The organism is Oceaniferula flava (genome assembly GCF_016811075.1).
Classification (GTDB): domain Bacteria; phylum Verrucomicrobiota; class Verrucomicrobiia; order Verrucomicrobiales; family Akkermansiaceae; genus Oceaniferula; species Oceaniferula flava.
Genome location: NZ_JAFBGL010000008.1, coordinates 115,192 through 215,458, shown reverse-complemented (window position 1 = coordinate 215,458; position 100,267 = coordinate 115,192). Strand labels below are relative to the sequence as shown.

General features: G+C 55.3%; 79 protein-coding genes (1 of these 79 cut by a window edge). 42 read left to right on the top strand and 37 right to left on the bottom strand.

Going from position 1 to position 100,267, the window contains the following annotated elements:
• Positions 1-424 precede the first annotated feature (424 nt).
• The 15 genes from JO972_RS13000 (at position 425) to eno (ending at position 16,818) form a co-directional block, all read left to right on the top strand.
• Complete coding sequence (locus JO972_RS13000) at positions 425-1,912, top strand: sulfatase-like hydrolase/transferase (RefSeq protein WP_309490498.1); 1,488 nt, start codon at positions 425-427, stop codon at positions 1,910-1,912.
• A 582-nt stretch (positions 1,913-2,494) separates the two neighbouring features.
• Positions 2,495-2,725 (top strand): hypothetical protein, encoded by a 231-nt coding sequence (locus JO972_RS12995; RefSeq protein WP_309490497.1) that lies wholly within the window; start codon positions 2,495-2,497, stop codon positions 2,723-2,725.
• Positions 2,726-2,865: 140 nt separating this feature from the next.
• The gene (locus JO972_RS12990) at positions 2,866-3,393 is read left to right on the top strand and encodes a hypothetical protein (RefSeq protein WP_309490496.1); all 528 of its coding nucleotides are present in this window, start codon (positions 2,866-2,868) and stop codon (positions 3,391-3,393) included.
• Between the two features lie 194 nt (positions 3,394-3,587).
• A complete protein-coding gene (gene gspG / locus JO972_RS12985) occupies positions 3,588-4,040 on the top strand; it encodes a type II secretion system major pseudopilin GspG (protein WP_309490495.1) in 453 nt (150 codons plus the stop codon).
• A 56-nt stretch (positions 4,041-4,096) separates the two neighbouring features.
• A complete protein-coding gene (locus JO972_RS12980) occupies positions 4,097-4,603 on the top strand; it encodes a hypothetical protein (RefSeq protein ID WP_309490494.1) in 507 nt (168 codons plus the stop codon).
• A 131-nt stretch (positions 4,604-4,734) separates the two neighbouring features.
• The gene (locus tag JO972_RS12975) at positions 4,735-5,067 is read left to right on the top strand and encodes an SH3 domain-containing protein (protein ID WP_309490493.1); all 333 of its coding nucleotides are present in this window, start codon (positions 4,735-4,737) and stop codon (positions 5,065-5,067) included.
• Positions 5,064-5,900, top strand: coding sequence for a PulJ/GspJ family protein (locus JO972_RS12970; protein ID WP_309490492.1), 837 nt, complete (start codon positions 5,064-5,066; stop codon positions 5,898-5,900). Before JO972_RS12975 ends, JO972_RS12970 begins: the two co-directional genes overlap by 4 nt.
• 30 nt (positions 5,901-5,930) lie before the next feature.
• On the top strand, positions 5,931-6,884 hold the full coding sequence (locus JO972_RS12965; protein ID WP_309490491.1) for a type II secretion system minor pseudopilin: 954 nt from the start codon (positions 5,931-5,933) through the stop codon (positions 6,882-6,884).
• A gap of 83 nt (positions 6,885-6,967) precedes the next feature.
• Complete coding sequence (locus JO972_RS12960) at positions 6,968-8,227, top strand: hypothetical protein (RefSeq protein ID WP_309490490.1); 1,260 nt, start codon at positions 6,968-6,970, stop codon at positions 8,225-8,227.
• Positions 8,224-8,787 carry a hypothetical protein gene (locus JO972_RS12955; RefSeq protein ID WP_309490489.1) on the top strand — a complete coding sequence of 188 codons (564 nt, stop codon included), beginning with the start codon at positions 8,224-8,226 and terminating at the stop codon, positions 8,785-8,787. Before JO972_RS12960 ends, JO972_RS12955 begins: the two co-directional genes overlap by 4 nt.
• Before the next feature lie 88 nt (positions 8,788-8,875).
• A complete protein-coding gene (locus JO972_RS12950) occupies positions 8,876-9,445 on the top strand; it encodes a hypothetical protein (RefSeq protein ID WP_309490488.1) in 570 nt (189 codons plus the stop codon).
• Positions 9,446-9,513: 68 nt separating this feature from the next.
• Positions 9,514-11,934 carry a secretin N-terminal domain-containing protein gene (locus JO972_RS12945; protein ID WP_309490487.1) on the top strand — a complete coding sequence of 807 codons (2,421 nt, stop codon included), beginning with the start codon at positions 9,514-9,516 and terminating at the stop codon, positions 11,932-11,934.
• A 42-nt stretch (positions 11,935-11,976) separates the two neighbouring features.
• A complete protein-coding gene (locus JO972_RS12940; RefSeq protein ID WP_425498316.1) occupies positions 11,977-13,347 on the top strand; it encodes an alkaline phosphatase family protein in 1,371 nt (456 codons plus the stop codon).
• Between the two features lie 253 nt (positions 13,348-13,600).
• Positions 13,601-15,439: a GreA/GreB family elongation factor gene (locus JO972_RS12935; RefSeq protein ID WP_309490485.1), complete on the top strand. Its 1,839-nt coding sequence runs from the start codon at positions 13,601-13,603 to the stop codon at positions 15,437-15,439.
• Positions 15,440-15,540: 101 nt separating this feature from the next.
• Complete coding sequence (gene eno / locus JO972_RS12930; protein ID WP_309490484.1) at positions 15,541-16,818, top strand: phosphopyruvate hydratase; 1,278 nt, start codon at positions 15,541-15,543, stop codon at positions 16,816-16,818.
• A gap of 57 nt (positions 16,819-16,875) precedes the next feature.
• Here eno and JO972_RS12925 read toward each other — a convergent pair whose 3' ends face one another.
• Positions 16,876-17,943, bottom strand: coding sequence for an acyltransferase family protein (locus JO972_RS12925; RefSeq protein ID WP_309490483.1), 1,068 nt, complete (start codon positions 17,941-17,943; stop codon positions 16,876-16,878).
• Between the two features lie 342 nt (positions 17,944-18,285).
• Here JO972_RS12925 and JO972_RS12920 point away from each other — a divergent pair, with 342 nt between their 5' ends.
• On the top strand, positions 18,286-19,014 hold the full coding sequence (locus JO972_RS12920) for a class I SAM-dependent methyltransferase (RefSeq protein WP_309490482.1): 729 nt from the start codon (positions 18,286-18,288) through the stop codon (positions 19,012-19,014).
• Here the strand turns inward: JO972_RS12920 and ruvC are convergent.
• From ruvC to JO972_RS12900, 4 genes are all read right to left on the bottom strand, one after another.
• On the bottom strand, positions 18,989-19,492 hold the full coding sequence (ruvC, locus tag JO972_RS12915) for a crossover junction endodeoxyribonuclease RuvC (protein WP_309490481.1): 504 nt from the start codon (positions 19,490-19,492) through the stop codon (positions 18,989-18,991). The genes JO972_RS12920 and ruvC overlap by 26 nt on opposite strands.
• A gap of 79 nt (positions 19,493-19,571) precedes the next feature.
• Positions 19,572-20,780, bottom strand: coding sequence for a DEAD/DEAH box helicase (locus JO972_RS12910; RefSeq protein WP_309490480.1), 1,209 nt, complete (start codon positions 20,778-20,780; stop codon positions 19,572-19,574).
• 59 nt (positions 20,781-20,839) lie between these two features.
• The gene (locus JO972_RS12905) at positions 20,840-22,402 is read right to left on the bottom strand and encodes a hypothetical protein (RefSeq protein WP_309490479.1); all 1,563 of its coding nucleotides are present in this window, start codon (positions 22,400-22,402) and stop codon (positions 20,840-20,842) included.
• A gap of 68 nt (positions 22,403-22,470) precedes the next feature.
• Entirely contained in the window at positions 22,471-23,205 is a 735-nt protein-coding gene (locus JO972_RS12900) for a hypothetical protein (protein ID WP_309490478.1), read from the bottom strand.
• A 266-nt stretch (positions 23,206-23,471) separates the two neighbouring features.
• On the opposite strand from JO972_RS12900, the gene JO972_RS12895 reads away from it, so the two are divergent.
• The 4 genes from JO972_RS12895 (at position 23,472) to JO972_RS12880 (ending at position 27,708) form a co-directional block, all read left to right on the top strand.
• The gene (locus JO972_RS12895) at positions 23,472-24,140 is read left to right on the top strand and encodes a sigma-70 family RNA polymerase sigma factor (RefSeq protein WP_309490477.1); all 669 of its coding nucleotides are present in this window, start codon (positions 23,472-23,474) and stop codon (positions 24,138-24,140) included.
• 16 nt (positions 24,141-24,156) lie between these two features.
• Positions 24,157-26,745, top strand: a complete 2,589-nt coding sequence (locus tag JO972_RS12890; RefSeq protein WP_309490476.1) for a bifunctional serine/threonine-protein kinase/formylglycine-generating enzyme family protein — start codon at positions 24,157-24,159, stop codon at positions 26,743-26,745.
• A gap of 48 nt (positions 26,746-26,793) precedes the next feature.
• Positions 26,794-27,210: an OsmC family protein gene (locus JO972_RS12885; protein WP_309490475.1), complete on the top strand. Its 417-nt coding sequence runs from the start codon at positions 26,794-26,796 to the stop codon at positions 27,208-27,210.
• 210 nt (positions 27,211-27,420) lie between these two features.
• The gene (locus JO972_RS12880; RefSeq protein WP_309490474.1) at positions 27,421-27,708 is read left to right on the top strand and encodes an eCIS core domain-containing protein; all 288 of its coding nucleotides are present in this window, start codon (positions 27,421-27,423) and stop codon (positions 27,706-27,708) included.
• Between the two features lie 13 nt (positions 27,709-27,721).
• Here the strand turns inward: JO972_RS12880 and JO972_RS12875 are convergent, their stop codons facing one another.
• The 7 genes from JO972_RS12875 to JO972_RS12845 all read right to left on the bottom strand — a co-directional run bounded on the left by JO972_RS12875 (position 27,722) and on the right by JO972_RS12845 (position 39,362).
• The gene (locus JO972_RS12875; RefSeq protein WP_309490473.1) at positions 27,722-28,447 is read right to left on the bottom strand and encodes an alpha/beta fold hydrolase; all 726 of its coding nucleotides are present in this window, start codon (positions 28,445-28,447) and stop codon (positions 27,722-27,724) included.
• Positions 28,448-28,641: 194 nt separating this feature from the next.
• Positions 28,642-29,841, bottom strand: coding sequence for a putative glycoside hydrolase (locus JO972_RS12870; RefSeq protein WP_309490472.1), 1,200 nt, complete (start codon positions 29,839-29,841; stop codon positions 28,642-28,644).
• 72 nt (positions 29,842-29,913) lie between these two features.
• Positions 29,914-31,299 carry an arylsulfatase gene (locus tag JO972_RS12865; RefSeq protein WP_309490471.1) on the bottom strand — a complete coding sequence of 462 codons (1,386 nt, stop codon included), beginning with the start codon at positions 31,297-31,299 and terminating at the stop codon, positions 29,914-29,916.
• Between the two features lie 45 nt (positions 31,300-31,344).
• Positions 31,345-32,712 carry a sulfatase family protein gene (locus tag JO972_RS12860; RefSeq protein WP_309490470.1) on the bottom strand — a complete coding sequence of 456 codons (1,368 nt, stop codon included), beginning with the start codon at positions 32,710-32,712 and terminating at the stop codon, positions 31,345-31,347.
• Positions 32,713-32,883: 171 nt separating this feature from the next.
• Entirely contained in the window at positions 32,884-35,388 is a 2,505-nt protein-coding gene (locus JO972_RS12855; RefSeq protein WP_309490469.1) for a discoidin domain-containing protein, read from the bottom strand.
• Between the two features lie 174 nt (positions 35,389-35,562).
• On the bottom strand, positions 35,563-37,767 hold the full coding sequence (locus JO972_RS12850; protein ID WP_309490468.1) for a right-handed parallel beta-helix repeat-containing protein: 2,205 nt from the start codon (positions 37,765-37,767) through the stop codon (positions 35,563-35,565).
• A gap of 47 nt (positions 37,768-37,814) precedes the next feature.
• Complete coding sequence (locus JO972_RS12845) at positions 37,815-39,362, bottom strand: hypothetical protein (RefSeq protein ID WP_309490467.1); 1,548 nt, start codon at positions 39,360-39,362, stop codon at positions 37,815-37,817.
• 261 nt (positions 39,363-39,623) lie between these two features.
• Here JO972_RS12845 and JO972_RS12840 point away from each other — a divergent pair, with 261 nt between their 5' ends.
• Positions 39,624-42,230, top strand: coding sequence for a DUF7133 domain-containing protein (locus tag JO972_RS12840; protein ID WP_309490466.1), 2,607 nt, complete (start codon positions 39,624-39,626; stop codon positions 42,228-42,230).
• Between the two features lie 4 nt (positions 42,231-42,234).
• On the opposite strand, the gene JO972_RS12835 is transcribed toward JO972_RS12840, so the two are convergent.
• Genes JO972_RS12835 through JO972_RS12800 form a run of 8 tightly spaced genes read right to left on the bottom strand, consistent with a single transcriptional unit; the run spans position 42,235 to position 54,018 of the window.
• The gene (locus tag JO972_RS12835) at positions 42,235-43,416 is read right to left on the bottom strand and encodes a putative glycoside hydrolase (RefSeq protein ID WP_309490465.1); all 1,182 of its coding nucleotides are present in this window, start codon (positions 43,414-43,416) and stop codon (positions 42,235-42,237) included.
• 12 nt (positions 43,417-43,428) lie between these two features.
• Positions 43,429-44,805: a sulfatase-like hydrolase/transferase gene (locus tag JO972_RS12830; RefSeq protein WP_309490464.1), complete on the bottom strand. Its 1,377-nt coding sequence runs from the start codon at positions 44,803-44,805 to the stop codon at positions 43,429-43,431.
• Positions 44,806-44,823: 18 nt separating this feature from the next.
• Positions 44,824-46,563, bottom strand: a complete 1,740-nt coding sequence (locus JO972_RS12825) for an arylsulfatase (protein ID WP_309490463.1) — start codon at positions 46,561-46,563, stop codon at positions 44,824-44,826.
• A gap of 24 nt (positions 46,564-46,587) precedes the next feature.
• Positions 46,588-48,051 carry a sulfatase family protein gene (locus tag JO972_RS12820; RefSeq protein WP_309490462.1) on the bottom strand — a complete coding sequence of 488 codons (1,464 nt, stop codon included), beginning with the start codon at positions 48,049-48,051 and terminating at the stop codon, positions 46,588-46,590.
• Positions 48,048-49,058 (bottom strand): prolyl oligopeptidase family serine peptidase, encoded by a 1,011-nt coding sequence (locus tag JO972_RS12815; RefSeq protein ID WP_309490461.1) that lies wholly within the window; start codon positions 49,056-49,058, stop codon positions 48,048-48,050. The genes JO972_RS12820 and JO972_RS12815 overlap by 4 nt, the downstream gene beginning before the upstream one ends.
• A gap of 37 nt (positions 49,059-49,095) precedes the next feature.
• Complete coding sequence (locus tag JO972_RS12810; RefSeq protein WP_309490460.1) at positions 49,096-50,601, bottom strand: sulfatase family protein; 1,506 nt, start codon at positions 50,599-50,601, stop codon at positions 49,096-49,098.
• Entirely contained in the window at positions 50,598-52,451 is a 1,854-nt protein-coding gene (locus JO972_RS12805; RefSeq protein WP_309490459.1) for an arylsulfatase, read from the bottom strand. Before JO972_RS12805 ends, JO972_RS12810 begins: the two co-directional genes overlap by 4 nt.
• 40 nt (positions 52,452-52,491) lie before the next feature.
• The gene (locus JO972_RS12800) at positions 52,492-54,018 is read right to left on the bottom strand and encodes an arylsulfatase (RefSeq protein ID WP_309490458.1); all 1,527 of its coding nucleotides are present in this window, start codon (positions 54,016-54,018) and stop codon (positions 52,492-52,494) included.
• 122 nt (positions 54,019-54,140) lie between these two features.
• Here JO972_RS12800 and JO972_RS12795 point away from each other — a divergent pair, with 122 nt between their 5' ends.
• Both JO972_RS12795 and JO972_RS12790 read left to right on the top strand, forming a co-directional pair.
• Positions 54,141-56,141: a sensor histidine kinase gene (locus JO972_RS12795; RefSeq protein WP_309490457.1), complete on the top strand. Its 2,001-nt coding sequence runs from the start codon at positions 54,141-54,143 to the stop codon at positions 56,139-56,141.
• The gene (locus JO972_RS12790; protein WP_309490455.1) at positions 56,138-56,791 is read left to right on the top strand and encodes a response regulator; all 654 of its coding nucleotides are present in this window, start codon (positions 56,138-56,140) and stop codon (positions 56,789-56,791) included. Before JO972_RS12795 ends, JO972_RS12790 begins: the two co-directional genes overlap by 4 nt.
• A 17-nt stretch (positions 56,792-56,808) precedes the next feature.
• Here the strand turns inward: JO972_RS12790 and JO972_RS12785 are convergent, their stop codons facing one another.
• On the bottom strand, positions 56,809-57,540 hold the full coding sequence (locus JO972_RS12785; protein ID WP_309490454.1) for a TIGR04282 family arsenosugar biosynthesis glycosyltransferase: 732 nt from the start codon (positions 57,538-57,540) through the stop codon (positions 56,809-56,811).
• 225 nt (positions 57,541-57,765) lie between these two features.
• Between JO972_RS12785 and JO972_RS12780 the strand changes: the two genes are divergently transcribed.
• On the top strand, positions 57,766-60,321 hold the full coding sequence (locus tag JO972_RS12780; RefSeq protein ID WP_309490453.1) for an FtsK/SpoIIIE family DNA translocase: 2,556 nt from the start codon (positions 57,766-57,768) through the stop codon (positions 60,319-60,321).
• Positions 60,322-60,400: 79 nt separating this feature from the next.
• Positions 60,401-61,414 carry a coproporphyrinogen III oxidase gene (locus tag JO972_RS12775; RefSeq protein ID WP_309490452.1) on the top strand — a complete coding sequence of 338 codons (1,014 nt, stop codon included), beginning with the start codon at positions 60,401-60,403 and terminating at the stop codon, positions 61,412-61,414.
• Positions 61,415-61,538: 124 nt separating this feature from the next.
• Here JO972_RS12775 and aspS read toward each other — a convergent pair whose 3' ends face one another.
• On the bottom strand, positions 61,539-63,371 hold the full coding sequence (gene aspS, locus JO972_RS12770) for an aspartate--tRNA ligase (protein ID WP_309490451.1): 1,833 nt from the start codon (positions 63,369-63,371) through the stop codon (positions 61,539-61,541).
• A gap of 43 nt (positions 63,372-63,414) precedes the next feature.
• Positions 63,415-64,704 (bottom strand): histidine--tRNA ligase, encoded by a 1,290-nt coding sequence (gene hisS / locus JO972_RS12765; protein ID WP_309490450.1) that lies wholly within the window; start codon positions 64,702-64,704, stop codon positions 63,415-63,417.
• Between the two features lie 215 nt (positions 64,705-64,919).
• Between hisS and JO972_RS12760 the strand changes: the two genes are divergently transcribed.
• Positions 64,920-65,453, top strand: a complete 534-nt coding sequence (locus JO972_RS12760; protein ID WP_309490449.1) for a thioredoxin domain-containing protein — start codon at positions 64,920-64,922, stop codon at positions 65,451-65,453.
• 55 nt (positions 65,454-65,508) lie between these two features.
• Here the strand turns inward: JO972_RS12760 and JO972_RS12755 are convergent, their stop codons facing one another.
• From JO972_RS12755 to JO972_RS12710, 10 genes are all read right to left on the bottom strand, one after another.
• Positions 65,509-66,264 (bottom strand): succinate dehydrogenase/fumarate reductase iron-sulfur subunit, encoded by a 756-nt coding sequence (locus tag JO972_RS12755; RefSeq protein ID WP_309490448.1) that lies wholly within the window; start codon positions 66,262-66,264, stop codon positions 65,509-65,511.
• A 66-nt stretch (positions 66,265-66,330) separates the two neighbouring features.
• On the bottom strand, positions 66,331-68,301 hold the full coding sequence (locus tag JO972_RS12750; RefSeq protein WP_309490447.1) for a fumarate reductase/succinate dehydrogenase flavoprotein subunit: 1,971 nt from the start codon (positions 68,299-68,301) through the stop codon (positions 66,331-66,333).
• A gap of 45 nt (positions 68,302-68,346) precedes the next feature.
• A complete protein-coding gene (locus JO972_RS12745) occupies positions 68,347-69,111 on the bottom strand; it encodes a succinate dehydrogenase cytochrome b subunit (protein WP_309490446.1) in 765 nt (254 codons plus the stop codon).
• Between the two features lie 159 nt (positions 69,112-69,270).
• Positions 69,271-69,684 (bottom strand): nucleoside-diphosphate kinase, encoded by a 414-nt coding sequence (gene ndk, locus JO972_RS12740; RefSeq protein ID WP_309490445.1) that lies wholly within the window; start codon positions 69,682-69,684, stop codon positions 69,271-69,273.
• Positions 69,685-69,809: 125 nt separating this feature from the next.
• The gene (locus JO972_RS12735) at positions 69,810-70,706 is read right to left on the bottom strand and encodes a hypothetical protein (RefSeq protein ID WP_309490443.1); all 897 of its coding nucleotides are present in this window, start codon (positions 70,704-70,706) and stop codon (positions 69,810-69,812) included.
• 441 nt (positions 70,707-71,147) lie between these two features.
• Positions 71,148-72,302, bottom strand: a complete 1,155-nt coding sequence (gene eboE, locus JO972_RS12730; RefSeq protein ID WP_309490442.1) for a metabolite traffic protein EboE — start codon at positions 72,300-72,302, stop codon at positions 71,148-71,150.
• 30 nt (positions 72,303-72,332) lie between these two features.
• On the bottom strand, positions 72,333-72,584 hold the full coding sequence (locus tag JO972_RS12725; RefSeq protein WP_309490441.1) for a hypothetical protein: 252 nt from the start codon (positions 72,582-72,584) through the stop codon (positions 72,333-72,335).
• Between the two features lie 135 nt (positions 72,585-72,719).
• Positions 72,720-72,929: a hypothetical protein gene (locus JO972_RS12720; RefSeq protein WP_309490440.1), complete on the bottom strand. Its 210-nt coding sequence runs from the start codon at positions 72,927-72,929 to the stop codon at positions 72,720-72,722.
• Positions 72,930-72,932: 3 nt separating this feature from the next.
• On the bottom strand, positions 72,933-73,730 hold the full coding sequence (locus JO972_RS12715) for a TatD family hydrolase (RefSeq protein WP_309490439.1): 798 nt from the start codon (positions 73,728-73,730) through the stop codon (positions 72,933-72,935).
• A gap of 36 nt (positions 73,731-73,766) precedes the next feature.
• Complete coding sequence (locus JO972_RS12710) at positions 73,767-74,033, bottom strand: hypothetical protein (RefSeq protein ID WP_309490438.1); 267 nt, start codon at positions 74,031-74,033, stop codon at positions 73,767-73,769.
• Between the two features lie 62 nt (positions 74,034-74,095).
• Here JO972_RS12710 and JO972_RS12705 point away from each other — a divergent pair, with 62 nt between their 5' ends.
• From JO972_RS12705 to JO972_RS12690, 4 genes are all read left to right on the top strand, one after another.
• Positions 74,096-74,449 carry a hypothetical protein gene (locus JO972_RS12705; protein ID WP_309490437.1) on the top strand — a complete coding sequence of 118 codons (354 nt, stop codon included), beginning with the start codon at positions 74,096-74,098 and terminating at the stop codon, positions 74,447-74,449.
• Positions 74,450-74,713: 264 nt separating this feature from the next.
• Entirely contained in the window at positions 74,714-75,538 is an 825-nt protein-coding gene (locus JO972_RS12700; RefSeq protein ID WP_309490436.1) for a sialate O-acetylesterase, read from the top strand.
• A 312-nt stretch (positions 75,539-75,850) separates the two neighbouring features.
• On the top strand, positions 75,851-77,128 hold the full coding sequence (locus JO972_RS12695; protein WP_309490435.1) for a hypothetical protein: 1,278 nt from the start codon (positions 75,851-75,853) through the stop codon (positions 77,126-77,128).
• A gap of 40 nt (positions 77,129-77,168) precedes the next feature.
• Positions 77,169-80,081, top strand: a complete 2,913-nt coding sequence (locus tag JO972_RS12690; RefSeq protein WP_309490434.1) for a DUF6493 family protein — start codon at positions 77,169-77,171, stop codon at positions 80,079-80,081.
• An 8-nt stretch (positions 80,082-80,089) separates the two neighbouring features.
• On the opposite strand, the gene JO972_RS12685 is transcribed toward JO972_RS12690, so the two are convergent.
• Complete coding sequence (locus JO972_RS12685) at positions 80,090-83,839, bottom strand: phosphoribosylformylglycinamidine synthase (protein ID WP_309490433.1); 3,750 nt, start codon at positions 83,837-83,839, stop codon at positions 80,090-80,092.
• Between the two features lie 244 nt (positions 83,840-84,083).
• Here JO972_RS12685 and JO972_RS12680 point away from each other — a divergent pair, with 244 nt between their 5' ends.
• The 12 genes from JO972_RS12680 to JO972_RS12625 all read left to right on the top strand — a co-directional run bounded on the left by JO972_RS12680 (position 84,084) and on the right by JO972_RS12625 (position 94,576).
• A complete protein-coding gene (locus tag JO972_RS12680; RefSeq protein ID WP_309490432.1) occupies positions 84,084-84,644 on the top strand; it encodes a heavy-metal-associated domain-containing protein in 561 nt (186 codons plus the stop codon).
• Positions 84,645-84,817: 173 nt separating this feature from the next.
• Positions 84,818-85,039, top strand: a complete 222-nt coding sequence (locus JO972_RS12675) for a hypothetical protein (RefSeq protein WP_309490431.1) — start codon at positions 84,818-84,820, stop codon at positions 85,037-85,039.
• Positions 85,040-85,208: 169 nt separating this feature from the next.
• A complete protein-coding gene (locus JO972_RS12670; protein WP_309490430.1) occupies positions 85,209-86,144 on the top strand; it encodes a bifunctional riboflavin kinase/FAD synthetase in 936 nt (311 codons plus the stop codon).
• 81 nt (positions 86,145-86,225) lie between these two features.
• Positions 86,226-87,212, top strand: a complete 987-nt coding sequence (locus tag JO972_RS12665; RefSeq protein WP_309490429.1) for a malate dehydrogenase — start codon at positions 86,226-86,228, stop codon at positions 87,210-87,212.
• Between the two features lie 49 nt (positions 87,213-87,261).
• Positions 87,262-87,843 carry an OmpH/Skp family outer membrane protein gene (locus JO972_RS12660; RefSeq protein WP_309490428.1) on the top strand — a complete coding sequence of 194 codons (582 nt, stop codon included), beginning with the start codon at positions 87,262-87,264 and terminating at the stop codon, positions 87,841-87,843.
• Positions 87,844-87,855: 12 nt separating this feature from the next.
• A complete protein-coding gene (lpxD, locus tag JO972_RS12655) occupies positions 87,856-88,911 on the top strand; it encodes a UDP-3-O-(3-hydroxymyristoyl)glucosamine N-acyltransferase (protein WP_309490427.1) in 1,056 nt (351 codons plus the stop codon).
• An 81-nt stretch (positions 88,912-88,992) separates the two neighbouring features.
• Complete coding sequence (locus JO972_RS12650; RefSeq protein WP_309490426.1) at positions 88,993-89,412, top strand: DUF6941 family protein; 420 nt, start codon at positions 88,993-88,995, stop codon at positions 89,410-89,412.
• Between the two features lie 6 nt (positions 89,413-89,418).
• A complete protein-coding gene (locus JO972_RS12645; protein WP_309490425.1) occupies positions 89,419-90,243 on the top strand; it encodes an SDR family NAD(P)-dependent oxidoreductase in 825 nt (274 codons plus the stop codon).
• A gap of 12 nt (positions 90,244-90,255) precedes the next feature.
• Positions 90,256-90,852: a trimeric intracellular cation channel family protein gene (locus tag JO972_RS12640; protein ID WP_309490424.1), complete on the top strand. Its 597-nt coding sequence runs from the start codon at positions 90,256-90,258 to the stop codon at positions 90,850-90,852.
• A 55-nt stretch (positions 90,853-90,907) separates the two neighbouring features.
• On the top strand, positions 90,908-91,837 hold the full coding sequence (locus JO972_RS12635) for a hypothetical protein (RefSeq protein WP_309490423.1): 930 nt from the start codon (positions 90,908-90,910) through the stop codon (positions 91,835-91,837).
• Positions 91,838-92,100: 263 nt separating this feature from the next.
• Positions 92,101-93,813 (top strand): sulfite reductase subunit alpha, encoded by a 1,713-nt coding sequence (locus JO972_RS12630; RefSeq protein ID WP_309490422.1) that lies wholly within the window; start codon positions 92,101-92,103, stop codon positions 93,811-93,813.
• Positions 93,814-94,174: 361 nt separating this feature from the next.
• Positions 94,175-94,576 carry a hypothetical protein gene (locus tag JO972_RS12625; RefSeq protein ID WP_309490421.1) on the top strand — a complete coding sequence of 134 codons (402 nt, stop codon included), beginning with the start codon at positions 94,175-94,177 and terminating at the stop codon, positions 94,574-94,576.
• A gap of 112 nt (positions 94,577-94,688) precedes the next feature.
• Here JO972_RS12625 and JO972_RS12620 read toward each other — a convergent pair whose 3' ends face one another.
• The 3 genes from JO972_RS12620 to JO972_RS12610 all read right to left on the bottom strand — a co-directional run.
• Positions 94,689-96,692 (bottom strand): alpha amylase C-terminal domain-containing protein, encoded by a 2,004-nt coding sequence (locus JO972_RS12620; protein WP_309490420.1) that lies wholly within the window; start codon positions 96,690-96,692, stop codon positions 94,689-94,691.
• A 66-nt stretch (positions 96,693-96,758) separates the two neighbouring features.
• On the bottom strand, positions 96,759-98,912 hold the full coding sequence (locus JO972_RS12615) for a protein-disulfide reductase DsbD family protein (protein WP_309490419.1): 2,154 nt from the start codon (positions 98,910-98,912) through the stop codon (positions 96,759-96,761).
• A gap of 112 nt (positions 98,913-99,024) precedes the next feature.
• Positions 99,025-100,267, bottom strand: partial view of an AI-2E family transporter gene (locus JO972_RS12610; protein ID WP_309490418.1) — the 3' portion only. The gene runs 119 nt beyond the window's last position; only the last 1,243 of its 1,362 coding nucleotides appear in the window; the start codon falls outside the window, past its right edge; it ends in the stop codon at positions 99,025-99,027.

The window sequence follows — 100,267 nt, the reverse complement described above, 5'->3', positions numbered from 1 at the left end:
ACATGCCATACAGCCTGACATGGTATACAACGCATGCCGGTCTGACACAGCGATGTGTTGGAATGCACCATAACTTGGAAACTCGCGCTGAATTCAGCCACAAATGCGCGAGAGTTAGGATGAATTCAGTCACAAATGCTCAATGGAGAGTTGAACATAACCGGGCCCTTTTGCCCGTTAATTGACCTTTAACCGAATAGATTAGCAGACCGGCGAGGCTTCTTGCTCACCGGGGAGCGGGATGATCGGACGAATGTTGGCTAGGTGGCGAAATCGAAAGAGTTCTTTTAGTGATTCTAACTACTGGGCTTCGTAAGCGTGCAGGTGACGATGCTTGCAGTAATTTCATATGGAGATGATTTTGTCGACTCATGCCATGGGTTTGGCTTGTCATGGACTTAGAGAAAATTAGTTTGGTTAGATCATGGCTAAATCAATGAGAGAGAAGTTCGTATTGCGCTGTTTGTGGGGTTCTAAGCATGCGTGTAGGCCGGTGAAACAGGTGGGGGCACTTGGCGCCAAAACACTGTTAGTTTGTACTGCATTGATCACCTTCGGAGCGGGGATCACCGAGGCGAAAACGCCGAACGTGATCATGATCATGAGTGACGATCAGGGGTGGGGAGATGTCGGGTTTAATGGCAACAAGGATGTCAAAACGCCCAATCTGGATGACATGGCAGCCTCAGGGGCGAAGTTCGATCGATTCTATGCTGCCTCACCACTTTGCTCTCCCACTCGTGGCAGTTGTTTGACTGGGCGATATCCTTTTCGTTTCGGTATTTTGGCTGCCCACACGGGAGGCATGCGGGTCGGGGAGGTCACGATCGCCGAAGCTCTCAAGAAGAAGGGGTATGCGACGGGGTTTTTTGGCAAGTGGCATATCGGGTGGGTGAAGCCCGAAGAGGTCAGTTCGCGTGGTTATTACTCGCCGCCATCGCACCACGGCTATGACGAATATTTTGCGACAACAAGTGCCGTTCCTACCTGGGACCCTGGTGTTACCCCGGAAGGTTGGACGAAATGGGGAGCGACCGAAGGTGAAGCGTGGAAAGGTGGTTTTCCCTATGTTCAAAATGGTAAGGAAGTGAAGGAAAACATTTCTGGCGACGATAGCAGGGTCATCATGGATCGCGTCATTCCATTTATTGAAGCAAATCAAGACGAAGCTTTTTTTGCCACGATCTGGTTCCATACACCGCATGAACCGGTGGTTGCAGGGGTGGCGTATAAGAAGATGTATAGCCAACACGGGAAGACCAAGCAGAATTATTACGGCTGTATCACCGCGATGGACGATCAGATTGGTCGCTTAAGAAAGCGCTTGAGGGAGTTGGGTTTGGAAAAAGACACCATCATCTTTTTCTGTAGCGACAATGGTCCGGCTGACACTATGACCAAGAAGGGCGTCGCATCCGCGGGTCCGTTCAAGGGGCACAAACATCAGATGTATGAGGGGGGCGTTTTGGTTCCCGCTTGTGTCGAATGGCCGGGAAAAATTCGCCCTAACAGCCAAACGTCGGTGCGTTGTGCAACGATCGATTTTTTTCCGACGATCGCCGAACTCGCAGGGTTCTCTTTTCCTTCCAAGGATAAGCGTCCGATTGATGGCATCGATCTGATGCCGGTGATCGAGGGGAAAGTGAAACAGCGCGAGAAGGATTTATTTTTCGGCTACCGTAGGTTGGTCAAGGGGATCGATGGGAAAAGCATCATTCACGGCGACTTCAAGCTGATGAAAGAGGCCAAAGCCAACGGCCGCGTCAGGCTGTATGACCTCAGCAAAGATCCTTACGAAAAGAATGACCTGGCGAAGAAAATGCCGGAAAAAGTCAAGGAGTTGGGAAAACGTTTGATTGAGATCGAGAAAAGCTGCCAGCTTAGTCGAGACGGAGCTGACTACAAATATTAACGCCCCAATTAGAGTGAAGCCTGGCCCCCATCACGTTACAGGCTTTGATTGAGTTGCTCGTGCCCAAGGAACTTTAGGCGAGGGACTTCCGTATCGCGTTCCCAACGCGCCTTTGACGCCATCAATAAGATCCGCTTGATTTCTAGCGAAGCCATTCTGCTTAAGTGGGGGATGAGTTTCTCGGGGATGTTGGCTCCGAAAAGGCAATGGCGACGAAAATGCGGAGATCCGTATCAGGAGCTATGGCAGTGGTCCTCGTCCGAAAATCCACGCCAGGGGGAAGCACCTCGCAGGCTTGTTTTTGGAAGATTCTTCGTATTGGGAAGTGAGTAGTCTCGAGATCACCAACACGGACGGCAGGGATAAGGATCAAGAGACGTTATTCGGTATCTAGGTTTTAGTGCATGGGGAGGAAAAAGTATACCGTCACGTCTATATCGGTGATTGTTACATCCACGATGTGAATGGAAAAGTCGCCGGAAAGCTCCGTGGCGGCATTCATGTGCACATCAAAAAGCTGAAAAAAAAAGTCGATTCGATGATCTCCGGATTACTAAGAACCGCATTGTCAATGTTGGTGGCGTGGGCATTGGCAATACCTCGTCGAGTTCTGTGGTGAAGTTCTTGAAGGGCGAAACCAAGACGGAGTATTTGTGGACCAATGTCTACGTGGCGGGGAACTACCTTGATCAAACGGGTCGGAATAGCATCATTGCTCGCTGCAGTAAGGATGCCATTTACGAAGACAATACGCTGGCCAACAGCAACCGATGCGACACCGGACACAGTATTTTTGTTTCAGCATCGACGTGATCAAAATTCAATACAACGAAGCCTAGGGCAATGTGGGCAAGGGCGGCAAAGACCGCGGCGGTTTCGGTGCCGATTACAACTGCGTGAACACCTTCATTCAGTATCATTACAGTCACGATAACATGTGGTTTTGCGGGATCATGAAAAAGCCCAACCGTAACGTCGTCATCCGCTACAACATCAGCCAGAACGGGAAAGAAGGACTCTACTTCTGCGGGTTCGATTCGTGCAAAGAGGCGGAAAATATTCACATTTACAATACCCCCCACTACACGCGGAAGGGATTGAAAGTCAGTGTGTTTCCCGAGGGGCGCACTCCGATCAATACATTGTTTGAAAACAATATTTCCAACTTCGAGGACGAAGCAAGCTGGGGGAAAGGCGGGCGCAAGGGGATCAATACGCGTTACAACAACAACCTTTACTACGGCATCGAGCCCCATCCGCCGGACAAAAACCCGATGGCGGAGAACCCGCGCTTTCGAAATCCTGGCAGGGCGGGCTCGGATATTGACCTGACGACCTTGAAAGAGCTTCGCGGTTACCGTGTCAGCTCGCGATCGCCCGTGCTGGGTGCCGGTGCGGTGATTGCCAACGATGGAGGAATGGATGTTTTCAGAACCAAATTAAGCGGAAAAAAGCCGATCGTAGGGGCGGTTGCTTACTAATCAGGTCGATTAACCGACTCACGGTCAGCGCTCTGTGGGTTCTGAGGCATGGATCGTGAGAGCTAGGGCAAATTAGACGAAAAAATCAGACAACTTTTCCAAGAATCGGCGTTTAATCTAGTAGGGAATAAGGTTAGATTTGCGCCACCCGAACATCAGGGTTCCCGCATTTGAGATAATTTTTACCACCAACTATGAAAACGACGACACAACGTATCCAATCCAACTCTCCACAACGCCTCCTTCCTTCAGGATTTACCCTGCTGGAAATGGTGATCGTGCTGGGCATCATCGCCATGATCATGGGCGGCGCTATTTTCACCATGAAACGTATTTCCGACAGTGGTGCGGTGACTGTGGTGGGGGGCGATTTTTCCTCCATCGAAAATGCCCTGCAATCGTATAAGACCAACGCCGGTCATTATCCTTCCGAGCAGCAAGGGCTGAATGCCTTGGTGGAAAAACCAACCAATGCACCACGTCCGAGACGTTGGATCCAGATCATGGACGAGGTTCCCAGTGACCCATGGAACAACGAGTATATCTACAAGTTCCCAGGCAGCAAAGATCGTTCACGTCCTGAGCTGATCAGCGTGGGCAAAGACGGTCTCGAGGGAACTGAAGACGACCTGTCCAACCAGGAATGATCCGGTTCCGTGGACATTCGAGGGGGAGTCACGCAGGTGGCTTCACCCTTTTGGAAATGGTGTTTGTGCTTGGCATGATTGCCGTGCTGGTGACGTGGCTGACCTTAAGTGTCACCACGGTCGAGACCGAAGAACAGCTTCGGCGCTCGGCCAGCGATATCGAGATCATGGCCAAAAGAGCGCGCAACATTGCGGTCCGGCAACAGCGACCTTACCAGCTGACAATCAGCGAGGAAAGTGTCTCATTCAAGCCGCTCCACAGCCAGAGCGACGAGGTCTATTTTGAAGATAGCATCGATGACGAGAGTCCACGCGAAGAATTTGAAGATGTGGTCGCCAGCGAAGAAACCGATGAAAACGTCAAGCTTGAGATCAAGCGATGGATGTCTGACGAATGGGTGGAAATTCAGGGAGATCGCACCGTGGTGCTGACTCTTGATCCGGTCGGTTTGGTCGAGCCGATCAGCGTTCGTTGCACGGTCGGAAAAAGTTGGCTGATGCAGGAGTTGAACCCACTCACCGCAGGAGTGCGCGATGAGGAAATGAGCATTGAAAAAGAATGAAGGTGCGTGGTTCAGTCTCGTTGCCCCCTTTGGGGAGATCCGCATGTCGCAGTGGCTATGTGCTACTCGAGATTGTGATCGCGATGGGATTGTTCGCGGCGGTTTCCGTTTCGCTGGTCAAGGCTCTCAGCATGACAAGCCGAACGGCCAGCAGCATTCAGGATGAAATGCGGATTCAACGGGTGCTGAAGAGTGCCATGATCGACGCGCTGAGTAATCCCACTTTGGAAGAGGGGGAAACCACAGTGGACCTCATGGACATCACCGGTGACGGCGCTGAGCAGTTGCCCTTTTTACGCGGTGACATCGAAACGGTGATCGAGCTGATGGAGATGGAAAACGAGGACGGTCAGCTCCTCCAAGATATGTATCGCATCCGGGTGACCTTTTACTGGTTTGCCGACGGGGAGTGGCAGCAGCAAACCGCCGAGACCTGGCGGTATGCAAATTTGTATATGCAATGATGATTGTTAGACGACAGAATGCGACGAGCAAGCGCTTGCAGCGTGGTGGTTTCACTTTGCTGGAAATCGTGATTGCGCTCGGGCTGATGGGGATGCTTGTGGGCATGATTTTCCGCGTGGCCCAGTCGTCGATGAAGCTCAGTCAATCGGTGGTGGAGACACAGAATGAGATGATGGAGCAAAATGCCTTTTTCAATTTGTTGAAGAACCACTTCGAACAAATTCCAGGCAATGCGGTGATCAATTTGGAAAGCTACGAGGCGAGGGACCGGACCTTGTTCACCCTGACCTTTCAAAATGTGCCGATGTCATTCAACTGGGGCGACGTGCCGATGACCGCTGAGGCGATCGAGCTGTCGACCGTTGAGCAGCGCGATGGTTTCATCGATGTCGTGCTTCGTTTTTACGATGTCAAAATCCTCGAGGACAGCACGTCCACAGGCGATGACGACGCCGAACCCTTTGCTGAAATCACCTTGATTGAAGACATGTGGATGTGTGATTGCGAGGTGGTCGACGGCAGCACGATGGAGGCCGATACTTTCTGGGACAACAGTGGTCAGCAGCCACTGCAAGTGAAGTTTTACTGTCGATTCACACCCACATCCGACATCGTGCAGCAAACATTCTGGGTGGTTCCGAAGGAAAATCCTGAAGTGATCATGCGCCAAATTATCCAGCAGAACCCTGCCGGTCCTGACCTTTCCAACGGCATCGATGTGGGTGGCGGCGACACTGGTGGCGGCGGCGGAGGCGGCCGTGGCGAAGGTGGCGGACGAGGTGAGGGAGGCGGCCGCGGTGAAGGCGGCGGCCGTGGTGACCGCGGAAATTAAGCAGCCTGATTCCAAACTCAAATTTTTATCATGGATATCCACACCCCACAGAATCACACACGTCCCACTCGTTGCTCGAGCGGGAGCGCCTTGGTGGCGGTGTTCTGGATCATGGCGGTATTAGCCTTGGCTGTTTTTGCCGCCGTGCGTGTGGTGTATTACGATTCAGATGTGGCGGCATCTCAGCTGAATGGCTTCGAGGCGCTGCAGGTGGCCGAGCGGGGGATTGCGGTGGCAGTCAACCCAGCGGTGGAAAAAGGGGATCCCATCCTCGACTGGTATGATGAAGAACAGGATATATCCTTTTCGGCCCGGATTACCTCTGAGGCTGCTCGTTTTAATATCAATGTGCTGTTGATGCGACAGGACAAGCAGCTGCTGACGGACATCTTCACTGATTGGGGAATGGACTTACAGGATGCGCAGGCATTGATTGATAACTTGACCGACTGGATTGACGAGGGGGACCTGGCCGAGCTGAATGGCGCCGAAGTCGACTGGTATGAAGACCAGGGCCGCCCCAATCACCCTTTTAACCGCCCCTTTTACAATCTCGATGAAATGCGTCTGGTGAAGGGAATGGACCAGCTGGAGTCATTGCAGCCGAACTGGCGGAACTGGTTCACCATTTGGAGCAATGGCAAACTTGATCTGAATGAAGCCCCGGCGGAGTTGATTTCCTCGGCGGTGGAAGTTTCCATTGATGATGCGGAGGATTTTGTCGATCACATCCTCGGTCCCGATCTCGAGCGCGACACCGAGGACGATCAGAAATTTCAAACTCTCGATGAGGCCCTGGTCATGCTCGGTGTATCCGAGTTCCAGCAACAAACGGTGAACCCGAGAGTTACCGTGAGCGATACCACGACACGCATCGTGAGCGACGGTCGTGCAGGCACCGTTAAGCGGCGAATCACCCTGATTATCCGCAGTCGGACTGCCCAGCCAGCCATCTTGGAGAGAAAAGAAGAAATATTACCGTAGATAAATAAAACTTTAGCCCGGAAGCGTTGTTTAACGGACGCGGGGCTTGCGAAGCAAAGACCAACCAACGACATTACTTTCCCTTGAGCAAAAAAACTGATAACACACTTCTGATACCCGGGCCTGATGGCTGGGAAATCTGGCAAGGCACGCGCGAGCAAGGTTTCCGGCAGACGCTGGCGGATGGACCGGCGGAAGCGGCGGAGCTGGAAAACATCCCCAAAGGTCGATTGATCATGGCATTCCCTGTGCGCCAGGCCTTGGCCGTGCCCTTCAAGGTGCAGACCGAGGACGAGGCCATGTTCGAGGACCTCGCTGCTATGCATTTGGAAAAAATCGGCGTGCGCCCGGATGTCGAGGCTGGCCGACTCACCGATGTCTTTAACGCAGGCCAGGAAGAGGGGCAAACGACCCTGCTCAATGTGGTGCTAGCCGCACCGGAGGAGGGGACCATGCCACCAAGCGCACCCGGCTTGTTCGATCTCTCACCCCGATTTTTCCCACTGCCTGCCAATGGGGTCACCCTGTGGCGCGAGTTGGGCCGATGGGTCTTTGCCATTTCTTCAAATGGGCACCTCACCTATTTTCAGTCGCTGGCCGGTAGTCAACTCGGTAATGATGCGGTCCGCGATATCCGTTTGGCTCTTTCACAATTAAGCTTGCAGGGTGTCACACTGCATACCGATCACGCTACCGTGTGGACCACCGGCAGTCCGGCCGACCCATCGGATCAAGCGGTTCGCGATCTGGGTAAGGCGCTGGGCGCGGAAATCTCTTCCGAGCCGAAACCACAACCGCTTCTGCCGGAAAAAATCAGCCAGCTAGTGCCCGCCGATGTGCGTGCTGAACAGCGACTGCAGGCAGAACGGCAAAAACGCAACCTAATCATCGGCGCCGTGGCGCTGGTCTACCTCGGCTTGGTTGGCTACTTCGCACTGCAATACATTGATCTCAATAAGCAGCTGAAAGCACAGCAAAAAGAACTCGCCCAAATCAACCTGATGCATGGCGATATCGGTCTGTTCTACCAAGATTGGGAAGATCTTTCCGCGATGGTGGACGATCGGCACTGGCCACTCAATGCGCTCATGCGTAGCTCTGAACTCATTCCACCGAATCAAATCAAGGACCTTCGCTTCAAGGTCTTCGAAGCCACTCCCGAGCGTGTTTATATCAGCGGGGAATCAACAGAAATCAAACAAGCCAGTGCCTTTGGCGAAAAACTGAAACGCAGTCTGGGCGAATACGACTGGAAAGCACCAAACATCGGTGCCGATGCCAAAACCAACCGCTGGAAGTTCACCTTCGAGGGGATTTTAGAAGGAAGTGAGATGGAACAATGAATGATCGCGAGAAAAAACTAATTTTCATCCTCTTCGGTGCGGCCTTCCTCATCGTCAACGTTTTCCTATTCACCTCCTTCACCACAGCGAGGCAGAAGAAGCAAATGGAGCTGATGAAGGGCGAAAAAGAACTGGCACTGAAAAACAAGCAACTTGACGAAGCTGGTGAACGCCAGAACGAGATCGACTGGCTTCTTGATCATGCTCCGCAGCCAGGCACCCATGCCTCTGTGCGTGCTGATCTGGTTACTTATGTGCAGCAGACCGCTCAACGCAACAATCTGACACTGAAAAAGCCACCCGTTCCGGTGCGCGAGGAACTTGAACCGACCGGTGCTTATCGCATCGCCCAAGTCCGCGTATTGGTGAACGCCCGCGATGCCGAGCTGTTGCGCTGGCTGACCGAACTGCAGAACCCGGACAAAAGCCGATCCGTCACGATGTTGCGTATTTCTCCCCAACGGGACGATGCCACAAGAGTCGATTGTGAGTTGGAGGTGACCCAGTGGTTTGCTCCCGCTACGGACGATGGGCTAGGTAATGATGTCACTCAGAATTAAAGCCTGTATTACACAAATTTTCCTGCCAGCCCCGTTATTATTTCGATAGACTCCCGTCGTTAATTGCCATTATCTAACTTTTTTCTCTATGCGTTTTCCCCCCATCCATATCTCCCGGGCGCTGATCGCCATCGTCCTTGTCACGGTGACTTCGGTGTCTGCGGATCCACCGAAAAAGCCGAGTTTGATGCGCTACTCCAAGTTGTGGACGAACTCTCCTTTTACCATCAAACCTACCATTGAGGCCACCAAAACTGAGTCGCCCCTGGAGCGCGATTGGATGCTGGGCAGCATTCGGCCTGGCAGCAACGGCTATTCCGTCACCTTGATCAATAAAAAGGATCGCAAAAATCGCGTGCGCCTCATCCCCGGTTTCAAAAATGCCGATTGGAAGATTGAGAAGGTGGAACAGGACGTAGCCAATAACGAGAACTCACGGGTGCAGATCCGCAAAGGTAGCCAGACAGCATGGATCACCTATGACCAAAACCTGATCAAAGTGCGTCCTGCCACAGTGGCAAAAACTTCTAAATCCAAGACGAGCACTGCGGGTAAATCTGGCACCGCGCAGCCACCTGTTTCCGGCCGCTCCAGTTCAAATAGCAGCTCCAATAACAAACCCCGCGTTCGCTCCGTGCCTCGTAATCGAGGTCGCTAAATCGCACGCCATCCTACACTCATCCTTTCTACACCACCGGTCACACCGTCCCAATCATTCCTATCATTATGAAATTTCTCTTATCAGCTGTCATGACTCTATCGACGAGTGCTTTGGTCCTGGCCCAAGCACCCGCACAACCAGATGCCCCAGCAGCACCAAGAAGAGGAGGCGCTCCTGCCCCTACGGCCACACCTGCGGCCACACCACCGATTCCAGCCCGTCGATCTGCTCCGGGTGCCGCCGCTCCCGCTGCTAACAAGAACGTGCAAGCCCTCGGGTTCAACAAAAAGGTCAACCCCAATGATCTTGCCGTCGCTGCCGGTGGCGTGATTGATGGTAGCAACTGGGATGATCAGGACGTGGCCGATGAATATACCAAATACACCGGTAAGCGCGTGCTGCTCAGCTCCGCCACCCAGAATCTGGAAATCCGCTTCTACCAGCGTGGACCGCTGACCAATAAGGAGGCAGCCGAGTTGTTAGACAAGGTGTTGAACATGGAAGGATTCGCCTTTGTGCCCAGTGGCGTCAACGAGGTGAAGCTCTTGCCTAAAGCGCAAGGCACCGGCCCGAACGCACCTGAGGACACCGAAATCATGATCGATGATCCTGCGGAAATCCCTCAAGGTGATGCCTACGTTTCGTATTTCATGAAGCTCAATTTCATCAAGCCGGAGGAGGCTGTGAGAACATTCACCCAGAGCATTCACGGTCTGGGGCCAGGCGCTAAAATCGCCCCCGTGCCGAATGCATCCGCGGTGATCGTCACCGGTAAGTCATCGTTCATCCGCAAGTTGATCAATCAGAAGCAATACATTGATGTGGCCGCCGGTAACGTTAGCACCACTTGGGTGAACATGGAGTATGCCGACGCCGAAGAGGTCGCCGCATCGCTCAATGAGATCATGAACTCCCAGCAGCAGCGGAAAACCACTGCGGGTGTGACTACCGGAAACCGGGGCAATGCCCAGACTCCGCCGACGCCAAGCCGCAATACCAACAACGCTGCTGCCGCAAACACCGGTGCCGCATCGTCTGGTGCCACCGCCGCCGGTGAAGACATCCCCGTGCAGATCGTGGCAAATGCCCGACTCAATAAGATTTTCATCATGGGCCGTCCGGTCGATATCGTGTTCGTTGAAAGCTTGGCTCGTGCCTTCGATGCTCCACCTAACCGGAACAACTTCATCAAACGCCGTCTGCGCTTCATGCTGGCTCGTGACTTCCTCGACGTTGCCGAAAATGCGCTCGCCTCGGTGGGTGGTGCGATCGGTGGTGGCTCTGCCCAACAAGGTGGTGCAGGCGGTGGTCAGCAAGCCAACAACCGTCAGACGCAAACGGGTAACACCGGCGGCCAGACTGGCTCCGGCACCAGCACGGATTCCGTGGAAGAGTTCGACGTCAGCGACGTGCCAGAATCACGTGTTGTCGGCAAGACTCTCTTAGTGGCTGATAACTTGGCCAACAGCATTCTGGTGCAAGGTCCGCCGGAAAGTATCCGCATCGTTTCAGAATTGATCGATAAACTCGATGGTCGTCCACAACAGGTGATGATCTCCACCGTCTTTGGCCAAGTTAGCCTCGGCACAGGCAAGGATGTGGGTGTTAGCTTTGGCGGTGTGGCCAATGGCGACGGCACCGGCGACGGCATTGCCGGGAACTCGGACAGTGGTATTGGCGACCTCTTTGGTCTCGATTCACTGACCTCGATCTCCGGGCTGAATACCGCCAGCGCCAACGGCCTGAACATTTACGGCAGTGTGAAGAACCTCACCGGCGTGATCAGAGCCCTGGAAACCCGCTCGGACTTCAAGGTGCTGTCTCGACCAACCGTTTACACCTCCAATAACCGCAGAGCGATTATTTCCTCGGGTCGCCGCATCGCCGTGCCGACCAATACCTTCACCAGTGGTGCCACCACCGGCACTACCCAGAGCACTAACATCGAATATCGCGACGTGCTGTTGCGCTTCGAAGTGGTGCCACTGATCAACTCCGATGACGAGGTGACCCTACGTATTTCTCTACTCAACGAAGATACCCAAGGGGTGCAAGTAATTGATGAAAATGAGATCCCAACCATCGTGACCGAATCGATCGCGACCACCGTGACGGTGAGAAACAATTCCACGGTCGTGCTCGGAGGTTTGGTGACCGAGACGGAAACCAACACCCGCACCGGCGTGCCAATCCTCAGTAGCATCCCTGGACTCGGACGTCTGTTCCGCCGCGATAATGACGAAATTGAACGTCGCGAGTTGCTGATCTTCATTCAGCCGAAAATAATCAATGGCGAGGCTTCGCAGCAGGACGCCCAGCACGATATGGAACAGCGTTACAGCAACTCTTCTTCGACCCGTAAGTTTGCCGATGGCGTGCTGCCGCAGAAACCAAGCACTGCTGAAGCGGTGAAGGATTCAAGCGCTAAGAGCAGCGTGCCGAGTGCTAGCACTCGTCCTGGTATTCGCTATCCTACTCGTCGTTAGAACACAGGAATGCGGAGCCTCAGTTCCGCGAACCTCCCAGCTATGCAGCGCACAGCAGTAATCAATGTCGTCGGCCTGACTCAGGGTCTCATTGGGGAACACACACCGGCCATCTCTGCCTTTGCTGGTACGATGCCGGTTCGTTCTTTCACTCCGGCTTTTCCTGCGGTCACTTGCACCGCACAGTCGGACTACCTCACAGGAAAAACTGCCAGTGGCCACGGCATCGTGGCCAACGGTTGGTATGATCGGGAGGCTGCGGAGGTCAAATTCTGGAAACAGAGCAATCACATCGTCCATGGCGAGAAAATCTGGGATTGCTTGCGCCGCGAGCTTCCGGGCTTCACCTGCGCCAAGATGTTCTGGTGGTATAACATGTATTCATCCGCCGATTGGTCGGTGACGCCGCGCCCGATGTATCCGGCCGACGGACGCAAGGTCTTCGATGTCCACACTCAGCCGATGGAGATGCGTGAGGCGCTGAAAAGTGACCTTGGTGACTTTCCATTCCCGGCATTCTGGGGGCCCGCCGCTGGCATCAAGTCGTCACAGTGGATCGCCGAGTCGACGAAATGGATCGAGACCAAACAGCAACCGACGTTGAACCTCGTCTATCTGCCACATCTCGATTACTGTCTGCAACAATACGGCCCCGGCGCACCCGAGGTGATCCCTGAGCTGCAAGCCATCGATGCCGTGGTCGGTGATCTGATCGATTTCTATCAACAACGCGACATCGAAGTCGTGCTGCTCTCTGAGTATGGGATCTCCAAGGTCGATCGCGCCATCCACCTCAACCGCGAGTTCCGCAAGCGCGGATGGATTCAGGTGAAGAACGAGCTGGGGCTGGAAACGCTCGATTGCGGGGGCTGCCGGGCCTTTGCCGTGGCGGATCACCAAGTGGCTCACATTTACGTCAACGACCCTTCGATCCGCGAGGAAGTGCGCACTTTGGTGGAGCAGACCGAGGGCGTCGAGGAGGTTCGGGTGGCATCCGAGTCGTGGGCCGATGGCGTGGCCACCGAGAGAGCGGGGGACTTCATCGCTGTCTCTGAAGCCAATGCCTGGTTCACATACTACTACTGGGAAGATGATGCCGTGGCCCCGGATTTTGCCCGTTGTATCGATATCCACCGCAAGCCGGGTTATGATCCGGTGGAGCTGTTCATCGATCCCAAGATCCCGCTGCCCAAGGTCAAGATTGCTGGCTTTTTGCTGAAGAAAAAGTTGGGTCTACGAGCGCTACTGGATGTTATCCCTCTGGACGCCAGTCTGGTCAAAGGCTCACACGGTCGAGACCGGGTGCCGGAATCCGAGCAGCCGATTTTTATCGGAAAAGGAGCTGAATCGGTCACTTCATCAGAGGCGGTCTTCGAGGCCATTTGCCAGATTGTAAAAAAAGAACGGCCCTGATCACGTTCATCTCGGCGATGTGAATCGGCCCAAGTTCACGCGATGTAGAAGTGTTTTTACCGTGCTGAAGCCTGTGACCCGCTGACACCTAAGTGCTTAGCTTTGGTCAGGTTGATCACGGTCATTAGCCGCCGGCTATGACTGGTTCAGTAGCGGTCCAGCAATGGCTCTATCCAGCTGTAGAAAAGAGCTTGCGGTGAGAGAATCAGAGAATAGGGTTGCTATTTGGCTTTGATTTTTTCATGCTCTCCACATGCATCCAGACGTAGCGAAGCTTGTCGAGGCGGGACGAATCCCGCAAGCCGTCGGGGAACGATTATCAGAAATCGCCCCTGGAAAATTTTGCTCCCATAAAACATGGGGCGCAGGAAAAGTTGAAAGTTGGGACCTGTCATCAGGCAAGGTCGTCATCGATTTTGAAAAGCAGTCGTCTCAGGAAATGGCACTGCAATTTGCCATCCAGAAGACCGAACCCCTCGAAGAGGATCACTTCAGCGCCCGCAAGCTCGATAATATCGGGGAGTTGCGCGCCATGGTGGATAATGACCCTGTCGAGCTGGTGAAACGCACCCTTGAAAGTCACGACGGCAGCATGATGCTGGATCAACTCGACCGCGAACTTTGCGGTAGCGTGGTTCCTGAAGAAGGCTACAAAAAGTGGTGGGAAAAAGCCAAGAAGGCACTCCGCGAAAGCCACATCTTCTCCGTCCCCAGCAAACGCACCGATCCTCTGGTTCTGCGCGGCGACTCGCTCAGCCCAGCCGACACTCTCTTGGTCGAGTTCACCGAAACGCGTGACCCCAAGGTGAAGATCAAAGCACTCGAGAACATCCGCAAGAACCTCGCCGTCTTCGAAGAAGGCGGCACAGAGCTCACCGGACTGATCGACTCTCTGAACAAGTTTTGCCAATCCGGCCGCAAGCTGCACCTCAGCACCGTGTTGGAGTTCCTCGTTGCCCGTGACGAAATCGTCCAGCACTTCGATTCTCTGGAGTTGGCCGACAGCGATCTCCGCTTGGCCAATGTATTGACTACCGAGCACGACCGTCTGGTGGGAAGTTTGAAAGGACGTTCCGCTGCCACTCAACGCAAGATTTTCGAAAGCTTCCCTGAAGCCTTCGGTGACGTCTGGCAGGAAGAAATGCTCAAGGTGTTCGATGAAGTGGGCTCCCGTGGGGTGACCGAAATCGCCCGCTACATGTTGGAAAATGGTCAGGACGAGATCTTCAGTGATCACCTGGCGAAATCCATCGCTAACCGTAGCCTCGGACCTGACGCTTTGATCTGGATCTGCCGCGAGCGTGAAAAGTCCGCTGCCCAGGTGTTCACTTTCGAAACTGGAAACTCAATTCTCAACCTGCTCGACCGCGACCACGTCGCCGATGGTCCAAGTAAGAGTGTGCGTCTGCGCACCATGCTGATGAGCGATAAAACACTGATCGCCGATATTCTGGCTGATGCTGATGAAGCGGAAGCCCGCCAGTTCGGTCGGAAGCTCTATCAGAGCCCCGTGTTTACCGACCTCGACCGCAAGTCGCTCATGGCTCGCGTGATCAAAGCCCGCCCAGAGACCCAAGATCTTGTCACCGGTGAGTTTGAGAAGAAAATTGAAGGCGTAACTTCCTCACGCGAGAGCATCGAGCGCCGCAAGAAGGAACTCGATGAAATCGTCAAAGTCCGTATCCCTGAAAACACCAAGGAGATCTCCGTTGCCCGTTCATACGGTGACCTTCGTGAGAACTTCGAATACAAGGCTGCGAAGGACATGCAGGCGGTGCTCATGCGCCGTAAGGCCCAGATGGAAAAAGAGCTGCGCCACGTGCAAGCCACCGACTTCAAAAATGTCGATACCTCGGAAGTCAACATTGGCACCATCGTCAACATGGAAGACGACGCCGGCAATCCGGTTAAATACACCATCCTCGGCGCTTGGGACTCCATCGCGGAAGAGAACATCGTTTCCTACCTGTCCGATGTCGGCATGACGCTGATCGGGGCGAAACCTGGCGACGTTCTGGACGTGCGCGATCTCGAGACCGAGAAAAACCGCAAGCTGACAGTGGTCAGCATTGAAGCCTACAACAAAGGGTAACACCTTAACCGGGAAACCCACTCGGACAGCGCAGCTCGGCATATCTTAGTGTGCCGACTGCCGTCCAAGCCATCATCAAAACTCATCAACTAACAATCCATATGTCAGATACTAGTATTAAAAGCATCATCGGCCGCGAGATCATTGATTCCCGCGGTAATCCCACCGTTGAAGTAGACGTCACCCTCGAGGGTGGTGCCTTCGGCCGCGCAGCCGTGCCATCCGGCGCCTCCACTGGCGAGCACGAAGCCTGCGAACTTCGCGACGAAGATCCAAAGCGCTACCTTGGAAAAGGTGTGCTCAAAGCTGTTGCCAACGTCAACGAGCAGATCGCTCCGGCTCTCATCGGCCAGGATGCCACTCAACAGACAGTCATCGATCGCACCATGATCGATCTCGATGGCACCCCTAACAAGCGCAACCTCGGAGCTAATGCCATCCTCGGCGTTTCCCTCGCATGTGCCCGCGCTTCCGCAGCTGCAGCTGGTCTGCCACTTTACAAATACCTCGGCGGCCCTAACTCCAAGGTGCTTCCTGTGCCGATGATGAACATCATCAATGGTGGCTCTCACTCCGATGCTCCAATCGCATTCCAGGAGTTCATGATCCGTCCTGTTGGCGCACCAAGCTTCAAAGAAGCCATCCGCATGGGTGCCGAGGTCTTCCACAATCTGAAGAAAGTCCTTCACGATCGTGGTCTCAGCACGGCAGTTGGTGACGAAGGTGGATTTGCTCCTACTTTCGAAGGCACCGAAGATGCCCTCGACACCATCGGCTTGGCCGTTGAGAAAGCGGGTTACAAAGTGGGTGAGGACATCACCTACGCGCTCGACTGTGCTTCCTCCGAGTTCTTCGAAGACGGTGTTTACAACTACGCCAAGTTCGAAGGCGAAGGTGGTGCCAAGCGCAACTCCGAAGAGCAAGCTGCCTACCTCGCCGAACTCTGCGAGAAATACCCGATCGACTCCATTGAAGATGGCTGTGATGAAAACGATTGGGATGGCTGGAAAGTCCTCACCGACAAGGTGGGCGACACCGTTCAGCTCGTCGGCGACGATCTCTTTGTCACCAACGTGGATTTCCTGCAAAAAGGAATCGATCTCGGTGTGGCCAACTCTATCCTGATCAAGGTGAACCAAATCGGCACCCTGACCGAAACTCTCGACGCGATCGAGCTGGGTAAAGTGAACGGCTACAACTCCGTGATCTCCCACCGTTCCGGCGAGACCGAGGACAGCACCATCGCCCACATCGCTGTGGCAACTAATGCTGGCCAGATCAAGACCGGTTCCATGAGCCGCTCCGATCGTATTGCCAAATACAACCAGCTGCTTCGCATCGAGGAAGTCCTCGGTGAGCAAGCTGTCTACGGTGGCTAAGCCGTTACGGCCTACATCATTTACCAGCCTCCGCCCACACCTGGGCGGAGGCTTTTTTTATGTGACGGACTGTCGAGAGGTGCGTTTTCGATACTCAGCTTGCAGCCTTTTCAGGATCCAACTCAACAGGAGGGAAACGCAGAAGGTGAAGAGGCAAAACAGAGCCAGAAAAGCCAGGTGGATGAGCGGGTGGTCGTAATGATTGGTGATCTTGACCAAGGGCTGCCGCAGATAACCATTGGTTAGAAATAGCATGAGTGACAACTGACCGGTGAGGGCGAGGGCTCGACCAAGCCACGACCCTTCGTCGATGCTCGTGAGCAAATTTCTGAAAATCACGAGGGTCAAAATGGTGACGGCGATAAATGTGAGCGGCCAAAGCCATGCGACAAAGTTCCCTAACACAACCACGGCAAGACAACTGAGGCTAAGCCACGCCGGTATGATTTTGGGCGGTTGATAGGCAAACATCATGCCTAAGGCCAACACATCAAGGTGCCCCAGAACCGTGTGATTAATGTTGATTCCCAGATGGTGTTCCATGCTTTTGGCCAGGGTGTATTCAAGCACTAGACTCAAGGTGATCAAGCAGATGGGAGCTTTGCGTGGAGCTTTCCGCACGAGTCGGATTAGCGGCGGTGTGATCAGATAGCTTTGAAGAATGAGGGAAATAAACCACCAAGGGCCGATGGGGAGGTAGACATTGTCTGCGACAAAGGTAGAGAGCCCCGTGGTCTGACCCAGTAAATGCAGGCCGTGAGTTTGAAACACGGTGGCAGGACCTAACTGGATCGATTCGTAAATGAGGTATCCAGCCGCAGCGATCAGAATGGATGGATACAGCGCCAGAAGCCGTTGTTTGCAGAAACCGAAATACCGAGGAATGTGGTCACTGTATTTTCTGCACAGTCCATAGCTACTGAGAAAAACGAATATCTGCACACCGTAGTGAAAGAAGAAACTCGCGATCAAGCGAACGGCATCCTCTGGCGAGTTGGATAGACCACTTAGAAAATCTTCGCCCCTTGAGGCGTGGAAGTTGAATTCATTTTCCCCCGGGTTGCCATCCAGCCAATGGAGGAAATTGTGCGCTAAGATGGCCAGTATGCCAAAAGCTCTGAGCAAGCTGCTTTCGGCAACTGAAATAGGGGACCAGCGGAGTGAGAACATTGAGAGTGATCAGGCTTTGCTTTTTTTCACGATATCCCACGGACCTGGATGAACATGTTGGCACTCGGCTGAGAACAAGGTCGTCATTCTGCCAGCTGCTGGAGAGTTTGGGTGGTGTCTGAAAGCTAAGTTGTTAGGGTGGCTGGGTGCTGCGGATTTCCGGCGCATTCATGGTGAAAACTTTGAAAGCGACAGATGCTTTTTATTCTACGGCGATGCGGTGGGATGTCGATGGGATTAGTCATCGGCTAGCTGACACCTACCCCAATTTTTGTTGGCTGAGCTGGATTTTCGACGGTGGCTGAGCGGAAACATGGTCTTGATCTGCTGATGTATTTTGAACACAGTGAGCCAGTTCCTTTCCCTATGTCGGCAACGCTTCGCTACAACCAACTGGCTCCGATTTATGACTGGGGCATTGCGCAGGATTATTTCTATCGCGAAGCACGGCATCTGGCGATTGACGGATTGCATCTGACCCCCGGCACGCGTGTCATGGTCTTATTCTGTGGCACGGGACTCGACTTTGCCCCGATCAAAGAACGCATCGGCGAGACGGGCGTGATCTATGCCGTGGATGGCTCGGCCGGAATGTTGAAGCGTGCACGCAAGAGAGGTGGGGAATTGGCCTTCTCCGACGATCAAATCCAATTTGTGCAGGCGAATTTCTCCAACCCCATGGATGTTCAAAAACTGTGCAGCCTGATCCACTCAATTCGACCAGACGGGCTGTTGATTTCCATGGGATTGAACTGCATGTCTCAGTGGCAGGGTTTTCTCGTGAAATTATTCCAAGCGCTCAAGCCAGGCACCAGAGTTTCCATGTTCGATCTTTACGCCGAGCAGCTCAACTTTAGAGCATGGCTGTTGAATTGTGTAGGAGCAGGAGACTGCCGCCGCAAAACATGGCAGGCTTTTGCTAAGGGCAGTGACGATGTCTCCCTGAAGATGTTGCCTGCCGACTCTCTGTTAGGTGTTTCGCTGTTTTCCACTAGCGGAACTATACCTGCTGACGTTTCAAAATAGCGGCTTTGAGGGGGTCGGAGGCGGTGAGATGGGCGATGCCGATCGCTAAGGCATCGGCCGCATCGTGTGGTGGCGTTTCTGCCAGGCCTAACAGGGCGCGGATCATGAAGGCGACCTGTTGTTTATCGGCCGAACCGTTACCGGTGACGACTTGTTTGACCTTGCGCGGTGCGTATTCGTAAATCTTCAGACCGGTCTCGGCTGCGGCAATCAAGGTAGCGGCGCGCGCGGCGCCCATGGTGATGGCCGTTTTGTGAGACTGGACGTAGATGATGCCTTCCACGGCAGTCTCATCCGGTTGCCACTTTGTGATCAGATTGGCAATGCCGCCGTGAATCGCAGCGAGGGCGGCAGATTGCGGAACTTTAGCGGGGATTTGAATCACGCCGAAGTCCAGCACCTGCTGCTTCTGGTGATCGCCCTCTAACACTGCATAGCCGGTGTTCCGGATAGCAGGGTCGATGGCGATGACTCTCATTTCCTCAGTGAGTGGAACCTAGCGGAGGTGTAAAACCTCTTGGGGGGAGTTGGTGAAGAGCTTGGAAAGCCCGTCCATGTTACCGTCTGCGGCGGCGTGGTGCCGGGCGACGTTTTTTGCGCACTGGCTTCGCCGGGGAATCGTCTAACAATGCAGTGTAAACGTAGTCGAAGTTTTCCAGCTTACGGCGTTCGATTTTCTTATCGATGAAGTTCTCCACGGATGCGGCGAAGTCGAGTTCGTCGGCGGTGAGGATGGTGAAGGCGTCGCCTTCGGCTTCGGCACGACCTGTCCGGCCGATGCGGTGCACGTAGTCCTCCGAGTTTTCCGGCACGCGGTAGTTGATGACGTGGGTGACGGTGGAAATATCGATGCCGCGGGCCGCGACGTCGGTGGCGACGAGAATGTTATAGGTGCCGTCTTTGAAACCGGCGAGAGCCTTGAGGCGATCCGATTGTTTGACGTCCGAGTGCATGGCGACCACTTCTTTGTGGCCTGTGCCTTTGATCATCCCGGTAACGGTGTCTGCCTCCTTGCGGGTGCGAGTGAAGATCATTACGGATTGGAAATCGGTGCGTTCTAACAATGCCAGCAGAAGTTCATCACGCTGATCCATCGAGACCGGGTAGAAGGCGTGGTTCACGGTGTCCGGCACGGAGGTGCGGGCGATTTCCACTGACTCAGGCTCGTGCAGGCACCATTGGGCAAAGCCTTGGATGGCCGGGGGCATGGTGGCGGAGAAGAAGAGCGTCTGGCGTGAGCTGTCCTCGGTATTCCATGGGCAGAGGCTGACAATTTTCCGAACGATTGGCAGGAATCCCATGTCGAGCATGCGGTCGACTTCATCGAGGATCAGGATTTTCACTTCACCGAAACGCATGGTGGCGCGGTAGAAGTGATCGACCAGTCGGCCGGGAGTGGCAACAACGATGTCCGCCTGGGCCATCTGCTCGTCCTGTTTGCCGTAGCCCATGCCGCCGTAGAGGAGGGCGACTTTGCAGCCGGTGTGTTTGCCGTAGTGCTCGAACTGTTCGGCGACCTGGTGGGCGAGTTCACGAGTAGGTTCGAGAACCAGGATCTGAGGTTTGCCGATGGGTTTGATTTGGGAAAGAGATGGCAGCGCGAAGGCGGCGGTCTTGCCGGTTCCGGTCTGAGATGCACCAATGACATCCTTGCCCTTGAGGATCAGGGGGATGGCTTGGGCTTGAATAGGGGTGGGGTTCTCGTAGCCAGATTCAGTGATGGCGGTGAGAACGGCTTCGGAGAGTCCGAGATCGGAAAAAGACATGCAGCGGAATTAGTTGTAAATCCCCGTAGTGTAAAGGTTAATGCGGGGATTCACTGTGCTTAATTGGGGATGGCAGGCGCCTTGATTAGCAGGCAGCCTTCAAGGAGTGGTTGGAGGATTTGCAAATGAATATCGTTTTCCTCCTCCAGAGCCTTGCCGAAACGCTCTTCCGCCTGACGCAGGGCGTAGTCGAGATCGGAGCGCAAAATGGCATTCGATGAGCCGTGCACGATGGCGGTGAGGATGCAGTGTTGTCCGCGGCGGATCATCAGATGGCGATTTTCTTCCCACTTAATGCAGCTCTCGCCATCGCCGGGGGCCTGGCTGCCGCTGCACTTGGAGGCGATCTTTTTCACGGTTGATTGCACCTTGCCGGCATGGGAATGTCTCGCCGGATCGTTGCTCGCGTAGGAAACCATCGAGCGGGTGTGGCGGCGGAGCAGGAAGACCTCTTCCACTTGGTAACGTTTGGTCTGATCGAAGATGATGTCCTCGTAACTTCGGCTGCTGAAGAGGGCTCGCATTTTCCACGCCAGTTTATCCCAGCCTGCGACATTCTCGAAGGGGCTGGAATCTTCCATTTGCTCGGCGATCGCACGGCGCACGGTGCTTCGAAGCATGGGCTCCAGGTAGGTGTGGATCCCGTGGCTCGGGGTGTAGAGGAATTTGTCGACGCTGTGATCGATGATCGGGCGCAGGGCTTCCGTGAGATCGGCATCGGTATAAGCGGGGCGATCTGATACCGTTCCTTGGGCTGCAGGTTTCTCGGGTTGAGCTACTGGTTCTGCCGCAGGAATTGGAGGAGCTGAAGGATTATTTTCTGGATCCGTGCGCTGAGTGGCGGTGATTTCCTCTATGCGATTGCTGGGTTGTTCAGCCTGAGAGATTGGAGGTGCTTGTTCTTCCTCGGTTGGAATCTGTGGCACTGGAGCGGTAGCTTGGGGGCGAGGCTGCTTGTCTGATGCCGCTTCTGGTGTTGGCATGCTGAGAATATTTTCCGCAGGCTCTGGAGAACTTGCTTGGGGGGATTCCGGAGTGGCATCCACGGGTGGGAAAAGTTGATCGCGGACCAATGGGATAGAAACATTCGGTGTGCTGCTGCTGGGCATGGCGGCGAGTTTCGATTTCTGACGAGGCGGTGGCGTCTGGCCCTTTGCCGATGTCTCCGCACTAGGCAGTTCCATGGAAGGTAATTTCGTGCGTGTCGGTCGCGTTTTTCCCTCGGCCGACGGTGCTTGCTTGGGGATTGGGCTGGTTCCGAGTGATTCCTTGATGGTTGCAGCGGCCTTAGCTTGTTCAGGGCGTTTCTCCCGAGTAATATTCTCGGCTTTGTCTGGGTAGACCGATGCCAAGAGCTCATCCAGTCCGTCCATGCTGAACACTTTCTGACTGGCTAACGAGGCAAGTTCCGGTAGTTCGGCCGGCTTCGAGCTTGATGCCTTAGCGCTCGGTTGTGGCTCGGCTGGGAGCGACGGCAGTTCCGGTTTTTCGGCGAATGGCAGCACGGCGTCTTCGTGACTGATCCATTCCTGCAGCTGCTTAGCCGGATCTGGCTGACTGGCGGACGGGGCTGGCGCATCATCGGATGCGTTGGGGATGGGCGTGATGGACTCGAATGACACGGGGAGGGATGCCGAAGCAGAAAGGGGTGGGTGGGAAAAGTGGGCGGGCTACGATACTTTCAGGGCCACTAGGTGGTGTAATCATCGGTGGGCATGGCGAAGACATCGAGGCTGCTGAGGTTGGGTTTGTCCTCGGACGTCGGGGCGGTGCTGCTGCCCAGAGAGCTGCCAATTGTCCCTCCCATACCTGGAGTAGATTCACTTTTCGCTGGGGGGCGACTTGGTGGCACGGCGTCGCCCATGGCCGCGCTGGCAATCCGTGCTAAACGGGTGGTGAGTTCGTCGCGATCGAGCTTTTCTTCCGAGAGCGCGGACAGCTGACCGTCCATGCGGTTTTTCCACTGTTGGATTTCGCGGTGCATGTGCTCCATGATCTGGCGTGAGTGGGCATCGATGCGGGCCGCCATTTCCGAACTCAAGCTTTCTATCTGCTTGGAGATGTCTTGGTTGTGGGAGCTTTCGAAGCTGAGAAACTCCTTGGACGACTGCTCCATGCGCTGGGTGGAATTGTCGATTTTTTTCGCCAAATCGCGAATTTGCTCACTGCGAGTGCTGGCCTCGCGTAGCAGTTGCTCGCGGATATGTCCGGTAATGGATTGGATATTTTTCTGGGAGGCGGTGACGTTTTCCTCCGTCTTTCGGATCTTCTCGGCAAGTTCCCGCGTGTTGTTGTTCGATTGCTTGGTGACCTGTGCCTCGAGGTCTTCAATGCGTTTATTCAAGACCTCGATGTCGCGGCCGACGAGGATTTCGCGGATCCTCTCGACCTGCTCGGCCGGGTTAATTTGATCGCCTGAATGCATAGTTTTGAGTGGTATAAGGGTGGGGATAGGGAAGCGTGGGTTGCTGTCGGGGAGAACAGACTACATTTTCATAAATTACAAATAAAATAGTTTATTCATGTTTTTATTGAAATGTTAAGTAGCAGAATACTCTGCTTTGAGGGTTTTTGTAAATGGCTTTTCATCTGCTTCGTATTTCCTGATTATCGGAAAAATGTAAGCTTGGTGCAGAACTGGAGGTATTTGCTGATGGAAGGTTGGAAAACCTATGGTATAGAATAATCACAATGGCAGACAAAGCAGAGGAAGTGGCAGACAAGGATGCAAAAAACCTGGAGGCGGCCTACGCGCACACCAGGAAGAGCTTGATTGCCAGATTGGATAATTGGGAGGACCAGCGCACCTGGGACGAATTTTACAAAACTTACTGGAAGCTGATTTATGCAGTGGGCTTGAAGGCTGGGCTGCGGTCGGACGAAGCGTTTGACGTTGTCCAAGAGACCATTCTCTCGATTGCCAAGCAAAGTAAGAAGAACATGTATGATCCGGAGAAGGGGTCGTTCAAATCTTGGCTGATGAACATGACGCGCTGGCGGATCAACGATCAGTTCCGCAAACGCAAAAAAGACACTGCGATGAGTGTCAGCGAGTGGGATGATGACGGTCGCAAGACTTCGATCATCGATCAACTGGAGGATCCTCAAAGTGGCACGCTCGAGCGGCTCTGGGATGTGGAGTGGAAGAAAAACCTCGCCGATGCGGCACTGGCCAAGGTGAAGGCCCAGGTTTCTCCGAAGCAGTATCAGATTTTTGATTGCTACGTGATTCGCGAGTGGGACGCCGGTAAGGTGCAAGACCATCTCGGTGTTAGCATGTCGCAGGTTTATTTAGCGAAGCATCGAGTCGGTAAAATCCTTAAAAAGGAACTGGCGAAGTTGAACGAAGATGCGGGGTAGAGTGAGTCCAGAGCCGGTGATCCCGGATCACGAGGTGCTGCGCAAGATTGGCGGTGGCTCCTACGGCGAGGTGTGGCTGGCGCGAGGCGTCACCGGGGCGATGCGTGCCGTCAAGGTGGTCCGGCGAGAGGACTTCGAGGACGAACGCGGATTCGAGCGCGAGTTCGAGGGGATCCTCAAATATGAACCCATGTCGCGCGATCACGCCGGCCTGGTGAACATCCTGCATGTTGGTCGTAGCAATCAGGAAGGGGGCTTTTATTACTATGTGATGGAGCTGGGCGATGATATTCGCACCGGCAGTGACATCAATGCCGTCGAGTATTCGCCGCGCAATTTGCGCACGGATATGAAAAAGGCGGACGGAAAACCGCTCGACCCTGACTTTGTCATCGAAGTCGGTCTTTCCCTGGCCGAAGCCCTGCAGCATTTGCATGAAAAGGGGCTGGCTCACCGAGACATCAAGCCATCGAATATCATCTTTGTGGATGGCAAGGCGAAGCTGGCCGATATCGGTCTGGTCGCCGCACGTGGGCAAAGGACCTTTGTCGGCACCGAGGGCTTTGTGCCTCCGGAAGGACCTGGGTCTGCGCAGGCGGATGTCTACGGTCTGGGCAAGGTGATGTATGAAATGGCCACCGGCAAGGACCGGCTCCAGTTTCCTGAACTTCCGGACGAACTTCCGGAATCGGCCAATCGCAAACGCTGGCTGACGCTGAATCAAATTATCTGCGATATCTGTGAACCCCGAGTCTCAAAGCGCACGATTAAGACCGCAGCCGCACTGGCGCTTTCATTGCGTCGACTTCAGAGGGGGAAACGCGTGCGACGGCGGCGAAGCGGCGTCATGTTCACCGTCATCCCAGCTCTTGCCTGTCTGGCTTTACTCGCATGGATTTTCCGAGCTCAGCTGCCGTGGCTGAATCCGGTGCCTGATGTTGTGGTTGAAGACCCGGTTGAGAAGAAGATCGAATACGGATTTGTCAAAGTCATCAGCGATCCGGAAGGCGCTGAGGTCTACGATAGCGAGGGCAACTTTCTCGATATCACCCCGCTGAAGAACATCCGCATGGTGGCTGGCCAGCGCTATGAGTTTGAATTCCGTCTTGAAGGTTATCGGACCGAGCGGAAAGAAGGCACCGTGGAGGCTGGAGAGACAAAAATCGTCGAGCACGTGATGTCAATTTACTCCCCTCCGGTGGAGGGCCAGGAGTGGGTGGACAATATGGGTATCCACTACCAGCCGATGGACGGATACCACATCAGCACGGGATTTGTTAGGGCTTATCAATGGCGTCGTTTCGAACAGGATACCAAAAAAAAATACCGCTCTCAGACAATCGAACACAGCGAGAGCGGTGTGAAGCGCCGGGTGGTGGTGGTCAAACCTGAGGCTGCCGAAGCCTACTGCCGTTGGCAGAGCGAAAAAGCCTCGACCGAAGGCTATCTCAACGAGGTGCAATACATCTCGCCCTTAGTGAGTAAAAGCTTCAGCTCCCCGGCGATGACGGAGAAGTTGAAAAACGAAGGGCTTCGTCCGTTCCAATGTCTGGTGAAAAATATCCCCTTTGCCCACCTGGAAATCCACACCGAACCGGAGGGCGCGATTCTACAGATCGACGGAGAATACCGAGGTATCACCCCGCGTTCGCGCGTTCGTGTGAAACCCGGACCTCTCGAGTTAAATTTAAGTCTAGAGGGCTACCGCAGGGTGACCAAGAAAATGAACTTGAAGGAAGGTGGCAACCAAAAGGTGGTGGTCAATATGCAGCGCAATAACAGCATCGTCTTCGGCCATGAGTGGACTAACAGTCTGGGAATGAAATTTGTGCCTGTCGGTGAAGATTTACTGGTGTCGATCTGGGAAACCCGGATCGCCGATTACCAAATCTATTTGAACGAAACCAAAGCCAAGCGTCCTCCGGCAGCAGGTTTCCAGCAAGGGCCGATGCATCCTGTTTTACAAGTCTCCCGTGATGATGCCATAGCATTCTGTAAATGGCTGACCGAACGTGAGCGCAAGGAGGAGCGAATCTCGACCGGTGAAGAATACCGACTCCTCACCGATGCGGAGTGGAGTCATCTCGTGGGGCTGGAGGAAAAGCCGGATCAACTACCAGCGGAGCGTGAGTTTCGTCCGGAGCGGATTTTCCCCTGGGGCACTGCCTGGCCACCGGAGACGGCTGATGAGAAGGTGGGCAACCTCGCCGATAAAACGGCTGCGCAAGCCGCGAACGTCAGCCGTGACCGCACCTTGCTGTCCTACGATGATGGTTTTGAAAAAACATCTCCGGTGGGCTCCTTCCCGCCGAACGAGCTGGGTATCTACGATCTCGCTGGCAATGCCCACGAGTGGGTCTCCGATGATTACGATGGTAAGGGCAAATACGGTGTGCTCCGTGGCGGTGGCTGGAACAGCTACAAACAGAAAGATCTCTACGTGACCCAGCGCAATACCGTGAGACCGAGTAAAATCAGCAACCTCTACGGCTTCCGGGTCGTTATTGCCAAGAAAGTGAAGCTGCTGACTTCCAGCATCGACGATGAATTTCTGGATCCCTTCGAACTCGACGAGGAAGAGGAGTCGTCAGATCCCGACGAGTAAGCTTTTTTCCAATTTCCAACCTTTTCTATATAACAACTATCCAAGACTATGATTGAAATCACTACCATTTACGAGGGCGAGCTCCACTGTTCCAGCACCCACGGACCTTCCGGCACGCAAGTATCCACGGACGCACCCGTCGATAACAACGGTCGGGGCGAATCTTTTTCGCCTACTGATCTGGTCGCCACAGCTCTCGGTAGCTGCATGGGAACCATCATGGGCATTGTCAGCCAGCGCAAAAACATCGATATCAGCGGGATGAAAATCACAGTGGGTAAACACATGTCCACCGACACGCCTCGCAGAATTGTGAAGCTTGAAGTGGCGATTGAAATGCCACTGCCTGGCAATCACCCCGACCGGAAAATGCTCGAGAGCTCGGCTCTGAGCTGCCCAGTTTATGAAAGTCTTCATCCAGATATCAAAGTGCCAATCAGCTGGAGCTGGGGCGAAGAGGTCTAGGCGAGCTCATACCATTCCTTCGCTGTGATGAAACGTCTGCTCTATTGGGTGATGGCGGTTCTCGCAGCGTGTTTTGCCAGTCCTTGGGCGGCTTGGCACCAAAGAAGGATCAGACGTAGCGGTCGCCAGCTCAATGCTCGAGAATTGGCGTTGGCTCAGGCTCTAGGGTTGAAGAGGCCCGGGGGCATTTTCATCTGCGAAGTGGAGCGCGTGCCGAATCCGCTCTTTCCCGTGATGAAGCTGGCACGACGCTGCGGCGTTCATTGGATCAGCAACGTCGCCGGAATTACGCTGGGGCAGGGGATTTACGTCACTCACGAGAGCCAGCCGAGCCCAGCCTTGATCGCTCATGAGCTGGTGCATGTGTGGCAGTATCAGCAGGTGGGATCCATCTGGAGGTTCATGGTTGAGTATGTTTACCAGTGCCTATTGGTGGGCTACCACGATGCCGAGTGGGAAATCGAAGCCCGTAAGGTGTCGGCCAAGTTGATCTCTTAAAATCGCTGCCGGTCTATGTCAGTGCAGTGGTTTCCGGCGCTTGGGAGATCGACTCAGCAAAGTCGCGGATGTGCTGCATGCATTGTTTCGGATGACGTTGCAGGATCAGGTGTGGCGACTCGATCCAGTGCACGTGAGCGTGAGGGTAGCAGGCTTCCAAGCGCTGCTGCGCCTCCCAAGGCACCAAGTTATCGCTCTGCGCCTGAAGCAGCATCATCGGAATCTCAGGGATGCCCGGGTTATCCCTTTCCTGAAGCTCCAAGACGGTGCGAACTCGGTCGGCCAGAGTGCTTGAGGGGAGTTTCTTGATCACGGAGCGCAAGGCGCTGACTTGTTCTTCTCCGGCGTCATCGCCGATGAGGTAGTGACGTAGCGCCGCCTTCGGTGGTTTCACCATGAACAGGGGGCGCAGTGGCAGGAGGGCGATGCCGGGGTTCACCGGGGCGTCACAAAAACCCGCCGCCAGGACGATGCCGCAGATTTCTTCCGGTCGACTCGCTGCCAGCCGCAGTGCGATGGGGGCACTGAACGACTCCGCGATGAGCAGGCGAGGTCGGCCGGAGGCCAGATGCTCGTCGAGCCATTGGCTGAGCTGTGCATAATGCTGATCGCCTGCGCTTGGGAGTTCGACCCACTCGGAGTCCACGCCGGAAGGGACCATCGCTTGAACGCCGGCGAACAGCTCCGAAGAGCCGTGTAATCCGGGGAGAAAAGTCCAAACAGGCGGTTGATGATTCATCACACAATAGCTTACTGATGATCGCAGTCCTGTCTATCAATAAACAAAAGGGCGATAAGCTGTGCGGAGATCGAGAAGCTGGAACGGCATGATCTGACGTCATCCTATCGGCGTGAAACGGTTGGATGTTTTTGATCAATCTTCTCTGTTAGAAAAAGGTGATATCTGAGCGCTCAGAAGAGTGCCCGAGAATCTCACTTCCAAGTGATCTTGGCCTTTCGGGTGTCGGTATTCACCCAGACACTGGCGTGTTCGAACTCGCGGGTGAACTCCCAGCCATGAGGGGTGCTCCGCTGGTAGGCTCCCTTGGGCGGGCCGAGGGGTTTGTTGAATTCCGGATAATCGATCAGGGTGCCGGTGCCGAGTTTCCATCCCCAACTGTACATGAAATACGAATAGGGCTGGGCGCCGATGAGATAACAGGCGAGGGCAAACTCGGCCTTTTCCTTGGAAAGCTCCGGCATGTTGGGTTTCAGGTTCTTACGGCCGGTGCCATCCACTCCCAGTCGGAAGACTGAAATCTTACCATCCTTGGCGTGTTGCAGCATGTGGCCCCATTCCGCAAGCAGGCTTTCTTTGCTGGATTTGACCGTGGCGTAGTTCTCAAACATGATGGCATCGCTCACCGGATAGACGTGTTTGGCGTCGGGATTGTAGGCGTTGTTTGCGAGGAGGATGCGGTCGGGACCGAGGGCTTTTTTGAGGTCGGCCATCATCGTGCCCATGGCTTGCTCCACCTCATCCTTGCGGTCCTTACGCAGACCGACCGAGCCGTGCATTTGATCGATGAAGGCGCCGTCGCAGCCTGTCTCGCGCACTCCCTTGGCCACGGTTTTCACCCACCAGTCGCGGAACTCCGGGTTCAGCACATCGTAGCAGTAGGCCCCGTAGCGATCGGCCAGTTCGCCGGTCTTTGGGTGGGTGAGCAGGAACTTTTTCAGCGCGGGGTTCTTCTTCAGGCCGGCTTCGGTGAAGTCCTGGTTGTAGGAGGTGTAGGTCCAGGCGTAGGCGGCGTTGAAGTAAAACAACACCTTGATATCGGGGTTGACCTTTTTCAGTGCCGTCGCCTCGTGTTTGGCCCCTAGCTCAGCGGCTCCGAGCTGTTTCAGCCCGTGCGATTTTTCAATGCAGACAAAATCGCTGCGTTCGGCAATGAAGCGCACTTGGGCGGGCTTGAGTAGACGGTTTTTATCGCCAAACATGAAGTAGCGCGGCGTGCGCTCCCAGCTGAATTTCGGATAGAAATCCTTGGGCTCAAACTGGCTGCCATCGCTGATGCGCAGCGTGGCCGGGTCGGGCGAGTCCTTGCTTTCTTGCGCTCCAGCCAGCAGGGGATAAGCCATCGCCACGGCTGCTGTGAGGCCGAGCCAGCGAGACGATGTTCCGTGGTGCATGATCATGGAACAACAAGTTAGCGCGTTCTGCGGGCATGGCTACCCTGTCTTTGGAGGGGGCGACTGCAGCGTTTATTTGTCCAGCGCTTCCATTGGGAAGGTTTTGCTGGGCACGCGGGCTTTTTCCATCAGCTTCATGAGCTCGGAAAGCTTTTCCGGGTGCGCTTTGGAAAGGTCTTTTTGCTCACCGATGTCCTTGGCGAGGTTGAACAGCTGGGTGGTGGTTTTTGCGGGGTTTTTCAGCTGATACTGCACCAGTTTCCAGTCGCCCTTCATGATGGCGCGACGGCCACCTTTTTCGTGGAACTCCCAGTAAAGTGACTTGTGGGCGGCCTGTGGTTTGTCACCGGTCAGGGTGGGGACGAAGGAGACGCCTTGGATGTCGGCAGGCACCGGCTGCTTGGTCAGTTCGCAGACGGTGGGGAGGAAGTCCCAGAAGGCGGAGGTGTGGTCGGTGGTCTGACCCGCTTTGATGGCGGCGGGCCAGGAGGCGATGAAGGGGACGCGCACGCCGCCCTCGTAGAGATCGCGCTTGCCGCCGCGCAGCGGGCCATTGGAATCGAGAAGCTGTGGTTTCATGCCACCTTCGAACGACGGTCCGTTATCGCTGGTGAAGATGACCAGGGTGTTCTCCAGAAGCTGTTGGGATTCCAGCTGCTTGACGATGGCTCCCACGGCCTTGTCCATGATGGTGATCATGGCGATGTAGTTGGCCTTCACCTCGGGAGTTTTGGTGTAATGCTTGCCATGGTGGGCAACTTCGTTTTTGACCAAAGCGCGGGCTTCTGCGCGGTCTTTTTCCGGTGCCAGGGTGGAGGCATGGGGCATCGGGTAGGAGAGCATCAGCAGGAACGGTTGGTCCGGGCTTTGCTTGGCGATGTATTTCAGCGCTTCCTCGGTGTAGAGATTGCCATCGTAGTGCGTGCCGCTGTGCAGCTTGTTTTCGGGAAATTCGATGCGCTCGGTGTTGCGGTAGACAAACTTCGGGTAGCGGAAGTGGCCGTCGCGGTGGTCGGTGGTGCCGTAAAAGTAATCGAATCCGTTAGAGAGCACCACCTCGGGCGTTTGGGTGTTGCCGGTGACGCAGGATTTCCCAATCATCGCGGTGTGGTAGCCGGCGGCCTTGGCGACTTCGGCCACGGTGGTTTCTTCCGGCAAGATGGTGAAGGGGCCATTGCCGCGAACCGAGCAGTGACCTCCGTCACGACCGGTCATCAGCGAGCAGCGCGATGGCGAACAGACGGTGGCGCCGGAGTAGTGACGGGTGAAACGCATGCCGGTCTCGGCCAGCTTGTCGATGTTCGGTGTGGTGAAGTTTTTCTGCCCGTAGCTGGAGATGTCTCCGTAGCCGAGATCATCGGTGATGATGAACACGATGTTGGGTTTTTGTGGAGCCGCCGCGAAGGCTGTCGCTGCCGAAAAGACGGTGAAAACAAGAGTGCGGAGAATGAGTTTCATGGTGGAAAATTACCGTGGATGATGGATAGATCTTTCAAGGATGACTCAGCCAGCGATCTTCCCTTGGGGGCGGATCTGATGGTTGATTTGCTCGTCCAGTTTGCGCATGCGGTTCAGCAGATGGGAAACCTTTTCCGGCATCTCTTTGGCTTGGTTCTGCTGCTCGCCGATGTCCTTGGCGAGGTTGAATAGCTCGGCCTTGCCTTTTTTCATCAGAAGTTTCCAGTCGCCCTGGCGCAAACCTTCCAACTTGCCGTTGCTGGTGTAGAAGAGGAACTCATCGCGCACCGACTTCTCGGTGCCGAGCAGTAAGGGGGAGATGTCGGTGCCGTCGATCTCGCCCCGTGTTTTCGCAGGGGATCCGGTCAGTTGGGCCAGGGTCGGTAACAGATCGATAGTGCTGGCAATGGCATCCGTTTCCGTGCCGGCGGGGATGCGGCCCGGGGCCCACATCACGCAGGGAACGCGCTGACCACCTTCGTAGGTGGTGCCTTTGCCTTCGCGCAGGGGATCTGCCTTGCCTCCATGGTTTTTGAACCACAGCCAAGGGCCGTTGTCGGAGGTGTAAATGATGTAGGTATTCTCACTGAGACCGAGTTGTTTCACGGTGTCGACCACGCGACCGACTTCAGCATCGATGTGTTCGATCACTGCTTTGTAAGCATTTTTCGGATCTGGATCGTAGGCATCCTCCGGCACGAAGAGGGGGATATGAGGCATGCTGTGAGGCAGGTAGAGGAAGAAGGGCTTTTCCTTGTTCGCGGTGATGAATTCGATCGCTTTGTCGGTGTATCGCCGGGTGATCGTGCGTTGGTTCACCGGGAGTTCGATGATTTCTTCATCCTGCATCAGTGGTGTGTTCCAGAGTTTGACCATTTCGTCCTGATTGAGCCACAGCTTGTCTTGAGACCCTCGGTATTTCCCCTTGTTGTCCGGATGGACCATGTCGTTGGAGTAGGGAATGCCGTAGTAGGAATCGAATCCTTGATTAGTAGGGAGGAAGGGTTTGCGGTGGCCAACGTGCCATTTACCGATGCAAGCAGTGGCGTAACCTCGGGCCTTCAGCATGTCTGCGATGGTGACTTCCTCAGGGTGCAGGCCTTTGTTGTCTTTGGGGAAAAGCACATGTTTCTCCATGCCGATGCGTTTCGGGTAGCAGCCGGTCAATAAGCCGGCACGCGATGGCGAGCAAACAGGGCTCGGCACGTAGAAGGAGGTGAACTTGCGACCTTCCTTCGCCATCTGGTCGATGTTCGGGGTCTTGATGTTAGGCGAGCCAAAACAGCCTAGGTCGTTGTAGCCTTGGTCGTCGCTGAGGATGATGATGAAGTTCGGCTGTTCTGCCCGGGCTGCGCTCAGACAGAGTGCCGCGGCGTGGCACGTGATCAGTAGGCTTTTGAAAAACGGATGCATGGAAGATGGTGATGAGGTGTAGAAGCAGAAAATCATTCAGCCTGGGCGACTGAATGATTGTCCGGTGTCAGGTCGATACGCAGCAGGAAAAGAAAATCTTGCGAGCTTCCGACGCTGGGGCTTTTCCGAGTCTGATCGATTGACACCCATCAGACCCGGCGTATTCGATGTTTACTTTTCCAAACGCAAGATCACAGCCTCGCGTGGTGCTTGGTGGGTGGTGACCCAAGCGTGCGGTTTCAGATCGGTGCCGCCACCGGTCAGGCTGAGAACCACGACCTCCACTTTTTTGCCGCGCAGGTCGTCGGTCACAGGGAAGAAGTAGGTGTTGTTCTTGTTGTGACGGCCGACCGGGTATTCCCAGGCGACACAGGGGAATGAGGGGGCGCGCTGAGGCGCTCCGACCCACTGGCCATCGACGCGGAGTGCGGCAAAGGCTTTGTTCTGACCGTGCACACCTTCGATACCTACGCAGATGTAGCTACCTTCGGCGGCATTGCTTTCGATCTCCACCTGAGCTTCCCAGGCCGCGATGGGCTTGGCGGCGGAGAAGGGCGCAAAGAGGTGGGTGACGTGCCAGTTTGAGCTGTCCAAGGCCTTTCCTCCATGGGCGACGTTCATCTCGGCCACGCGATCCGGTGCGCTGAACACACGCATGTAGCGGAAGCTTTGCGGAGCTTCCAGCGCCAGCTTCCAGGTGTAGACATCGGTATCGAAAAGTGTGGAGGTGCCACCGTTTTTGCCAATGTTAGCCACCTTGATCTTGTCTCCGGATTTCTCCGTTCTGGTGAAGGTGACCGTTTTCCAAGTCTTCAGATCTTGTGAAACCTCGGCGGTGAGGGTGGTGGCGGGTTGCTCTTTCTTATCACTCTGCCAGAGCGACTGCATGGTGATGCTGTCGACCGTTTCCACCTGTCCGAAATCGATGCGCAGGGCACCGCCGTCGAGACGTTTGTCGCGACCGTAGTGGAGGGTGCTGAAGAAGGTATCCAGCTTGCCATCGAACATGTATTTGTCCCAAATGCCACGGCGCCAGAATAGTTCTTGCTCGAAGAAGGCATCGCGTGCTTTTTGCACCTGAGGCACCTGGGTGACTCCGGAGCGCTTCAGCGACTGGACTTCCAGCGCATTGTTCTCGGCGGTGTAGCAAATGGCTTCATAGAGCTGCTCGGCATCGGCTGGCACGGCGACCGGTTTCAGGTCGGCCAGCTTTTTGTGAGCAGGCAGGGCGACGGGTTCACCCGGGAACTTGATCTCAGCGTCGCCGTTCAGGAGACTGTTGATCGGCTGGTCGTTGAGAAAGGCCTTGGTGAATTGGCGGTCACCAGTTTTCAAGGACACCTTCGCGGTGCTGCCCGGCAGGCCGAGGACTTTCACGATGGCTGGTTTGTCTGCGGTGTCGCGCACCACTTCGTAGTCGGCACCGGTCACACCGATCTCACCGACATCTTTGGCACTGGCCATCAGCAGGTAGGATCTGAACGGCTGCACCTCGACTTCGATGGTTTTGCCGTAATCGAACTCGCCGAGAATGCTCTCGGACGGGTGATAACGTCTGACTTCGACGCTGCCTTTTTCGGTCAGGCCAATTTCCTCGTTCAAGGTGATCTGATACTTCACGGGCTGCCATGTCAGGTTGCGCAGTGCCAAGTAACGGGTAGCGCCATCGCCGCGGGCGACCGCATGAGGGCCGTAATGTTCCTCGGGCAAAACCATGCCCTTCACCAGGATGTCGCGGCTGCGGTAGTGGAGGTTGAAAATGCGGCTCATTTTTGCCAACTCATCGTCGCGCAGCAGCCACGGGTTGCCATAAATTTGCGGAGCGAGAATCAGATTCCGGTTGAAAGCTTGGAGGATGAGGTCGTCTTCCCAGTTATCCAAGCAGGAGGAAATGCAGACACCGTGGTCCTCGGTGAGGCGTTTTAGCTCCGGAGGAAGCCCGCGCGACATCGCACCGGCGCGATTGTGGGGCGCGGTGATGGTGTTTTTGATATGCACATCGATGTAGGTTTCCTGTCCACCCCAGAGGAAGGTGGTGGCGTGGGGTTTGGCATGGCCGAGGTTGAGGCGGTGGTTCAGCACCACGAGATCCGGCGCATACTTGCGGCACTCCATCATCGCCTTGGCAAAGGCGTCCTGCTTTTCGGTGCGCAGCTGGGTGCCGACGGCATCAAATTTGAACAGCTGAAGTTCGTAGTCGCGGCAGAGGCTGACTAAGAGGTCGATACGTGCTTGTTCTTCCTCGGGCGTATCACCGAAACCATCCGGCCCGCCCCAGAGACCCATACGACACGAAAAGGACTTCGCCAGGTCTGCGATGCCGCTCCAGCCATTGGGGAACTGCGTTTTGAACTTCTCGGTGTCCATGCTGCCGTAATACTGGGCACTGTCGATATTGCCCGCATCCCACGCGTAGATGCCGAGCTGCATGCCGTATTCATCGTGCAGCCATTTGAAGAACTCCAGATTGGTGATGGTTTGGGCTTCGGTAGCTCCCTCGTTGGTGTTGTTGATCCATGAGAAATACTCGGGAATCGACGGCGTGCTCTCGGTGATGGTGCCATAGATGGAAGGTTTCTTGGCCTCCTCGCCGGCAGGTGATTGCTCGTCGCCGTGGGTGGTTCCCAAGAGTCCAGTGCACAGGCTGAGCGTTAGAAAAAGGTTTCGGTGGGTCATGATGGTTTGTCGCGGTCTCGTGATTGTTCTGATATGGAACGATGGCCTAGAACGTTTCACGATTGCCACGATTTCACCAGCGATTTCAGTCGATGGAATCGCTTATCTTGAACTCGGAGGGGACAAAAAACAACCTGCCAAGCTGCGGCGGCATGCCCCTAACCGCAGAGCGGATCACTTCTTCGCCCTGGCCTTTTTCGGCTTCTTGGCCGGACGTTCGGGGAGATCCACCGGAGGGGCGACAAAGGGGGCGGGGCTCAGTTTTTCCAGCGGCAGCTTGGCCTCGGCCACCTGCGGGACGACGGAGAGTTGATGGTAGGTTTTGGCCCATTTTTCCGCCTCGGCCATCGTGGTGGGATGTGGCAAGCCGTAGGGCATCCACCCGCTGCCGACTGCCCAACCTAGATCGCCGACATCGTAGGCACCACGGAATGGATCGAGATCGTTGACCTGCTGTTTTTTCAGCGCCGGCGTGGGAGCGACTTCATGTTTGACGGCCGGGTCGGTGGGGATGAGATTGAGCTGGTCGAGGGAACCATTGGCAAAGATATCCAGCTTGAAGCCGGTGAGGTTGCCTCGGACAGCTCCTCGATCTTGCACCGGCAGTGCGATGCTTTTGGCTCGTTCGGGGTGCAGTTTTCCCTGGGCCTTCGACTCCGCAAACGGGCCTTTCTCGCTGGGGCCGACTCGATCGACAAAGTGCTGCACGAGATTGTTCAGCACATTCCAGTCGGTGATCGGGGGGAAGGAGGTGTCGTTGCTGACGTAGGCATCGCCGGTGCCTTTTCTCTTCGCCACCACATTGCGGGTGATCATGCACGGCTCGTGGTTGTGCACGGAGGTGTTGTTGTAGATGTTGAAATTGCCAAAGCCCTCGATGTTCATGCCGCGTTTCGACGCCCAGAAGACGTTGTGGTGCACGCTAAGTTTTTCGCCAGCCTGATCGAGTCGCAAACCATTGCCCTTCACATTGTGCACCCAGTTGTGGTGGAACTCGGTGTAATGCTGGGAAAGGTTCGGCATGTAGACGCCCGAGACATCACTGTTGTAAATGCCGGCATTGAAGATGTGATTATAGGCGATCTGAGGTGGCGTGGATTCCCGATAGGTGGCATTGGGAGTGATGAGAATGGCGTCCGAGCAATTGTTGAAAAAGGTATTCCGCAGGATCGAAAACGTGCCGCTGGGATGGAGCGCGAGAGCTCGACCCGCAAAGGTGGCGTGGCGATTGTTTTCCGCAAAGACCGAATGGCTCACTGAGATCTCGGAACCGACCAATTTCAGCCCGGTGTTCTGGGCTCCGGCGAACAGGCAGCGGGTCAAGCGGAGCGAGTTGCCGTGGACTTCGATGGGCTTGTCCGCGAGCGGGCCACGCACGTTATCGACGAAGAGTAGCTCGGAGCTGATGTAGTTGAAGTGGCAGTTGGCAAAGCTGATCTCGCGGTTCTCGGGGTGCGATAACTTCACCGAAGTGGCAAAGAAATCGATGCCCTCGATCGACACCTGACGCAGTGCTTCGGTTTCGTAGAGCGCGTAGTCGCTGGTCTTGACCCACACGTCGGACGGGTGGGGGGCTTTGCCATCGGGCGATTGGAAATAGAGCGTCCCGTCATGGGCAAACCATTCGCCATCGTGATCGAGTAAATCCAGTGCGCCGGAGATGAAAAACTTGGCGCGCACATTTGGCTTCGCCTTGCCCTTCTTGATGGCCGCTGGCGACCCCTTGCGGCCGTCTTCACCGGTGAAGCGCACCGAGTAGAAATCCTGATCATCCCAGTGCAGGGTGCTGCCATCGAAGGATTTGACCCTTCTGCTGAAACAGCTGTTGCCTTTGGAGTAACGTAAAAAACAGTAGGCACCTGTGAGATCAAGGTCTTGAATTTGACGGAACGCCTCCGATTTCAATACACCCGGTCCGGTGCCCGTGGAGGCCTGCAGCCACTTCTTGTCAGCGTCCCAGTTTTCCGACCATTGGATGTTCGGCCAAGTGGCCCAAGTCATCGGTTTCATCTGGTGGAACAGCTGCTTCACCTCCGTATTGACTTGGGTTTTGTAGATGTTTCCCGCGTGTTTTTCAAAAGGTGCAGTCAGGGGCTCCGCACCGCTGAAGATGACTTGGCGCGGGTTCTTCGCCTTGATGGTGATACCCGATTTGATCTTCAGCCTGCCGGTGTAAATACCCTCTAACACAACCAAGGTGTCGCCGGCGCTCATTTGGTCGACCGCATTCTGCACCTTCTTCCACGCCTGGGCTTCCGACTTGCCGGAATGGCTGTCGTTTCCATCGGGGGAAACGTAGTAGGTGGCAGCGGTTGCCGAGGCGAATAGGACGCCATGGAAGAGGGCTGCAGCGACCGCCGCCCGGAAGCGTGCGGTCACAGAGAATAGCAATAAGGTGGGCACAATCGGTTAGGGCGGGGTTAGGCTCACTTGGAGAAACTCAACTCCACCTTGTCCAAGATCGGCTTGGAGGCATTTTCCGTGCTGTCGCTGAGTTTGATTTCAAATTGAAACCCGTAACCATCCGCTAAGTCGGAGAGATCCAAAGCTGCAGGTTTCTTGGCGATCTGTTTGGCAAAGCCTGGGGTGTAATCGTAGCTCTCCTTGACTGTTTGCCACTTGCTCCACTGGTCGCTTTTACCATCGTTGTCGGTATCCACACCGACGCGCACCTCGACAGATTCCACCCAGGGGCCAGGGCTGACGAAGTCGCTTTTCTGTTGGGTAGCGAGCCAGAATTTCCCTTCGGCAAACATGACATCCGGATCGGGGTGACCTTTCCCCAAATGGCCACACCAGGTGTAGGGACCGTTGATGTCGGAGGAGGTGAAGCGACCGACACTCATCTGGTGGCCGCCGGCAGGATCGTAGTCCGCGAAGAGGTAGTATTGGCCGCCGATGGAGATCGCAGCCCAGTCGCCGTAGGCATTTTGTTCCGGTTCGTGGATTTCATACTCAGCTATGCCGGTGGGGAATTTCTCAGGATGTTCCTTTTTCCAATGCGGATGTTTGTAAGTGGCCTTCTTGCCGGTGGGCTCGGTGCGGTGATCGACAGGGGGAGCGAGAATCTTGAAGTCCTTGATGCCGTCCGGGCTGACCGCGTGAGTGGCGAGCGGTGAGTCCCACGCGTGGGTTTTGGCCTTGATCGGGCTCCAGTCCTCCGCGATGACGTGGAAGTTTCCTTCCAGATCGCGGATGAATGCACAGTCGGAACCGTCCGTGGGATCATCAAAGGCCAAGCCCATGTCTTTGCCAATTTCGCCATCGGTGAGATCGGCATCGATAAACAGGTGCGGGTCCTGATCGTTCGGGTAATCGTAGTAGAAATACGCTTTGCCATCGACGAATTCCGCGGTGGTCATCCACTTCGCCTTTTGGTTGGTGATCGGCCCGTGGTGCACCCAATTTTTCATATCGCGGCTTTGCCATGCGTGGTATCCGCCCTGGCCTGGCTTCAATCCGCCGGGGGCGTTGAACTGATTGGCAAAGGGGGTGGTTTGCAGAGGGATATCGAAACCTTCGAGCTCGGCCGCCTTCGCTTCGAATGGGGCAGGAGCGGTGGTGCTTTTTCCTTTTTTTGCCGCTTTCTTGGTGGCTCCACCATAGCGACCGAACATCCAGTAATTGTCTGGGCCAAGACTGAGGAAAACGGGGGCGTCTCTGAGGTTGGTCGGGCCGATGTTAGTGGTCGGTTCCCAATTTTCCCAAACAGGCGACTGCGAAATCACCAAGGAGCTGGCGGATTGCTTGGTATCGAAAGTTTTCAGCTTGCTGAGGAAGGTGGCTGTTTTTGCCGTGGGGGTGGCCATACCGTCCTTGAACTCGAGGTTGTTTTGCTGGGCGGTGGCCGACTGCCATTCGGCCTGGCTGTCGATGCTCCAAGTGGACTGCGCGTGGGCCAGAGGAATCAGGGCGCCACAGGCGAGCAGGCATCGAGTTTTTGAGTTGAATGGTAGACGCTTGAGTCGGTTCATGAGAGATGTAGGATGAGATAATAAACATGCGGCAATTCGCCGATAATGAGAGGTATAAAATCGGGCGGAGGCGATCTCAATACAAGGGTTAAATGTGTCACAGTTAGAGTGTTCTACCAAGCGCATGGGGCAACATGGTAAGCCAGACTGAGCTCTTGACACATACAGGGAATTACCGAGGTTTAAGATACCTCCAAAACTGGTATTCTCATTGTTATCACAACGATGTTCTGGTGGGGATGCCTGTCGCCAGATTTTATCATGAACTCATTAGCCCCCACTCACCGCAAAACCAAACTGAGCTTTTTAGCTCTATCGCTCCTATGCATCAGCCCTTTGACCGCCGAACCTGGAGATAAGATCTATCAGAAAGGGTTTCTATCAAAAGATGAGGCGCTGAAATCCATTGAACTGAAGGATGGATATCGCCTGGAGCTCGTGCTCAGCGAGCCCCACATTCATGAACCGGTCGCGATGGCATGGGATGGCAATGGCGTGCTCTATGTGGTGCAGATGCGCACCTACATGCAAGATGCGGATGCTACGGGCGAAAAGAAACCAGAGAGCCTAATCTCCCGTCACGAAGATACCGATGGCGACGGAGTTTACGACCAACACAGCGTGTTCATTGATAACTTGAAATTGCCCCGGATGGTGCTGCCACTCGATGACCGCGTGATGGTGGGTGTTACCGATACGCTCGATCTCTGGAACTATCGCGACACAGATGGCGATGGGGTTGCGGATGAAAAAGTCAAAATCTACGAAGGCGGCCGGCGTGGTGGGAATATGGAACACCAACCGAGCGGCCTGGTGTGGAATCTGGATAACTGGATCTATCTCACCTACGAGGCCAAGCGCTACCGCTTCACCGATGGCAAGTTAGAGGTGCAGAAACTGCCACGTGGTGGTGGCCAGTGGGGGCTCAGCCAAGACGACGCCGGACGTTTGTACTACTCGACCGCCGGAGGCGAAAAACCGGCACTTTATTTTCAGCAACCGATCGCTTACGGCGCGCTGAACTTGAGTGGTCAAGAAGAACCCGGCTTCCGCACCGTGTATCCGATCGCGGAAGTGCCCGATGTGCAGGGTGGGAAACGCCGCGTTGGACCGAATGGGGGACTGAACAACTTCACCGGTGTCGCCGGGCAGAGCATTTACCGGGGCGATCGCTTGCCGGCTGATCTCAAGGGCGACTTGTTGATCCCCGAGCCAGTCGGTCGCTTGATTCGCCAGGTGGAAGTGGACCGTGAGAACGGCAAAAGCGTGCTGAGAAATGTCCACCCGAAGTCAGAGTTCATCCGCTCACGCGATATCAATTTCCGCCCGGTGTGGACGGCGACTTCTCCGGATGGAGCCCTGATGATCCTCGATATGCACCGGGGCATCATCCAGCAGGGGAATTGGACACGACCGAAAAGCTACCTGCGTGGTATCATTGACAAGTGGGGGCTGGATAAAAATATTGGCAAAGGACGGCTCTACCAACTGGTTCACGATTCCTATAAGCCGGATCGTCAACCTCGCATGTTAGAAGAAAGCACGGCCGAGCTGGTCGCGCATCTTTCTCACCCGAACGGCTGGTGGCGCGATACCGCGCAGAAGCTGATCATCCTGCGCTCCGACCGAGAAAGTGTGGTTCCAGCCCTGGAAAAGCTGCTCTCTGATGGCCAGAGCGATCTGGGTCGGTTGCATGCTCTGTGGACGCTGGAGGGCATGGGAAAACTGAGCCCAGAGAACGTTGTCACCGCCCTCAAGGATACATCGTCCCTGGTGCGAAGCTCTGCCGTGCGTTGTGCCGAGCCCTATTTACTCAGTGAAAAACCCGAAGTCATCAAGGCCCTGACCAGCTCTCCTGCGATGAAGTCGGATATCGAGATGGTGATTCAAACATTCAACTCCATCAACACCAGTGGAACGGTCTCACCAGTTTTGTTAGGGTTCCGTGACAAGATTGCCGAGCACTTCCAAGACAACGAAACCATCTCCGCCCTGGCGCAAGCGCAGCGTTCCGAATTCGCCGATAAGCAGGCCGAGTTGAAACAAAAGAAACTCGGAGCTGCCTTCTCCAAAAGTATGAAGCGGGGCAAGGTGATCTATCAGCAGTTGTGTTTCTCATGCCACGGGAACGACGGCAAAGGCACTCCGATGCCAGGTCAGGAAGGTGAGAAGTTAGCCCCGTCGTTTGTCGGTTCAGCACGGGTGTTAGGTCGTGGCGGGGAGAGCACCATCCGCACGCTACTGCACGGACTGACCGGCGACTTGGATGGTCGTGAATATGAAGGGTTGATGGTGGCGATGGCGAACAATGACGACCTATGGATTGCCGATGTGGCCAACTACATCCGCAACAGCTTCGGCAATCAGGCGGACTTTGTCCGTGCCGAAAACGTCGCCGTTCTGCGCAAAGAGCACTCGTCGAGGAAAAAGCCATGGACGCAAAAAGAGCTGGAAGCCCTCGAACCACAACCGCTGACGAACAAGAAGAAGTGGAAACTGAGCGCCAGCCACAAAAGCAAGGACCTTAAGCTCGCCGTCGATGGCAACCCCAAAAGCCGCTACACCACAGGAGCGGGGCAAGAACCCGGCATGTGGATTCAGATTGAGTTTCCCAAGGAAACCGAACTCGATGCCATTGTGCTCGACTCGCAAAGGTCCGCCCGAGATTTTCCACGTGGCTATCAGGTGCAGGTCTCGGCGAACGGTCGCCAATGGAGTCAAGCGCTGGCCAGCGGCACTGGAAAAAATCCCATCACTAACATCTCTCTGCCGGCAGGCACCAAGGGGCGATTTGTGAGGATCACTCAGACCGGTAAGATCAAAAACTTATTTTGGTCGATCCACGAAATCGAGATCTACGGCAACTGATTTCTTATCGCTGCGATGACGGCTTGGGTTTCTTTTTCCAGAGAATCTCAGCCGTTTCGGATTCGATATCGACTGTGACCGATGCGTGTTCGAAGTCGCGACGGTAGCTGTAGCCGTCACGCTGCGCGGGGCCTTTCGGCGCACCGAGAGGGTAGGAATATTCGGGGTAGTCCTTCATCCAGAGCCTGCTGCGACCATTGTCCACACCGTAACCATCCGCGAGCATGAAGTAGCTATGTGGTTCCGCGCAAACGAGGAACAGCGCCAAGGTATAGAGAAAGCGATCGTGGGCCGATTTGAATGTTTTGTTCGATGTCTTCGCCTTTTGCGCATCCATGTCGGTGTCTGTGTAGGGACCGAGGCCGATGGTGAATGCGATGATCTTGCCGCTGCGGGCGGCTTTCTGGATGGCGGCGATCCCCTTGGCCATGTAGTCCTCGCGCTTGCTGCGCCCGACAGCGTGCTCAAATCCTTCGATGTATGAGCCGTCAAAATAATCGAGATACTCGACACCCGCACGGGGGAAGCGTGCTCGGATGATGTTGGCGATCACCAGCTTGTCCTTGCCTAACTTTTCCGGCAGCTGCTTCATCATCTGGTGATAGGCCGCAGTGAGTGCGCTGCGCTTGTCCTTGCCAATCTGGCGCAGCAGGTAACGTTCCTCGAGCGCCTTGATATTGCCATCGACAAAGAGGCCGTCGATGGAGTCAGAGGCACAAACCTCGCGGGCGTGATCGAGCCACCATTGCTGGACCTTGGGCTGGGTGAGATCGTAGGCTGGGACTTTGCCGCGCACCAGATTGGTGCCGCCTTGTGGGTCGCTCAAAAACGGTTGATCGATTTTTTTCAGCTGGGAATCGGCGGCGTAGGAGCCGTAGTGCACGATGATATTTCGGTAGTAAAGGATCTTGCTGTCAGGGTTCACCTGCTTAATCGCCTTCGCCGCTTTCAGGGTGCCTGCCTCAGTGCTGCCGGAGTCTCGCGACCCGGTGGTTTTTTCCAACGTGATCAGTGGGAACTTGGCGAGATACTTGATCTCGTCCGGGGTGAAGGCGGTGTATTTCCGCACGTGCATGTAGCGCGGCACGGTGTCCCAGCTAAACTCCGGGAGTCGGTTCTCCGCGGTGGCCGCCAGGGTGAGTGTGGCGCTCAGCAGGCTGATGACGAGGGCGGTTTTACGGATCATCGGTCGTGGCGTTTAGTAGTTGATCGTTCCGCCTTTGACGGGTTTTTGGCGTGCGTTTTCCCACCATTCGTTGGGGCCTTCCTCTTTGATGTCGGCCCAGACGGCGAGTAGTTTCTTTTTCATCTTCTCGGTTTTCTCCGGCATTTTCGCGGCGAGGTCATGCTCTTCCTTCCAATCTTTCTGAACCTCGAAGAGCTGGAACTTGGTGAGGGTTTCGTCGCCGACGATTTTCCAATCGCCGATGCGCATGGCGACCCGTGCTTGGGGCGCGGAAACGTGGGTGCGCCAGAATAGCGGGATCTTGCGCTCGACCGGTTTGCCGGCGAAGGCGGGGACCATGCTGACGCCATCGATGGTGCGGTTGTCCGGGAGGGGAACTCCCACGATATCGAGCACGGTGGAAAAGATGTCGGTGCCCACGACGGGAACATCACTCACGGTGCCGGGTTTGATTTTTCCGGGCCAACGCACCAGCCCAGGCACGCGGATGCCGCCTTCATACTCACTGCGTTTGTTGCCGCGCAGGCCTCCTGTGGTGCCGCCGTAGGCTGGCACCGGACCATTGTCGGAGGTGAAGAAGACCAGGGTGTTATCGCTGACACCTTGTTCTTCCAAGGCATCTAACACCATGCCGAGAGCATGATCCAGCTGGGTGATGTTGCCCATATATTTGCTGTTTTTGTGGTCTTTGTAGAGCTCTTGAAACCTGGAATCGGTGGCGATAGGTGAGTGGGGTTCGTGGAACCAGACGGACATCAGAAAGGGCTTTTTAGGATTGCGGATGTCTTTCAGCCATCGGTTTGCTTCGGCGGCGACCAGTTGGGCGGAGTAGCCTTCGGTCGGTCCCACAGGTTTGCCGTTTAAGACGAAATTGTTAGGGTTCTTGTGGCTGGGGACCGCGTTGTTCTGCGTGTACATCCAGTGGTCGTATCCATGGTCGCCAGGTTGCGGGAATTCGGGTTTGTTGAACTGCTGCCTCGAGAGCAGATGCCATTTTCCAACGTGGCAGGTCTCGTAGCCTTCTTTTTTCAGCAGCTCCGGATATGTGATCTCGCTGGCGCGCAGATGGGCTTCATGCACGCCGGACAGGTGTCGCCAGACGCCATTGCGGTAGGGTGTGCGGCCTGTGAGGATTGCGGACCTTGACGGTGAGCAGACACCGCAGGCGGAGTAGAACTGATTGAACTTCACGCCCTCGGCCGCCATCCGGTTCATGTTGGGGGTCTTGATCAGTTTGTGACCGTAGGTTTCGGAGTCGCCCCAACCCATGTCGTCGGCAAGCACCACGACGATGTTGGGTTTTTCCTGAGCGACCACATGAGTGCACAGAAGCGGCAGGGTGAGGATCGCACCGACGATGCGAGCGATGTTTTTTTGAGGGGTTTTCATAGGCTTGTAGGGTTGGAGTTAGAGAGCTTCGACTTCGGTGAAATAGGCGCCACCAGCTTTGCCCTGCGCATCATACAGGTAGGTGGTGAGTTGGGTTTTGCCGGCAGGGAGGCTGAGTTCGAAGACAACGCCCCGGCTGCCTTTTTCGACGACGGCCTCTTTTTCGATGCCGGCAATCGTCAGACGTGCTCGCACGGCATTGACGGTCGCCTTGGCCTCCTTGGGCAGCTGGCGCAGGGTGATGCGGTAGATTCCTGCCTTTTTGACATCCACCATCCATGGTCCGGTGACGCGCGGAAGTTTTTGGATGTGGCGGAAATTCCACGGTGGATTGCCCTTGGCCATGTACCAATCCTGCGAGCACAGCACGGTGGGGTTATCGGTCGGGTTGCCGAGATCGATCGAGACCGGCGTCATGCGCGGGGCGACAGATTTCCAGAATGGGGTGTAGAGTGCCCGTAGCTCGGCAAGCACTTCCGGGTGCTCGGCAGCGACGTCATTGCGCTGGGCGAGGTCGGCCTCCAGATCATAGAGCTCTTTGCCATTGATCAGGCGCCAGCGGTCTTTCACCACACAGCTGTCTTGCCACTTCTGTGGCTGGGCATTGAAATAGGCCCCGCCTTGGAACTGGACGACCAGGTGATCACGGCGTGGTGTAGCTTGAGGGTCTTTCAAGAGATTGTCGAAGGAAATACCATCGGGCTGGTGCGACTCCTGAAGCTCGATGCCACAGAGGGCGGCGAGCGTTGGCAGCACATCGATGTGGGCTGTTAGCGCGGAGATGTCGCGGCCTCCTTCCAGTCCACCTTTCGGCCAATGGATGAAAAACGGAACACGGTGCCCACCCTCGTAGATGGAAGATTTTTTACCGCGCATGCCTGCGTTGAATCCCTTGACGGCCTCGGAGTCGAGCCCCTTGAATTTGGCACCCGCGGCGGTGCCGTTATCGGTCATGAAAATCAAGATGGTATTTTCACTGAGTTCCAGTCGGTCTAACTCCTTGCGCAGCAAGTCCACGTTGTGATCGATGTTGGCGATCATGCCGTAAAAATTGGCAAAGGCTTTGGTCGCTGGATGGTTCTTATAAGGAGCGGCCCATTGCTCAGGCACGAAATAAGGGCCGTGCGGTGCGTTGAGGGCAAGGTAGAGGAAGAATGCCTCGTCTTTACGCTCACGGATGAAGCGCTTCGCCTCCTCGAACCAAACATCGGTGCAGTATCCCTCGAACTTTTCGAACTTGCCGTTGCGCTCGTAGGTATCGTCGAAGTAATCGTTGCCCCAGTAGTCCGATGCCTGACCGATGCCGCCGCAGCGGTGCCAAACGACATCCTGGAAGCCACGGTCCTGGGGGCGGTGCGGTGCGTTATCGCCCAAGTGCCATTTGCCCACCATGCCGGTGGCGTAACCATTTTCTGCGAAGACATGGCCGATGGTTCTCTCATCGGTGTGCATCATGGTGCGTCCGGAACTGGTGCGGTAAGCACCGGTGCGTGCGGGGAACCGACCCGTCATCAGCGCGGCCCGCGTGGGCGTGCAGAAGGGGCTGGAGTGGAAATTGGTCAAGCGCAGCGACTCCGCATGGAGTTGATCCAGTGCCGGCGTTTTTAGCTGCGGGTTTCCGTGGGCACCGATGTCACCGTAGCCTTGGTCATCGGTCATGATCAGGATGACATTGGGGCGCTTTTCCGCCTGCGCGGGGAGGAGGAAAAGTGCGGCAATGCCTCCCAGAAGCGAGAGTCGATGCAGTAGGCCTGGCATGATCGATTGGGTGAGAACTGGGCGTTACTTCTTTTTGGTTTTCCAGAGTTTGATGGGTTCGAAATCATTGTCTGACTTCGGCCCGTTGGTACTGCGACCGCTGGTGACATCAACGGTCAGCTGCTTGAGAAGCTGTTGGACGACCTCCGGCTTGGAGGTGTAGAGGTTGTTTGTTTCCCCAGGGTCCGCGTCCATGTCGTAGAGCTGTCCTTTCGGGCTGCCTTGCGGCGCTTGGTTTTCTTTCGGGGCGGACCAGCCACCAGAGGCTTTCGCCAAGCAGAGTTTCCATTTGCCCATCCGGTAAGCAAAGTGACCGCTGATCGAGTGGTGGACGACTCCTTCACGCGTGGAGCTGATGGCTTCCCCCTTGAAGGCAGGGAGGAAACTGACACTGTCCTCGGCTGAGTCAGCAGGTAACTCTTTGCCTAACAGGTCTGCGCAAGTGGCAAAGACATCAGTCATGCAGAGCAACTGATCGCTGGTGCTGGCTGCCTTGATCTTCCCAGGCCAGCGGGCGATGAACGGCACTCGGTGACCGCCGTCCCAGATGTCTGCCTTCGAGCCACGCAGGTGGGCGCTGGGGAAGTGACCCTGCTTCTGAAGGTCGGGGATTTTCGCGGCCTTGGAGCAGCCGTTGTCGGAGGTGAAAATCACCAGGGTGTTATCGGCGAAGCCATTTCGATCGAGCGCTGTTAGGATGGCACCGAAGGCATCATCCGTTTCCATGACAAAGTCCGCGTAGGCACCCAGTCCGCTTTTTCCCTGCCATGCTTTGGTGGGCAGGATGGGGGTGTGTGGCGATCCGAAGGGAACGTAGAGGAAGAACGGTTGGTCGGGGTCGGTTTTGGCCCGCTCATCGATGTAGGCCACGGCCTTTTCCTTGATGCGTGGCAGCATGTTGATCTCCGGATCATGGGCGATGACTTCATCGTTCTCGACCACACATTGCATGTCGCCAGCGTGGTGGAAGCCATGAAAGTAATCGAAGCCACGATGCACCGGGCCGTCAGGGATTTTACTGCCGACGGGTGCCGGGGATTTTTTCTTCTTCCTCTTCAGATTTTCTCCAGATTTCGGGTCTTGGTAGCGGAAGTTGAGGTGCCACTTGCCCACGATGGCGGTGTGGTAGCCGTTCGACTTGAGAAAACTGGCCACCGTGGGGCGTTTTGGAGCGATGAGGCAGGGGGCGAAGCCTTGTACCACACCTTTTTGCAAATGGGTGCGCCAGCTGTAGCGTCCTGTTAGTAAGCCATAGCGAGTAGGGGTGCAGACCGACGATCCAGAATGGGCATCGGTGAAAATCATGCCGGCCTTGGCGAGTTTGTCCACGTGAGGCGTGGCGATTTTTCCCCGCTCCGGGTTGAGGATTTGGATGTCGCCGTAGCCCAGATCATCGCACATGACGTAGACGATGTTAGGTTTCGCGGCATGAAGAAGAGGGCTCGCGCAGCAGAGCAGGGCGGTTAGGAGTTTCGTAGCTGGTTTCATTTGGATGTGGAGTGAGATGGTTTGGCCTCGAGGAAGAATTGTACGGTTTTCTGGATGATGTCGTTCACGCCGGGTTCGATCTCGGCGTCGACTTTGCGCCAGTTGTGGCCGGCGTTCTGGATGATCATGATTTCGACAGGCGCCTGCAGTTGCTCTGCTTTTTTCTTCATGTAGTAAGCATGTTTCACCGGAATGGTGGTGTCCTTATCGCCCTGAATCATCAGCAGTGGAGGGCTGTCTTTTTTGAGATAATTGATGGGGCTCATCTCGCGGTAGAGCTGGAGCTTCTCCTTGGGGTCGGTGCCAGGCTTGATGATGCGCGGGCCGAAACGGTCGCGGAAATTGGGTCGGTCGTCGTGGTTGAACAGCTCCGTTTTTTCAAAATCGCAGGGTCCATACCAAGAGACACCTGAGACGACGTGGTAATCGGCCTCCGCCAGTGATGGATCGCCGGGCAGGCTTTCCGGCTTGCTGAGAAGCAGCATCTGGGCAATCTGGCCACCTGCGGAATCTCCCATGACATGGAAGCGGGTGGGGTCGATTTTCAGCGTCTTGCTGTGTTGGCTGAGGTAGCGCAGGGCGTCTTTGCTATCGATGACGCAATCGCGCATCAAGACATCGCCGTCCTTGCTGTAGAGCCGATAATCGACGGTGGCGACGCAGAAGCCCTCGGCCAGAAGTTGGGTGAACACCTTGGCAAATCTCCCGCTGGTGATTCCGCGCCGACTGCCGGCGGCCCATCCTCCACCGTGGGTGTAGATGATCACCGGGGGCGTGGCGCTCTGCTTGGCGGTGGGGTAGTAGAGGTCGAGCTGGAGTTCTTTCTTCCCCACTTTTTTATACACCACATCAAGTTTTCTCTCCGCTCCGGTTTCTAAATACGGCGTGCGTTTTTTGACTTTCCTTGGTGTCTTGGGGTCGGCGTCGGAAGTGGTATCGGGGGCTGCTACGGCCCAGGTCAGCGAGCTGAGCAAGAGCACACAGGAGGATTTGAGGAGGGTTTTCATGGGGGGGATGAATTGGTGGATTGATGAGTTGGCTGGTTTACTTGGTCTTGGCTTTTTTCTTCCGCTTGTGCAGAGCTTTGGCGCGTTCTTCCCACGGTAGTTTGCGATCGAAGACGGTGCCGTATTGTTGGTAGCGGTTGTAGGGAACCGCTTCCGCTTTCCAATGCGCCAAATGTTGGTCGTAAGCCTTGCGGAGGTCGTTGAGGGCGGTCGAGTATTCAGGGTTGCGCACCTGATTGGTCAGTTCGTGGCGATCCTTACTGATGTGATAGAGTTCCTCGGTGACTTCGAATCCCTCCGCCGCATATCCCCAGTGGATGTATTTCATGTCCTTGGTCACCACGCTCAGCGCATGGGTGGGGTATCGACCCCAGACGTTGATCAGGGCGATCGACTGATGGATTTCCGCGTCCTGTTTGTCATAGAGTTCCATCAGATTGGCGCCGTCCATATTGTCAGGCACCGAAAGTCCGGCGAGCTGGAGGATGGTTGGGGCGAAGTCGATGTTCGCAGTGAGTGCCTTCGAACGCAGTTGTTTCCCTGAGTTTTTGTGACGTGGATCGAAGACAATCAGCGGGGCGCCTGCCGATTCCTCATAGGGAAGCACCTTCGAACCATAACCGTGAGAGCCGCAGAAGAAGCCATTGTCCGAGGTGTAAATGATCACCGTGTTATCCGCGACCTTGTGGTCATCGAGCGCTTTCCGGATCATGCCGACGGCCACGTCGATGGCGTAGATCTGCTGGTGGTAGGTCGCCATGACCTGATCGTATTGATCGGAATAGTTCCAGCTGTGGAAACGCTCATATTGGCGGTCCGTTTTACTTTGCTTGGAAAAGTGTTCACCGTGTTCACGTCCGTAGTTCACGGGTTTCTTGAACGTTTTACCGGCGTAAACGTGGTCGAATTTGGGGTCGGGGGTCGCGGGTTTGTGAGGTGCTTTGAAACTGATCGAGAGGCAGAAGGGCTTGCCCGCCTGAGCTGCTTTGGCGATGAAATCCCGGCCGAATGCTCCGTAGGAGAGGGTGGAGTGCGGGTATTTCTTCGCATAGGCTGCCATGGATTTGTTGTGCTTGGTGGCATACTGCGTCTGCTGCGGTCCGCCGCCCCACATGTCAAAATCCTCAGCCGGCAAGGGCAGTTTTTCGCCTTCCGGAGTCTCCTTGAGCTCGAAGCCGAATTTGCCAGCAAAGGCGGTCCTGTAGCCGGCTTTTCTCAGCAGAATCGGGTAGGATTTCTTCCAGGTGGAGGTTAGCATGTCACCGTGGGAGAAGTTGCAGCCGGTCTTGTACTCATACATGCCGGTCATCACACTGGCACGCGATGCCATGCAGATGGCGGTGGTGTTGTAGTGACGATCGAAAACGATGCCGTCGGCTCCCAGTCGGTCAATGTTCGGGGTCTTGACGTCGGTGTTGCCGTAGCAGCCCAGGCTGTAGGTGCTTTGGTCGTCCGACATCAGGTAGACGATATTCGGCTTGCTGGCGGCCTGACTGGCGCTGGCCGAGATCAGGGTGGCGGCGATGAAATGGATTGGTTTCATTTGGATTTGGATGCGTTCTTTTTCGCTCTCTTGGCTTTGACTTGAGGTGGGATGCGTCCGTGACTTGGATCGTAGACGGGGATGCCCATGCCCTGAGGTGTCTGCCAGCCTGGTTTAGGCTGGTGAGTCACATACGCATAGTAAGGCGTGGCCGTTACGTCAGGGCTAATGAAAAGTGGCGAAAACTTGGTGATCCCTTTTTCCAAGCGGACTTTGAAGGTCACTTCCTTCGCTCCGGCTGGGATGTCTTGGGTCTGATCGATGTTGCCGATGCGTAGACGGGCTTGTTTGTAGTCGAATGCTTTGCCGTAGGTGCCGTCGTTGATCGCCTTGTCCGCTTCCACCGGCCAGCGGCGCAGCGAGATCTCGTAATCGCCGGCGCGTTCCACCTCGATCGCCCAGTAGGACTCCTCAGCGACCGAGCCGTTTCTGATGTGGTTCTGGTGCCATGGCGGGAGCTTGTTGATCAGCCAATCGTGCGAGGAAAGTGCCACCAGTGGCGAGTGGTCCGAGCCGATGACCATGTAGCTGGTGAGATCGTGTTCCTTGGAAACGTCGTTCCAGAAGACATCGTAGTCGGCGCGCAGTTTGGCAACCACTTCAGGGTGCTGGGCGGCGATGTCATTGGCCTGCTTCGGGTCCTTGCGGATGTCGTAAAGTTCCTTGCCGTTCACCAGTCGCCATTGATCGGTCATGACTGCGCAGTGGCGCCATTTTTCCGGAGTGACCACCCGCTGGGTTTCCACCACCAGCGTGCGTGCCGGCCATTGTTCTCCGTCGGTGTAGAGGAGTTCTTTGATGCTGCTTCCATCGTATTTGACCTCCGGCGTTTCCAGTCCGCAGAGTTCGATAAAGGTCGGGAGGATGTCGATGTGGGCGGTGAGTTGTTCGATCGATTTGCCGGCTTCGATCTTGCCGTTCGGCCAGCGGATGATGAAGGGAACGCGGTGACCACCTTCGTATTCCGAGTTTTTGTAGCCGCGCATGTTGCCATCGTAGCCACGACCATCTTTCAAGCCCATGGCCGCAGTGCCGTTGTCGGTCATGAAAATCAGGATGGTGTTCTCAGCGAGGCCTTCCTCATCGAGCATTTTCATGAGCTTGGCCATGTTGTCATCGATGTTGGTGATCATGCCGTAGAAGGCGCTGTTTGGCACGTTGGGCACATCGTCGTAGAGCTCGGTGTATTCCGTGGGGCAGTAATACGGGCTGTGTGGTGCATTGGTGGCGATGTAGGCGAAGAAGGGTTTGTCCTTGTTCTCCTTGATGAACTTCATCCCTTCGTCGAACCAAACATCCGTGCAAAACCCTTCAAACTGCTTCAGCTCGCCATTCACGACGTAGGTGTCATCGAAGTAATCATTGCCCCAGTAATCGGGGGCCTGACCGACGCCGCCCGCCTGGTGGTAAACGACGTGTTGGAAACCTCGATCTTCCGGACGATAGGGGTAGCAATCGCCGAGGTGCCATTTTCCAAACATTCCGGTGGCGTAGCCATTTTGACCAAACACATCCGCCATGGTGGTTTCGCGACGGCGCAACATGCTGCGGCCCTGGACGGTGTGCCAGACACCCACGCGGTTCGAGTAGCGACCGGTCATCAAGGCTGAGCGGGTGGGAGCGCAGGTGGGATCGACGTGGAAGTTGTCGAGCAGCGTGCCTTGGGTCCGCAGTTTGTCGATGTTCGGTGTTTTGATCATCGTGTTGCCGTTGAAGGCCAGGTCGCCGTAGCCTTGGTCATCGGTGATGACCACCACCACGTTGGGTTTGTCCGCCCCGTGGGTCAGGGTGGGAGAGAGCAGCGTGGAGGAGAGGGCTGCGATGGGGAGCAGCTGTTTGATAAGATTCATCGGATGTTGGATTGATTCTGTGAGTTGGGGAAATACGGATTTAGAGAGCGTCGGGCGCCCAATCAGGGATGCCTTTTTCCTGAAGTTGTTTGTGGTAGCGGATGGCGAGTGGTTGTTCTTTGGCGGGGACTTTCGGCAGGCCTTCATTGACCATGAGGGGAAGGGTGGACTGCCACCAGGCGTCGAAAGATTTTCTCAGTCGCTGCACCACCTCCGGATGAGCTTCGGAGACGTCGGTGGTCTCGCCTGGGTCGTTGGCGATGTCGTAAAGTTCCTTGTGGTTCACCAGGCGCCAACGCTGGGTGCGGACAGCGCATTTTTTGTATTTCGCCGCCTCGTGTTGGCCCGTGTTCCAGCGACCGCAGTGGAAGAATAACTCACGATCCGGCCATTCGGCTTTCGGGTCTTCGAGCAGAGGAAGCAGAGTTTTTCCATCGATGGCCTGCATGTCGTTAGGTAGCTTGGCTCCGGCGAGATCGCTGAAGGTTTTGTAGAGATCAATATGGGCGGTGAGGCCGTCGATATCAACCCCTTCTCCAAGCACGCCGCGCCACTGCCAGAAGGCTGGCACGTGGGTGCCTCCCTCGTAAGGCGAGTTCTTGCCGCCTCGTAATCCCGCGTTGTGATGCACCACGCGCTGCCCGTTGAGTTTTCCTCTCAGGTGGGTGCCGCCGTTGTCGGTCATGAAAACAACGAGTGTGTTGTCCAGCGCTTGCCATGCGTTGAGTTTTTTCATCAGCAGAGCAAAGTTGCTGTCGATGTTCTCGATCATACCGTAGCGACCGGCTGTGCCTTGGTCGTATCCGAGGTCGATGAATCGCTGGGTGTATTTTTTTGGGGCGACCAGTGGCGCATGGGGGGCATTGAGCGCGATGTAGGCGAAGTAGGGGTGCTCGGCCTGGTGCTGCTTTTTGATCCATGCGAGTGCCGATTGGAAAAACACATCGGTGCAGTAACCTTGGGTCTTTACGATGGTGTCGTTGTACAGCAGGACGTTGTCGAAGTAGACATTCTGTTTGTTCGGGGGGAAATCGCCCAAGGTCACTTGGCCGATGCCTCCGGCGCCGTGGATGAGCGACTCGTTGAAGCCTCGGTTGCCCGGCAGGTAGGCCTCTTCATCACCCAGATGCCATTTGCCAAAGATCCCCGTTTGGTAGCCGGCACTTTGCAGTGCTTGGGGCAGGGTGAAGGTGCTGAGTGCCATTCTTTCACGTTGAAAGATCGTGTGGGTGACTCCATTTTTGAAGGGAGCTCGACCACTCATGATCGCCGCCCGGGTGGGAGCGCAGGTGGGACTGACTTGAAAATCGGTGAAGCGGGTGGATTTTTGGTAAAAGCGATCGATCGCCGGAGTGCGCACCACCTCATTGCCCATGCAGGAAAGGTCACCCATGCCCTGGTCATCAGTGATCACCATGATGATGTTGGGTTTCGTGCCGGCCAGCGGTTTGGCCTCGGCAATGCTTGCGGCACCGAATGACACCAGCACGCTGGCACAAAGCGTGAACGAAGATTTGATGCCATGACAAAGACGGCGGTGGCGCTGTGGGGACTCAGTTGATTTCATAGCTGCGATATACGATGATCCAAAAACTATCGAACGGGGCGGTGATGTCTACCCTTCGTTTACAGGGTAGACATCCCTACGCAGGTAGAGGACGATATCATACACCTTCGCCGCTTTCTTTCGTGTTCTTTTTTCCTCTCTTCCGATCGCTACTCACTGGCTGGCTGGGGCTCCTTGTGGCTTCCTCTGCGGACTGGGCGCAGGGTGCGGATCTTGCAGAACTCTCACTGCCGCAGTTGGAGCGGCGCTTGGGGGAAATCGATGGCGAGCTGGAGCAGCTGGCGCGTTACAGTCTGCGCAGTGGTGTCGGGGGGATCGGTTTTCGCTCCGTCTCCCATGCCAAAGACAAGTCCGGCGAGTGGGTGGAGGTGACTCTGGATCGGGCTTATGCGGTGGATGAAATCGTGCTGGTGCCCACACTGTGGCGAGACTCCAAGGACGGCTTTCGGGCCGATGGATTTCCCACGTCGTTTCGTGTGCTGCTGGGCAATGGGCACGAGGATGAAGGTGTGGTGATCGCGTCCTACGATGAGTCCGATGCTCTGATGCCACGTATTGCCCCGTTGATTATCCCGGTCGATGGCAGATCCGCCACCTGGGTGCGGATCGAAGCCACGGGACTCTCGCAGCGGGCCTTCGACCATCGTTACGTTTTCCAGCTCTCGGAGCTCATGGTGTTCAGTGGTGATCGAAATGTCGCCCTGCAGCGACCTGTTAGTGCGTCTTCGGTGCATCCGCGCGACCTGGTGCATGCCTGGGACATCCGTTTCCTCGTCGATGGTCACATGCCCTACCTGATGGACGCCGCTCATGGAGAACCCAGCTTGGCCTATATTGGATCGGTGACCAAACACCGTAGCTTTTCTCTCGATCTCGGGGCGGTGTATCCGATTTCGGCCATCCACCTTCACGCCGTGGATCAGAGTGCGACTGTGCCACAAGCGTATGCGGGACGAGTGGGGGTGCCGAATATGTTACTCATCGAGGGGGCAACGCAGCCCGACTTCTCCGATGCGGTCACCTTGATCGATGCGTCGCTCAAAGGCTTCACCGACATCGGTCCGGTCATGATGTGGGCGGTGGCGGAAAAGGGGTGCCGTTACCTGCGGATCAGCAGCCCGAGCGCCGAGAGCAATGCGCGCTTCGGATTCGCCGAAATCGAGGTGATTTCCCAGGGGAATAATGTCGCTTTGGGTCGACCCGTCCAGGCTCAGGAGCAGGACCCCAGGAAGCTTGTTCCAAAGAACCGCACGCTGGCAGCTCTGACAGACGGGAGGAACTTGTATGGTCATATTTTGCCCGTCAAACAGTGGATGGGCCAACTGGCTCGACGCCATATGTTAGAAAAAGAGAGGCCATTAGTTGTCGCGGCACTGAATCAACGTTACGCGCGCCAGAAAAGCAATCTGCAGCTGATGAGTTGGCTTGCCGCCTTGTTGGCGGCTGGCGTCGGGGCGTCGATCTTGATCTCCCGCAATGTGCGACTACGGCAGGTGAACCAGATGCGTGAGCGTTTTGCGGCGGACTTGCATGATGAGCTGGGAGCGAACATCCACACCATCGGACTGCTGGGAGATCTGGCCCGGGAGGCGGAAACGCGCGAGGAACTTATCGAATTGTTAGATCGATCAAGAGTCTACACCGAGCGCAGTGGCAGCACCATCCGGAGTTGGAGCCAGCGGCTTGAATCCCGTGGTCTCTGCGAGGATCTTGTTCAGGAAATGGAGCGCTCGGCCGAGAGTTTGTTGGCGGATCTGGATCATCAATGGTCGGTCGAAGGTGAAGAAAATTTGCACAAACTGAAAGCCCGGCAGCGCATCTACATCTTCCTGTTTTACAAGGAATGCCTGACCAATATTATCCGCCATTCCGGAGCCACACGCGTAGAGACCCGGTTGAGCGTGGGGCCGAAGTCGCTTGTCTTATCGATCTCCGACAATGGTCTGGGGCTGGACGGCGAGGTTCCGTCGTCATTAAAACGGCGCGCGAGATTGTTAGGTGGTAAAGTCAGGTCGATGAGTTGCTCGGAAAATGGAACAAACATCACCCTGGAGCTCAAGCTGTCTCGCTACCGTCTTTTTCCCTCCTTGATCCCTGCTAAATTCATCCCACTCGATTCATGAATACTCCTATCCAAGTCCTGCTCGTTGAAGATCATGCAGGTTACCGCGAGGTGATCAGTCGCACGATTCAAGCTGCTGATCAGGTCGAATTGCTCAAGCAGTTCGGCACGGCGGAAATTGCCCTGCGTGAGATTCAATGTGTGGGTCCGCAGAAGACACCCGATGTGATTCTGCTCGATCTGAATTTGCCGGGCATGTCGGGGATCGAGGCAATCCCATGGTTTAAGAAATACCTTCCGGAGGCGAATGTCATCATCCTCACTCAATCGGATCAGGAGCAGGATGTTCTCGATGCCATTGCACTGGGAGCATCCGGGTATTTGCTGAAGTCCTCAACGGCCAAGCAGGTGATCGAAGGAATCCAGATTGTAGCCGGCGGGGGCGCATCGCTGGACCCCAGCGTGGCCAAGTTTATTCTCAAAACGATGCAACAACGGCAGCCCGATGAGGAACCGAAAAAGGAACTGTCGGGGCGAGAGTTGGAAATTTTAGCTCTGTTAGGCGATGGTTTGGTGAAAAAGGAGATCGCTGAACAGTTGGGTATCAGCGTGACCACCGTGGCGTATCACATCAAACACATCTATCAAAAACTCGAGGTTCAGAATGCTCCTTCGGCAGTGGCGAAAGGTTACCGGTCAGGTTTGCTCTGAGTCTGAGCAGCTTCTCGTTAGATCGTTTCATCGAGTTCCTCACCCAGCGCTTTTTTCAAGGACGCTCCCAGTGGACCTGCCATGGCTCGGTTCCAGTCGTCAATATGATCGATGTCAGTGAGTGGCGGAAGTTGTTCCAGTGTTAGGTTCGTGTCGCCAGCCGCTACGAGCGTTTTGGCGAGCACATCGGCCTGACTCCATGGGATGTTTTGGAAAAGTTCTGGGCATGGGGACTTTAGGCCTAGCAGGTAGTAGCCTCCGTCGGTGCTGGGTCCGATGATGCCGTCACGTTGGGGGCTCGCCATGCGGGAAAAACCGGCATTGATCCAGCGGGCCCCACAGTCGGGGCAATCAGTGCCAATGATGGAAATATGCTGATAACCATCGGCGAAGCCATCGTCAAAAGCTCTGGCCATGCGCTCACCCAAGTCACCTTCACCCTGGGGTCGGAAGTCGATTTCCTGGCGGTATTTTTCACCGAGGGCAGTGGGGGAGAGGTAGACTCCTTCTTCCTCGCCGCTGCTGCCGTTCATCAGTGGGAGCAGCCAGAAACGAATCGCATCGTTGGCGTCGTCGGGTGCGTAGCAAAAGCGGATCCGACATTTCTCCAGCCCCTGAAGTTGTTTCAAGAGCACTTCCACCAAAGCCCGATAGTATCGGGCGGCCTCTTCGTGACCGACGTCTTGGGCGAGACGCGTTTTGACTTTTCCGGGCAGGGGTTCTTTGAGAAAGACGAGTAACAAGCGCATGACTTTCTGTAATCGGTATGAGGGCAATCGCCAAAGGCAAAATCGCCAAATACTTAAGATTTCTTGATTATCCATTTAGCGTTATTTATCTTGCCAGAGCCCGTAGAATGGGGGATTCTCACGGCATAGAGTCGATTCGCTGCCAGCCTTATAGTCAGCGAGCCACCTGATTTCCCAAAGGTCAGATGGATGGCTCAACAGCCTTGCCGGCATTATTACATCGCGATGGCCTCCCCAAAAAACAAACTGAAGAACCAGAAAAAAGACCGCCAACCCTGGCCCAATGAGGTGTTAGGAATTTTATTATGCGGCGGAGGTATCTTACTCCTTCTTTCCTTGGTTTCCTACTCCCCGGCGGATCTGGTGCATCTGCCATTCATCGGCGGTGATGCCACCCCTGAAGCGGGCAGCGTCAACTGGATCGGCCCGGTGGGGGCGTTCTTGGGCTATGTATTTTTAATCACCTTCGGATCGGCAGCCTATTTGTTACCCTTGACCATGATTTGGCTAGGTGTGGCCAAGCTGGCATTCGATGCCCGACCGTCCGTGCGCACCTGGATCGGTTGCGGTGTCTTCGTCCTCAGTGCCGCCGCTCTCATGGGTGTTCAGAATCTCATGCTGCAGAACTGGGCCGATGCCAATGGTTTGATTGGTGCCGGTGGCTACGCAGGATACGGACTGGGAACAAAATGCCTGGAGGCATTGCTGAATAAACCGGGTGCCATTCTGGTCCTGCTATGTGTCTATCTCGTGAGCCTCATTCTACTCACCGGACTTCATCCTGTCGCTTTCAGTAAGGCGGCATATAGTTATGTGAAAAACTGGATTCAGCAACGCAAGGAGCGTCAGCTCGCTGAGGCAGAGAAGGCATCTGCACGCGAGCGTCGCAGACTGGAACGCGACAACCGTCTGGCGAGTGGCCCGTCCCCAAGCACAGTCGCCTCCGACCCCAAACCAGCGGACCCCGCACCGGCCCGCAAGAAGCCTGCTGCGAAAAAGGCAAAGACCAAGCCGGAGGAGATCGAAGAACCTGCGGACCCCCAAGCCCAGCTCCCGCTCAAGGAGGTGCCCAAACCGCAAATCATCGATTCCTCACTGCGCCGTAAGCCCAATGCCGACCCCAATGCCAAGCCCTTCCAGAAGAAGCGTGAGGAGACAGTCGATCTTAGCACCGACGAGTATGAGAACTACGAACTCCCGGGTTTCGATTTGCTCAATATCCCCGAGCACGAAGAGCCGGAGAAGGAAGCCGATACCGATGAGTTAGTTGCCATTCAGAAAACCATCATCGATACCCTCAATGCCTTTGGCGTGGAGGTCACTGCCGGAAATATCACCCGTGGCCCGACCATCACGCGTTACGAGGTCTATCCAAGTCTCGGTTTGCGTGTCAGCCGTATCACTCAGTTAGAGGCCGATTTGGCACGTGCCACCAAGGCGGAAAGCATCAACATCCTCGCTCCCGTTCCTGGTTCCGACACCGTGGGGATTGAAATTGCTAACAACGAAAAGGTCGCCGTGCCGCTGCACGAACTGCTTTCCGATCCCGCCTTCGCCAGCGCCAAGAAGAAGATTCCTCTGGCTCTGGGTAAGGATGTCTACGGTAACACCGTCATCGGCGACCTCGCCGCCATGCCCCACCTGTTAGTGGCTGGTGCCACCGGCTCTGGTAAGTCGGTGTGTATCAACTCCATCATTTCCAGTATCCTGTTCAAGTTCAGCCCGAACGAGCTGCGCTTCATCATGGTCGACCCCAAAGTGGTGGAAATGCAGATGTATAACTCACTGCCGCACCTTGCCGTGCCGGTGGTGACCGATCCTAACAAAGTCATTGCCGCCCTGCGCTGGGTGGTCAATGAAATGGAACGCCGCTACCGCATGTTTGCCGAGTGTGGCGTGCGGAACTTCGATAGCTTTAACTCCCGTGAGCTGCCTGAAAAAGAAGAGCCGGAAGAACCGGAAGAGGTGGAAGGCGCCGAGCCGGAAGCTGAAGAGGAGTATGATCCGGAGCACATCGATTCCATCGCCCGTGCCCTGACCGACGGAGAGCTCGGGCCACCTGCTATGGACGGCTCCGATGATGACGATGACGAAGAGGAGGAGATCCCCGATCGCATTCCATACATCGTGGTGATTATTGATGAGCTGGCCGACCTCATGCAGACCGCTCCTGCGGACATGGAGATGAATATTGCCCGTATCGCCCAGAAGGCGCGTGCGGCTGGGATTCACCTGATTGTTGCCACTCAGACACCGCGTGCGGATGTGGTCACCGGGATCATTAAGGCAAATATCCCAAGCCGGATTGCTTTCCAGGTGTCCTCGAAGCTCGATAGCCGGGTCATCCTCGATGTCTCAGGTGCGGATAAACTCGTCGGTAAAGGAGATATGCTCTATCTGCCACCCGGATCCGCCAAACTCGAGCGTGCTCAGGGGGCCTTTATTTCCGATGAGGAAGTCGAGGACCTCGTCAAATTCTGCTCCAACCAGGTGGAGCAGGTGTTCGAGAAAACCGTGCAGGAGAGTATCGAAAAAGGAGGCTCTGGCGGCGACGAAGCCAACGACGTTTCGGACGCCGACGAGGAGATCGTGCAGAAGTGCATGGAGGTGATTCGTCAGGAGAAAAAGGCCAGCACATCACTGCTGCAGCGCCGACTCCGACTCGGCTACACCCGCGCCGCCCGGATGATGGACATCCTCGAAGAGCGTGGCATCATCGGACCAGGAGAAGGAGCCAAGCCGCGCGAAATTCTCATCAATGTCGGTCAGGATGAGCCTTGATCTGGAGACGATACAATCTGCGCAGCGATGAGCGGGTAATGCGTTGCTTGAAAGCCGGCGGGAGACTATCGTCGCAGGCATGAAACCGATCGCATCTGCCCAGCAAGCCTACGAACTCGTCACCGGACTTCAGACCTCCTTTGTCGAGGGTCTCACACAATGTTGCCAAGACGCAGGAACTCCCGTGGAGTTCGAATTAGTCGAATGGCAGCGCGATGGAGGAAAGCACGGTGGAGGCTCACGCTATGGCTGCGCCGACAATGCAGTTTTCAATCGGGCCTCGGTCAATGTTTCCCACATCCACTACGAAGACGATCCGAGTAAAAAATTGGCATCAGCCACGGCGATCTCCACCATCATCCATCCGCAGAACCCTCAGGCTCCATCGGTGCACATCCACATCAGCTGGACCGAGATGAAAGGTAGCGGAGGATACTGGCGGGTCATGGCGGACTTGAACCCTGCCATCGCTAAGGACGAAGACACCGCAGCTTTCCGCGATGCTTTTGAACAGTCGGCTCCCGAGCAATTGGAAGAAGGCCTCGCGCAGGGCGATAAGTATTTCTACATCCCAGCATTGGGCCGCCATCGTGGTGTTGTGCATTTTTACCTTGAGCAATATCAGACTGGAAATGCCGAACAGGATCTGGAAATGGCCACTCGTTTTGGTTACGCCGTCATCCAACGCTATGTTGAGCTGTTAGGGAAACGATTGAACGAGGGTTTCAGCGATGCCGACCGCGAAACTCAGCTCGCCTATCACTCGCTTTACTTGCTCCAGGTGCTCACCCTTGACCGGGGCACAACCTCCGGTCTGTTAGTTCATGACCAGAACGACCTCGGAATCATGGGCTCTCTTCCATCCAGAGTGAATAAGCCGCTGTTGCAATCGTGGGTTGAGAAAGTCCCAGAGGTGCAAAAGGGGTTGTTACAGGCCATTGTCGATGCCATTCCTGACAACGGGGAAGTCACCAACGAGGCTCGCCTGGATCTCGCCCAGGCTGTGCGTGGTTTCTATCAAAAACACCCTGAAGCACTCCAAGTTCAGGCGTCTGGAAATGTTGTGCCGCCAACCGTAGCGAATCATCGCTAGTAAGATTCCCCGTTGGGGAAAGAAGGGCTTTAAAACGAGTGTCAATTTTTTGGGAAGCCCAACAAAAAACCCATGGAAACGCAGAGCGTGACCATGGGTTGATTTGAATTGAAAGTGCGGCGTGTTAGACGCTTTCCGGAGTTTTCTCCTTCACCGTGCTCTGGATGCGCAGGTCGCGCAGCTGGAGAGGATCAACTTTAGCTGGTGAAGCCGACATGATATCCATGCCCTTGTTATTTTTAGGGAAGGCAATCACTTCGCGGATGGAGCTTTCACCGCAGACCAGCATGGCCAGACGATCGAGACCGAGCGCGATGCCGCCGTGTGGTGGGGCTCCGTATTTGAAGGCCTCGAGGATGTGGCCGAACATGCTTTCCTTTTCCTCCTCGGTGACACCGAGGGCGGTGAACATGGCGGACTGAAGCTCGGCTTCGTGAATCCGGATGGATCCACCACCGAGTTCGTAACCATTGAGCACCACATCGTAGGCCTGGGCGCGGAGGCCGGCGTAGCGCTGGCTCTCGTCTTCCAGATCAGCCTTGCTGGCTTCGATCAGTTTGGGCACGTCTTCGGGGATGGGGCGAGTGAAGGGGTGGTGCACGGCGTTCCACTTGTCTTCCTCTTCGTCGTAGCCGAGAAGTGGGAATTCAGTGACCCAGAGGAAATTGAGCTCGTCGTTGTCTTTGAGGACCTCTTGCAGGTCGGCACAGCAGAGACGGATTCGGCCCAACACTTCGCAAACAGTTTCCCACTCACCGGCTCCGAAGAGGATGAGGTCGCCTGGTTCGATATCGAGCTTCTCGCGCAGGGCTTCCACTTCGGCATCGGTCATGCGCTTGACGAATGGTGAACGCCAGGTGGAGCGATCTTCATCGCGCACCTGAATGTAGGCCAGGCCTTTGGAGCCAGCTTCAATCGCGGTTTGGGTGAGCTTTTCAATCTGGCCTTGAGTGGCGCCGGCAAATCCCTTGGCGTTGAATGCCTTCACCACGCCACCGTTGGCCACGGCTCCGGAGAACACGCGGAATTCACATTCTTTCAGTTCTTCGGTGAGGTCTTTCAGCTCGTAGCCGAAACGACGGTCCGGCTTGTCAGATCCGTAGGTGTTCATGGCATCGTGCCAGGTCATGCGATCGAAGCTCGCTGGGATCTCCGCATCGAGTGTGTCCTTGAACACACGCCCTAACAGACCTTCCACGAGAGCGTGCATGTCGTCGGGATTGACGAAGGAGGATTCGATATCGATCTGGCTGAATTCCGGTTGGCGATCGGCGCGCAGATCTTCATCGCGGAAGCAGCGGGCGATTTGGAAATACTTTTCAATACCACCACACATCAGCAGCTGTTTGTATTGCTGTGGAGCCTGGGGCAGGGCGTAGAAGCTACCGGGGTGCATGCGCGATGGCACGAGGAAATCACGAGCACCTTCAGGAGTGGACTTGGAAAGGATCGGGGTTTCGATTTCGCAGAAACCGTCTTCGTCGAGAAAGTCGCGGGTGGACTTGGTGATGCGGTGGCGCAGGCGCAGATTGCGCGTCATGCGGGTGCGGCGAAGATCGAGGTAACGATACTTCATCCGCATGTCCTCGTTGGAAAGTTCCTTGTCCAGCTGGAAAGGAAGCACCTCGGACTTGTTGATGATGTTGAGCTCGGTGGCGGACACTTCGATAGAGCCGGTGGCCATGTCCGGGTTGACGGTGGAAACACCATCCACTTCGGGGCGTTCTTCAACCTTGCCGGTGACTTGGATCATGTCCTCGCTACGGAGCGATTTCGCCAGCTCGGCCGCCGCGGAGTTTTCCTCGGGGCGGAAGACACATTGGGTCATGCCTTCGCGGTCGCGGAGGTCGATAAAGCTAACACCACCGTGGTCGCGATTCGAATTCACCCAGCCGATGAGGGTAACAGTTTCGCCGATGTTAGAATGATGGAGTTGGTTGCAGTGGTGGGTTCGCATGATTTTTTTTAGACAGAATGTTTCAGAATTGTTGGTGTGACCGCTACGCGATCAGTGGACCGTCGGGGGAATTGAGGTGGTCTTGGATAGCTTCGACGATGTCGGTGTTGGGGTGAATGGTGGCTTCGGTGCGGGAGCTGAGGATCTTCAGCTGCATCTCCGGGTATTCGGCTCCGATGACGAGGGCGAAGCGGGCGCCGGATTGTTGGGCTTTTTTGAATTGTTTGCCAACGTTGAGCTGTGACATTCCGAAATCGACCGAGATCCCGGCGGTGCGCAGCTTGGCGATGATGCCTAGGGCTTCGTTGCGTTTGCTCTCATCGGCAATGACCACGTAGACATCACAGGCTGGGTTGCGAGCCATCCAGGCTTCCATTTCCAGCAGCGCGTTGGGGGTCTCCTCGATGAAGTTGCGGATCACCATGTCGCCCATGGCAAAGCCGGTGGCCGGGAGATCGGCCGAGCCGTTGGAGAGGGTAGAGAGGAGTCCGTCGTAGCGACCACCGCCAGCGACGGCACGCATAGATTTGTGGGTGTCGAAGATTTCGAAAACGGCGCCAGTGTAGTAGGCGAGGCCACGCACGATGGTGAGATCAAGCTCAAGGTATTTACCAAGGCCGCGGGCTTCCAAGTTGTTTTGGATCTCACGGAAGGCCGGGGAGGCATTTTCCGGATCGTTGATGAAGGCGTCCACCTGTTTACGCGTGACACCGAAAGGCTCCAGCTGCGCATCGACGGCTTCAGGCTTGAGCTTCTCGAGGCGATCGATGATGGGAAGGAAAGCGGCCGGATCGGAAATCTGGTGCGTCTCACAGAAGAACAACCAGCTTTCGCGGTCGGACGCCCGGATGACAAAGTCGCCTTCGCGGAAGCCGAGGCTGAGCATGGTATCGATGGCCATGGCAATCAGTTCGGCATCGGCGCTAGCTGACCCTTCGCCGAGAATGTCGGCATTGAACTGGATGAATTCGCGGCCGCGTCCTTTTTGCGGTTTCTCATAACGGAAACAGGGGCCGATTTCGAACCACTTCAGCGGCTTGGGGAAGTCGCGCTGGTTGGCACCAACGATCCTTGCAAGAGAGGCGGTCAGCTCGGGGCGCAGGGTGATGTCGCGACCGCCTTGGTCCTCGAAGCGGAACAGCTGGGTGGTCAGTTCGCCGCCGGATTTTTTCAGATACAGATCGGTCGATTCCACGATGGGAGCTTCGTATTCACTGAAGCCGTAGCGATGCGCCACATCGCGCCATACAGAAAACAAATAATTGCGCACCGCACAATCGCGTGGCGTGAAATCCCGGAATCCGGGCAGGGACTGAAATTGTTTGTCGGCCATGTGGGCGCGGAAATGGCACAAGCTGCCCCTATAATCAAGCGAAATGGGGTAAAAGCCGGACTTGATTGGGCTGTGGGAGATTCCCTAAAGGAGCTGATATGCACCTGAGTGCAGTGAGTGATTCGGTTCTTGTGATTATGCGGATGTTATTTAATATCAGTGTCTAGCGTGAGTCGTTTCGTTTGTTTCGCTCGCCAAACCACACATCACAGGGAATGAAAAAAATCATCTATCTCGTTCTCATCGCGTTTGCCGTGGCCTTGGTGAGTTCGGAGGACATCAGGAAAAAGACACTACGATCAGTGACCGTAGTGATCAACGGTTTAGACCGCTTGATTTTTCGAGGCAATCACGTGGAAACACGAATTGTGGATGAAGATAGCTACGATGATGTCGTCCAAGAGCCAGGTCGGCTGGTGGTCGCTTACTTTGTGAAGGACCTGACCTCCGTGGGGAAATCCCAGTCGGTAGGTTTGGACCAGAAGCTGAGTGAACTGCCGGCCAAGGTGTTGCTCGCTAAGGTTCAGGGCAATGAGAACCGAGCGTTGCTGGATCGTTTGAAAATTCGCAATCTTCCTGCGATTCGTATTTATCGCGAAGGTCAGTTAACGCGTAGCTTCGATGCGCCAATTGTTGATGAGCAAGTGATCGAAGCAATCGAATTTATGCTGCGCAATTGGAGGTCCTCAACATTGAGCAGACCTCAACCGATGAATGGCCTGCCAGAGGGCATTCATGTGGAAAAATAAAAGAGAGAAACTGACCGCAGCTCCATAAAGCGGAGCTGCGATGTCAGTGAGAATGTTAGACCGCTGCTTCGTCAGCGATGGCAATGGCGTAGTCGCGGTTCAAGCGAGCGATGTTATCAACGCTGATTTCTTTCGGACAAACGGCTTCGCACTCATACTGGTTGGTGCAGTTGCCGAAGCCTTCACTGTCCATTTGACGGACCATGCCGAGCACGCGTTTGTTCTTCTCGGGTGCACCTTGTGGCAGCAAATTGAGGTGCGCTGCCTTGGCGGATACGAAGAGCATGGCGCTGGCATTCTTACAGGCCGCGACACAAGCACCACAACCGATGCAAGCTGCTGCGTCCATCGCTGCGTCCGCTTTGGTTTTGGCCACAGGAAGGTTGTTCGCATCCTGGGCAGAGCCGGTGCGGACGGAGACATAACCGCCAGCGGCGATGATACGGTCAAAGGCGGAGCGATCGACAATCAAGTCACGCAGAAGCGGGAATGCCTTGGCGCGGAACGGTTCGATCCAGATGGTCTCGCCGTCTTTGAATTTGCGCATGTGCAGCTGACAGGCGGTGATGCCGCGCTCTTTCGAGTGAGGGATGCCGTTGATAGTCAGTGAGCACTGACCGCAGATACCTTCGCGACAGTCGTGGTCGAAGTGGATCGGGTTGCCGCCGTCGTTGAGGATGCGCTCGTTCACGATGTCCAACATTTCCAAGAAGGAAGCAGACTCGGGGATGTCGTGGGCGTCGTAGGTTTCGATGACACCTTCATCGTTAGCATTATTCTGACGCCAGACTTTGAGTTTCAGATTTAACATGGTAATCGGAATTAGGAAATTGGAATTGGGAAATAGGGTAGAAGCTGCCAGATGGCGGCTGAATCACTAGGCGTAGCTACGGATGGCGAGGTGGATGTTCTCGAAGTTGAGGTCTTCACGGTGCAGGGTCGGCTCTTTACCCACTCCATTGAATTCCCAAGCGGCGACGTAGGCGAACTCCTCATCGCGGCGCTGGGCTTCACCTGGCTGGGTTTTGCCTTCCTTGACCTCCGGTGAGTCTTCGGTGAACTGGTATTCCAGACGGAAGTGACCGCCGCAGGACTCTTCGCGCTGCAGGGCGTCGTAGCACATGGTTTCGGCGAATTCGAGGAAGTCGGCGACGCGGCAGGCTTTCTCGAGCTCGGAGTTCAGGCTGTCGTTGGTGCCAGGCACGCGAACGTTTTTCCAGAACTCGTCGCGGATTTGTGGGATCAGGCGCAGTGCTTCCTCTAGGCTCTCCTTGGTGCGGGCCATGCCGCAGTGGTTCCACATGACGAGACCGAGCTCGCGGTGGAAGCTGTCGACAGTGCGGTTGCCATTGACCGAGAGCAGGGCGTTCATGCGATCCTTGACTTCGCTTTCCGCGCGCTTGAATTGATCCATGTCCGTGGTGATGGAGCCTGGAGTTTCGTTGGCGAGGTAGACGGCGATCGTGGTCGGAATGACGAAGTATCCATCGGCCAGACCCTGCATCAGTGCGGAAGCACCCAGGCGGTTGGCACCGTGATCGGAGAAGTTGGCTTCGCCGAGGCAGTGCAGACCCGGGACGCTGGTCTGAAGGTTGTAGTCGACCCAAAGTCCGCCCATGGTGTAGTGCACCGCTGGGTAGATCTGCATTGGGGTGGAGTAGGGATCGTCACCGGTGATCTTTTCATACATTTGGAAAAGGTTGCCGTAACGAGCGCGGATGGTGTCCTCGCCGAGGCGGGCGATGGCATCTTTGAAATCGAGGAATACGCCGAGTCCGGTAGGAGCAACACCGCGACCATCGTCACAGGCTTCCTTGGCGGCACGGGAGGAAACGTCACGCGGTGCGAGGTTTCCGAAGGATGGGTATTTGCGCTCCAGGTAGTAATCGCGATCTTCTTCGGCGATGTCAGCAGCGGTCTTCTTGCCTTCGCGGATCGCCTTGGCGTCCTCCTTGGTCTTGGGCACCCAGATCCGGCCGTCGTTTCGCAGCGACTCGGACATCAGGGTGAGCTTCGATTGATAATCACCACTCACTGGGATGCAGGTGGGGTGAATCTGTGTGTAGCAGGGGTTGGCGAAGTAGGCGCCACGTTTGTGCGCACGCATGGCGGCGGAAACGTTGCAACCCATGGCATTGGTGGAAAGGAAGAAGACGTTGCCGTATCCGCCGGTGGCGAGGATGACAGCATCTCCAGCGTGGGAGGAAATCTCACCGGTGACCATGTCGCGGACGACGATGCCTTTGGCGTGTCCGTCCACCTTGACCACATCCATCATCTCGGTGCGGGGATACATGGTGACGCCACCTTTGCCGATTTCCTTTTCCAGTGCCTGGTAGCAACCGATCAACAGCTGCTGGCCGGTCTGGCCACGTGCGTAGAAGGTGCGGGACACCTGAGCGCCACCGAAGGAACGGTTGTCGAGCAGGCCACCGTATTCGCGGGCGAAGGGCACGCCTTGGGCGGTGCACTGGTCGATGATGTTGTTGGAAACTTCGGCCAGACGATAAACGTTGGCTTCGCGAGCGCGGAAGTCGCCACCTTTGACGGTGTCATAGAACAGACGGTAAACGGAGTCGCCATCGTTCTGGTAGTTCTTCGCGGCGTTGATACCGCCCTGGGCAGCAATGGAGTGGGCGCGGCGTGGGCTATCCTGATAGCAGAAGCATTTCACCTTGTAGCCCATCTCGGCAAGTGAAGCGGCGGCGGCACCACCGGCGAGACCTGAGCCCACGACGATCACGGTGTATTTCCGCTTGTTCGCCGGGTTGATGAGCTTGGAGTCCATCTTGTGTTTGGTCCATTTTTGTTCAATGGGACCTTCTGGAATTTTGCTATCGAGTGACATGGTGTGGGAAAGTGTTCGGTTTGAAATATTCAGTGATCAGATCGCTTAGTGTGCGTCCTTGAGGATGCCTTCGAGACCCAGTGCTTTGGCGTCTTTGACGGCTTGTTCGGTTTGTTGCAGTTCCTCTTTACCGTATCCGAAGAAGCAGATGCTCACCGGAATGGAGATGAAACCAACGAAGATGATAAGGGCGTAGGCCTTCGAGAGCAGGTTGATTGGGCCAGCCGTCTTGCGGGTGCGCAGACCGAGGGTCTGGAAGATCGATCCAACACCGTGGCTCAGGTGGGAGCAGAGCAGCCCCATGGCGATGATGTAGAAAATGGAGACGAAGAAGTTCTGGAAACCTTTCACGGTCATGGCCCAGCTCTGGCCGAACTCGGCGAGTTCGCGAAGATCAGGGGAAACACGCACGGTGTAGTGCAGAATGTGGAAGATGAAGAACACCAGGATGGTCAATCCACTCCAGATCATGATTCGCGACGAACGGGACGCGACCATGGTGGCTTCTTTCTGGTAACGGGTGGTGCGGGCCGCGCGGTTCAGCGCTACCAGCTGGACGGTGGCCAAGATGTGGAGCACCAGGGAGACCAGCATCAGAATCCGGAAGACCCAGATTCCCCAGCCGTGCATCATGTGATGCAAAAAGTGGGCGTATTCGTTAAAGTCGGCGGAACCTTGGAAGATCAGCAAGTTGCCAACCAGGTGACCAGCGAGGAATAAGACCAGAAAAAGTCCGGTGAGAGCGACGACAAGTTTCTTGCCGATGGACGAGTGCCAGAAACGGCAGAGAGAGCAGGTGGATTGACTCATGGAGTGATTGGAAAGTAGACGCGCGAATGCTTAATAGAATTACTGTGGAAATCAAGAACCAACCAAGGTGGAATCAATATCTGCACAGGAATTCGCAAAAAATGAAGCCCGACAGGTGATTCCTGCCAGGCTTCGAAAGGTGGTTCAACTTATGAGAGGTTAGAAAAGTTCACCGTCGTTGAAGAATCGCTCCAGCTCGGCGGCGGCTGTTTCAGGACCATCGGAGGCGTGACAGACGTTGATCATCATGTCGGTGCCAAAGTCACCACGGATGGTTCCTTCAGGAGCTTCCTTGGAGTTGGTTGGTCCGAGTAGGTCACGCACGCGGTCGATGACGTTGTCACCGGAAAGTGCGAGAGCAATCACGGGGGACTTGCTCATGAAGGCGGCGATCTCAGGGAAAAACGGCTTGTCCGCGACGTGGGCGTAGTGCTCGGTGAGGATGGCGTCGTCCAGTTGCATCATCTTGATGCCACGGATGTTAAAGCCTTCGGCTTCGAAGCGGGCCAGCACGGAGCCGACGTTTTTGTTTTCAACGGCGTCTGGTTTGAAAAGGATCAATGAAGTTTCCATGCGCGTGGCTTTAGCGGGGAAACTAACGCTTGGCAATCTCGAATCAGCCTTTTAGCGCGAAGAAACGGTCACTGATAGGACGGGGGATGAACCTGGCCCCACCTCGCTTGGGTGGGGCCAGGCTTTTAGGCTCCCATTTTCAGTCGCATGAACGGAGCTGGCCTGCGTCGTTTTTTCAGAAACGATGGCAGTTCATTCGTTCGGCTGAAGCAGAACTTGCGCGGCAGCTGGGTATAAAGCGACGTTGGTGCGGTCTTGCAGTCGTTGCCTTTGTAGCAAATACCACTCTCCGGCGTATGGTAGTAGATGGTTTGGATACCAATCTCGTCGATCAGTAAACGCAGGGTGGCTGCCAGCATCGCCTCGTCCCACATCACGCGAGATGCCGCCAGAATATCCTCCCAGTAATGGATCAGGAATTCCCGCGTTAAGGTGACTCCGCCCCAGCGGATGCTCTTGGCACCTTTGTTGCGCATCAAGCGATTGACCGCCCACTGGGTGTCGCGGATGCGATCGTTCTGGATCTCTTCAATCAAGGCTTCGCCTCGATCCAGGTCCAGATCAATGCGCGACCACGCCAAGGTCCGGTGACGGCCCTGGCTCACTGGGTGGCAGTAATACTCGAATGGATCATTGGCGCGCTCGGGGATGTGTTTTTCAACGAAGCGTGCATCGCGCTCGTTCAGGTTCAGCTGAAGCACGAGGTTCACTCCCTTGCGACTTTTCTGATCGTGGCCGTCGTAGGTAGCGAGCGACAGCCGGTAGACTTCCGGGTTGGATGGCTCATACCAGGCTAGATCGGAGGCCGAGAGGGTAGGCTTTCCGAGTCGGCCGACGATATTACGCACCGCCGGTTTTTCTAACAGCCTGCCAAATGGAGACTGCTTGAGGTTCTGGATGCTACGACTTTCTCCCACGGCCTTTTGCAGCAGTTGGAAAGCGTAGAGGTCTTTGCCGTAGGGAAACAAGGTGCGTCCACGTGGCAGACACTCGATGATTTCACGGGCATGTTCAGGTTTCATAGGATGAAATAGATATGTGTTAGGTTGTCGATCCAGGTCGGCTGGATCGGGGCACAGTGGTGCCAGGTGTTAGGTTCGGGTATTTTTTACCGGCGAACTTAGAATAGGGTGTACGAAGCGGGCGGCGCTCGGACGGATGACTCTATCCAGTGCCTCTGGACACAAGGGGCCAAGAACGGTCGTGACCGAGGTGACAACGGTGCAGGCAGATCATGCGCGTGCACATTGATTCCGCGATGGGAATCATCGATCCGGAACTCCAGACGCCCTGATCAAAAACTGTGATCAGGGGGATGTTGGGTTCAGCCGCGAAAGCCGGGCTTTCGGAAGATGGGGAAGAAATAACACATAAGCCAGTTGGGTTACGTTAGACGCATGCAAATGACCATAAATTGAGCGTTTGGTCAATCATTTAGAATGCGTTCTGACGAGTTGCGCTATCTAGCAACGCTCTAACACCCACTGGTATTCCTTGGCGATTTGATCTTCGATGGTGATCTGAAGGTCGCCGGGGAGCACGCCCCAGGTGTAGGTTTCAATCTCGAAATGGGTGCAGAAATCAGGGTGCTCTGCGAAGTATTCCAGCGCATCCACGGCGTGCGATTGCGTCGAGCGCAGCGGAGCTCCCGGTTCGGCGTAGAGGGGGATGTGGAAATGGATCCGCCCCGCTACTGGGTCGGGCGGAGTGGGTTGGGTGTTTTCTATCGAGGCGAAGAAGTCGGGGAGGTCACGGTGTCTTGTGAGGTGACCGTCGGAGTCCAACACAATCACCTGGTGGAAGTAGGTGGGTTCGTCGAAGCTGCGGATGGATTCCAGAGATTCTTGTGAAAGGGGATCGAATTCCAAGGCGCTGGAGAGGTGGACTTTGGAAATGCGGATGCCTGCGGCTCTGAGGGCGTCGAGCGACTGGCGGCAGTCGTTGAACTCAAGCGCGAAGTGGCAGGTGTCGTAGTTAATACCGACTCTGCGTTTGATCAGGTCCGGGTTGGACGCGACCTTGAGGAATCGATCGAAAAACGCCAACGACTCCTCGGTATTTTCAAAATGCCCCAGAGGCTCCGGCTCGAGGCCGAGGTGTAAGTCTCTATTATACTGCTGTGAGAATTCCTCTATTTTCTCCGCGCAGATTTCCAAGTTTTTGAAAATCGGGGCGTCGTCGGCTTCGAATTGTTTGTGCGAGCCAGGGAGGGTGGAGACCGAGCCATCGATGCCTTCCGGCACCAGCTGGGCGATGATGGAGAAGAGCTTGATGGTGTAGTCGAGTCGTTCGTCGCTGGTCCAATCGGGCAGGAAAACCTGCTCTTTCACGCGAGTGCCGTGGAAGCTGCCGTAGGGGAAGCCGTTGATGGTAAACACGTAGCAGTTTTCTTGCTCCAGCCATTGTTTGAAATCGGCGAGGTTGCTGCCTTCTAACAATTCATCAGCAGCGCGTGCGGAAAGACGGAGGCCGATGGCGTAGCCGGGCGCAGGTGCCGATGGAGCGACCTTGTCTCTAACGGTCAGCGTATGTTCCTTCAGTGCTGTTAGGGTTTCTTCCCAGCTTTCAGCGGGGTGAATATTGGTGCAATAGGCCAGATGAGCGTTCGCGATTTTCAAAACTTGGTGTTCAGTGTTAGAGATTAAAACTTACACGCCCTCTACGTTGCGGATCTCGAGAATTTTCACCAATCCGGCAAACGGGTCTTTGAAAAAGAGCACCGCTTGGCGACCGAGAATCTTCACTTCGATCATGCGTCCTCGGGGATCAGGCTGGCGGTAGTCGCCCACGGTTTCCGGATTGCGTTCCAGCTGCGAGATGAACTCGGCTACCGGTTCAGGCTTTCCGAGCCCTGCGAGATGATCGGCAGCGTGACTGTGGATGTAGACGAGGGTGTTCATTGGACGAGGTAGGGCGGCATGGCCTCATGCCGCCGGGTGGTGCGTGAAATATTGGGAGGGCTCTTTGAGCTGGTTGAAGCGTGTTGGTGATAGGGCATGAATTGCTCCGATCCGGCAGATTGAGGCCAATCTGCCCTACCGGTTGTCACCTAGTGACTGCTTGGTTTTTTCCCAGGTCTTCCAGTTTTCAGGTTCTGCGTCGTCGATGCGTTGGTGCATGACGGGCATCACCAGCTGATTGCGCTTCATCCGCTCCATCAACAAGAAGCCCGCAATGTGGTCCTGTTCCGTGTGGGGAAGTTTCGCCAGCGTGGCTTTCAGCTCCTCGAGATGATCGGAATCCATGGTTTAGAGGTTGAAGTTCTTCGATTGGCTGAGGAATTTCACCGGATTGTCATAGACGATCTTGCTGATGATTTCCTCGCTGTGCTGGCGTTTTTTCATCTCGATGGTGCACTTGGCCACGGCGAGGGGATCGGAGATGCCCCAGTCGCAAGCGGAGTTCATCCAGATGTTTTCCATGCCGAAGTTTTCGAGAATATCGATGGCGCGACCCGGGGTGCATTTCGATTCGGGGTAAAGGGTCATGCCCGCCCAGAACCCGGCATCCAGGACCAGGCCTGCGGTGTGTTCCTCGACGTGGTCGATGATGATTTTTCCCGGATCAATATCGGCGTTTTTCAAGGCGTCAATGATGAGCTTGGTTCCCTTGAGTTTGTCCTCCAAGTGGGGTGTGTGAATTAACACCGGAGTATCGTATTTCTTGGCAATCTCGACGTGTTCTTCGAAAATCGCCAGCTCACTGACGGTATTCTTGTTCAAGCCGATCTCACCGATGCCGAGCACGGTGGGGCAGTCCATGAACTCGGGGATGATCGCCATGACTTCGCGTGCAAATCCGGCATCTTCAGCCTCCTTCGGGTTGATGCAGAGCCAGCAGTAGTGCTCGATGCCGAACTTCTTCGCTCGCGCTGGTTCGTATTCGGTCAGTTGGCGGTAATAATCGTAAAAACCTTGGGGGGATGAGCGATCAAAACCCGCCCAAAAGGCAGGTTCACAAATCACTTCACAGCCAGCCATGGCCATCGCTTGGTAATCGTCAGTCGTCCGGCTCACCATGTGAGCGTGTGGTTCGATATACTTCATTTCTGTAATGGGTGGTAGATGGTCAGTGGCTGTCGCCTACTTGCGTGCAGCCCCGAAGGCGCCTTGAATGGTGGCCTCTGGAATGGGCTCGTCGGAGTGATCAGACAGGGCTTCGAGCACGGCTTGAGCGCGTGGCTTGTCGCCTGGGTTGAGCATGGCTTCGAGAGCCTTGTGAAATCCGTCGTAACGGAAATCAGTTTCTCCCTCGTGGCGATCGATCCGATCCAAAAAGGCGGCGATGTCGATCAACTTGTATCGAGAGTCCATGAAATAGAGATCGAGGATGTCTTGCTTGCTGGGCATGAAAACAACGTAAATTCTAAATTCGAAATTCCAAATTCTAAATTTTGAGATACATCAATTTCATGAGCGACAGCGAACATGACCAAGACCAACGCGATTTCGGCCCCCAGCCACTCGACCGGATGATGGACGAGTGGGGCATTGGCAATCACGACATGGTTGAAGTTTCCACCGAGCAACTGACCCACAAGCAGGTGCAAAAGGCGCGCAAGGGACGCAGACTGACCCTGAAGATGATGCAGAAAGTCACCCGCGCATTCAACGTCGCTATCTGGCACCGACTCGACAAGGAGCAGAAGGAAGCTTACTACGAATACATGCACCGCGATCTGTTCAGTTACGCCAAGGGATACGACGCCGACTGGGTCGACCCGAATGCCGAGATCGCAGCAGCGGTCTCCGAGCAGGAAAAATAGCCTGCCGTATCAGGGCCGATAGCTCAAAGCTGAGGGACGTTAATGTTTCCTCATCAGACCGCTGGTGAGCATGGCCTGAGTCAGCGGTTAGCGGGGGATAAGCAGCATCCAAACCACTGGCTGCAAAAGTCTCGGCGCGAGCCCCCCACGGTGGCATTTTCGGATGTCTGAGAAGGCAATTATGCACTCCTGAGCATAGTTATGACTCTCTTGGTGATCGTTTGATGGTGCATTTGGCGTTTTGTTAGTTGGACATTCTCCATCATGATGAAAATACGCCACCTATTACTACCGCTGACCCTCTGTTCCGGATTCCTACTTTCACCGACGCTATCCGCCAAGGAGACGCTAAGCGAGGTTCCTAAGGAAAAGCGTCACGTTTATTTGCTCATCGGGCAGTCGAATATGGCGGGTCGTGCGACCTATGATAAGGCGGACGAAGCCCCGGTGCCCCGATGTTTTCTCCTCAACGATGACGATCAATGGGAGCCCGCAAAGAATCCTTTGAACCGCTATTCCACCATACGCAAAAGTCTGAAAATCCAGAGAATGAACCCAGGCTACGGCTTTGCCCAGTCGATGACCGCAGCCGACCCCTCGGTGAGAATTGGTCTCGTGGTCAATGCCAAGGGGGGCACCAAGATCTCCCAATGGGGAAAAGGCACCGAGTTCTACAACGAGGCTGTTCGGCGCGCGAAGGAAGCGCAGAAAAGCGGCACGTTGATGGGTATTCTCTGGCACCAGGGAGAGGGGGATTCGCGCAGGTCGTCCAGCTATTTGAAAAGCTTGGCTAAGCTCATTGCCGACCTCCGCAAGGACCTCAATGCCCCGCAGCTTCCGTTCATTGCCGGCCAAGTTTACTACGATGCCAAAAACAAACCGAACACCGAGAAAATCAACAAGGTGATCGCCAAGCTGCCGGAGGAAGTTCCTTTGACTGCCTATGTTTCCTCGGAGGGATTGACGACCTTTGATCACACCCACTTCGATGCCGCAGGCAGCAAGGAGCTAGGAAAACGTTACGCCGAAGCTATGCTCAAGCTACATGCCAAAACGGCAGAAGCTCCCGCTGGAACTTCTGCCGAGTAAGGAGGTTAGACGGTGTGGGCCTATTAGCAGGGACGGTTAGTGATCGCAGATGTCGAAGTAGTTTCTGAGGAAGTAGCGCGCTACTCGAATTCGTCGATGGGTGTGAACCCGCATAGCGGGGGTGGTGGATATCACGTGAACGAAGTTGTTTGAGTGATTACTCTATGTTGTGATTCAATAAGACAGGTGGAGAAATAACGCCGTTGACCGGACTTTGGTGTCACTGTATTGAATAGCGTTGTGTCAGCTTCTGATAATCAGCTCGTTCTTCGGTATAGTAGAGCTTCCCGTATAGAAAATATTGGAACTGACATGACGCTCTCTCTGGCGGCAAATGTTCCAGCTGGCGAAGATGCTCCGTTTTTTCAAGGGCAGTTCCGCAATGCAAGGCTATTGGCGCGAGCTTTGAATATTATGGCTCGTGTAGTCGGTGAGCGATGGTTTGACCCAGCTGAGGTGGCTCGTTCTCGGCAGATGGATCCTGTGGTCACTTCTGGATGTGGCCATTTACGCTTTGAAGGTTTTTCGGCGTGTCGTTCGGTTTATGGTCGGATTGATGTGCTTCCGGAGGGTGTGAATGTGGTGCAGGAAAAGCGAGGAACGACGAATATCGATTTTAATCAAGAGATGTGCCGGGCACTGGGCAGGGTTCGGAGAGGCCAGGACCTGAGTGTCTGTGTGTCGCGGGACGATTTTTTGTTAACTCGCGACGACGAAACGGTGATCGAGAAAAAAGTGAAGCTACCGTTGAGCTGGATTAAGGGCTTTGCGAGCGTTCAGGCGATCGTCTCTGAATTTGGAAAAGTGCTGTCGCTTGACGGAGTGGCCGCGAGAGATTTGTTCGCCCAGTTACCCCAAGTGGGCGATAGCAGGGATACTCACTGGCTTTCACCTGACCCGAATAGACCAAGGATAAGTCGCATTCAGACACAGGGAGCCATTCAGCTCTCCGGCGGGCGGCGCTTGCTGGCTTTGCAGGAGTTGGTGCCTTTTGCAGCTTCATTAACGATCCACGCGAACAACGACGGAACAATGAGTAGCTGGACGTTGAGCTTTGAGGGTTTCAGAATAGGGATACTTATTTCACCGGAAGTATGGCGAGGATTTTCGGGAGAAGGAGCCGCGTTGGGTGAACTTGTCAAAGTAGATGATCGCGTTGATGAGGTTCGTGCACACTTGGCGGATACCGGATTGATTGATCCCGAGGTATTGGCGATTCATTGTGGCATTGATTTACCGACACTTCGTCGAGTTCTGGCGCGACTGGCTTCTCAGGGCTTGGTGGGTTTTGACCAAATGACGGGGAGTTGCTATGAGCGGGTTTTGCCTGGGAGCGAACTGTTGGTAGAAAAGGTGAATCCACGGTTAGTGAGTGCTCGAAGGTGGCTGGAGGATGGTCGAGTAATAGTTGATAGGCAGAAAGAAGACGAAATCCATGCTCACGTAGATTTGGGCGAGGGGCGTAATTACCAGGTTGCTATCGCAGGGAAACGCTTCCGGTGTAGTTGTTTTTGGTGTGGTCAGTTCGGTGAAAGCCGCGGGCCTTGCGCTCATGTATTGGCCGTTCACTTATTGATTGATGCTAGATAAAATGATGAAGGTTTTTAAACAACTATGTGAGATTGAGGATATGCCGAAGCAGATTGGTCTATTGTTAGGTATTGATCCATCGGATTTCGCAGAATTGGAAGCTGCGGCTCTAACACATCACCAAGTTTTAGAGGCTGAGCGTGAGGGGATTCGAGAGGCCCTTAATCGGGATGAATGGAATTTTTCATTGTCCTATACGGATTATGATCGGCGAATTGAAAGGGAGGCAGATGCCGTCTCTTGGTCGCTGCTGGTAACTGGGGTTCGTCACGATGAATTAACTGGTGTCATCAAAAGTGCGATTCGGCCCTGTTTACCATGGTTCAATGACCCACAAATGGCTGAGTTTTATGTGTCCAGCAATCCTGGCTGGCTCATTGAAATGTTGGATCTCGCCGCGGAAAATGCCAGATATTATTACGCTTCAGTTGCTCAGGGGTTGTTTCCATATGTTCGCACCGGTGTCTATCCTCGACCACTAACAGGTCACCCTTACTACCTGCAGTTGCCCCTGCATATGCAGAGCCACTTTCAACTCGGAAGCGGCGAGTTGGCGGCCTTTTTATTGGAGGACGTGGAATTTGTTGAGCACGATTTACCTGAATCTGTTCGTTTGTCTAACCGAGGCTCCGAGGTATATGCGCCATGGGCTGGATTTGCGTGGAGGGCTCACATTTCTAACTATTTACTACAAGTTGATGATTGCCACCACACGGAACTTGCTAGATATGACGCGGAAGCGCTGAGTGAACCTTGGGGGAAGAACAAAAGTCCCGCTCCCGAATGGGTGAACCCGTCGAAGGAGGCTGAGCTCTACTGGCAAAATGGCAAGCTGCCGCGGCCAGATGCATGGGTGCCCAGTGAATTGACATTGGCTTTACGACATTTGAGTGCCGAGGGTTCGATCAATTTAAAGCCATTTCTAACGGAGCTATTGGGAACGATAGCAAGTGAAACAAAGGAATTTTATTCTCGCGATCTGAGGAGAGCGTTTGAGTTAATCACAGACGGTGCCAGCGGAGCTATTTTACCCTACTTCGATGATTTGCTAACGTTGCTAGCAAATCCTTTCCCTCCTGTAGTGCGATTTTCATTAGAGCAAATTGATAAGATTATTGTGGTACTTGGGCCTGACGATCTTAAATCCATCGCTGATGAAATAGTTCCTGTGTTTACTCATGTGAAGTCGAAGCCCTTGCTGGTTTTTGCGATCGGAGTTCTTTGCCGGCTGTGTGATGCTATGCCAGATCAAAGGGAGCACCTGATAGAGATGGTGGCACCGCTATTACAGCTCAAAGCGGCTAATGTTCAGAAGGCAGTGCTGAAAATGCTCGGAGAGAAACCTGACAAGGGAGATGAGCTGCTTCGGTTGCGGATCTCTGCCTTCGAAAATTCAATTTTAGGATCTCTCAAGGAAAAATTCAAGCCATGGACCGAAGACAAGATTGTTTCCAACGAAGTTGTGAATGTGATCGAACGGGTGGATTTCCCAATCGGGGAGCCTGTAAAGCCTCAGAAAGGAATCGATGATGTGGTGTATGCTGCCAATGAGCTGTTGTCCGCAAAGGCACCGGATTCAATTCAACTTGAGCTATTCTTAGATGGCTTGGCTCGTATCGATCGCTCGGATCGTCAGACGTTGATAGATGCTTTTCTAGTTTTTGAAAAGCGAGCCGAGAAGCTGTGCGCAGATCCGTGGCAACATTGTCCTGTTCGAGTTTTTATCGCACAGACGATTATCGCTGTTCGCGGAGTGCAGAACAGCGGATGGCACTCTACGCTTGAGGGAGACCACATTGTGGGGACGATGCGATTCTTGCGATGCAGAGTGAAGGAAATTTTGGAAATCTTCCTCGAGGGCAAGGCAAGGTCTCTCATAGGGAGACCTTCAACAGGTCTAGGGTTTGTGTCGTTCTCGGATCTAGAATTGAGAGTGCGTGCCATCATAGCAGATGGGCATGAAGTCGGATTTACTGACATGGTGCAAGGGCTTGCACGCTGGGACGGACGAGACGCCAAATTAAGTAAACCAGTGAAGCCAGATGATCCTGAGGCACTTCGTGTCATTTCATTTCTTGTCGATGGTGTGCTGCTGGGATGTGTCGAAACTGTCGAGTGGTGGATTACTGCGGCGAGAATGCGAGATCCAATGTGCAGCTTAGCCGAAATCGCTGGCCTGGCTGAGTTATTGCCGCTGAGTGTGCCTGAGTGGTCAAATTTTTGTGATTTCAGCAGACTGTCCAGTTACGATAACGGAACTTATCCTGACCCCGCCGATCCAGCTCCTCTCGTGGATAATGACGGAGTTTATTTCCGAGATTGCAAAGATGCATGCCTTCTTGAGTTAATATCCATGCCTTTTGCTAGGTCGGAAGAATTGAGGAATCCGTCGATGGTAAATTGGACACTCTCTGCTGTTCCTGGATATTTAAATTTGTTTCTATTTCAGAATGTGGGGGCGGTAACGGTCCAAGCCCTGGCGGACCGGCGATTACAAATTGGCGTCGGTTATGCGCGGCACATGGTATACTTGTTGGCTGCAGAAGACCGTGTGCAACGAGAAGGTGCCCCAGAACTCTGGTTAATTGCTGAGCAGGATGGACAAATGGATGCTGCGATGTCTCATCTCCGCCTCGTACTGGGAGTCGGGCTCAATAGTGCGTTTGACTTTGCGTTTCCTATGCGCCGAGTGGTGCCGTCCTTGAGGGCTGTGGCCGATTTAGATGCACGTCTAAGGCCCCGTGTCCGTGATTTGATTCTGGGAGCGTTGGAGGATGGGGTTTTGCAAGACTCGGAAGTCTTGCAAAAAATTAACCCGTTAATCAAGCTGGCGTTAGATCTATCTTTGGAGGTGCCGACCTCGTTATCGTTTGATTTTACCAAGCTCGAGAGTGTCTCGCTCCCGAAAGCGGCAGAGGTCACCTTGAAGAAGTTGAAGCAACAGTTGGTCTGAGCTGAAAACTACAGAAAATACTCCACGCCTGCCTTGAACAGTGGTTGGTGTTTGTTGCCGGGGATGTTCTTGGCGACGTTTTCGCCGCGGCGCTCGGTGTGACCCATTTTTCCTAACACCCGGCCGCATGGGCTGGTGATGCCTTCGATGGCGTAGAGCGACCCGTTAGGGTTGTGCTCGATGGCCATGGAGGGATTACCTGCCAGGTCGGTGTATTGGGTGGCGATCTGGCCGTTGGCGGCGAGGGCTTTGATTTCCTCATCGCTGGCGTAGAACTTTCCTTCGCCGTGGGAGAAGGGGACGTTGTGGAGATCGCCGACCTCGGTATTGGCCAACCACGGGGAGAGGGTGGAGGCAATGCGGGTGGTGGCGTAGGTGGAGATGTGACGACCGATGTCGTTGAATGTTAGGGTCGGTGCGCCCGGTTGCGGATCGCGGATTTCGCCGTAGGGGACGAGGCCGGTTTTGATCAGTGCTTGGAAGCCGTTGCAGATGCCGAGCACCAATCCGTCGCGGTTCTTGATCAGGTCCATGATGGCGTCCGATACCTGCGGGTTACGCAGCACGGTGGCGATGAATTTGCCTGAACCGTCTGGCTCGTCACCGGCTGAGAAGCCACCGGGGATCATCAGGATCTGCGACTCGCGGATCTTGGCGGCCAAGGCGGCGAGCGATTCTTCGACCGCTTGTGGGGTCAGGTTGCGGAAGACGAGCATTTCGGCATCGGCTCCGGCCTGGTTGAAGGCTTTGGCGGAATCGTATTCGGAGTTGGTGCCGGGGAAAGTAGGCACCACCACGCGTGGGCGAGCTCCGGATTGGATGCTGGCCGATGACTGACGCGATGCGCTGTCGCCCTCGTAAGAGAAGGTATCAACCTCGCTGTGCGCCGGCTCGATGTGGCTCGGGTAGATGGGCTCCAGGGTGCCGGTCCAAGCGGCGATGAGTTTGTCCAGACAGATGGACTCTTCCCCGACGGTGAGGCAGTGGTCGCTGTGCGTCTGGCCAACTTTCTCGGCGTTCAATGCCGCTGGCAGGGACTCGCCGGCTTTGACCTCGACGAGGAAGCTGAAGTAGCGCTCTTGGAAGAGATCCTGGTCGCTGTTGATGCTTGCGCCGATGTGGTTGCCGAAGCTCATCTTGGAAATGCCGGTGGCAATGCCGCCTTCCGCCAGCGAGTGCATGGCGAGGATTTTGCCTTCGCTGTTTGTCGCGTAGAGCAGGTCGGCGATTTCTTTCAACTTCTCGAAGTCGGGCAGTTGGTTGGCATCGCGCGGGGTGGAAACCAGGTAGATGTCGCTGTCGGTGGCCTTGAATTCCGGTGACACCGCGAGGGTGGTTTTTCCGGGGGCGACGGCGAAGGATACCAGCGTTGGTGGCACATCGATGTCGTTGAATGATCCGGACATCGAGTCCTTACCGCCGATGGCTCCGAGACGGAGTTCATTTTGTGCGGTGAAAGCACCTAACAGGGCGGCGAATGGCTTACCCCAGCGGGTGGGATCGGTGCCGAGTTTTTCAAAGTATTCCTGCAGAGTCAGTCGGATGTCGCTGAGGTGGGCACCGGCGGAGACGATGCGGCAGACCGATTCCGTGACGGCATAGAGTGCGCCGTGGTAAGGCGACCAGCTGGCGATGTTCGGGTTGAACCCCCAGGCCATGAAGGAGGCGGTGGTGGTATCGCCATCGACCAGTGGGATCTTGGCGACCATGGCATCGGTCGGCGTGAGCTGCTGCGCACCACCGAAGGGCCACAAGACGGTGCCAGCACCGACGGAGGCGTCGAACTGCTCGCCGAGGCCTTTCTGGCCGCAGGAGTTCAGATCGCTGAGGGCGGTGGTGAACTTGGCCTCGAGGGAGTCGGCGGCGGCCACGGACGGCAGAGATTTTCCAAGCGGACACTCGCTGCTGGCTGCGGCGACTTCGATTTGGGTATCGAGGGTGACGCCGTTGGTATCGAGGAAGGCACGGGAGAAATTGACGATTTCCTTGCCGCGCCATTTGATGATGAGTCTGCCACTGTCGGTGACGTCTGCCACGTGGTTGCACTCGAGGTTTTCCTGATCGCATTCCTCCATGAAATAGGCGATTTCCGAAGGATCGACACAGATGGCCATGCGCTCCTGGGACTCGGAGATGGCGAGCTCGGTGCCGTCCAGTCCGTCGTATTTCTTCTTCACCGCGTCGAGGTTGATCTCGAGCGACGGGGCGATCTCACCGATGGCGACGGAGACACCGCCGGCACCGAAGTCGTTACAGAGTTTGATCTTCTTCGCGAGCTCGGCCTTGCGGAAAAGTCGCTGGATTTTGCGCTCGGTGGGAGCGTCACCTTTTTGCACCTCGGCGGAGTTATCGAGGGCGGTATCGGTGTGTTCTTTGGATGAGCCGGTGGCACCACCAACGCCATCACGACCGGTGCGACCACCGATCAGCAGGATGACATCGCCGGCAGCGGGCGTGCCGCGGAAGACGTTTTCCTTCGGCGCGGCGGCGACCACGGCACCGATTTCCATGCGCTTGGCGACGTAGTTCGGGTGATAGACCTCGGCGACCTGACCTGTGGCGAGTCCAATCTGGTTTCCGTAGGACGAATATCCATCGGCCGCACCTTTGCAGATTTTACGCTGGGGCAGTTTGCCGGGAATGGTATCGGCGAAGGGCGTGCGGGGATCGGCTGCGCCGGTGACACGCATCGCCTGGAAAATGTAGGAGCGACCGGAAAGGGGGTCGCGAATGCAGCCGCCGAGACAGGTGGCCGCGCCGCCGAAGGGCTCGATCTCGGTCGGGTGGTTGTGGGTTTCGTTTTTGAACATCAGCAGCCACTCCTGCTCCTCGCCATCGACGTCCACGGGAATGACGATGGAGGCGGCGTTGATCTCCTCGGAGATTTCCACGTTGTCGAGTTCTCCGGTTTTGCGCAGCTCCTTCATGCCGATCAGGGCGATGTCCATCAGCGTCTCCGGACGGGTGTCGATTTTCTCCCCGTAAACGTCTTCGCGGGTTTCCTGGTAGCGCTGGTAAGCTTGCTCCACGACCTCGGTGCCGTCCTGGAACTTCACCGAGTTGATCTTGGTGGCAAAGGTGGTGTGGCGACAGTGATCGGACCAATAGGTGTCCAGCATCTTGATCTCGGTGATGCTGGGGTTGCGACCTTCTTCATCGCGGAAATAGGATTGGGTGAACACCATGTCGGCCAGCGACATGGCGAGGCCCATTTCCTGACGTTTTTCAGCCAGGGCGTGTTCATCGGCGGTGGTGAACCACTCGAGGATCTCGACGTCGGCTGGGGTGTCCGACTGAATGGTGATCGATTCCGGCTTCTCCATCGACGCCTCGCGGGAGTCGACGGCATTGATGACGTATTGCTTCACCTCGGCGACTTGTTGCTCGCTGAGCGCGCCTTTGAGCACGATCACGCGTGCGGAGGCGACGGCTGGGCGTTCGCCGTGGGTGAGGATCTGGACACACTGCGCTGCGGAGTCGGCCCGCTGGTCGAACTGACCGGGGAGGAACTCGACGGCAAAGCTGGTTTCGTCCGAGGCCACGCTGATCTCATCAGAGGCGGCCGCGATCTGTGGCTCGGAGAGAATGAGTTGGGTGGTTTTTTCAAACTCATCATCCGAGAGACCGTCGACATCGTAGCGCTGGATGACGCGGACGTTCTCCAGGTGATCGAGGCTGAGGTTTTCACGGAGATCGTGCAGGAGTTCGCGGGCAGGGGCGTTGAACTCGGGCTGTTTTTCGACGAATACGCGGTGCATGGTATGGCTGGTAGTGACTGAGGATGGAAAGCGGCGATACTAGAGGGATGGCGCGCTGGGGCAAGACCAATGCGCGACGAAAATCGCGAATTTTTGGTGTGAATGGTGAAATAGAATAAAGTTGAAGGAATATCCAGTGGTGTTAGTGCTCATACATGAACTACCGCTTGTTCTGGGGCTCGCAACCAAGGTGAGGTCGGTGTGGTAGTGGAAAACCAAAACCAAATACAATCAAATGAAAAACATGATCAAATACTTCGCCGGCACCATGGTGCTGGGATGTGCTCAAGTTGTGATGGCCGGAGGTGCTACCTGCGATACCACTGCCGCTGCTTGCGCTGACAAAACCGAGTGCGCAGCTGGCGCATGCGACGTCGCCTCCGTGGCTGAGGGGCAAGAGCTCCACACCTATGTGGTGACCGGAATGACCTGTGGCGGCTGCTCCGGCGCCGTGACCAAGTCCGTCGCATCCGTGGAAGGTGTGACCGTGAAGAAAGTCTGTCACGAATCTGGCACCGCGACCGTGGTATTCGATCCGTCCAAAGTGAAGGCGTCCGACGTGCAAGCTGCGATCGCCAAAGGCAAATTCGCTGTCACTGCCGAGCGATTCACCGTGCCAGTCTCCGGCATGACCTGCAGCAGCTGCTCCGGTAAAGTCACCAAGGCTCTTGGATCCCTCGAAGGCGTTACCGTGAAGACTGTCTGTCACGAGAGCGGTAAGGCTGTTGTCGATGTGGACACCAGTAAGAGTAATCGCGCTGCCGTGGTGAAAGCCATCACTGCGACTGGTTTCAAAGCCAGCTAATGCATCGTTTCAGGAATCAATTGATATCCTGACTTAATTCTCCAACCGTCCATGGTTTCTTGCCGTGGGCGGTTTTTTATTTTCATTTCCGGGAATAAACATAGACTTGGGATTCTCTAAGGTGGATGGATGATCAGTTTCATCCTCAACCAAGAACTATACACATCACTACCATGAAAAAAGTAATCCAAAGTCTGTCCGTCATGCCTCTCCTTGCTATCTCCGCATTTGCCCTGAGCTCCTGCGCTGCAACCTCCGGTCCTGGCTGTGCAGGAGGCTGTAAGAAAGCCTGCTGCGCGACCAAGTCCTGCGATTCTGGCTGCACGGATTGTGCGTCCAAGAAAAAGGAGTGCAAAGCGGATTGCACCAAAGCTTGCTGCTCTGCCAAGTCCTAACACTTGGTGCTGAAAATGCTGCTTAGCAGTCATTTTTTAGTCAAAAACGATCACCGCACCTGCTGTCCGGCAATTCCTGTCGGGTAGTGGGTGTTTTTTTATCTTTCCATCGCGGGCGCGAGGCGCGATGACTGCGGCGGACGCCACTGGGTGTTGCCACGATTCAATTATGAAAATCATCAGCAGTTTGAACGATTTGAGCTCGATCTCAGGGCCACTGCATCTGGCTCTGGGGGTTTTTGATGGAGTGCACATTGGCCATCAGGCGGTGATTGCATCGGTGGTGCAGGCGGCCAAGGCGGATCAGGGCGTGGCGGGGGTGTTAACCTTCGATCCCCATCCGATCCGGGTGCTCGCTCCGCAGGTGGCACCGCAGCGGATTTTGGCTTCACTGACGCATAAAAAGGAGCTGTTAGCCGAGCTGGGCGTGGAGCTGATGGTCGTCATTCCCTTCACTGTGGACTTCGCCACCGTGCCTGCTGAAGATTTTTTAAATGAACTGCAACAGAGCTGTCAGAATCTGCGAACCTTGGCGATGGGGCAGGATTGGAAATTTGGCCACCAGCGCGGTGGCGATGTCGATTTACTTCAGCGTTTTGGCGAGCAGCATTCGATTGATGTCGAGGCGATGGGTGCGGTGATGTTAGATGGTGAACGTGTCAGCAGCACCCGTATTCGCCAGGCGCTTCGTGATGGGAACCTAAGCGCTGCTGCGGCAATGTTAGGGCGTGAATACACCGTGCTGGGCACAGTGGTGGAGGGGCGGAAGCTGGGTCGGCAGTTAGGCTTTCCCACCGCCAACCTGCGCGCTCACAACGAACAGCTTCCTTCGGATGGTGTTTGGGCAGTGGATGTCACTCTGGAAAGTGGTGCGGTGCACCGTGGAGCAGGGAACTTGGGCGTGCGACCCACTGTTGAACATGGCGAGGCTCGCAGGATGTTAGAAATTCATTTGCTCGACTTCTCCGGTGATTTATACGGTCAGGATGTCGAGGTGCGTTTTGTCCGCCACGTTCGGCCGGAAATGAAATTTGGATCTCTGGACGAGCTGCAGGAGCAAATCCAAAAAGACGTGCAAATCTGCCGCGATGCTTGCAATGATTGAATTCATCCGCATCGTTGATCATATCCATTTGACCTCGGCGTCATGCTGTGGCTAGTGGATGGCGACTAATTATTTTTTATCATGAACCCACCTATTACAGTTTCCATCACAGGGGCCGCCGGACAGATCGGCTACGCACTTCTTTTTCGTATCGCATCCGGAGCCATGTTCGGCCCGGATCAGCCGGTGAACCTCCGCTTGATCGAAATCGAACCTGGAATGAAGGCCTTGCAGGGGGTGATCATGGAACTCGACGACTGCGCTTTTCCACTGCTCAACGATATTGTTGCCACCAGTGATCTCGACGAAGGATTCAAGGGCGCGAACTGGGCTTTGCTAGTGGGTTCCGTGCCGCGTAAAGCAGGTATGGAACGCGCTGACCTGCTCAATATCAATGGTCAGATCTTCACAGGCCAAGGGAAGGCGATCGCTGCCAATGCCGCCGACGATGTGCGTGTGTTGGTGGTGGGGAATCCCTGCAACACCAATGCCCTGATCGCGATGAATAATGCCGAGGGTGTGCCGAACGATCGCTTCTTCGCCATGACCCGACTCGATGAAAATCGTGCCAAATCCCAGCTCGCAGCGAAGGCAGGTGTGCACAATCGTGATGTTTCTAACATGTGTATCTGGGGCAACCACTCGGCCACCCAGTATCCCGATTTCACCAATGCCAAGATCAATGGCCAACCTGTCAGCGAGGTGATCACCGATAGCGGCTGGCTCCAGGGTGAGTTTATCTCCACCGTGCAGCAGCGCGGGGCGGCGATCATTGCCGCTCGTGGTGCCTCGTCTGCGGCTTCGGCTGCCAATGGGGTGGTGGACACCGTGCGCAGCCTTACCACACCCACGGCTGCTGGCGATTGGACAAGCGTCGCTGTCTGCTCAGACGGATCCTATGGCATTGATGCCGGCTTGATCGCATCCATGCCGATCCGTGTGGACGCGGAAGGGCGTTGGGACATCGTGCCAGGTGTCGAGCTGGATGAATTTTCCCGTGCCAAAGTGGATGCATCGGTGCAAGAACTTCGGGATGAGCGCGAAGCGGTGGTCTCCTTGTTAGGCTAAATTTGTCGTTGCACATACACTCCACTCTTACTGACCTGAATTTCCCAACATGATGAACATCTCTACCCTCACATGCTTACTGGCCATGACGCTGCTGTCTGCCGTTTCCCAACTCCACGCCCAGCAGATGAAAGTGGCTTCGGTGGATGTGCGGAAGATCTTCGATCAGTGGGATTTCTCAAAAGAATCAGAGCAGGAAATCGAGGACGCTCGGATTGCTCTCGAAAGAGAAAGCAACGAACGCCTGGCGGTGATCAACGAGCTCAAGATGGAACGCAGCAAGATGCGCCAGCAGTATCAGGCGAGTTCCGGGTCCTTCACTGCCGAGGACAAGGCGGCGATGGATCGTAAGTTCATGGCTCTGGGACGTGACGCCTTTGCTTTGGAGCAAGACCGGAACGATTTCATCGCCAAAGCCAAGCGATCACTGGACCGAGAAGTCACCGCCACTTCCAAGTTGATTCTCGATCAGATTACGGAAGCGGTGCAAGCTTATGCAGAGAAGGAAGAGTATGACATGGTGATTGAAACTGGCGGTCATACCACGCGCAATGTGCCGTTCTTCGTGCACTTGGAAGGGGCTGAGGATATCACGGATATCATCATCGAACAGCTGAATGCCAAGGAATAGACATACGGATTCATGATAAAATTAAATTTGGACGAAATCGTCTCACTCACCGGCGGGCGTTTGCTCCGCGCCGGTCAGGCCGAAGAGATCACCGGCGTGGCTTCGCTCGACGAGGCTGGCAGCACGGATGTTTCTTTTTTAGGCAATGAAAAATACTACCAAGACTTTCTTCAGACGGCAGCCGGCGTGGTGTTAATCCCGCCTGCGGTGCCTGAGAATCCCGACGGTCAAACCACTTCCGCATTGATCGAAGTGGAAAATCCCTCCGTTGCGTTCGGTCTGGTGGTGAAGAAGTTCGTGTCCGCTCAGCGGAAGTTTCAACCCGGAGTGCATCCGTCGGCCATCGTCGCCGAGGGGGTGCAGTTTGACCCTGAGAAGGTATCGATCCAGGCCGGTGTGATTATCGAGTCCGGCGTTCGCATCGGAGCAGGCACAGAAATTGGTGCCGGCTCGGTGATCTGTCACGATGTCTCGATCGGTGAAAATTGCCTGCTGCACGCCAACGTAACTGTGCGAGAACGTTGCATTTTACAAAACGAAGTCGTGCTTCAGCCCGGCGCGGTGATCGGCTCGGACGGCTACGGCTACGCGCTGGTGGACGGTCGGCATGAAACCATCGATCAGGTGGGCATCGTGCTGTTGGAAGATCGTGTGGAGGTTGGAGCTAACAGCACCATCGATCGCGCAAGGTTCGGTAAAACTGTGGTCGGCGAGGGTTCCAAGATTGATAATCTGGTCCAAATCGGTCACAATGTCCGCATTGGCAAGCATTGCCTAATCGTCGCGCAGAGTGGATTGGCTGGCAGCACCCACCTTGGCGATTACGTTACCATGGCGGCCCAGACAGGTGCGGTGGGGCATTTGAAAATCCACGATCGTGCCGTTCTTTCCGCCCGTGCGGTTGCGTCCAAAGATATGAAAGGCGACACGGTATACATGGGGATGCCGGGGCGCCCGATTCAAGAGGAACAGAAGAAAAAAGCAGCTGTGGCACGCTTGCCGAAGCTCATTAGTCAGGTGAAAGAGCTGCAGAAACGTGTGGATGCGCTTGATTCCTCAGAGTCCTAACGCATTTCCTCTCTTTTCTGGGTGGACTCGCAGGTCATTTAGGTGCAAACAAGGCGCGCCTTATGATAAGGCATAATTATTATGGATATTCAAATTGCTACCCTCTGTGACTTTGCCGCTGATTATAACGGTAAAATGGTGCTTTCCGGCACCTTCGACACTCTCGCTGCCCAGGCTCTCCCTGTGGTTCACCCTCAGTGCTGCCTTGCACTGCGTCTCTGCATCACTCCAGAAGACAACGGTCAGCACAAGTTCTCGGTCAACATCATCGACAGTGACGGCAACTCACTGGATGACAAAATGCCTATCGATGCCGACATGCCTGTCGAGCTTCCTGACAACGTGCCTTTCATGACCCGCAACCTGGTGCTCAACCTTCAGGGTCTCAAGTTCCAAGACGCTGGTTTTTACTCCATCGATATCAGCATCGATGACGAGCTGATCCAACGTCTGCCACTGCGCATCGTCAAGGTGGACAAAGAACAGCAACAACCAGCCTAACTTCCGGTGAACGCATTCACCCGACACCCATCCGGTCAGAAATATCGCTGCGCTCTGGTGACAGGCGCATCGTCTGGCCTCGGCGCGGAATTTGCCCGTCAGCTCGCTCCGGCGTGTGACGCCATGATCCTAGTCGCCCGTCGTGGTGAATTGCTGGAAAACCTGGCCACTGAGCTCGGCGTGTCTTCACCTGAAACCGAAGTCCACTGCCTGACAGCGGACCTCACCCAGGCTGAAGAATGCGCAGGGCTGATGACCAGGTGCCAATCGATGTCACTCATGCCAGACCTGTTGGTAAACAACGCTGGCATGGGAGATTACGGTAGTTTTGAAGGTGCGGAATGGTCCAAACTGGATGCGATGTTGCAGGTCAACGTCACCGCACTGACGCATCTCAGCCACGGTTTCCTTCCGGCGATGATCGCCTCGGGCCGGGGAGCGATTATCAATGTGAGTTCGCTCGCCAGCACCCTGCCGATCCCTGATTTTGCTGTTTACGCTGCGACCAAAGCTTACGTCAGCAGCTTTTCCGAGGCACTTCGCCTCGAGTTGAGAGAGCATCAGATCCCGGTGCTCGCGGTTTGCCCCGGACCGGTGCATACCAATTTTGGAAAAGTGGCGATGCGCGATGTTCAACGCGCCAGTCTTCCCTCACGCGATGGATTTTACGTCGAAGCCGAGCAGGTGGTGCGGGATTCCATCCACGCGCTGCACACCGATCGTGCGCGTGTTTATCCCGGCTGGAAAGTGGCACTGCTCGCTGCCGGGATTTCTTTATTGCCGATGGTCCTGCTGCGACCGCTGGTAGTGAGTCGGCGCGGTAAGCTTTAGGCTCAGCCGGTCATGCTCTACTATTGGGACATCATAGGCACGTTCTTCTTCTGTGTCTCGGGTGCCTTGGCCGGACGTCAGAACGGGATGGATTTTCTCGGCACCTTTGTGCTGGCTCTGGTCACGGGCACTGGCGGTGGAATTCTGCGCGCCGTTTTGATGGGCACGGTGCCACCACATGTTTTTGTCGATCCGGCCTATGTCTCCACCGCCGTTGTGGCGACTCCCTGCGCCACCTTATTTCCCGCCTTTTGGCAGAAGTTCAGTCGTGAGGTTTCCGTCTTGGACGCCCTCGGCCTGGGAATCTTTGTCTGTATTGGCACGGATGTGGCCATTCAGCATGGCCTCAGCTGGTGGGCTTCGGCAGGAATGGGGGTGATTACCGCTACCTTCGGCGGGGTCATGCGCGATGTCTTGCGCAATGAGGTTCCTCTGATTTTCCGCAAGGAGATCTATGCCACCGCGGCACTTGCCGGAGCTTTGATTTTGCTAGCGTTTCACGCACTGGCTGTGCCGAACGCTGTCAGTATCCCTGTGGCGGTGGCGATCACAGCCGGCGTGCGCTTGCTGGCGATTCGCTACGCGGTGAATCAATCTGCCTCATCATAATCGACACAGCTTTTGCATTGCGCCAGCGGTGACGATTGCTCAGGGTGGCGATGCTATGAAATTAAAACCATCCTTGGCTCTGATCGCGCTAGGGGGCTTTTGCGCCCTGACCTCCTGCAAAGAGAGTTCCAGCAGCGCCAATGAGGCCTCCGGTGAACAGGATACGCAAGCGATGGAGGTCGATCCCATGACCGCCGAGCATGTGCTGTTTAATCCAGCCAAGCTCGTGATGCCCGCTGGCACCGTGATCGTGGATACCGAATCGATGAGCATGAAGGATTGCCAACTCACGGTGGCGGTTCAGGGGCAGAAAATTCAGGGCATGATGACGCGCACGGGGATGAAGCAGCGCACCGCCACGTTTGATAGCGCGGATCAGATCACGGTGGTCGTCAATCAAAGCACATCCAAGACCTCCACGGTTATGAATGGGCAATCGCAGGTTCAGCCGCAGGAAACCGCCCCTCTGCACGGGCAAACGGTGATCCTGACAAAGACAGGTGACAGCTGGTCCGGCGCCTTGCAATCCGGCGAAGCCACCGAAAAGCAACTCAAGGCGATCGAGAACATGGCCACCGCCCTCAATGGCGACGGTGACTCGCGCCATATTTACGGAACCAGCCCCAGAAAAGTAGGGGACAGCTGGGAGGTTGATACCGCCAAGCTAACCTTTCTGTCGCGTGTAGAGGGTAAGACGGAGGGAACATTCACCGTCAGCTTTGACGATATTGAAATGTATCAAGGTTATCAATGTGCGCTGCTCACCGCCAAGGTGGATGTCACGACGCCGATGGGAGAGGGGGATATGAAAGTGCATCTGAAAGGTGACTTCACCATCCGCCGCTCGCTCGAACATCTGGTGGATCTGGATAACCAAATGACTGGCAGCATGACCATGAGCGGCAGCATCAATCAGGGGCCGGGAACCATGAAAGTCGAAGGACCGATGACGGTGAGCCAGGCATCTGAGCTCAGTTTTCCCTAAATCCATGCCGGCGATGGCTCGGTTTTTGCTGATTTTACTAAAATTCTGTAAATCGGCCGTCACGCATGGACTAACACTAGCGAATGACGTATTTAGCAGAGAAAACAACGTCATCTAGATCATAGCAGAGAAAACAACGTCATCTAGATCAAAACAATCTTGTAAACAGCTACCTCAGGGCGTATTTCCCTTTCGCCGGGCAGAATTCCGGCGGAGAAATGCGCGCTCTTTCCTCCCCTCAGCGCCCTATCTGATAATTTTACATGAACATCGACCTTACATTACCCGATGACGCACCGTTCACTGACGAGCAACGCCAGTGGCTGAATGACTTCCTTGCCCAGAAACTCGCCGATGCCCAGCCTGCCCAGGGTCGGAAAATTACCATTCTCTGGGGTTCCCAGACGGGTAATTCCGAGGTGTTGGCCAAGAAAACTGGCAAGGCGCTCGCCAAGGTGGGCTTCACGCCGAATATCGTCGATATGGCGGAATATGATCACGCCCAGCTCGCATCCGAAGAGCATCTGCTGATCATTACCAGCACCTATGGCGACGGTGACCCACCAGACAATGCCATGGATTTTCACGCTTGGCTGCTCAGCGACGAGGCGCCGAAGTTGGAAAACTTGAAATATTCCGTGCTCGCTCTGGGCGATACCGATTACCCGGATTTCTGCATCTGCGGGATCGAATTCGACCAGCGTCTGGCTGCTCTCGGCGCGGAGAAAATTCACGACCGGATCGACTGCGATGTCGACTATGATGACAATTTCGCACTTTGGCGTTCAGGCATCCTGGCCGCACTCGGCACGGAATCCGTGGCCACCGAAAGTGTCGAGGACGAAGGTCCTCAGGGCTTTGGCAAAAAGAACCCCTTCCCATCGGAAATTCTTAAGAACTACAATCTCAACGGTGAGGGCTCTTCGAAACAGACTCAGCACATCGAGCTCAGCCTCGATGGTTCTGAGCTGCAATACGAGGCCGGCGACGCCCTCGGCGTCATGCCTCTCAACCCACCGGCACTGGTGGATGAAATTCTCGCTGCTCTGCCATTCAATACCAAGGAAGAGGTGCCGCTGCCCGGTGGTGGTGAAGCCCCATTGCGGGACGCCCTCATTGCGCACTACGATATTCGCAAGCTGACCAAGGCTTTCTTGGTGGCCTGGCAGAAACGCAGTGGTTCTCCCATGCTTCGTGCGATCATTGAGTCGGACGATAAAGTCGCCATCGATGACTTCATCTGGGGCAGGGAACTGGTGGATCTGGTTCTCGATCACCCGGCTGACTTCGAAGACGGTGAGGACTTTGTTTCCGTGCTGAAAAAACTGCAGCCTCGCCTTTATTCTATCGCCTCCAGCCCTAAGGCTCACCCTGGCGAAGTGCATCTCACCGTGGCCATCGTGCGCTACCACAGCCATTACCGCGACCGCGGCGGTGTCTGCTCCACCTTCTTGTCGGATCGTTCCGAGGGACTGAAACCCGGAGTCTTCGTTCACACCAACAAAGCCTTCCGCTTGCCTGAAAACACCGACACTGATGTCATCATGGTTGGCCCCGGAACCGGCATTGCGCCATTCCGCGCATTCTTGGAAGAACGTCAGGCAACTGAGGCCAAGGGCCGCAATTGGTTGTTCTTCGGCGACCAGCACGTCAGCTGTGACTTCCTTTACGAAGAAGAACTCAAAGGGATGCAGGAAAACGGCACCTTGACCCGACTGGATACCGCGTTCTCACGTGACCAGAAGGAAAAAATCTACGTGCAGAACCGCATGCTGGAAAATGGTGCGGAACTGTGGCAGTGGCTCGAAAACGGCGCAAGCTTCTACGTCTGTGGTGACGCATCTCGCATGGCCAAGGATGTCGATGCCGCTCTCACCAAGATCGCCCAAGATCACGGCGGCATGAGCGAGCTGCAAGCGGTCGATTACATCAAGGACCTCCGCAAAGAGAAACGCTACTGCCGCGACGTCTATTAAGGGCGCTCGCTGTTCATTACAATTCATTCAAAAGCCCCGCCGTTTTCGGTCGGGGCTTTTTTTGATCCAGGTCCTCAGACGATGAGTCGAGGCAGCTTGTCTGGTGAATCCTAGTAGGCTTCATCGGTCAGCTTGAGTCTCGTTGCTTGGTGTTGTTGGGCGCGGCGCGGAGTTGGATGGTTTGTGATGGCTGAGAGCCTAAATTGAGCGCTAGAACATGAAGCCCGCTAGGCGATACTATTTGGTTTTGGTAGCGGGTTCACTAGTATTTTTATGCGTAAGTTTGGTATTAACTGACTTGTTGTGAGTGTGTTGAGGGTTTTATCATTGTGACTCAATGAGCCAGCATTCGTTGATGCTCATGCATGATATAAGCCCGACCTTGGGAGAGCGTTTTCAAAGTGACAAGAGGAGTATTTTGGAGATTGAGTTCGAGCTGTTCCCCGATAGACAAGGGGGCATGACTACCCAGGAAATTCAACAATACGTCGACGCTGCCATCACAGCTAACTTCGAAAATTTCACTTCAGAATCAGATGAAATGATGACCAGCGAAGGGGGCGACGGTCGATTCCTCGGAAAAGTCTACGCCACTCGCTACGCCGGGTTGCCGGTCGCGAGCTATATTTTCCTCGCGATTGGGGAGACCGAAAAGAAGGTGCAAATCGTCAAACTCGGAAACATCGAATGCTTGCAGCCCGGTGAGTCCGATTTGGACATGCTGCTTGAAAAAGAGCTGGGGGTTAAAAAATCCGAGTCTTGATCGAGCCCAGTCCGTCACCGAGTCATGGAGTTGATCAAACAGCGCAATCACGCTGATGATCCGTTTTTCGACTCCCTGCATCTCGGTGATTACGGCCACCTAGCTTGATGTCCTAAATGCGCTCGAGGGCGATGCAGGTGCGGCTCGGAATGTAGATGCTGAGCTGGTGGTGCTCGTTGACAGTGTAAGTCGCGGATGGGTCGAGTCGGCAATGTCCACCGTGCTCCTCGGAATCGCTGTCCAGCACCAACCGGTATTGATCGCCGGGTTTGACATTGCCGGGCATGGAGATGTGGTAATCGGGAAACGATTGCTGTGGGTTCAAATTGAACACGAAGATGATGTTGCCTCGTTCAGCCGCCAGCACCTGGTCGGCATTGTGCACGCTGAGCATTTGCGCCGGATTGCACGCCAACAGGTGATGTTTCTTGGTCAGGTGAATCATGGTGCTATCGAAAGCATTCAAGTGCTGATAGCGGAGCTCGGGGTTGTCCACCAGCGACCATTGTCGGCGGCAGTAGTGGGAGGACCAGTCGTTGCCTTCGCGGGGGAAATCGAGCCACTCGGGGTGACCAAATTCGTTGCCCATGAAATTCAGCCATCCCTCACCACCTGAGACCAAGGTGAAGAGTCGGATGATTTTATGCAATGCGATGCCGCGCTCGATCACCGGGTGCTCGTCATCGATATTCATGTGCCAATACATCTCCTTGTCCATCAGGCGGAAGGCGATGGTTTTGTCGCCCACCAGTGCCTGGTCGTGGCTTTCCGCGTAGGCGATGTTGGCTTCTCCGAAACGACGGTTGCTCATGACATTCCAGATTTCCTCCGGTGCCCAATCTTCGTCCTGCTTGTGTTTGAGTAGCTTGATCCAGTAATCGGGGATGCCCATGGCCAGTCGATGGGTGAAGCCGATGCCTCCCTCGGAGGTGGGTCGACACAAGCCCGGCATGCCGGACATGTCCTCCGCCACCACGATGCAACCCGGCTTGAGTTGATTGATCAGGGTGGTGGCCATACCGAGATAGAGGATGGCGTCCTCGTCCGGTCCGTCGGTGAAATACTTGTCGTAGTGGTCGAAGGCGACGCTGCCGTGATGGTGATAGAGCATGGAGGTCACGCCATCGAAGCGGAATCCATCGAAGCGGAATTCATCGATCCAAAACAGCGTGTTCGAGAGCAAAAATTGGCGAACCTCGTCCTTGCCGTAGTCGAAGCACTTGCTGTCCCACTGAGGTTGATCGCCACGTTCACCGGAGTGAAAATACTGGTGGTCGGTGCCGTCGAATTCGTTCAGTCCCTCGGCGATGTTTTTCACCGCATGAGAGTGCACGATATCGAGCAAAACCGCGATGTTCATACCGTGGGCTTGGTCGATGAGGTATTTCAAATCCTCGGGGGTGCCAAAGCGTGAGCAGGCGGCAAAGAAGGAAGAGACGTGGTAACCGAAGGAACCGTAGTAGGGGTGCTCCTGCACCGCCATTAGCTGGATGGTGTTGTAGCCGAGCGCACAGATACGCGGCAGCACCTCATCGGCGAACTCGCGGTAGCTGTGGATGCGCGGCTCTTCTCCGGACATGCCGACGTGGCACTCGTAGATCAGTGGGCAGTCGATGGTGGAGGGATCGAAATCATTCTGCCAGACGTAGGCTTCCTCGGGCTGCCAAACTTGTCCGGAGTAATCTTTGCTGGTTTCATCCTGCACCGCGCGCTGGATGCAGGCGGGGATGCGATCGCGTGCGGAATCATCCGCGCCCACGATGTGAAGTTTAACCAGGTCCTTGTGCTTGAGTGTCTCTCCGGGAAGGTGCGTTTCCCAAACTCCCTGAGCACCTAACACCAGCGGGTGGCTTTGTTTGTTCCACTGGTTGAACTCGCCAACCAGGGAAACGGACTTCGCTCCCGGAGCCCACTCGCGCACCGACCAGGTATCGTCGTGAACGCGGTAGTGGATTCCGACGTATTGATGCGCCGAGGCGTAGGTTGCCAGATTGCCGTAGCGCTTTTCAATCTCCTGCAGGTGGTCCTGCAGGCGAGTCATGCGCCAGTGAATGTGGTCGGTGTAGGGCTCTAACCAAGGGTCGTTTTTAACAAGCAGGGGAATATTTTCGCTCACTTCGACATACTAACCATGAATGCTGGGGCAAGGCACGGAAATTGTCGTAAGGATGACATGCCTGACTTACTCAGCTTTCTGCAGGTTTTCAGAGATCAGCTCCTTCATGTAGCTGGCACTGAGCACTTCCGGAGTGATGATTGGCTCATCTTTCCCCGGCACGTAGAGCACATTCACAGGGATGGCGGTGCGGCCTAACTTCTGCAGAGCTTTCTCAATCTCAGGGTTGGGATTGGTTTTGTCTCCCTTGAGAGCGACGATGCCGTATTCCTTGAACATGGCGGCCACTTCCTCGGGGTAAGCGCGCTTCTTATTGACCTGGCAGGTGACACACCACTGGGCGGTGAAGTCGATGAAGACTGGAGTGCCTTCTGCGATGAGCTGCTCCTCTTTCTCCTCAGACCAGGCTTGCCATTCGATGGTGGACTTCTCTGGAGGCAGGCATGAGAGGGTGCCGCCAACGACAAAGAACAGAGCGAGCAGTTTGGCGATGATGCGGGTGCGGGCAGGTTTGAAAGGCATATTCCAGCGACCGTAGATCCAGACGCCGACGGCGATGGAGCTGAGGCCTAAGATCAAGTTCAGCATGAAGGGCAGGCCTGTCTGACCAACGTAGACCCAGAGCAGGTAACCGGCGGTGGCAAAGAGCAGGAAGGACATGCCTTGCTTGAAGCTTTCCATCCACGGTCCGGGGCGGGGCAGTTTTTCCACCAGCTGAGGGAACATCGAGAGCACCAGGTAAGGCAGCGCCAGGCCCACCGCCATGGCGGTGAAGGCGAGCATGAACTGGAAGCTTGGCAGGGCAAAGGCGGTGCCGATGGCTGCGCCGAGGAACGGGGCTGAGCAGGGGGTGGCGACCACGGTGGCCAGCACGCCGCTGAAGAAGGATCCGGAGAGACCTTTTTTATTCTGCAGCTCGCCGCCTACGCCAGTGGCTTTGGTGCCGATTTCGAAGACGCCAAACATGTTGAGCGCCATGATGAACATCAACAGCAAGAGCACCACCACCACGTAGGGGTCCTGCAGTTGGTAACCCCAACCGACTTCCTTACCGGAGCCGGACAGGGCGGCATTTCTCAAGCTCAAGAGCAGACCGCTGAGGGCCCAGAAGGAAATCAGCACCCCGGCGGTGAAGGTCAGACCGTGCATCACGATCTTGCTTTTCTCTTCGCCAGCTTGTTGGGCAAAGCCCATGATTTTCAACCCAATAACGGGGAACACACAAGGCATCAGGTTCAGGATCAAACCACCGAGAAGCATGCCTCCCATGACACCTAACAGTTTTCCGGCAGAAGCCGATTCAAGTGTTTTTCCAGCGCCTGCAGCGGCGTCGGCACCGAATTCTGCGTCGATGGCAAAGCTTTGTGCGCCATCGTTGATCGATAAAATACCGGTGAGCTTGTCCAGTTCCGGTCCGGGATCGACATTGAAATCGTTCCCCTTGAAACGCCCGACCGTTAACAGGTAGGAGTCGCCGTCTTGAGTGAGCTTCTGCTCGGCTTGGGCATCAGCCTGACCGTCGCGATCGAAGAGATACACCTCGCCTTCTTTAAGTGTGATTGATGACGGTGGAGTGAAACGCAGGGTGATGGTCTCACCATTATCGGAGGCGGAAAATGCCCACTCGTCCGATGTTTGCGGAGCGTGCTTGGCAATGGCCGTGAAGTCGCTAGCTGCAGCGGCGTTAGCTACTGCTTCGGCAGCGGTGTTGACGCTGGTGGAGTAATCGCCGTATTCACCCTCGTTGGGTTCATCGACGCAGCTGTCATCGTCGCAAATCTGCCACCGGGCCTTGAGTTTGAGTTCGATGGTTTTGCCTGTTTCCAGGTCGGCGGGTGGCGTGATGGTGACTGGGAAATAGCTGGTGCCTGAGTAGCCGTAGGTGTTCATCCCAAACATCTTGGCGATGTGTGGTGTCTGCCATTCGATGTCACCGGCTTTAAAACCTTCCGGAAGGTCCCACTTCAGGTCCATGTGTTTACCGATCAGACCCGGGTTGATGTAATAAGCATGCCAACCCTCGGCGATATCCAACTTGAGCGCCACCGTGAAAGGTTCGCCGGGAGCGATGCTGCTGTGGCTGGAAAGCAGGGAAACGGTCGATTGCTGCTGACCGCCACCACCCATACCTCCTTCCTCGGCAAGGGGATCAAACTGGGCGTGAAGAATCGAGAGGGACGCGAGGGCTGTGGCGAGGAAATAGAAGAGGTGACGTTTCATGTCGGATGGGTAGGATCAAATATTTAACAGCGAAGGAAACAAGCACTTTCTCCTCGTTGCTATGCTGAGAGCGTAGCCAACACTATTTCTTCCCAAAAAAAGAAAGAATTGATCACGCGAGCGCTTCGCTCGCCTCTGAATCAGGTGGTGAATCCTTGGGTTTCGATCCCTGGGGCTGGTCTTCCGGAGGCTCGTTGAACTTGCGCTGCCAGATGTAACGACGCACCAGCACCTTCACGGCAGCGGTCAGTGGCACCGCCAGTAATGCCCCAATAAAACCTCCTAACAATAACGACCAGAACAACATCGAGAAGATCACCGTCATCGGGTGTAGGCCCACTGAGTCGCCAACGATTTTAGGCGCAGTGACCAGTGAGTTGATTTGCTGCACCACGAGGAAGATCGCCACGACGGCCGCGACGTAGATCCATGGATTGTCGCCGAGGAAGTTTTGATTTTCCACCTGGCCAAAGTGGACAAAGGCGATGATGCAGGCGGGGATCAGGCAGAGGATGTTGCCGATGTAAGGAATGACGCCGAGCACCGCCATGAAAATACCGATCACCAAGCCGTAGGGAAGTCCGAAGATCCACAGGGCGATTCCCACCAGCAGTCCATCGATGAAGGCAACCAGCATCTGACCGCGGAAGAAGGAGATCAGGTAGCCGTTGATTTCCTGCAGGGTATCGATCACTTCGGTTTTGAACTTCGACGCCTTCAGCGGCACATACTCATGCCAGTGCGCCTTGATGCCGGAACTTTCCTTGAGGAAGTAGTAGAGGTAGATGGGGGACATGGCAAAACCCAGCGCCAAGCCAAAGAAGCCTAACAGTTTAGTGGTGCCGCCCTTGACCCAGGACAGGATTGTCGCGATGAGATCCTCCGGCAGCATCGAGGCCAAGCGGGTGTCTTCAAAGGGGACGGTGCCAACTTGATCGCCCTCTTCCGGAGCGGGAGGGTTTTCGCCCTCGGCGGCTTCTGGCGTGGTGGTGTCGTCAGGAAGCAGGGGGGCGAGTGTGGCGGTTTCTTGGTCGTCCGATTCCTCAACGTTCGGCGGTTCCGCTCTTTCCAGCAGGTAAGCCACCCACTTCTGTTCCTTCAGTCCGCTAAGCATGCTGACCACGTTGTTGCCTAGGTTTTCACGGTTTTCATCGTCGCTGACCTGCTTGGCGATCGGTGGAATAATCATCCAGCCCATCACGGCGATCATGATGAGGAATCCGGCAAAGACACTGATCACGGCCTTCAGCCGAGACAGGCCTTTTTGCTGTAGCCAGGTGACAATGGGATCGAGCAGATAGGCAATGATCCCAGCCACGGCCACCGGCACCAGCACCGGTTGCAAGTAGCCCAGC

Coding starts and splice junctions, on each gene's coding strand:
- JO972_RS13000 (WP_309490498.1), top strand. CDS start 425: ATGGCTAAATCAATGAGAGAGAAGTTCGTATTGCGCTGTTTGTGGGGT.
- JO972_RS12990 (WP_309490496.1), top strand. CDS start 2,866: ATGAAAAAGCCCAACCGTAACGTCGTCATCCGCTACAACATCAGCCAG.
- gspG (WP_309490495.1), top strand. CDS start 3,588: ATGAAAACGACGACACAACGTATCCAATCCAACTCTCCACAACGCCTC.
- JO972_RS12980 (WP_309490494.1), top strand. CDS start 4,097: ATGGTGTTTGTGCTTGGCATGATTGCCGTGCTGGTGACGTGGCTGACC.
- JO972_RS12975 (WP_309490493.1), top strand. CDS start 4,735: ATGACAAGCCGAACGGCCAGCAGCATTCAGGATGAAATGCGGATTCAA.
- JO972_RS12970 (WP_309490492.1), top strand. CDS start 5,064: ATGATGATTGTTAGACGACAGAATGCGACGAGCAAGCGCTTGCAGCGT.
- JO972_RS12965 (WP_309490491.1), top strand. CDS start 5,931: ATGGATATCCACACCCCACAGAATCACACACGTCCCACTCGTTGCTCG.
- JO972_RS12955 (WP_309490489.1), top strand. CDS start 8,224: ATGAATGATCGCGAGAAAAAACTAATTTTCATCCTCTTCGGTGCGGCC.
- JO972_RS12950 (WP_309490488.1), top strand. CDS start 8,876: ATGCGTTTTCCCCCCATCCATATCTCCCGGGCGCTGATCGCCATCGTC.
- JO972_RS12945 (WP_309490487.1), top strand. CDS start 9,514: ATGAAATTTCTCTTATCAGCTGTCATGACTCTATCGACGAGTGCTTTG.
- JO972_RS12940 (WP_425498316.1), top strand. CDS start 11,977: ATGCAGCGCACAGCAGTAATCAATGTCGTCGGCCTGACTCAGGGTCTC.
- JO972_RS12935 (WP_309490485.1), top strand. CDS start 13,601: ATGCATCCAGACGTAGCGAAGCTTGTCGAGGCGGGACGAATCCCGCAA.
- eno (WP_309490484.1), top strand. CDS start 15,541: ATGTCAGATACTAGTATTAAAAGCATCATCGGCCGCGAGATCATTGAT.
- ruvC (WP_309490481.1), bottom strand. CDS start 19,492: ATGAGAGTCATCGCCATCGACCCTGCTATCCGGAACACCGGCTATGCA.
- JO972_RS12910 (WP_309490480.1), bottom strand. CDS start 20,780: ATGTCTTTTTCCGATCTCGGACTCTCCGAAGCCGTTCTCACCGCCATC.
- JO972_RS12900 (WP_309490478.1), bottom strand. CDS start 23,205: ATGCATTCAGGCGATCAAATTAACCCGGCCGAGCAGGTCGAGAGGATC.
- JO972_RS12895 (WP_309490477.1), top strand. CDS start 23,472: ATGGCAGACAAAGCAGAGGAAGTGGCAGACAAGGATGCAAAAAACCTG.
- JO972_RS12885 (WP_309490475.1), top strand. CDS start 26,794: ATGATTGAAATCACTACCATTTACGAGGGCGAGCTCCACTGTTCCAGC.
- JO972_RS12875 (WP_309490473.1), bottom strand. CDS start 28,447: ATGAATCATCAACCGCCTGTTTGGACTTTTCTCCCCGGATTACACGGC.
- JO972_RS12870 (WP_309490472.1), bottom strand. CDS start 29,841: ATGCACCACGGAACATCGTCTCGCTGGCTCGGCCTCACAGCAGCCGTG.
- JO972_RS12865 (WP_309490471.1), bottom strand. CDS start 31,299: ATGAAACTCATTCTCCGCACTCTTGTTTTCACCGTCTTTTCGGCAGCG.
- JO972_RS12860 (WP_309490470.1), bottom strand. CDS start 32,712: ATGCATCCGTTTTTCAAAAGCCTACTGATCACGTGCCACGCCGCGGCA.
- JO972_RS12855 (WP_309490469.1), bottom strand. CDS start 35,388: ATGACCCACCGAAACCTTTTTCTAACGCTCAGCCTGTGCACTGGACTC.
- JO972_RS12845 (WP_309490467.1), bottom strand. CDS start 39,362: ATGAACCGACTCAAGCGTCTACCATTCAACTCAAAAACTCGATGCCTG.
- JO972_RS12840 (WP_309490466.1), top strand. CDS start 39,624: ATGAACTCATTAGCCCCCACTCACCGCAAAACCAAACTGAGCTTTTTA.
- JO972_RS12835 (WP_309490465.1), bottom strand. CDS start 43,416: ATGATCCGTAAAACCGCCCTCGTCATCAGCCTGCTGAGCGCCACACTC.
- JO972_RS12830 (WP_309490464.1), bottom strand. CDS start 44,805: ATGAAAACCCCTCAAAAAAACATCGCTCGCATCGTCGGTGCGATCCTC.
- JO972_RS12825 (WP_309490463.1), bottom strand. CDS start 46,563: ATGCCAGGCCTACTGCATCGACTCTCGCTTCTGGGAGGCATTGCCGCA.
- JO972_RS12820 (WP_309490462.1), bottom strand. CDS start 48,051: ATGAAACCAGCTACGAAACTCCTAACCGCCCTGCTCTGCTGCGCGAGC.
- JO972_RS12815 (WP_309490461.1), bottom strand. CDS start 49,058: ATGAAAACCCTCCTCAAATCCTCCTGTGTGCTCTTGCTCAGCTCGCTG.
- JO972_RS12810 (WP_309490460.1), bottom strand. CDS start 50,601: ATGAAACCAATCCATTTCATCGCCGCCACCCTGATCTCGGCCAGCGCC.
- JO972_RS12805 (WP_309490459.1), bottom strand. CDS start 52,451: ATGAATCTTATCAAACAGCTGCTCCCCATCGCAGCCCTCTCCTCCACG.
- JO972_RS12800 (WP_309490458.1), bottom strand. CDS start 54,018: ATGAAATCAACTGAGTCCCCACAGCGCCACCGCCGTCTTTGTCATGGC.
- JO972_RS12790 (WP_309490455.1), top strand. CDS start 56,138: ATGAATACTCCTATCCAAGTCCTGCTCGTTGAAGATCATGCAGGTTAC.
- JO972_RS12785 (WP_309490454.1), bottom strand. CDS start 57,540: ATGCGCTTGTTACTCGTCTTTCTCAAAGAACCCCTGCCCGGAAAAGTC.
- JO972_RS12780 (WP_309490453.1), top strand. CDS start 57,766: ATGGCCTCCCCAAAAAACAAACTGAAGAACCAGAAAAAAGACCGCCAA.
- JO972_RS12775 (WP_309490452.1), top strand. CDS start 60,401: ATGAAACCGATCGCATCTGCCCAGCAAGCCTACGAACTCGTCACCGGA.
- aspS (WP_309490451.1), bottom strand. CDS start 63,371: ATGCGAACCCACCACTGCAACCAACTCCATCATTCTAACATCGGCGAA.
- hisS (WP_309490450.1), bottom strand. CDS start 64,704: ATGGCCGACAAACAATTTCAGTCCCTGCCCGGATTCCGGGATTTCACG.
- JO972_RS12760 (WP_309490449.1), top strand. CDS start 64,920: ATGAAAAAAATCATCTATCTCGTTCTCATCGCGTTTGCCGTGGCCTTG.
- JO972_RS12755 (WP_309490448.1), bottom strand. CDS start 66,264: ATGTTAAATCTGAAACTCAAAGTCTGGCGTCAGAATAATGCTAACGAT.
- JO972_RS12750 (WP_309490447.1), bottom strand. CDS start 68,301: ATGTCACTCGATAGCAAAATTCCAGAAGGTCCCATTGAACAAAAATGG.
- JO972_RS12745 (WP_309490446.1), bottom strand. CDS start 69,111: ATGAGTCAATCCACCTGCTCTCTCTGCCGTTTCTGGCACTCGTCCATC.
- ndk (WP_309490445.1), bottom strand. CDS start 69,684: ATGGAAACTTCATTGATCCTTTTCAAACCAGACGCCGTTGAAAACAAA.
- JO972_RS12735 (WP_309490443.1), bottom strand. CDS start 70,706: ATGAAACCTGAACATGCCCGTGAAATCATCGAGTGTCTGCCACGTGGA.
- JO972_RS12725 (WP_309490441.1), bottom strand. CDS start 72,584: ATGAACACCCTCGTCTACATCCACAGTCACGCTGCCGATCATCTCGCA.
- JO972_RS12720 (WP_309490440.1), bottom strand. CDS start 72,929: ATGGATTCCGATCATCTCGAGGAGCTGAAAGCCACGCTGGCGAAACTT.
- JO972_RS12715 (WP_309490439.1), bottom strand. CDS start 73,730: ATGAAGTATATCGAACCACACGCTCACATGGTGAGCCGGACGACTGAC.
- JO972_RS12710 (WP_309490438.1), bottom strand. CDS start 74,033: ATGCCCAGCAAGCAAGACATCCTCGATCTCTATTTCATGGACTCTCGA.
- JO972_RS12705 (WP_309490437.1), top strand. CDS start 74,096: ATGAGCGACAGCGAACATGACCAAGACCAACGCGATTTCGGCCCCCAG.
- JO972_RS12700 (WP_309490436.1), top strand. CDS start 74,714: ATGATGAAAATACGCCACCTATTACTACCGCTGACCCTCTGTTCCGGA.
- JO972_RS12695 (WP_309490435.1), top strand. CDS start 75,851: ATGACGCTCTCTCTGGCGGCAAATGTTCCAGCTGGCGAAGATGCTCCG.
- JO972_RS12690 (WP_309490434.1), top strand. CDS start 77,169: ATGCCGAAGCAGATTGGTCTATTGTTAGGTATTGATCCATCGGATTTC.
- JO972_RS12685 (WP_309490433.1), bottom strand. CDS start 83,839: ATGCACCGCGTATTCGTCGAAAAACAGCCCGAGTTCAACGCCCCTGCC.
- JO972_RS12680 (WP_309490432.1), top strand. CDS start 84,084: ATGATCAAATACTTCGCCGGCACCATGGTGCTGGGATGTGCTCAAGTT.
- JO972_RS12675 (WP_309490431.1), top strand. CDS start 84,818: ATGAAAAAAGTAATCCAAAGTCTGTCCGTCATGCCTCTCCTTGCTATC.
- JO972_RS12670 (WP_309490430.1), top strand. CDS start 85,209: ATGAAAATCATCAGCAGTTTGAACGATTTGAGCTCGATCTCAGGGCCA.
- JO972_RS12665 (WP_309490429.1), top strand. CDS start 86,226: ATGAACCCACCTATTACAGTTTCCATCACAGGGGCCGCCGGACAGATC.
- JO972_RS12660 (WP_309490428.1), top strand. CDS start 87,262: ATGATGAACATCTCTACCCTCACATGCTTACTGGCCATGACGCTGCTG.
- lpxD (WP_309490427.1), top strand. CDS start 87,856: ATGATAAAATTAAATTTGGACGAAATCGTCTCACTCACCGGCGGGCGT.
- JO972_RS12650 (WP_309490426.1), top strand. CDS start 88,993: ATGGATATTCAAATTGCTACCCTCTGTGACTTTGCCGCTGATTATAAC.
- JO972_RS12640 (WP_309490424.1), top strand. CDS start 90,256: ATGCTCTACTATTGGGACATCATAGGCACGTTCTTCTTCTGTGTCTCG.
- JO972_RS12635 (WP_309490423.1), top strand. CDS start 90,908: ATGAAATTAAAACCATCCTTGGCTCTGATCGCGCTAGGGGGCTTTTGC.
- JO972_RS12630 (WP_309490422.1), top strand. CDS start 92,101: ATGAACATCGACCTTACATTACCCGATGACGCACCGTTCACTGACGAG.
- JO972_RS12625 (WP_309490421.1), top strand. CDS start 94,175: ATGCATGATATAAGCCCGACCTTGGGAGAGCGTTTTCAAAGTGACAAG.
- JO972_RS12615 (WP_309490419.1), bottom strand. CDS start 98,912: ATGAAACGTCACCTCTTCTATTTCCTCGCCACAGCCCTCGCGTCCCTC.